Source organism: Streptomyces sp. NPDC034099 (genome assembly GCF_055575415.1).
Window position 1 is genome coordinate 114,939 of the sequence record NZ_JBVISR010000013.1, and the last position, 107,802, is coordinate 222,740.

Annotated in this window: 93 protein-coding genes and 1 riboswitch (1 of these 94 cut by a window edge); of the genes, 59 read left to right on the plus strand and 34 right to left on the minus strand. The window is 71.3% G+C overall.

Going from position 1 to position 107,802, the window contains the following annotated elements; genetic code table 11:
• From ACZ56V_RS31325 to ACZ56V_RS31335, 3 genes are all read left to right on the plus strand, one after another.
• A protein-coding gene (locus ACZ56V_RS31325) for a M16 family metallopeptidase (protein WP_467383398.1) crosses the window boundary here: on the plus strand, positions 1-950 show its 3' portion. The gene continues 439 nt to the left of window position 1, outside the view; the window shows 950 of its 1,389 coding nt (coding positions 440-1,389); the start codon falls outside the window, past its left edge; it ends in the stop codon at positions 948-950.
• 191 nt (positions 951-1,141) lie between these two features.
• Positions 1,142-1,306, plus strand: a riboswitch (cyclic di-AMP (ydaO/yuaA leader).
• Between the two features lie 12 nt (positions 1,307-1,318).
• Positions 1,319-2,083, plus strand: coding sequence for a M23 family metallopeptidase (locus tag ACZ56V_RS31330; RefSeq protein ID WP_467383397.1), 765 nt, complete (start codon positions 1,319-1,321; stop codon positions 2,081-2,083).
• 130 nt (positions 2,084-2,213) lie between these two features.
• Positions 2,214-2,909, plus strand: coding sequence for a GntR family transcriptional regulator (locus tag ACZ56V_RS31335; RefSeq protein ID WP_398915146.1), 696 nt, complete (start codon positions 2,214-2,216; stop codon positions 2,907-2,909).
• A 166-nt stretch (positions 2,910-3,075) separates the two neighbouring features.
• On the opposite strand, the gene ACZ56V_RS31340 is transcribed toward ACZ56V_RS31335, so the two are convergent.
• Positions 3,076-3,357 carry an HPr family phosphocarrier protein gene (locus tag ACZ56V_RS31340; protein WP_007445064.1) on the minus strand — a complete coding sequence of 94 codons (282 nt, stop codon included), beginning with the start codon at positions 3,355-3,357 and terminating at the stop codon, positions 3,076-3,078.
• 201 nt (positions 3,358-3,558) lie between these two features.
• Here ACZ56V_RS31340 and ACZ56V_RS31345 point away from each other — a divergent pair, with 201 nt between their 5' ends.
• The 4 genes from ACZ56V_RS31345 to ACZ56V_RS31360 all read left to right on the plus strand — a co-directional run bounded on the left by ACZ56V_RS31345 (position 3,559) and on the right by ACZ56V_RS31360 (position 9,089).
• Positions 3,559-6,510, plus strand: coding sequence for a bifunctional acetate--CoA ligase family protein/GNAT family N-acetyltransferase (locus ACZ56V_RS31345; RefSeq protein WP_468946979.1), 2,952 nt, complete (start codon positions 3,559-3,561; stop codon positions 6,508-6,510).
• A 95-nt stretch (positions 6,511-6,605) separates the two neighbouring features.
• The gene (locus ACZ56V_RS31350; RefSeq protein ID WP_042825364.1) at positions 6,606-7,202 is read left to right on the plus strand and encodes a DUF5998 family protein; all 597 of its coding nucleotides are present in this window, start codon (positions 6,606-6,608) and stop codon (positions 7,200-7,202) included.
• Complete coding sequence (locus tag ACZ56V_RS31355) at positions 7,202-8,395, plus strand: alkaline phosphatase family protein (protein ID WP_398915142.1); 1,194 nt, start codon at positions 7,202-7,204, stop codon at positions 8,393-8,395. Before ACZ56V_RS31350 ends, ACZ56V_RS31355 begins: the two co-directional genes overlap by 1 nt.
• Before the next feature lie 43 nt (positions 8,396-8,438).
• Entirely contained in the window at positions 8,439-9,089 is a 651-nt protein-coding gene (locus tag ACZ56V_RS31360) for a thymidine kinase (protein WP_356362778.1), read from the plus strand.
• 34 nt (positions 9,090-9,123) lie between these two features.
• On the opposite strand, the gene ACZ56V_RS31365 is transcribed toward ACZ56V_RS31360, so the two are convergent.
• Positions 9,124-11,193 carry a glycoside hydrolase family 36 protein gene (locus tag ACZ56V_RS31365; protein ID WP_398915140.1) on the minus strand — a complete coding sequence of 690 codons (2,070 nt, stop codon included), beginning with the start codon at positions 11,191-11,193 and terminating at the stop codon, positions 9,124-9,126.
• Positions 11,194-11,413: 220 nt separating this feature from the next.
• Here ACZ56V_RS31365 and ACZ56V_RS31370 point away from each other — a divergent pair, with 220 nt between their 5' ends.
• From ACZ56V_RS31370 to ACZ56V_RS31395, 6 genes are all read left to right on the plus strand, one after another.
• Positions 11,414-12,202, plus strand: a complete 789-nt coding sequence (locus tag ACZ56V_RS31370) for a GntR family transcriptional regulator (RefSeq protein ID WP_467383393.1) — start codon at positions 11,414-11,416, stop codon at positions 12,200-12,202.
• Between the two features lie 240 nt (positions 12,203-12,442).
• Positions 12,443-13,786, plus strand: a complete 1,344-nt coding sequence (locus tag ACZ56V_RS31375; RefSeq protein WP_468946986.1) for a D-tagatose-bisphosphate aldolase, class II, non-catalytic subunit — start codon at positions 12,443-12,445, stop codon at positions 13,784-13,786.
• Positions 13,783-14,940 carry an SIS domain-containing protein gene (locus tag ACZ56V_RS31380; protein ID WP_398915135.1) on the plus strand — a complete coding sequence of 386 codons (1,158 nt, stop codon included), beginning with the start codon at positions 13,783-13,785 and terminating at the stop codon, positions 14,938-14,940. Before ACZ56V_RS31375 ends, ACZ56V_RS31380 begins: the two co-directional genes overlap by 4 nt.
• 49 nt (positions 14,941-14,989) lie before the next feature.
• Positions 14,990-15,982: a BadF/BadG/BcrA/BcrD ATPase family protein gene (locus ACZ56V_RS31385; RefSeq protein ID WP_398915133.1), complete on the plus strand. Its 993-nt coding sequence runs from the start codon at positions 14,990-14,992 to the stop codon at positions 15,980-15,982.
• Positions 15,979-16,917, plus strand: coding sequence for a DMT family transporter (locus tag ACZ56V_RS31390; protein WP_398915132.1), 939 nt, complete (start codon positions 15,979-15,981; stop codon positions 16,915-16,917). Before ACZ56V_RS31385 ends, ACZ56V_RS31390 begins: the two co-directional genes overlap by 4 nt.
• Positions 16,918-17,021: 104 nt before the next feature.
• A complete protein-coding gene (locus tag ACZ56V_RS31395) occupies positions 17,022-17,870 on the plus strand; it encodes a ketose-bisphosphate aldolase (RefSeq protein ID WP_398915130.1) in 849 nt (282 codons plus the stop codon).
• Between the two features lie 45 nt (positions 17,871-17,915).
• Here the strand turns inward: ACZ56V_RS31395 and ACZ56V_RS31400 are convergent, their stop codons facing one another.
• Positions 17,916-18,719, minus strand: a complete 804-nt coding sequence (locus ACZ56V_RS31400) for a VOC family protein (RefSeq protein ID WP_468946991.1) — start codon at positions 18,717-18,719, stop codon at positions 17,916-17,918.
• Positions 18,720-18,960: 241 nt separating this feature from the next.
• Here ACZ56V_RS31400 and ACZ56V_RS31405 point away from each other — a divergent pair, with 241 nt between their 5' ends.
• Entirely contained in the window at positions 18,961-19,812 is an 852-nt protein-coding gene (locus ACZ56V_RS31405) for a sulfurtransferase (protein WP_468946993.1), read from the plus strand.
• Between the two features lie 70 nt (positions 19,813-19,882).
• Here the strand turns inward: ACZ56V_RS31405 and sepH are convergent, their stop codons facing one another.
• Complete coding sequence (sepH, locus tag ACZ56V_RS31410) at positions 19,883-20,941, minus strand: septation protein SepH (RefSeq protein WP_356362797.1); 1,059 nt, start codon at positions 20,939-20,941, stop codon at positions 19,883-19,885.
• Positions 20,942-21,411: 470 nt separating this feature from the next.
• On the opposite strand from sepH, the gene ACZ56V_RS31415 reads away from it, so the two are divergent.
• Entirely contained in the window at positions 21,412-22,317 is a 906-nt protein-coding gene (locus tag ACZ56V_RS31415) for a hypothetical protein (RefSeq protein ID WP_467383382.1), read from the plus strand.
• On the opposite strand, the gene ACZ56V_RS31420 is transcribed toward ACZ56V_RS31415, so the two are convergent.
• Positions 22,241-23,578 (minus strand): D-arabinono-1,4-lactone oxidase, encoded by a 1,338-nt coding sequence (locus ACZ56V_RS31420; RefSeq protein ID WP_468946996.1) that lies wholly within the window; start codon positions 23,576-23,578, stop codon positions 22,241-22,243. The two genes, ACZ56V_RS31415 and ACZ56V_RS31420, sit on opposite strands and share 77 nt — an antisense overlap.
• Positions 23,520-24,776 (minus strand): MFS transporter, encoded by a 1,257-nt coding sequence (locus tag ACZ56V_RS31425; protein WP_468947096.1) that lies wholly within the window; start codon positions 24,774-24,776, stop codon positions 23,520-23,522. The genes ACZ56V_RS31420 and ACZ56V_RS31425 overlap by 59 nt, the downstream gene beginning before the upstream one ends.
• Before the next feature lie 163 nt (positions 24,777-24,939).
• Between ACZ56V_RS31425 and ACZ56V_RS31430 the strand changes: the two genes are divergently transcribed.
• On the plus strand, positions 24,940-26,067 hold the full coding sequence (locus tag ACZ56V_RS31430; RefSeq protein ID WP_468946998.1) for a ferrochelatase: 1,128 nt from the start codon (positions 24,940-24,942) through the stop codon (positions 26,065-26,067).
• Positions 26,068-26,075: 8 nt separating this feature from the next.
• Positions 26,076-26,894 carry an inositol monophosphatase family protein gene (locus ACZ56V_RS31435; protein WP_398915118.1) on the plus strand — a complete coding sequence of 273 codons (819 nt, stop codon included), beginning with the start codon at positions 26,076-26,078 and terminating at the stop codon, positions 26,892-26,894.
• A 130-nt stretch (positions 26,895-27,024) separates the two neighbouring features.
• On the opposite strand, the gene ACZ56V_RS31440 is transcribed toward ACZ56V_RS31435, so the two are convergent.
• A complete protein-coding gene (locus tag ACZ56V_RS31440) occupies positions 27,025-27,198 on the minus strand; it encodes a hypothetical protein (RefSeq protein WP_198601315.1) in 174 nt (57 codons plus the stop codon).
• 427 nt (positions 27,199-27,625) lie between these two features.
• Between ACZ56V_RS31440 and ACZ56V_RS31445 the strand changes: the two genes are divergently transcribed.
• The 4 genes from ACZ56V_RS31445 to ACZ56V_RS31460 all read left to right on the plus strand — a co-directional run bounded on the left by ACZ56V_RS31445 (position 27,626) and on the right by ACZ56V_RS31460 (position 31,199).
• Positions 27,626-28,279, plus strand: coding sequence for a response regulator transcription factor (locus tag ACZ56V_RS31445; protein ID WP_003993508.1), 654 nt, complete (start codon positions 27,626-27,628; stop codon positions 28,277-28,279).
• Between the two features lie 6 nt (positions 28,280-28,285).
• Positions 28,286-29,530: a sensor histidine kinase gene (locus ACZ56V_RS31450; RefSeq protein WP_356362806.1), complete on the plus strand. Its 1,245-nt coding sequence runs from the start codon at positions 28,286-28,288 to the stop codon at positions 29,528-29,530.
• Positions 29,531-29,935: 405 nt separating this feature from the next.
• The gene (locus ACZ56V_RS31455; protein ID WP_003993510.1) at positions 29,936-30,232 is read left to right on the plus strand and encodes a DUF4193 domain-containing protein; all 297 of its coding nucleotides are present in this window, start codon (positions 29,936-29,938) and stop codon (positions 30,230-30,232) included.
• Between the two features lie 13 nt (positions 30,233-30,245).
• The gene (locus ACZ56V_RS31460) at positions 30,246-31,199 is read left to right on the plus strand and encodes a hypothetical protein (protein WP_467383375.1); all 954 of its coding nucleotides are present in this window, start codon (positions 30,246-30,248) and stop codon (positions 31,197-31,199) included.
• A gap of 54 nt (positions 31,200-31,253) precedes the next feature.
• Here ACZ56V_RS31460 and ACZ56V_RS31465 read toward each other — a convergent pair whose 3' ends face one another.
• Positions 31,254-31,718, minus strand: a complete 465-nt coding sequence (locus ACZ56V_RS31465; RefSeq protein ID WP_468947004.1) for a DUF3093 domain-containing protein — start codon at positions 31,716-31,718, stop codon at positions 31,254-31,256.
• A 57-nt stretch (positions 31,719-31,775) separates the two neighbouring features.
• On the opposite strand from ACZ56V_RS31465, the gene ACZ56V_RS31470 reads away from it, so the two are divergent.
• The 8 genes from ACZ56V_RS31470 to ACZ56V_RS31505 all read left to right on the plus strand — a co-directional run bounded on the left by ACZ56V_RS31470 (position 31,776) and on the right by ACZ56V_RS31505 (position 39,226).
• Complete coding sequence (locus tag ACZ56V_RS31470) at positions 31,776-32,360, plus strand: PaaI family thioesterase (RefSeq protein WP_093457139.1); 585 nt, start codon at positions 31,776-31,778, stop codon at positions 32,358-32,360.
• Entirely contained in the window at positions 32,357-32,908 is a 552-nt protein-coding gene (dut, locus tag ACZ56V_RS31475) for a dUTP diphosphatase (protein WP_104631129.1), read from the plus strand. The genes ACZ56V_RS31470 and dut overlap by 4 nt, the downstream gene beginning before the upstream one ends.
• A gap of 1 nt (position 32,909) precedes the next feature.
• The gene (locus ACZ56V_RS31480) at positions 32,910-33,662 is read left to right on the plus strand and encodes a DUF3710 domain-containing protein (RefSeq protein WP_123626582.1); all 753 of its coding nucleotides are present in this window, start codon (positions 32,910-32,912) and stop codon (positions 33,660-33,662) included.
• A 187-nt stretch (positions 33,663-33,849) separates the two neighbouring features.
• Positions 33,850-34,542 (plus strand): ABC transporter ATP-binding protein, encoded by a 693-nt coding sequence (locus ACZ56V_RS31485; protein WP_398915111.1) that lies wholly within the window; start codon positions 33,850-33,852, stop codon positions 34,540-34,542.
• Positions 34,543-34,663: 121 nt separating this feature from the next.
• Entirely contained in the window at positions 34,664-37,237 is a 2,574-nt protein-coding gene (locus ACZ56V_RS31490) for an ATP-binding protein (RefSeq protein ID WP_468947010.1), read from the plus strand.
• The gene (locus ACZ56V_RS31495) at positions 37,234-37,917 is read left to right on the plus strand and encodes a response regulator (protein WP_356362815.1); all 684 of its coding nucleotides are present in this window, start codon (positions 37,234-37,236) and stop codon (positions 37,915-37,917) included. Before ACZ56V_RS31490 ends, ACZ56V_RS31495 begins: the two co-directional genes overlap by 4 nt.
• A 94-nt stretch (positions 37,918-38,011) precedes the next feature.
• Positions 38,012-38,410, plus strand: coding sequence for an OB-fold nucleic acid binding domain-containing protein (locus tag ACZ56V_RS31500; RefSeq protein ID WP_076976707.1), 399 nt, complete (start codon positions 38,012-38,014; stop codon positions 38,408-38,410).
• Positions 38,411-38,413: 3 nt separating this feature from the next.
• Positions 38,414-39,226, plus strand: coding sequence for a DUF3159 domain-containing protein (locus tag ACZ56V_RS31505; RefSeq protein ID WP_398915107.1), 813 nt, complete (start codon positions 38,414-38,416; stop codon positions 39,224-39,226).
• 81 nt (positions 39,227-39,307) lie between these two features.
• Here ACZ56V_RS31505 and ACZ56V_RS31510 read toward each other — a convergent pair whose 3' ends face one another.
• Positions 39,308-39,988, minus strand: a complete 681-nt coding sequence (locus ACZ56V_RS31510; protein ID WP_356362819.1) for a potassium channel family protein — start codon at positions 39,986-39,988, stop codon at positions 39,308-39,310.
• Positions 39,988-40,659 carry a potassium channel family protein gene (locus ACZ56V_RS31515; protein WP_356362821.1) on the minus strand — a complete coding sequence of 224 codons (672 nt, stop codon included), beginning with the start codon at positions 40,657-40,659 and terminating at the stop codon, positions 39,988-39,990. Before ACZ56V_RS31515 ends, ACZ56V_RS31510 begins: the two co-directional genes overlap by 1 nt.
• 597 nt (positions 40,660-41,256) lie before the next feature.
• Between ACZ56V_RS31515 and ACZ56V_RS31520 the strand changes: the two genes are divergently transcribed.
• From ACZ56V_RS31520 to ACZ56V_RS31535, 4 genes are read left to right on the plus strand one after another with little or no spacing between them, the layout of a single operon-like run.
• A complete protein-coding gene (locus tag ACZ56V_RS31520; protein WP_398915103.1) occupies positions 41,257-41,994 on the plus strand; it encodes an AfsR/SARP family transcriptional regulator in 738 nt (245 codons plus the stop codon).
• A 49-nt stretch (positions 41,995-42,043) separates the two neighbouring features.
• Positions 42,044-44,950: a beta-ketoacyl [acyl carrier protein] synthase domain-containing protein gene (locus tag ACZ56V_RS31525; RefSeq protein ID WP_468947014.1), complete on the plus strand. Its 2,907-nt coding sequence runs from the start codon at positions 42,044-42,046 to the stop codon at positions 44,948-44,950.
• The gene (gene redW / locus ACZ56V_RS31530; protein WP_398915099.1) at positions 44,947-46,122 is read left to right on the plus strand and encodes an L-prolyl-[peptidyl-carrier protein] dehydrogenase; all 1,176 of its coding nucleotides are present in this window, start codon (positions 44,947-44,949) and stop codon (positions 46,120-46,122) included. The genes ACZ56V_RS31525 and redW overlap by 4 nt, the downstream gene beginning before the upstream one ends.
• A 25-nt stretch (positions 46,123-46,147) precedes the next feature.
• A complete protein-coding gene (locus ACZ56V_RS31535; RefSeq protein ID WP_398915098.1) occupies positions 46,148-46,468 on the plus strand; it encodes a RedY protein in 321 nt (106 codons plus the stop codon).
• Between the two features lie 71 nt (positions 46,469-46,539).
• Here the strand turns inward: ACZ56V_RS31535 and ACZ56V_RS31540 are convergent, their stop codons facing one another.
• From ACZ56V_RS31540 to ACZ56V_RS31570, 7 genes are all read right to left on the minus strand, one after another.
• Complete coding sequence (locus ACZ56V_RS31540) at positions 46,540-47,193, minus strand: LuxR C-terminal-related transcriptional regulator (RefSeq protein ID WP_467383368.1); 654 nt, start codon at positions 47,191-47,193, stop codon at positions 46,540-46,542.
• Positions 47,194-47,446: 253 nt separating this feature from the next.
• Positions 47,447-48,634 carry a nitroreductase family protein gene (locus ACZ56V_RS31545; RefSeq protein ID WP_468947017.1) on the minus strand — a complete coding sequence of 396 codons (1,188 nt, stop codon included), beginning with the start codon at positions 48,632-48,634 and terminating at the stop codon, positions 47,447-47,449.
• Positions 48,635-48,746: 112 nt separating this feature from the next.
• Complete coding sequence (locus ACZ56V_RS31550; protein ID WP_468947019.1) at positions 48,747-49,610, minus strand: 4'-phosphopantetheinyl transferase family protein; 864 nt, start codon at positions 49,608-49,610, stop codon at positions 48,747-48,749.
• Positions 49,597-50,487 (minus strand): DUF6206 family protein, encoded by an 891-nt coding sequence (locus ACZ56V_RS31555; RefSeq protein ID WP_468947021.1) that lies wholly within the window; start codon positions 50,485-50,487, stop codon positions 49,597-49,599. The genes ACZ56V_RS31550 and ACZ56V_RS31555 overlap by 14 nt, the downstream gene beginning before the upstream one ends.
• Before the next feature lie 7 nt (positions 50,488-50,494).
• Positions 50,495-50,935 (minus strand): DUF6041 domain-containing protein, encoded by a 441-nt coding sequence (locus tag ACZ56V_RS31560; RefSeq protein ID WP_398915089.1) that lies wholly within the window; start codon positions 50,933-50,935, stop codon positions 50,495-50,497.
• Positions 50,936-51,072: 137 nt separating this feature from the next.
• Positions 51,073-52,296 carry a beta-ketoacyl-[acyl-carrier-protein] synthase family protein gene (locus tag ACZ56V_RS31565; protein WP_467383362.1) on the minus strand — a complete coding sequence of 408 codons (1,224 nt, stop codon included), beginning with the start codon at positions 52,294-52,296 and terminating at the stop codon, positions 51,073-51,075.
• Positions 52,293-52,538: an acyl carrier protein gene (locus ACZ56V_RS31570; protein WP_398915085.1), complete on the minus strand. Its 246-nt coding sequence runs from the start codon at positions 52,536-52,538 to the stop codon at positions 52,293-52,295. Before ACZ56V_RS31570 ends, ACZ56V_RS31565 begins: the two co-directional genes overlap by 4 nt.
• Positions 52,539-52,908: 370 nt before the next feature.
• Here ACZ56V_RS31570 and ACZ56V_RS31575 point away from each other — a divergent pair, with 370 nt between their 5' ends.
• The 16 genes from ACZ56V_RS31575 (at position 52,909) to ACZ56V_RS31650 (ending at position 78,156) form a co-directional block, all read left to right on the plus strand.
• Positions 52,909-53,916, plus strand: a complete 1,008-nt coding sequence (locus tag ACZ56V_RS31575; RefSeq protein ID WP_398915083.1) for a beta-ketoacyl-ACP synthase III — start codon at positions 52,909-52,911, stop codon at positions 53,914-53,916.
• 59 nt (positions 53,917-53,975) lie between these two features.
• Positions 53,976-54,239: an acyl carrier protein gene (locus ACZ56V_RS31580; protein WP_398915081.1), complete on the plus strand. Its 264-nt coding sequence runs from the start codon at positions 53,976-53,978 to the stop codon at positions 54,237-54,239.
• A complete protein-coding gene (locus ACZ56V_RS31585) occupies positions 54,236-56,140 on the plus strand; it encodes an aminotransferase class I/II-fold pyridoxal phosphate-dependent enzyme (RefSeq protein WP_467383359.1) in 1,905 nt (634 codons plus the stop codon). The genes ACZ56V_RS31580 and ACZ56V_RS31585 overlap by 4 nt, the downstream gene beginning before the upstream one ends.
• 117 nt (positions 56,141-56,257) lie before the next feature.
• Positions 56,258-57,856: an L-proline--[L-prolyl-carrier protein] ligase RedM gene (redM, locus tag ACZ56V_RS31590; protein WP_468947027.1), complete on the plus strand. Its 1,599-nt coding sequence runs from the start codon at positions 56,258-56,260 to the stop codon at positions 57,854-57,856.
• Between the two features lie 27 nt (positions 57,857-57,883).
• Positions 57,884-64,714: an aminotransferase class I/II-fold pyridoxal phosphate-dependent enzyme gene (locus ACZ56V_RS31595; protein WP_468947029.1), complete on the plus strand. Its 6,831-nt coding sequence runs from the start codon at positions 57,884-57,886 to the stop codon at positions 64,712-64,714.
• Between the two features lie 3 nt (positions 64,715-64,717).
• Entirely contained in the window at positions 64,718-65,758 is a 1,041-nt protein-coding gene (locus tag ACZ56V_RS31600) for an NAD-dependent epimerase/dehydratase family protein (protein ID WP_468947031.1), read from the plus strand.
• The gene (locus ACZ56V_RS31605; RefSeq protein WP_468947034.1) at positions 65,745-66,587 is read left to right on the plus strand and encodes a thioesterase II family protein; all 843 of its coding nucleotides are present in this window, start codon (positions 65,745-65,747) and stop codon (positions 66,585-66,587) included. The genes ACZ56V_RS31600 and ACZ56V_RS31605 overlap by 14 nt, the downstream gene beginning before the upstream one ends.
• Positions 66,575-67,663 carry an SAM-dependent methyltransferase gene (locus ACZ56V_RS31610; protein WP_398915071.1) on the plus strand — a complete coding sequence of 363 codons (1,089 nt, stop codon included), beginning with the start codon at positions 66,575-66,577 and terminating at the stop codon, positions 67,661-67,663. The genes ACZ56V_RS31605 and ACZ56V_RS31610 overlap by 13 nt, the downstream gene beginning before the upstream one ends.
• Positions 67,664-67,685: 22 nt before the next feature.
• A complete protein-coding gene (redH, locus tag ACZ56V_RS31615; RefSeq protein ID WP_468947037.1) occupies positions 67,686-70,469 on the plus strand; it encodes an undecylprodigiosin ligase RedH in 2,784 nt (927 codons plus the stop codon).
• A gap of 77 nt (positions 70,470-70,546) precedes the next feature.
• A complete protein-coding gene (locus ACZ56V_RS31620) occupies positions 70,547-71,737 on the plus strand; it encodes a Rieske 2Fe-2S domain-containing protein (protein ID WP_468947040.1) in 1,191 nt (396 codons plus the stop codon).
• 42 nt (positions 71,738-71,779) lie between these two features.
• Positions 71,780-72,460: a DUF1295 domain-containing protein gene (locus tag ACZ56V_RS31625; RefSeq protein ID WP_398915066.1), complete on the plus strand. Its 681-nt coding sequence runs from the start codon at positions 71,780-71,782 to the stop codon at positions 72,458-72,460.
• 104 nt (positions 72,461-72,564) lie between these two features.
• Positions 72,565-73,452: a lysophospholipid acyltransferase family protein gene (locus ACZ56V_RS31630; RefSeq protein WP_398915064.1), complete on the plus strand. Its 888-nt coding sequence runs from the start codon at positions 72,565-72,567 to the stop codon at positions 73,450-73,452.
• Positions 73,453-73,779: 327 nt separating this feature from the next.
• Positions 73,780-75,858: an APC family permease gene (locus ACZ56V_RS31635; RefSeq protein ID WP_467383348.1), complete on the plus strand. Its 2,079-nt coding sequence runs from the start codon at positions 73,780-73,782 to the stop codon at positions 75,856-75,858.
• 51 nt (positions 75,859-75,909) lie between these two features.
• Positions 75,910-77,274 (plus strand): class I SAM-dependent RNA methyltransferase, encoded by a 1,365-nt coding sequence (locus ACZ56V_RS31640; protein WP_468947043.1) that lies wholly within the window; start codon positions 75,910-75,912, stop codon positions 77,272-77,274.
• A 298-nt stretch (positions 77,275-77,572) separates the two neighbouring features.
• Positions 77,573-77,767, plus strand: a complete 195-nt coding sequence (locus ACZ56V_RS31645) for a ribbon-helix-helix protein, CopG family (RefSeq protein ID WP_037672007.1) — start codon at positions 77,573-77,575, stop codon at positions 77,765-77,767.
• Positions 77,764-78,156 carry a type II toxin-antitoxin system death-on-curing family toxin gene (locus ACZ56V_RS31650; RefSeq protein WP_468947046.1) on the plus strand — a complete coding sequence of 131 codons (393 nt, stop codon included), beginning with the start codon at positions 77,764-77,766 and terminating at the stop codon, positions 78,154-78,156. Before ACZ56V_RS31645 ends, ACZ56V_RS31650 begins: the two co-directional genes overlap by 4 nt.
• Positions 78,157-78,519: 363 nt before the next feature.
• On the opposite strand, the gene ACZ56V_RS31655 is transcribed toward ACZ56V_RS31650, so the two are convergent.
• Together ACZ56V_RS31655 and ACZ56V_RS31660 are read right to left on the minus strand one after the other, a co-directional pair.
• On the minus strand, positions 78,520-78,690 hold the full coding sequence (locus ACZ56V_RS31655) for a hypothetical protein (RefSeq protein ID WP_468947049.1): 171 nt from the start codon (positions 78,688-78,690) through the stop codon (positions 78,520-78,522).
• A gap of 21 nt (positions 78,691-78,711) precedes the next feature.
• Positions 78,712-78,906, minus strand: coding sequence for a hypothetical protein (locus tag ACZ56V_RS31660; RefSeq protein WP_468947098.1), 195 nt, complete (start codon positions 78,904-78,906; stop codon positions 78,712-78,714).
• Between the two features lie 672 nt (positions 78,907-79,578).
• Here ACZ56V_RS31660 and ACZ56V_RS31665 point away from each other — a divergent pair.
• Entirely contained in the window at positions 79,579-80,937 is a 1,359-nt protein-coding gene (locus ACZ56V_RS31665; protein ID WP_468947052.1) for an MFS transporter, read from the plus strand.
• Complete coding sequence (locus tag ACZ56V_RS31670; protein WP_468947055.1) at positions 80,921-81,682, plus strand: hypothetical protein; 762 nt, start codon at positions 80,921-80,923, stop codon at positions 81,680-81,682. Before ACZ56V_RS31665 ends, ACZ56V_RS31670 begins: the two co-directional genes overlap by 17 nt.
• Here the strand turns inward: ACZ56V_RS31670 and ACZ56V_RS31675 are convergent.
• The 10 genes from ACZ56V_RS31675 to ACZ56V_RS31720 form a co-directional block, all read right to left on the minus strand.
• On the minus strand, positions 81,656-82,747 hold the full coding sequence (locus ACZ56V_RS31675) for an LLM class flavin-dependent oxidoreductase (RefSeq protein WP_468947058.1): 1,092 nt from the start codon (positions 82,745-82,747) through the stop codon (positions 81,656-81,658). The genes ACZ56V_RS31670 and ACZ56V_RS31675 overlap by 27 nt on opposite strands.
• 78 nt (positions 82,748-82,825) lie before the next feature.
• Positions 82,826-83,596: a class I SAM-dependent methyltransferase gene (locus ACZ56V_RS31680; RefSeq protein WP_468947060.1), complete on the minus strand. Its 771-nt coding sequence runs from the start codon at positions 83,594-83,596 to the stop codon at positions 82,826-82,828.
• A 22-nt stretch (positions 83,597-83,618) separates the two neighbouring features.
• Positions 83,619-84,764, minus strand: coding sequence for a glycosyltransferase (locus ACZ56V_RS31685; protein WP_468947062.1), 1,146 nt, complete (start codon positions 84,762-84,764; stop codon positions 83,619-83,621).
• A complete protein-coding gene (locus tag ACZ56V_RS31690) occupies positions 84,761-85,555 on the minus strand; it encodes an alpha/beta hydrolase (RefSeq protein WP_468947064.1) in 795 nt (264 codons plus the stop codon). The genes ACZ56V_RS31685 and ACZ56V_RS31690 overlap by 4 nt, the downstream gene beginning before the upstream one ends.
• On the minus strand, positions 85,552-86,796 hold the full coding sequence (locus tag ACZ56V_RS31695; RefSeq protein WP_468947066.1) for a (d)CMP kinase: 1,245 nt from the start codon (positions 86,794-86,796) through the stop codon (positions 85,552-85,554). Before ACZ56V_RS31695 ends, ACZ56V_RS31690 begins: the two co-directional genes overlap by 4 nt.
• Complete coding sequence (locus ACZ56V_RS31700; RefSeq protein WP_468947067.1) at positions 86,793-87,413, minus strand: dTMP kinase; 621 nt, start codon at positions 87,411-87,413, stop codon at positions 86,793-86,795. The genes ACZ56V_RS31695 and ACZ56V_RS31700 overlap by 4 nt, the downstream gene beginning before the upstream one ends.
• Positions 87,410-88,144, minus strand: coding sequence for a hypothetical protein (locus ACZ56V_RS31705; RefSeq protein WP_468947068.1), 735 nt, complete (start codon positions 88,142-88,144; stop codon positions 87,410-87,412). The genes ACZ56V_RS31700 and ACZ56V_RS31705 overlap by 4 nt, the downstream gene beginning before the upstream one ends.
• A 47-nt stretch (positions 88,145-88,191) precedes the next feature.
• Complete coding sequence (locus ACZ56V_RS31710) at positions 88,192-89,076, minus strand: GNAT family N-acetyltransferase (protein WP_468947069.1); 885 nt, start codon at positions 89,074-89,076, stop codon at positions 88,192-88,194.
• Positions 89,073-90,254 (minus strand): nucleotidyltransferase family protein, encoded by a 1,182-nt coding sequence (locus tag ACZ56V_RS31715; RefSeq protein WP_468947070.1) that lies wholly within the window; start codon positions 90,252-90,254, stop codon positions 89,073-89,075. Before ACZ56V_RS31715 ends, ACZ56V_RS31710 begins: the two co-directional genes overlap by 4 nt.
• Positions 90,255-90,285: 31 nt before the next feature.
• On the minus strand, positions 90,286-90,804 hold the full coding sequence (locus tag ACZ56V_RS31720) for a DUF402 domain-containing protein (RefSeq protein ID WP_468947071.1): 519 nt from the start codon (positions 90,802-90,804) through the stop codon (positions 90,286-90,288).
• Positions 90,805-90,866: 62 nt separating this feature from the next.
• Between ACZ56V_RS31720 and ACZ56V_RS31725 the strand changes: the two genes are divergently transcribed.
• On the plus strand, positions 90,867-91,538 hold the full coding sequence (locus ACZ56V_RS31725; protein WP_468947073.1) for a histidine phosphatase family protein: 672 nt from the start codon (positions 90,867-90,869) through the stop codon (positions 91,536-91,538).
• 4 nt (positions 91,539-91,542) lie between these two features.
• Here ACZ56V_RS31725 and ACZ56V_RS31730 read toward each other — a convergent pair whose 3' ends face one another.
• Both ACZ56V_RS31730 and ACZ56V_RS31735 read right to left on the minus strand, forming a co-directional pair.
• Complete coding sequence (locus tag ACZ56V_RS31730; RefSeq protein ID WP_468947074.1) at positions 91,543-92,223, minus strand: hypothetical protein; 681 nt, start codon at positions 92,221-92,223, stop codon at positions 91,543-91,545.
• A gap of 32 nt (positions 92,224-92,255) precedes the next feature.
• On the minus strand, positions 92,256-92,966 hold the full coding sequence (locus ACZ56V_RS31735) for a class I SAM-dependent methyltransferase (RefSeq protein ID WP_468947076.1): 711 nt from the start codon (positions 92,964-92,966) through the stop codon (positions 92,256-92,258).
• Positions 92,967-93,259: 293 nt separating this feature from the next.
• On the opposite strand from ACZ56V_RS31735, the gene ACZ56V_RS31740 reads away from it, so the two are divergent.
• Positions 93,260-94,444: a hypothetical protein gene (locus ACZ56V_RS31740; protein WP_468947078.1), complete on the plus strand. Its 1,185-nt coding sequence runs from the start codon at positions 93,260-93,262 to the stop codon at positions 94,442-94,444.
• 187 nt (positions 94,445-94,631) lie between these two features.
• Here ACZ56V_RS31740 and ACZ56V_RS31745 read toward each other — a convergent pair whose 3' ends face one another.
• Positions 94,632-95,507, minus strand: a complete 876-nt coding sequence (locus ACZ56V_RS31745; protein WP_468947080.1) for a hypothetical protein — start codon at positions 95,505-95,507, stop codon at positions 94,632-94,634.
• A 116-nt stretch (positions 95,508-95,623) separates the two neighbouring features.
• Here ACZ56V_RS31745 and ACZ56V_RS31750 point away from each other — a divergent pair, with 116 nt between their 5' ends.
• Genes ACZ56V_RS31750 through ACZ56V_RS31770 form a run of 5 tightly spaced genes read left to right on the plus strand, consistent with a single transcriptional unit; the run spans position 95,624 to position 104,150 of the window.
• Complete coding sequence (locus ACZ56V_RS31750; protein WP_468947082.1) at positions 95,624-95,932, plus strand: YciI family protein; 309 nt, start codon at positions 95,624-95,626, stop codon at positions 95,930-95,932.
• Positions 95,933-95,978: 46 nt separating this feature from the next.
• The gene (locus ACZ56V_RS31755) at positions 95,979-97,604 is read left to right on the plus strand and encodes a condensation domain-containing protein (RefSeq protein WP_468947084.1); all 1,626 of its coding nucleotides are present in this window, start codon (positions 95,979-95,981) and stop codon (positions 97,602-97,604) included.
• Complete coding sequence (locus tag ACZ56V_RS31760) at positions 97,604-99,388, plus strand: non-ribosomal peptide synthetase (protein ID WP_468947086.1); 1,785 nt, start codon at positions 97,604-97,606, stop codon at positions 99,386-99,388. The genes ACZ56V_RS31755 and ACZ56V_RS31760 overlap by 1 nt, the downstream gene beginning before the upstream one ends.
• Positions 99,389-99,413: 25 nt before the next feature.
• Positions 99,414-102,563, plus strand: a complete 3,150-nt coding sequence (locus ACZ56V_RS31765) for a non-ribosomal peptide synthetase (RefSeq protein ID WP_468947099.1) — start codon at positions 99,414-99,416, stop codon at positions 102,561-102,563.
• Between the two features lie 54 nt (positions 102,564-102,617).
• Positions 102,618-104,150: a condensation domain-containing protein gene (locus tag ACZ56V_RS31770; RefSeq protein ID WP_468947088.1), complete on the plus strand. Its 1,533-nt coding sequence runs from the start codon at positions 102,618-102,620 to the stop codon at positions 104,148-104,150.
• 16 nt (positions 104,151-104,166) lie between these two features.
• On the opposite strand, the gene ACZ56V_RS31775 is transcribed toward ACZ56V_RS31770, so the two are convergent.
• On the minus strand, positions 104,167-105,588 hold the full coding sequence (locus ACZ56V_RS31775) for an amino acid adenylation domain-containing protein (RefSeq protein ID WP_468947089.1): 1,422 nt from the start codon (positions 105,586-105,588) through the stop codon (positions 104,167-104,169).
• 23 nt (positions 105,589-105,611) lie between these two features.
• A complete protein-coding gene (locus tag ACZ56V_RS31780; protein WP_468947091.1) occupies positions 105,612-106,814 on the minus strand; it encodes a cytochrome P450 in 1,203 nt (400 codons plus the stop codon).
• Positions 106,815-106,948: 134 nt separating this feature from the next.
• Here ACZ56V_RS31780 and ACZ56V_RS31785 point away from each other — a divergent pair, with 134 nt between their 5' ends.
• On the plus strand, positions 106,949-107,557 hold the full coding sequence (locus ACZ56V_RS31785) for an O-methyltransferase (protein ID WP_468947093.1): 609 nt from the start codon (positions 106,949-106,951) through the stop codon (positions 107,555-107,557).
• Positions 107,558-107,802 lie beyond the last annotated feature (245 nt).

Here is a 107,802-nt window from a genome sequence, read left to right on the forward strand (position 1 = left end):
GGCTCGACGAGATCCCGCACGAGCTGGCCAACCCCTCCCGGCGCGCCGCCAAGGAACTCTCCAAGGAGCTGTTCCCGGCCGACTCGCGCATGTCGCGCCCGCGCCAGGGCACCGAGGAGACGGTCGCGGCCATCGACTCGGCGGCCGTACGCGCCTTCTACGAGCGGCATGTCCGCCCCGCGACCGCCACCGCGGTGGTCGTCGGCGACCTCACCGGCGTCGACCTGGACGCGCTGCTCGGCGACACCCTGGGCGCGTGGACCGGCTCGACCGCCGAGCCGCGCCCCGTCCCCCCGGTGACCGCCGACGACCGGGGCCGCGTCGTCATCGTGGACCGTCCCGGCGCCGTCCAGACGCAGCTGCTGATCGGCCGCACCGGCGCCGACCGGCACGACCGCGTGTGGCCCGCGCAGGTGCTCGGCACCTACTGCCTCGGCGGCACCCTCACCTCGCGTCTGGACCGCGTCCTGCGTGAGGAGAAGGGCTACACCTACGGCGTACGGGCGTTCGGCCAGGTCCTGCGGTCCGCGCCGGACGGCACGGGCGCCGCGATGCTCGCCATCAGCGGGTCCGTCGACACCCCCAACACCGGTCCCGCCCTGGAGGACCTGTGGACGGTGCTGCGCAAGCTCGCCGCGGAGGGGCTCACCGACGCCGAGCGTGACGTGGCCGTGCAGAACCTGGTGGGCGTGGCGCCGCTGAAGTACGAGACGGCGGCGGCCGTGGCGAGCACGCTGGCCGACCAGGTCGAGCAGCACCTGCCGGACGACTTCCAGGCCACGCTCTACCGTCAACTGGCCGCCACGGGCACCGTGGAGGCCACCGCGGCGGTCGTGAACGCCTTCCCGGTGGACCGCCTCGTGACGGTCCTCGTCGGCGACGCGGCGCAGATCAAGGAGCCCGTCGAGGCCCTCGGCATCGGCGAAGTCACCGTGGTGGCGGCCGAGTAGCGGCACGCGCGTGTGGTGGCCCTGGTGACCGGAGTGTCACCAGGGCCACCGTTTGTCCGTATTGGGGGAGTGGTTGCCTGTCTGCCCTGTGGCGTGCGCTACAAAAAGCCTGTTGCGTTTGAGAATTGAACGCAGCCGCGCTTAGCGTCTTCCGGGCTGTTCGTCAGGCAGTGCGCCGCGCCCGCGGCACCGGACAGCCATCGCCGAGTCCCCGTACGGCGCGAGCCAGGGGAGCCGGGGACCCAACGCAGTCCCTGGGGTGAATCGGACGCCCGCGCGCAGAGCGAGGGGGTCCGTAGGAGACCTTCCACCTCCGAACCCGTCAGCTAACCCGGTAGGCGAGAGGGAAGGAAAGGACGAGCCTCTACATGGCGTTCACGCGCGCCACCGGGAAGCACCGCCGTACCGGCCGGGTGCACCGCACCACCGCCCGCGCGGCGGGAGTCGCGGCCCTCGCCACCACCGGCGTCGTCGGCACCCTCGCCGCCCCGGCGCTCGCCGCCGAGCCCGCGGTGGAGCAGAGCGGCCTCACCCCGGTCGTCACCATCGGCGACTCAGTGGCCGACGAGATAGACGCCCAGGCCGTCGCCCAGCGGCAGGCGGCCGCGGACGCCGCCGCCCGCGAGGCGGCCCGGGAAGCGGCCCGCGAGCGCGCGGCCGAGGCGGCCAAGGAGGCGCGCGAGGCCAAGGAGCGCGCCGCGCGGGAGGCGGAGCGCAAGCGCCTCAACACCTTCGTCGCGCCGATCACCGCCTCGTACGTCTCCACCGCCTACCAGGCCGGCAGTTCCCTGTGGTCCTCCGGCAGCCACACCGGCATCGACTTCCACGCCTCCAGCGGCACGACCGTGCACGCGGTGGGCGTCGGTACCGTCGTCGAGGCCGGCTGGGGCGGGGCGTACGGCAACCAGGTCGTGATCAAGATGCACGACGGCACGTACACGCAGTACGGGCACCTGTCGTCCATCGGCGTCTCGGTCGGCCAGTCGGTCGAGCCCGGCCAGCAGATCGGTCTCTCCGGCGCCACCGGCAACGTCACCGGACCCCACCTGCACTTCGAGGCCCGTACGAGCCCCGAGTACGGCTCGGACATGGACCCCGTCGCCTACCTCCGCTCCCACGGCGTGAACGTCTGACAGAGACGACGTCCGAAAGCCCCGGCTTCCCGAGCCGGGGCTTTTCGCATTTAATATCGCTTGATTGGCCTGGGGTCGTGCAACACACGTCAATCACCGGCGTTTCGCGGGGGTCAAGGGGAGGTCGCTCATGCGTATTCCGGCGCATTCCGTGTGCACGGCGATCCGGGACGACATCGTCACCGGCGTACACGGCCGCGGGAGCCGGCTCACCGAGGAACTCCTCGCCCGCCGCTACGGCGTCTCCCGCGTCCCCGTCCGCGAGGCCCTGCGCACGCTGGAGGCCGAGGGCTTCGTGGTGACCCGGCGGCACGCGGGCGCGTGCGTGGCGGAACCGACCGAGCGGGAGGCCGCCGACCTGCTGGAGACGCGCACGCTCCTGGAGCCGCTCGGAGCCGCCCGGGCCGCCCGGCGGCGCACCGAGGCCCACCTCAGGGTGTTGCGCGGCCTGGTCAGGCTGGGGCAGGAGCGGGCCAGGCAGGGCACCGGCGAGGAGCTGCGCTCACTGGGCGGCTGGTTCCACGAGACCCTCGCCCGCGCGGCCGACAGCCCCTCCCTGACGGCGCTGCTGACCCAGCTCCGCCACAAGATCGCCTGGATGTACGTCGTGGAGGCACCGGTCGGCCCGGTGGAGTACTGGGCGGAGCACGGCGCGATCACCGATGCGGTGGCCCGGGGTGACGGCGAACGCGCGCGGGCGCTCATGACCCTGCACATCGAGCGGTCGGCGTCCGCGCACCGGCTGCGCTTCGCCTCCGGCGGCGGGCGGACGGAGCGTGTGAGGAATGCGCAACATCCCGTAAACACGGCGGGCCCGCGCCGGTAACGCGGGTGCCGTATACAAAGGGCGGGGAATTCCGCCCGGTGTTTTCTGCTGCCGTAAACAGGGCGAACGGACGGGCGAACCGAAAGGGCAGAGAAACAGAAGAGAAATGACGCGAAAGGCCCGTCCGGTGTCCCGGCGGGCCTTTCGGTGGTGCCATCGGTCGGGCTCAGACGGTCTCGGGAAGCTCCTCGAGCCCCTCGGCGACCAGCTTCGCCAGCCGGTCCAGGGCGGCCTCCGCGCCCTCGGCGTCGGAGGCGAGGACGATCTCCTCGCCACCCTGGGCGCCGAGGCCGAGGACGGCCAGCATGGAGGCCGCGTTGACGGGGGACCCGTCGGCCTTGGCGATCGTCACCGGGACGCCTGTGGCCGTGGCGGCTCGGACGAAGATGGAGGCGGGGCGGGCGTGGAGACCCTCGGCCCAGCCGACGTTGACGCGGCGCTCAGCCATGTGATGCTGCCCTTCAGGTGTTCAGAGGGTTGGAGTTGTCTAGACCAGTGTTGTCTAGACCAGTTTCCCACATCGTGAAGCAAGCCGGGACGGGCGTGTGCGCCGTCCCGTACGGTGCTCGGACCGCGGCCTCGGTCCGAGCTCGTGTCCCCCACAGACTGCCCCGCGCCGTTGTCGGACGCGAGCCGTACTCTGGGGCCCATGCAGACCTCGTCGGACCGGCACGAGTACCCCGCCCACTGGGAAGCCGACGTGGTGCTGCGCGACGGCGGCACCGCGCGCGTCCGCCCCATCACCGTTGATGACGCCGAGCGCCTGGTCAGCTTCTACGAGCAGGTCTCCGACGAGTCGAAGTACTACCGCTTCTTCGCGCCGTACCCTCGCCTGTCCGCCAAGGACGTCCACCGCTTCACGCACCACGACTTTGTGGACCGGGTGGGACTCGCGGCCACCATCGGCGGCGAGTTCATCGCCACCGTACGCTACGACCGGATCGGGGCCGGCGGAACGCCCGCCACCTCCCCGGCCGACGAGGCCGAGGTCGCCTTCCTCGTCCAGGACGCCCACCAGGGGCGCGGCGTCGCCTCGGCCCTGCTGGAGCACATCGCCGCCGTCGCCCGCGAGCGGGGCATCCGCCGCTTCGCCGCCGAGGTCCTGCCCGCCAACAACAAGATGATCAAAGTCTTCATGGACGCCGGGTACACCCAGAAGCGGAGCTTCGAGGACGGGGTGGTCCGCCTGGAGTTCGATCTCGAACCCACCGACCGCTCGCTCGCCGTGCAGTACGCGCGCGAGCACCGCGCGGAGGCCCGTTCCGTCCAGCGGCTGCTGCAGCCCGGCTCGGTCGCGGTCGTCGGCACCGGCCGCACCCCGGGCGGCGTCGGCCGCAGCATCCTCGGCAACATCCGGGACGCGGGGTACACGGGCCGCCTGTATGCCGTGAACAGGGCTTTCCCCGAGGACCAGAAGCACCTCGACGGGGTCCCGGCGTGCCGCTCCGTGCGCGACGTCGACGGGCCCGTCGACGTCGCCGTCGTCACCGTGCCCGCCGAGCAGGTCCCCGACGTCGTCACCGAGTGCGGCGAGCACGGCGTGCAGGGACTGGTGGTGATCTCCGCCGGATACGCCGACAGCGGCCCCGACGGACGCGAACGCCAGCGGGCCCTCGTGCGGCACGCGCGCACGTACGGCATGCGCATCATCGGGCCCAACGCCTTCGGGATCATCAACACCTCCCCGGACGTGCGGCTCAACGCCTCCCTCGCCCCCGAGATGCCGCGCCCCGGCCGGATCGGCCTGTTCGCCCAGTCCGGCGCCATCGGCATCGCCCTGCTCTCCCGGCTGCACCGGCGCGGCGGCGGGGTCACCGGCCACACCGGCGTGTCCACCTTCGTCTCCTCCGGCAACCGCGCCGACGTCTCCGGCAACGACGTCCTGCAGTACTGGTACGACGACCCGGAGACCGACGTCGCGCTGATGTACCTGGAGTCCATCGGCAACCCGCGCAAGTTCACCCGCCTGGCCCGGCGCACCGCGGCCGCCAAGCCCCTGGTCGTGGTGCAGGGGGCGCGGCACGGCGGCGTGGCACCCCAGGGGCACGCCGTACGGGCGACCCGGCTGCCGCACGCGACGGTCTCCGCGCTGCTGCGGCAGGCCGGTGTGATCCGGGTCGACACCATCACCGACCTGGTCGACGCGGGGCTGCTCCTCGCCCGCCAGCCGCTGCCCGCCGGACCGAGGGTGGCCATCCTGGGCAACTCGGAGTCCCTGGGACTGCTCACCTACGACGCGTGCCTCTCCGAGGGCCTGCGCCCGCAGCCCCCGCTGGACCTGACGACCGCCGCCTCGGCCGACGACTTCCACGCGGCCCTGGCCAGGGCCCTGGCCGACGACACCTGCGACGCGGTCGTGGTGACCGCGATCCCGACGGTGGGGGAGGGGGCGGCGGGGGACGCCGCGCTGGCTCAGGCGCTGCGCTCGGCGGCGGCCGCGGTCCCCACCAAGCCGGTCCTCGTGGTCCACGTGGAGCTGGGCGGCCTGGCGGAGGCCCTGTCCGCGGCGGCGAGCACCGCCCCGCAGGCGGCCCCGGGCGCCGCCTCCCACCCCGCCCCGGGCGCCGCCTCCCACCCCGCCCCGGGCGCCGCCTCCCACCCCGCCCCGGGCACCGCCCCCCACGCCACCCCCGGCCCCGTCGAGGGCCCCGCGTCCGGCCCGCCCCGCCCGCCAGGGCCGCCCCGCCCGGCCGCCGCCCCGGCCCAGCAGCCGTCCGCCGTCCGGGTCCCGGAGGGCGCCCACCTCATCCCCGCCTACCCCGCCGCCGAGCGCGCCGTCCGCGCCCTCGGCGAGGCCGTCGCCTACGCCCAGTGGCGGCGCGACGCCGCCGACCCCGGCAAGGTGCCGGAGTACGACGACATCGACGAGAAGGGCGCCGCCGAGCAGATAGCCGGATACCTCGCGCGCGGTCAGGGGCTCACCCTCGGCGCCCAGGAGACCTGCGAGCTGCTGGGCAGGTACGGCGTCCGCGTCCACCGCGCCCTGCCCGCCCCCACCCCCGACGACGCCGCGGCCGCCGCGCGGACCATCGGCTACCCCGTGGCCCTCAAGGCCACCGCGCCGCACCTGCGGCACCGCGCCGACCTGGGCGGCGTACGCCTCGATCTCGCGGACGAGGAGCAACTGCGCCGGGCCTACGCCGAATTGACCGAGCTGTTCGGCGCCCCCGCGGAGCTTCGCCCGGTGGTGCAGGGCATGGCCCCGCGCGGCGTCGACACCGTCGTACGGGCGGTCATCGACCCGGCGGCCGGCGCGGTGCTCTCCTTCGGCCTCGCCGGCGCGGCCACCCAGCTGCTCGGCGACATGGCGCACCGGCTGATCCCGGTCACCGACCGGGACGCCACCTCGCTCATCCGCTCCATCCGCACGGCGCCCCTCTTGTTCGGCTGGCGCGGCTCGGCCCCCGTCGACGCCGCCGCCCTGGAGGAGCTGCTGCTGCGGGTCTCCCGGCTGGTCGACGACCACCCGGAGGTCGTCGCGGTCACCCTGGAACCGGTCGTGGTCGCCCCGCACGGCCTGAGCGTCCTCGGCGCCTCGGTACGGCTCGCACCCCCTCCCGCCCGCGACGACCTGGGCCCGCGGACCCTGCCGGCGTACTGACCCGCCACGCCCCGCACCTGCCCGGTGCCCGCGCCGGGCACGGTCCGGGACGGGTACCGCGGGAGCGTCCCTCGCAGTCAGTGGGTCCCCGTAGGATGGACGGCATGGCCAAGACCAGTACGACGACCCAGGGGCTGCGAGCGGCGATCGAGCGCAGCGGCTACTACCCGGCCCTCGTGGCCGAGGCGGTGGAAGCCGCCGTGGGCGGCGAGCCCGTGCGGTCGTACCTGGTCCATCAGGAGACGACGTTCGACCAGAACGAGGTGCGCCGGCACGTGACCGTGCTGGTCCTCACCGGCAACCGCTTCATCGTCAGCCACACCGACGAGCAGGCCGCCGACGACACCTCCCCGACGCCGTACGCCACGACGTCCACGGAGTCCGTCAAGCTCGGCCGGATCTCGTCCATCGTCGTCAGCCGCGTCGTCGCCAACCCGGAGCAGTACAAGCCGGGCACACTGCCCCGCGAGATCGTGCTGACCATCGGCTGGGGCGCCGTCTCCCGCCTCGACCTGGAGCCCGCCGCCTGCGGCGACCCCAACTGCGAGGCCGACCACGGCTACACGGGCAGTTCGACGGCCGACGACCTCAGCCTGCGCGTCAGCGAGGCCGGGGACGGTCCCGAGACGGTGCGCCAGGCGCTCGCCTTCGCCCAGGCCCTCTCCGAGGCGACCGCGGACTCCGCCCGCTGATGGTGCAGCACACCGCCTGGGACACCCATCCGGAACCGCTCCCCGTCGACTCCGCCCCCGTACCCGAGTACGGCACGGGCTCCCTCGCCGATCTGCTGCCCACCCTGGCCGCCGGTCTCGGCGTCCCCGGCATGACCGCGGGGATCACCGAACTGACCCCCGCCGACCGCAACTGCGTCTTCCTGATCGACGGCCTCGGCTGGGAGCAGCTGCGCGCGCATCCGGACGACGCCCCCTTCCTCAGCTCGCTGCTGGACAGCTCGCGCGGCGGCACCGGACGCCCGATCACCGCCGGCTACCCGGCGACCACGGCGACCTCCCTCGCCTCCGTCGGCACCGGACTGCCGCCGGGCGCCCACGGCCTGCCCGGGTACACGGTGCGCAATCCCGACACCGGCGCCCTGATGAACCAGCTGCGCTGGCAGCCGTGGACCGCGCCGGGCCCCTGGCAGCCGTATCCGACCGTCTTCGCCCTCGCCCACGAGGCGGGTGTGCACGCCGCCCAGGTCTCCTCCCCGACGTTCGCGAACACCCCGCTGACCAAGGTCGCGCTCAGCGGCGGCCAGTTCCACGGACGGCTGTCCGGCGAGGACCGGATGGACTGCGCCGCCGAGCAGCTGGCCGGTGCCGACCGGGCCCTCGTCTACACGTACTACGCCGAGGTCGACGGCGCCGGACACCGCTTCGGCGTCGACTCCGACACCTGGCGCGGGCAGCTCGGCCACGTCGACCGGCTCGTCCAGCGCCTCGCCGAGCAGCTGCCGCCGCGCAGCGCCCTGTACGTCACCGCCGACCACGGCATGGTCGACGTGGCCTTCGACGAGGACCACCGCATCGACTTCGACGAGGACTGGGAGCTGAAGGCGGGCGTCGCCCTCCTCGGCGGCGAGGGCCGCGCCCGCCACGTCTACGCCGTCCCGGGCGCCCACAACGACGTGCTGACCTGCTGGCGCGAGGTGCTCGGCGAGCAGTTCTGGGTGGCGTCCCGGGACGAGGCGATCGCGGCGGGCTGGTTCGGGCCCCGCATCGACGACCGGGTGTACGCCCGCATCGGCGACGTCGTCGCCGCCGCACGCGACGACGTCCTGCTCATCGCCTCCGAGCGCGAGCCCAAGGAGTCGGCGATGGTCGGCAACCACGGTTCGATGACCCCCGCCGAGCAGCTCGTCCCGCTGCTCGAAGTACGCTCCTGACGCCCCGCACACCCCTCCTCCGCCGAAAGGTGCCCAACCCCTCATGCCCGAGCTGGTGTTCTTCTCCGGAACGATGGACTGCGGGAAGTCGACACTGGCTCTCCAGATCGAGCACAACCGCTCGGCGCGCGGACTCGCCGGCATGATCTTCACCCGCGACGACCGCGCGGGCGAGGGCAAGCTCTCCTCCCGCCTCGGTCTCGTCACCGACGCGGTCGAGGTCGGGGACGGCCAGGACCTGTACGCCCACGTCGTCGACCATCTCTCGCAGGGCGGCCGGGTGGACTACGTGATCGCGGACGAGGCGCAGTTCCTCGCCCCGGACCAGATCGACCAGCTCGCGCGGGTGGTCGACGACCTCGACGTCGACGTGTACGCCTTCGGCATCACCACCGACTTCCGCTCCAAGCTCTTCCCGGGCTCCCAGCGGCTGGTGGAACTCGCCGACCGGGTCGAGGTGCTCCAGGTCGAGGCCCTGTGCTGGTGCGGCGCCCGTGCCACGCACAACGCCCGTACCGTCGGCGGCGTCATGGTCGTCGAGGGCGCCCAGGTGGTCGTGGGCGACGTCGCCCAGTCCCCGGACGAGATCGGCTACGAGGTGCTGTGCCGCCGCCACCACCGTCGGCGGATGACGAGCGGGACGGCGCGGGCGGCGGCGCTGTCACCGGACGTGCTGCCGGTCACCGCCACCTGAGTCGAGTGCCGGGACCGGCGCGCCCGGGCCTTGATCAGCCGATGCGCTCGGCCACGACGAGCTGGAACCGCTCGAAGGCCAGCCGCACGGTGTTGTGCCGAGCGTCGACGGTTCCGAGAGAGGTGCCGTTGAACGGGTCGGTCAAGCGGTACCTGCCCCGGCCCAGGCCACGCAGCTCGACCGTCCCGTCCCACCGCCCGGCGTAGAAGGCGTAGTGCAGGGCCGCGCCCTTGGCCACCACATGAGCCTCGGGCTTGTCGAAGCCGATGTCGTACAGCTCGCCCCGGTACTCGCCGGTGGACAGCATGTTCTCCTCGTACAGGTTCAGCCACCGGCGCCAGAGAACCTCTCTCTCCGGGGTGAGCACGATCCCGTCGTCCGGGCCCGCCGGGTAGGTGAACTTCGTCGACAGGACGGCTCCCACACCGTAGCTGGAGGCGAAGTCGTCGCCACCGTCGCTCAGTTCGACGTGGTCGCCGGAGTAGCTGCTGCCCCGGCCCATCAGCGCCTTCATCGTCTTGCCCTTCGTACGGACCTGGTAGGACGAGAGCGGGTCCGAGCTCGGGTACTGGTCGACGTAGGGCAGGTTGTGGAAGGCGAAGGCGGTGCCGCAGGGGCAGAGTTCGACGACGGCGTCGCGGTCCGCCTCGTGCGCGGCCTCGTACACCGCCTTCCAGAACCGCGCGAGCCCCTCGGTCGATTCCTCGGGGCGGGCATGCCCGTGCGCCGGGTTGTAGCAGGGCGTGACGGCGTTGAGGTGCTGGCCGTCGATCTTGAGCCCTTCGTATCCCCAGTCGCCGATGAACTGCTTCACCTGCCCGACGAAGTAGTCCACCGTCGGCTGGTACGCGGGGCACAGGGTCCAGGCGTCCCACCAGCTCACTCGCTGCTTGTTGCCCTCGCGGTCCAGCAGGAGCATGTCGGAGCGGTTCCTGTACAGCTCGCTCTCCGGGTCCGCCGCCAGCGGAGCCCACCACAGGCGCGGCCGCAGGCCGGCGTCCCGGATCCGCCGGGTGAAGGCGCGCATGTCCCTCGCGCCGCGCGGGAACTTCCGCGGGTCGAGGTCCCAGTCGCCCTCGTTGGTCTGCCAGCCGTCGTCGAGCACCGCCCACTTGAGACCGACCTCACGCACCTTGGGGAGCGTGCCGACGACCTGCTCGACGGTGAAGTCCCGCTCGTAGCCCCAGGCGCACCACATGGGTTCCAGGGCCGGCTCGGGCGTCCTGGGCGCACGCTGGCCGACGTCCCCCATGTAGTCGCGATAGCGTTGCAGCGGTACGAAGTGGTCGCCCGGCAGGGCGGTCAGGAACGTGGCGTCGGTGGTCAGGCGCCGGCCCGGCTTCAGCGTGACCGGGGTGTCCCCCTCGACGGCGAGGCTCGCCCCGCCGGCCGTCCTGCGCACCGGCAGGCGCAGCATCCTGGCCACGGGTTCGACGTGCCCGACGGAGAGACCGGCGCCCGGCCGCCACACGGTCGCCACGGGGGTGCCGCCGCCGTAGTCGGAGGCGTCCATCCCCAGCGAGTTCTTCTGGACGAACCCGTCCGTCATGGGCTGCACCCAGTCACGACGGTCCTCGTACGTGGTACCCGAGAAGGTGTAGAAGCCACCGGGGACCTCCAGGAGTTCGTGGGCTCCGCTGCGCCACCCGGTGACCGGCAGATCGGCACCGGTCCCGTTGGTGTAGGTCACCTTCATCACGATCATCCCGGTCAGACGCTGGAAGGAGGTCAGCTCCACCGTCTTGCGGACGCCGGTCGCGGACTCGCCCCAGACCCTCACCCTGACGCCCGCGCCGTGCCGGGAATGCCTGGTCCTGCGGGTCTCGTGGCCGCCGTAGGCGAACTCGTCGATCGCCCTGTCGCCCACCAGCAGGGCCTCACCGGCGTCAAAGCGCGTGACGTCGACGCCCTGCAACGCCACCCTGCTGCGCAGCCGGTCGTCGAACTCCAACGTGATGGAGGTGTCGCCGACCCCGACGAGGTCGGGCCCGCGGTGCGGAGCGGCGACCGCGGGCGCGGCGCCCAGAGCCACGGTGGGGACGGCGGCCAGCCCGGCACCCCCCAGCGCCACCTTCAGCACGCTTCGCCGGTTCACATCCGTCATGTCGGTCTCTCTTTCGGAGCAGGGTCTGGTCCGTAACACCCGTGAGGGGCAACGACAGCACCATCGGACTCTGGGTGGCCTGCATTGAGAACGTAAGTGGTCTTCAATTGGCATGTCAATGGTCCAAGGATTCGTCGCAGCCCAGGAGTTCACCCCGTGCCGGTACGGAAGTGAGGGATACCGGCGTCTGCGCGCGCGGTCGAACCGGTACGCTTCTGGTATGACCGAAGCGAGCACGCCGATGCCCCGAGGCCTCTTCGCCGACGACGCCCTCCCGCTGTACGAGCGCACGGCCGCGCGGCTCCTCGACGACCTGCGCGCCGCCGCCGCCCGCCCCGGCGACCGGCTGCCCTCCGAGCGGGCGCTGGTCACCCGGTACGCCGTTTCGCGCGTGACCCTGCGGGCCGCTCTCGCCCAGTTGGAGGCGCGAGGCATCGTGCGGCCGTCGTCGTCACGCGGGTGGTTCGTCGCCGAACCCGGCCTGTTCCCGGATGCGGCGACGGCGCCCGCCTCGGCTGTGCCCCAGGTCCAGGGGTTCGCCGACTACGCCGAGGCCAACGGCTTGACGACGGCCAGCAAGGTGCTCTCCGCCACCGTCCGGCCGGCCACGGTGGCGGAGGGCGAGCAGCTCCGCATCGCCCCGGGCGCCGACCTCTTCGACCTCCACCGGCTGCGGTTCCTGGACGGCCTGCTGGTCGTGCTGGAGCACAATCGGCTGCCGTTGTCGGCGTGTCCGGCCCTGGCCGACGCCGACTTCACCACGGCCTCGCTGTACGCCACCCTGCGCGCCGCCGACCCGCCGCAACTCCCGCGCGTCGCGGACTACTCGGTCGAAGCCCGCCACCCGACGGCACGGGAGATGGAGCTGCTCGAGATCGGCGCCACCATGCCGATGCTGGTCGCGACCCAGCTGACCTCCAACCAGGCCGGCCGCCCGATCGAACTGACCGTCCAGGTCTACCGGGGGGACCGCTATCGGTTCCGGGCCTCCATCACCAACCAGATCTGACCATCCCCTGCTCGAGCCGGGCGTCGGAGCGACCGACGCCCGGCTCGTCGTCGGTTCGGGGCACTTCGTCGATCGGCATCGCGGCGGGCGGGACGGCACCGTCCAGCCACTCGGTAGACCAGACGCATACCAAAAAGGGTCTATTGACGACCGGAAATAAGACCAGTAGCGTTCCGCAGGAGCTCGGGCCGGGTCATCACGGCGCAGGAACTCAGATCGCACTTCAGTGAGGGGTTGGCGATGCAGAGCCCGTTGGACGAGGTCGTCCGGCGTCAGAAGGCCGGACGACCACAGGGCATCACCTCGGTGTGCTCGGCCCATCCGCTGGTCATCGAAGCGGCCGTGGCGCAGGCGTGTGAGACCGGTGGTCCGGTACTGGTAGAGGCGACCTCGAACCAGGTCGACCAGTACGGCGGCTACACGGGCCTGCGGCCCGCGGACTTCCGCGACCTCGTGTACGGCATCGCGACGGAACGTGGTCTGCCACTGGACCGGGTGATTCTCGGTGGCGACCATCTCGGGCCGAACCGGTGGCAGTCCCTGACGCCCGACCGGGCGATGGAGCGGGCCGAAGCCCTGGTGGCGGGCTATGCCGAGGCCGGCTTCACCAAGATCCACCTGGACTGCAGCTTCCCCTGCGCCGGTGACCCCGTACCGCTGACCGACGACGTGGTCGCCGAACGCGCCGCGCGGCTGATCCGGGCGGCGGAGGACACGGTGGGTCCGGAGCGGGCGGAGCGGATCCGGTATGTGATCGGCACGGAGGTGCCCACGCCCGGCGGCGCGCACGAGACGCTCGGCGCCCTCGTGCCCACCACGCCCGGGGCGGCGCGCACGACTCTGGAGCAGCACCGGAAGGCGTTCGCCCGGCACGGCATCGAAGGGGTTTGGCCGCGCGTCATGGCCCTGGTGGTGCAGCCGGCCGTGGAGTTCGACCACCTGCGGGTCGTCGACTACCGGCGGGAGTCGACCGAGGAGCTGCGCAAGGTCCTCGACGACGAGCCCACCATGGTCTACGAGGCACACTCGACCGACTACCAGACCGCCGAGGCGCTCACCGCGCTGGTCGAGGACCACTGGGCGGTGCTCAAGGTGGGTCCCGGGCTGACCTTCGCCCTGCGTGAGGCACTGTTCGCCCTCGCCGCGATCGAGGACGAGCTGGTGCCGGCCGGTGAGCGGTCACGGCTTCCCGAGGTCGTCGAGCGGCGGATGCTCGCCGAGCCCGCCGAGTGGGAGGGCTACTACCCGGGCAGCGACGCCGAGCAGCGCCTCGCACGCCGCTACAGCTATAGCGACCGGATGCGCTACTACTGGACCGACCCCGAGATCGAAGAGGCCGAGGCCCGTCTGCTGGCCAACCTCTCGGCCGCAGGGGTCCCGCTGCCGCTGCTCAGCGCGCATCTTCCGCTCCAGTACGCCCGCGTTCGCCGCGGCGAGCTCGCCGCCCGCCCGCGGGACCTGGCCGTGGACCACGTCCGCGACGTCCTGCGCGACTACGACCGCGCCGCCAACCAGGACCAGCACCAGGGCCGGAACCAGTACCAGGACCCGGACCACAAGCCCAGCCAGAAGGAGTACGTGTGAGCACGTCCCCCGGCACGCTGCCCTTCGACGACAGCGCTGTCCACACCGTTCGCGAGATCGCCCAGCAGCCCGTCCTGTGGCGGGAGGTCGACCGGATCGTCGCGGCCTCCCGGGAATCGCTGGACGCGTTCCTGGGTCCGCTCGTGGCGCGCCGCGACCTGCGCGTGGTCCTCACCGGCGCCGGGACCTCCGCGTTCGCCGGGCAGGTGCTCCAGCCGGCTCTGGCACGGCGCCTGGGACGGCGCGTCGACGCGGTGCCCACCACGGACCTCGTCGCCGACCCCCGCGGGTGCCTCGCCGAGGACCTGCCCACGCTGCTGGTCTCCTTCGCGCGGTCGGGCGACAGCCCGGAGTCCGTCGCCGCCACCGCCCTGGCCGACCAGGTACTCACCGAGGTGCACCACCTCGTGATCACCTGCAACGAGCAGGGCCGCCTGGCGCGCGAGCACGCCGAGCGGCCGGAGTCCCACGTCCTGCTGATGCCGCCCGCGTCCAACGACCGCGGCTTCGCCATGACGTCGAGCTTCACCTGCATGACGCTCGCGGCGCTGCTCGCCCTGGGCAAGGACGCCTACGACGGGGTCGCCGAACGCCTGGCACGGGCAGCGGAGTCGATCATCGAGGGCGCCGCCGCCGACCGCACCGCCGGCGCCCTGGTGGACCGGGCGCCCGAGCGCATCGTCTTCCTCGGCAGCGGCCCGCTGAAGGGCCTCGCGGAGGAGTCGGCACTGAAGGTGCTGGAGCTCACCGGCGGGACGCTCATGGCCGTCGCGGAATCCTCGCTGGGATTCCGGCACGGCCCCAAGGCGGTGCTCAACGAACGCTCCGTCGCGGTGGTGTACGTGTCGAACGACCCGTACACCCGCCGGTACGACCACGACATCGTCGCGGAGCTGCGAGGAAACCTCCCCGCCGGCAGTGTCGTCGCGGTCGCCGCGGAGACCGGCGCGGGAACGGGGGCCGCCGATGCCTGGCCGCTGCCGGGCCTCGACGACGTCGAGGACGTCGCCCTGGCCCTGCCCGCCGTGGTGTACGCCCAGCTCATCGCCCTGCGCGCCTCCCAGGCCCGGGGGCTGCGGCCCGACAACCCGTTCCCCTCGGGTGAGGTCAACCGCGTGGTGCAGGGCGTCATCCTGCACTCCTTGAACAACTGACCGAAGGCGGCGACGGCGCGGATCGAGGGCGCCGGACGGAGGTACGACGATGTTCCTGGGTGTCGACGGCGGCGGTACGAAGACCGCATTCTGCCTGGTCGACCGGTCCGGGCAGGTGGTGGCGCGAGCACAGGCGGCAAGCTCGTACTACTTCTCCCACGGCATCGAACTGGTCGAGCGGGTGCTGAAGGAAGGGGTCGACACCGTCTGCGCGGCGGCCGGACTGACCCCGGCCGGCATCGAGTACGCCTTCTTCGGCCTGCCCGGCTACGGGGAGGCGGCCCGCGACCTGCCCGTCCTCGACGCGACCCCGCGAGCGGTGCTCGGGCACGACCGCTACGCGTGCGACAACGACATGGTCTGCGGCTGGGCGGGTTCGCTGGGCGCGGTCGACGGCATCAACGTCATCAGCGGCACCGGCTCGATGACCTACGGCGAGCGGCTGGGCCGGGGGGTACGCGTCGGCGGTTGGAGCGAGACGTTCGGCGACGAGGGATCGGCGTACTGGATCGCGGTCCGCGGCCTCAACGCCTTCTCCCGGATGAGCGACGGACGGCTCCCCGAGGGCCCGCTGGCCGCGGTGTTCCGAAGCGGGCTCGGTCTGGAATCCGACCTCGACGTCATCGACGTCGTCCACAACCGGTGGCAGGGCGACCGGGGCCGGATCGCCGCGCTGAGCCGCTCGGTGGCAGCGGCGGCCGCATCGGGCGACGGGGCCGCGGCGGAGATCCTCGCCGAGGCCGGCCGCGAACTCGCGCTGCTCGTGGACGTCACCCGCGAACGGCTCGGGTTCGGCCCGGACGAGACCGTACCCGTCTCCTACTCCGGCGGCACCTTCGGCGCCGCCCCGGTCCTGGAGGCGTTCACCACCGGACTGAGGAGCCGCTTCGCCGGCTACGAGCTGCGGCACCCCCGGTACGAGCCCGTCGTGGGCGCTGCCCTGTACGCGGCGAAACTCGCCGGAACCCCGCTCGACCGGCCGGCGCTCGACGCGCTGCGCAGGACCTCCCGGTCCCCTGCCTCAGGAGAGGACGAACAATGAAGAACGCCGCAAGAGGCTGGATCCTGTACGCGTCGCTGCTGGTCCTGTTCTGGGGTGTGTGGGGCGCCTTCTCCAGCGAGCCGAACAGCAGGTACGGCTACCCCAACGAGATGATCTACATCATCTGGGCCTTCACGATGCTCATCCCCGCCTACTTCGCGATGCGCGGCCACAGGTTCGACCGCAGGCCGGTCGCCGCGATGTACGGACTGATCGCGGGCCTGACCGGCGCCGGCGGACAGCTGCTGCTGTTCCAGGCGCTCGCCGACGGCCCGGCATACCTGATCTTCCCCCTGGTGTCGCTGTCCCCGGTGATCACCGTCCTCATGGCGACGGTGCTGCTGCGGGAGCGGATCACCCGGCTCGCCGTCGTGGGCGTGGTCGCGGCGCTGGTGGCGATCGTGCTGCTCAGCATCCCCAGCGGCGGGGGCGACTCGGACGCGCACGGCCCGTGGCTGCTGATCGCCGTCCTGGTCTGCGTCGCCTGGGGCGTGCAGGCGTTCTGCATGCGCAAGGCCGCACTCGTCGGCGTCAACGACGCGACGACCTTCGGGTGGATGACCATCAGCGGACTGCTGCTGGTTCCGGTGGCGTTCGCGATCATGGGCGGTCTCCCGTCCGGGGCTCCCTGGCAGGCACCGGCGCTCACGGCGGTCACCCAGGTCCTCAACGCGGTCGGCGCGCTGTTCCTGGTCATGGCGTTCAGCCGGGGCAAGGCCACGGTCGTCGCCCCCGTCACCAACGCGCTCGCCCCGGTGCTGACCATCGTGCTGTCCCTGGCGGTCTACCAGACGCTGCCCAGCGTGTGGGGCGCCCTCGGCATCGTGCTCGCCCTCGCGGGCTCGACCCTGATGGTCTACAGCGACGAGAAGAGCGGCGAGAGCGCCGTCGCACCGGGTGTGGCGGAGGACGACGTGAGTTCCGTCGGACGGTAGTCCCGAACGCTCGCCCGCCCGGAGCGGACGGCACCCCGCCCCGTACCGGCCCGACCGACCGGGCCCGACCGCCGAAGCACCACGAAAGCGAGGGGAACACTCCCATGCCGCTGGTTCCCACCCGAGAACTCGTCTCGCGGGCCGCCGCCGCGGGCCGGGCCGTCGCGGCCTTCAACGTGATCACGCTGGAACACGCCGAGGCGATCACCTCCGGCGCGACGGCCGTGGGCGCCCCCGTGATCCTGCAGATCAGCGAGAACGCCGTGCTGTTCCACGGCGGCCGCGTCGAGCCGATCGCGCGGGCCGCGGCCGAGGTCGGCAAGGCCTGCGACATCGACGTCGCACTGCACCTGGACCACGTGACCGACATGCGACTGCTGCGCGGGGCTGCCGACGCGGGGTTCTCCTCCGCGATGTTCGACGCCGGGGCGCAGCCCTACGCCGAGAACCTCGCCGCCACTCGCGCCGCGGCCCAGTGGGCCCACGGCGCCGGCCTGTGGCTGGAGGCCGAACTCGGGTACGTGGGCGGCAAACCCGACGCCCCCGCCAGCGCCCACGCGGCCGGGGTGCGCACCGACCCGGAGGAGGCGGCGCGCTATGTGGCGGACACCGGCGTGGACGCCCTGGCCGTCGCCGTCGGCAGCAGCCACGCCATGACCGAACGGTCCGCTTCCTTGGACCACACACTGATCGAACGACTGCGGGAGGCCGTGCCCGTGCCCCTGGTACTGCACGGTTCCTCGGGAGTCGGGGACGACGAACTGCGGCGAGCCGTCCGGGCGGGCATCGTGAAGATCAACGTCGGTACCGCCCTCAACGTCGCCTTCACGGGCGCGGTCCGCGAGACACTGGCGGCACGCCCCGACCTGACCGATCCCCGCCCCTACGTGGCCCGTGGCCGGGAGACGATGGCGGAGACGGTCCGTGTCCTGCTCGGGGTGTTGGGCGGCTGAGCGCCGACGAGGCGTGCGGCAGCGTGCGGCCGCCCGCATCGCCCGTCACCGCTGCGCGTGCAGCAACGTGAACCGCGCCCCCTCCGGATCCACCACCGTCGCCACCCGGCCGTTCGGTGTGTCGCGGGCCGGGGTGAGGACGTGCCCGCCCAGGTCGACGAGGCGTGCCACCGACTCGTCCGTGTCGGCCACTTCGAAGTACGTCATCCATTGCGGCCCCCGGTCGCGCGGCAGGGCGTCGCCGACGCCGTGGATGCCGGCGACGGGGCGGCCGTCGAGGCGCAGGGTGACGTAGTCGCGGTCGGAGGAGGGCCCCGGGAGGAGTTCGAAGCCGAAGACCCTCTCGTAGAACTTGGCGATGCTCGCCGTCTCGTACGTCAGCAGCTCGTTCCACGCCGGTGTGCCGGGCACCCCGGCGATGGCCGTCCCGAGGTGCGCGGCCGCCTGCCAGATGCCGAAGACGGCGCCGGCCGGGTCGGAGCCGAGGGCCATGCGGCCCGCCTCGCCCGCGTCGAGGGGCCCGACGCCGACCGTGCCACCGCACATGCGCACCGTCTCGGCCGTCCGGTCGACGTCGTCGGAGGCGAAGTAGGGCGTCCAGGCGGTGGGCAGTTGCCGGTCCGGGGGCAGCTGACCGATGCCGGCCACCTCCCGCCCGTCGAGCAGGGCCCGCGCGTACGGGCCCAGTTGCTGGGGGCCGGGCCGGAACTCCCAGCCGAACAGGGCTCCGTAGAAGTCGTGGGTGGCGGCCGGTCCGTGCACCATCAGACTCACCCAGCAGGGTGTGCCGGGCGCGCGCCGGGCGTTCGTCTCACCGATCCGGCTGTCCGATCCCCGTGCGTCGGTCATCGTCACCCTCTTCCCGGCCCTCCGCGGGCCGTGCGTCCGCTTCCGCTCCGACGGGCCTCGGCACCGATACCGGCACCGGGTTCCGGTGCGTGGTTCGGGCGACCCGGCGCTCGTGGGGCAGCCCGCCTGGCCGGGCAGTACAGCATGTGCCCGAACCCGTACGCCTCGTGATCGGTACTGTCCGGCGGGCAGAGTAGCCCGACATCGACGCCTCGGCCACTCGGTACGCCAGGATGGGGCCATGAACGCCATCATCTCCGCACCCGAACTCGCCGACGAACTGGCGGGCGCCCATCCTCCCGTCCTGCTCGACGTCCGCTGGCAACTGAGCACCGCGAAGGCGGCGGGAGCCCCGCCGTTCGACGGCCGGGCCGAGTACGTAGCCGGGCATCTTCCCGGTGCCGTCTTCGTCGACCTGGACGGTGAGCTGGCCTCCGCGCCCGGCGCGAACGGGCGGCACCCGCTGCCCGACATCGGCGAGTTCGGTGCGGCGATGCGCCGGGCGGGCGTGTCGCAGGGGCGGCCGGTCGTGGTCTACGACGGAGGGCAGGGGTGGGCGGCGGCCCGCGCCTGGTGGCTGCTGCGGTGGACGGGTCACCCGAACGTGCGGGTCCTCGACGGCGGGTTGCCGGCCTGGGAGGCGCCGCTGTCGACGGACGTCCCGGCGCCCGCCGAGGGCGACTTCACGCCGGTGCCGGGCGCGCCGGGGCTGCTGGACGCGGACGGGGCCGCCGCGCTGGCCCGGTCCGGGGTGCTGTTCGACGCCCGCGCGGGGGAGCGCTACCGGGGCGAGGTCGAGCCGATCGATCGGGTCGGCGGCCACATCCCGGGCGCCGTGTCCGCGCCGACGGCCGAGAACGTGGCCCCGGACGGGCGCTTCCGGCCCGCCGAGGAACTCCGGGCACGCTTCAAGGCCCTGGGCGCCACGGAGGACGGCGCGGTCGGCGTGTACTGCGGCTCGGGCGTGTCGGCTGCCCACGAGGTGCTCGCGCTGGCGGTGGCGGGGATCCCGGCGGCGCTGTACGTGGGCTCGTGGTCCGAGTGGTCCTCGGACCCGGCCCGGCCGGTCGCGGTGGGGCCCGACCCGCGGTAGCGCCCGTGTACGAGGCCGGGGCCGCACCCGCGTGGGTGCGGCCCCGGCCTCGTCGTCCGGCGAGGACTCGTTACTCCTGCTTCTTGCGCCGCGTGCCGAACACGATCTCGTCCCAGCTCGGTACCGCCGCGCGGCGGCCCGGCCGGACGCCGTCGGCCTCGGCCTGTCGGTCGGTGGAGCCGGTCAGGCGGTCGCGGTGGCTGGCCACCGAGCGCGGCATGAGCACGTCGGCGTAGGCGGAACCGGCCGAGGCCGCGGGGGCGGGAGGCTCCTCCACCTCGGGTTCCTCGACGGGCTCCTCCACCGGTTCCGGAGCGCGCTCGGGCACCACCAGGTCGCCGCGGAAACTCGGTACGGCCTCCAGCAGGCTGGTGAGCGAGTCCCGTTCGCGCTCGGCCGAGGCGGTGGCCGCGGTGTCGTCGGACGGCTCGGCCGGTGGCGGGGGCAGGCTCGGCCGCTCCCGCTGCTCCCGGTCGAGGGTGCGGTCCAGCGGCCGGTCTCGCGGCAGCCGGGCGATGCGCGGCACGAACGGGAAGCTGGGCTCGGGCGCGGCGAGGTCGTCGGACTCGCCGATCAGCGCGCGCGCCTCCGCGTCGACGGCCTGCACGAGCCGTCGGGGCGGGTCGTACGTCCAGCTCGCCGAGTGCGGCTCGCCCGCGACCAGGTAGACCAGCAGCACTTCCCAGGTGCCGTCGTCGCGGCGCCAGGAGTCCCACTGGACGGTGTCCTTGTCGGCGCCGCGCAGCAGCAGCCGCTCCTGGACGGCCTCACCGAGGGGCGGCCCGGAGTTCTCGCCCGGGCGGCGGACGGGGGTCTTGCGGGCCCGCTCCGCCATGAAGGCGCGCTCGGCCAGCACGGGACCCTCGAAGCGCCGTACGCGGTCGACGGGGATGCCGGCCATCTGGGCGACCTCTTCCGCGGTCGCGCCGGCACGTATACGCGCCTGGATGTCGCGGGGGCGGAGATGGCTCTCCACCTCGATCTCGATCTGGCCGAGGCGGGGACGGTCGCCGCGTACGGCGGCCCGGAGCCGCTCGTCGATCGGAAGCGTGTACTCCGTGCTGTCCGCAGCCTTCAGCACCAGCCGTGTGCCGTCATTCGAGACGGCCACGACACGCAGTTCGGGCATGGGGACCTCCCGGGTGGTGCCTGCCGACGTCACGTGCGTCGCTGCTTCCGCTCTGTCGAGTGTGGCCTGCCCGGGTGCAGCCTGCCACAACCTTGCCGAGTTGCCCGGCGTGTCGGGCGAGAGCCCGGGATCGCCGTTATGGCACGGTTACCTGTTCGCAACGCTAAGTGACCAACTCCGTCACCCTGTGCAACTTTCCCCTCCTGGCGCTCCTCCAAGGTTCCGAGCCCCCTCGCGGGAGACCGGCTCCAGGGCTCGCAACAGTACTCCATTCGGGCCACGTGCGTGGATTGGCACGCCGCCCAACTTCTGGCAAGAGGTGACGCTTGGCCGTCCCCGGCGCGATTCCGGCGATCTCGGACGTGGCGTACTTCACGCAATCACCAGAAACGGAACTAATGGTTTCGGCCGCACGTCCCTTTCTCGTGCAGTTGATCGCTCCCGTACGGAAAGGCAGGCAAGGTCCGACCATGCGTGAAAGGTCCGATGGTGCGGGTGAGGCGGACGTGGGTTCGAAGGGGGAGTCCAGGCGGATCGACCTGAGCGTGCCCCAGGTCGCGGGCAGCGCCCTGGCCGCGGTGGTGGCCGCCAAACTCGCCTCCTCCTTCGGCGTCTACGGCACGATCGCCGGCGCCGGTCTGATCAGTGTCGTCGCCACCTGCGGGGGCTCGGTGCTCCAGCACTTCTTCAAGCGCACCGGGGAGCAGATCCGGGTGAAGCGCACCGTCGCCACCGTGCGGACCGGCGGGCGGACGGCGTCGGTCCCGGCCTCGCTCACGGAGGCTTCCGCCACCGGGGCGGCTCCCGCTTCGGCTTCGGGCGAGTTCACCGAGGGCACCGTCTACCGCGCGCGGACCAAGGGCTGGCGCCGCCCGTTGCTCGCGGCGGCCCTCGTCTTCGGCGTCACGATGGCCGGAATCACCGTCTACGAGGTCGCCTCCGGCCAGAACCTGAGCGGCGGTCACAGCACCACCGTCGGCAGCGCCTTCACGGGGCACGACAAGTCCGCGGCCGATTCGGGGAAGCCCGGTGATTCCGACTCCGGTGACTCCGGGGGAGCGCGGGACGGCCGGGACCCGGGCGGCTCCGGTGACCCGGGTGACGCGAAGGACTCCGGGTCCGGGGACGACGCCCCGTCCGCCACTCCTTCCGGGAGCCCGGAGCCGACCGGTGACGGCACGTCGTCCGACGGGGGTTCCCATCAGGAGGGCGGTACGGACCCCAGCCCGGCGCCCACCGGGGACGCCACCGGTGACGAGGGGGCCGGTGACACCGGGACCCCCGATCCGGACGCCTCGGCTACGACCCCAGAACCCGGCGCAAGTAGTCGTTCTGGAACAGACGCTCCGGGTCAAGACGGTCCCGCAGCGCCGTGAACTCGCCGAAGCGCGGATACACCCGGGAGAAGTACGCGGCGTCCCGGGTGTGCACCTTGCCCCAGTGCGGCCGGCCCTCGTACGCCGTGAAGATGCGCTCGGCGGCGGTGAAGTACGCCTGATAGGGCGTGCCCCGGAACATGTGCACGGCGATGTACGCGCTGTCGCGGCCCGATGCGGTGGACAGCGTGATGTCGTCGGCCGGGGCCGTGCGCACCTCGACCGGGAAGCTGATCCGCAGCCGTGACCGCTCGACCATCGCCCTCAACTCGCGCAGCGCCTCGACGACGGCCCCGCGCGGGACGGCGTACTCCATCTCCACGAACCGCACCCGGCGCGGGGAGGTGAAGACCTTGTAGGGAGTGTCCGTGTACGTCCGCGCGGAGAGCGCCCTGCTGGAGACCCGGGCGATCGCCGGGATGGTGGCGGGCGCCGCGCGGCCGACCCAGTTGACCGCCTGGAAGAGGCCGTTGGAGAGGAACTCGTCGTCCAGCCAGCCCTGGAACCGGCCCACCGGCCGCTCCGGACCGGCGCTGCGGTTGTTGCGCTTGGTGTTGGTGCTGCCGGTGTGCGGGAACCAGTAGAACTCGAAGTGCTCGTTCTCCGACCACAGTTCGTCGAAGTCGGCCAGGACCCGGTCGAGCGGCATCGGCTCCTCGCGGGCCGTGAGCAGGAAGACCGGCTCCACGGCGAAGGTGATCGCGGTGACGACGCCCAGTGCTCCGAGGCCGATCCGGGCGGCGGCGAACACGTCGGGATTCTCGTCCTTGGAGCAGCTCAGTACCGAACCGTCCGCCGTGACCAGCTCCAGGCCCCGGATCTGGGCGGCGATCGAGGCCGATTCGCGGCCGGTGCCGTGGGTGCCGGTGCTGGTGGCCCCGGAGACGGTCTGCTCCATGATGTCGCCCATGTTGGTCAGCGACAGGCCCTCACGCGCGAGCGCCAGGTTGAGCCTCTTGAGCGGGGTGCCGGCCTCGACCGTGACCGTCATGGCGTCCCGGTCGATGCCGCGGATGCCCGTCAACAGTTGAGGGCGGATCAACACACCGTCCGTCGCGGCTATCGACGTGAACGAGTGCCCGGTGCCGACCGCCTTGACCCGCTGCCCGTCCTCGGCCGCCCGGCGGACGGTGTCGGCCAGTTCTTCGACGGAGGCGGGAGTGACCTCCCGCGCGGGACGCGCCGAGACGTTGCCGCCCCAGTTACGCCATGTGCCGTTCCGGCCGCTCGTCCTGCCGCTCGCCGTGCGTGTGCTGCTCAACGGTCCCTCCCCGACGCGGTTCCGGCCGCTTGAGCCGGCGGTACCCGAGGAAACCGACCGCGACCGCGACGGCCCCGGCCACCGCCGGAACCCCGTACCCGGCACGCGCCCCGGAAGCGTCGATCACCCAGCCGCCCGCGGAGGAGCCGAGCGCGACCCCGACCGCGAGTCCGGTACTCACCCAGGTCATGCCCTCGGTGAGCTGCGTGCGTGGTACGTGCTCTTCGATGAGGGACATCGTCGTGATCATCGTGGGAGCGATGGACAGACCCGCAACGAACAGCGCCGCGGCCAGAAACGGCAAGTTTCCGACCAGTAGGAGGGGGATCATACTCACGGCCATCGCACACACGCCCAGGAGCCAGCGGCGTTCCGGCGGTCCGGCGAAGCGCAGCAGCCCGAAAATCATGGCCGCCGTGCACGACCCCGCCGCGTAGAGGGCGAGGACGAGGCTGGCGGCGGCCTTGTGTCCCTCCTCCTCGGCGAACGCCACGGTGACGACGTCGATGGCCCCGAAGATCGTCCCCGTGGCCGTGAACGTACCGACCAGGACCCGCAGTCCCCGGGAGCGCAGTGCGGTGCCGCCGCCCTTGTGCTCGCGTGGGTGCGGTTCCGGCTCGGTGGCGCGCTGTGAGGTCAGCCAGAAGACACCGGTCGCCAGGAAGCAGGCGGCGAGTAGCGGCCCGGCCTCCGGGAACCAGGCCGTGGACAGGCCGATGGAGATGATCGGGCCGAAGATGAAGCAGACCTCGTCCACCACGGACTCGAAGGAGTACGCGGTGTGCAGTTGCGGTGTGCCCCGGTACAGGGCCGCCCAGCGGGCCCGGACCATCGCCCCGAGGCTCGGCACGCAGCCGATGCCGACACAGGCCACGAACAGCACCCAGTCCGGCCACCCGTAGTGCGCGGCGGGCAGCAGCACCGCCGCCGCGCTCAGCGACACCAGGGTCGCCGGGCGCAGTACCCGGCGCTGCCCGTACCGGTCCACCAGCCGGGAGACCTGCGGCCCGGCCACGGCGGCGGCCAGCGCGATGGTGGCCGACAGGGCCCCGGCCAGTCCGTACCGCCCGGTGAGCTGCGAGATCATCGTCACCACGCCGATGCCCATCATCGACAGCGGCATCCGGCCGAGGAAGCCCGCGGCGGAGAAGCCCTTGGTGCCGGGGAGGGCGAACAGGGCGCGGTAGGGACTGGCCAACGAGGTCTCCGGAAGCGGCTCGGTCACGGCTGAGTAAGGTGCGAACGCAGTCGATAGAGCTTACTCGCCCCCACGTTCGGAAACACCCCCTCGGACCTGGTGGAACGCACGGTCGGTACCCCACCGTTTCCCCGCTGTCAGTGCCGGGTGGCAGGATCGGGGCATGCCAGACGTGCTCGATGCCAGCTCCTACGACGCCCTGCTCCTGCTCTCGTTCGGCGGCCCGGAGGGCCCGGACGACGTGGTCCCGTTCCTGGAGAACGTGACCCGGGGGCGCGGCATCCCCAAGGAACGCCTCAAGGAAGTCGGTCAGCACTACTTCCTCTTCGGCGGCGTCAGCCCGATCAACGACCAGAACCGCGCCCTGCTGGACGCGCTGCGCAAGGACTTCGCCGAGCACGGCCTGGACCTGCCGGTCTACTGGGGCAACCGCAACTGGGCGCCGTACCTGACGGACACCCTGCGCGAGATGGTCCGCGACGGCCGGCGCCGCGTCCTGGTCCTCGCCACCAGCGCCTACGCCTCCTACTCGGGCTGCCGCCAGTACCGCGAGAACCTCGCGGACGCGCTCGCCGCCCTGGAGGCCGAGGGGCTGGAGCCGCCGAAGGTCGACAAGCTCCGGCACTACTTCAATCACCCCGGCTTCGTCGAGCCCATGGTCGACGGGGTCGTCCGGTCCCTCGCCGAGCTGCCCGAGGAGGTCCGGGACGGCGCGCACATCGCGTTCTGCACCCACTCGATCCCCACCTCCGCCGCCGACACGTCCGGTCCGGTCGAGGAGCACGGTGACGGCGGGGCCTACGTGCGCCAGCACCTGGACGTGGCACAGCTGATCGCCGACGCCGTGCGCGAGCGCACCGGCGTCGATCACCCCTGGCAGCTCGTCTACCAGTCGCGCTCCGGCGCCCCGCACATCCCGTGGCTGGAGCCCGACATCTGCGACCACCTGGAGGAGCGGCGGGCGGCCGGTGCCCCCGCCGTGGTGATGGCCCCCATCGGGTTCGTCTCCGACCACATGGAGGTCCTCTACGACCTCGACACGGAGGCCACCGCCAAGGGCGAGGAGCTGGGTCTGCCGGTGCGCCGCTCGGCCACCGTGGGCGCCGACCCGCGCTTCGCCGCGGCCGTCCGTGACCTGGTTTTGGAGCGGGCGGGCGACGAACGCGGGCAGGAGGTCACGCCCTGCGCCCTCGGCAGGCTCGGCGCGAGCCACAACCTGTGCCCGGTCGGCTGCTGCCCCGCCCGTGCCCCCCGGCCCGCCGCCGCGGGCGCCGACAGCCCCTACGCGTGAGGAACCCCGTGACCGACGTGACGCCCGACCCGCTCCATGCCGACCTGCTGAAGATCGCCCAGGAGGCCGCGCACCGCGCGGGCGAGCTGCTGCGGGACGGACGCCCGGCCGACCTCGCGGTCGCCGCCACCAAGTCCAGCCCGATCGACGTGGTCACCGAGATGGACATCGCGGCGGAGAAGCTGATCACCGGGCTGATCGCCGACCGCCGTCCCGACGACGGCTTCCTCGGCGAGGAGGGCGCCGCCACCGAGGGCACCAGCGGCGTCCGCTGGGTCATCGACCCGCTCGACGGCACGGTCAACTACCTGTACGGCCTGCCCACCTGGGCGGTCTCCATCGCCGCCGAGCAGGACGGTGAGCGGGTGGCCGGCGTGGTCGTGGCCCCGATGCGGGGCGAGTCCTACCACGCGCTGCTGGGCGGCGGCGCCTGGGCGACGGGCGCCTGGGAGGGCGAACGCAGGCTCGCCTGCCGGTCCGCGGCACCGCTGGACCAGGCGCTGGTCTCCACCGGCTTCAACTACGTCGCCGACGTCCGCGCGGAGCAGGCCGAGATCGCGCGGCGGCTCATCCCGCTGGTGCGGGACATCCGGCGCGGCGGCTCGGCCGCGATCGACCTGTGCGACGTGGCCGCGGGGCGCCTCGACGGATACTACGAGCGCGGGCTGCACCCCTGGGACCTCGCGGCGGGCGACCTGATCGCCCGTGAGGCGGGCGCCGTGACCGGTGGACGCCCCGGTGAGCGCCCCACCGGCGCCCTGACCATTGCTGCCACCCCGGCCGTCTTCGAACCCCTCCAGAGGCTCCTGACGGACTTCGGCGCGTAGCCCCCGGCGGTCCGGGCGGGGAGGCGGTGGGCGCCCCCGCCCCGCGTCCGGCCCGCCGCCGGACGGACGGGAGCGCGCACGACAAGGCCCCGGTGCTGGATCCCACCGGGGCCTCGTCTTCGCGGGCCGATCAGGCGTTGGTCGCGCTGACCTCCACGCCGTGCTCGGCAGCGAGACGGCGCAGATCGTCCAGCTCGCCCAGCTCCACGTCGACAAGGTACTCGTCGCCCTCGTCGCGGGCCCGGGACAGGTCGGACTCGGTCGTCTTTATGCGCTGCAGAAGTCCTGCGGTGAAAGCGTCCATGCTGCGCCCCCTCGTCCTGGGTCGTGGGTCGTTGGCACGGGGGTGTGCCGGTCGGAAGGGGCGATCACGCCTCCGGTGGAGTGCCCAGCGCTGCCGGGCAGGGCGGCGGCGGTGCCGGACACCCACGCCCGCTCTGCGGAAGCGGACCGCGGCGTACCGCGCGGTAACGCGGTACAGGCAGAGCGTGATCGCGGGGTGTAAAGCCGTCCTCCCCCTGCTCCCCTTCGCGGAAACCTCAACCGCGCGAGAAAATCTCGCATTCCCGCTTCGGCGGCCTTTCCGCGGCCTTCTTCGTCACCGGCCCCTCACCCGGCTTACCGCCGACTTATGGCCGAAAAGGGCAGGATGGAGGCAACACACCCACCAGCCCCCTGCCCTCGTGCGTCCCAGAAGCGCTACGCGGGTGGACACAGGAAGGACAAGCGACGTGCGCGTACTCGTCGTCGAGGACGAGCAGCTGCTCGCCGATGCGGTGGCCACCGGACTGCGCCGGGAGGCCATGGCCGTCGACGTCGTGTACGACGGTGCGGCCGCCCTCGAGCGCATCGGCGTCAACGACTACGACGTGGTCGTCCTCGACCGCGACCTGCCCCTGGTGCACGGCGACGACGTCTGTCGCAAGATCGTCGAGCTGGGCATGCCCACGCGGGTGCTCATGCTCACGGCCTCCGGTGACGTCAGCGACCGGGTCGAGGGCCTGGAGATCGGCGCCGACGACTACCTGCCCAAGCCCTTCGCGTTCAGCGAGCTGATCGCCCGCGTGCGCGCCCTGGGCCGGCGGACCAGCGTGCCCCTGCCGCCCGTCCTGGAGCGTGCCGGGATCAAGCTCGACCCCAACCGCCGCGAGGTCTTCCGGGACGGCAAGGAGGTGCAGCTCGCCCCCAAGGAGTTCGCCGTCCTCGAGGTCCTCATGCGCAGCGAGGGCGCCGTGGTCTCCGCGGAACAGCTGCTGGAGAAGGCCTGGGACGAGAACACCGACCCGTTCACCAACGTCGTGCGCGTGACCGTCATGACCCTGCGCCGCAAGCTGGGCGAGCCGCCGGTCATCGTCACCGTCCCCGGCTCCGGATACCGGATCTGAGCGGCCGTGGCGACGACACCCGCGCCCCCCGGGGCGCCCCCCAAGCCCACGTGGGACCCCCGCTCGGCCACGCCCCTGCCGTGGCTGCGCCCCACCATCCGGATAAGGCTCACGCTGCTGTACGGCGGCATGTTCCTGATCGCCGGCATCCTGCTGCTGTCGATCATCTACCTGCTGGCCGCCCAGGCGGTGCGCACGGGCAACGAACCGCTGTACAAGATCGTCGACTTCACCGACCTCAAGGTCTCCAGCAGCGACTGTCCGGTCGTCGACAACGGCAACCTGTCGCTGTCCGACTTCAACGCGGCGATCAGCGACTGCATGGACCACCAGCGCAAGGTCGCCCTGGACAACCTGCTCAGCCGCTCGCTGCTGGCGCTGCTCGGCCTCGCCGTGATCGCCTTCGCCTTCGGCTACGCCATGGCCGGACGCGTCCTGTCGCCGCTGGGGCGGATCACCCGCACCGCGCGCGCGGTGGCCGGCTCGGACCTGTCCCGCCGGATCGAGCTGGACGGCCCGGACGACGAGCTGAAGGAGCTGGCCGACACCTTCGACGACATGCTGGAGCGGCTGCAGCGGGCCTTCACCGCCCAGCAGCGCTTCGTCGGCAACGCCTCCCACGAGCTGCGCACGCCGCTGGCGATCAACCGCACCCTCCTGGAGGTGCACCTGTCCGATCCGAACGCCCCGGTGGAGCTCCAGCAGCTCGGCAAGACGCTGCTGGCGACCAACGAACGCAGCGAGCAGCTGGTCGAGGGCCTGCTGCTGCTGGCCCGCAGCGACAACCAGATCGTCGAGCGCAAACCGGTGGACCTCGCCGAGGTGGCCGGCCAGGCCATCGACCAGGTGCACGCCGAGGCCGAGACCAAGGGCGTGGAGCTCCGCGGCACCCGGGAGGCCGCGGTCGTCCAGGGCAACGGCGTCCTGCTGGAGCGGATCGCCCTGAACCTCGTCCAGAACGCCGTGCGCTACAACGTGGCCGAACAGGGCTGGGTGGAGGTCACCACCGCCGTGGAGAACGGCCAGGCGGTTCTGGTGGTCACCAACACGGGCCCGGTGGTACCGGCGTACGAGGTGGACAACCTCTTCGAGCCGTTCCGGCGGCTGCGTACCGAGCGGACGGGCAGCGACAAGGGTGTCGGGCTGGGGCTGTCCATCGCGCGTTCCGTGGCCCGGGCGCACGGCGGGCACATCTACGCCCAGCCGCGCGAGGGCGGAGGGCTCGTGATGCGGGTGACCCTGCCCGTCTGAGATCATGACCCCGACATCGCACCGAGACCCGAGGATGTTCGCTTTGAGCGGAATTTCCAGGCCACCGGCCTCGGAGTCGCGTGTGTGATCGATCACAGCGGAGGCTTTCCCGCTCTCTACTCTCCGTGATCATGCACCCTGTCGGAAAGCCGGGAAAATCCCGGTTTTCAGGGGCCCTGATCACGGGAAGTACACGGTGAGACGCCTTTGAAGTGCGGCATTCGGACCGTGTACGGTCCCCATCGCCATCCAAGCCGATCACTCATGAGGAGTCCGGTTGGGTGTCGATTGAGTAACAGACCTTGATGTGAGGCAAAATCTCCGCCTCAGGTCGGGCACAAGTCCGGCCTCTCACGCGTTACGTGCGCTGAAGACACCGCAGACACCCAGAGGGGGAGAGCGACCATGGCAACCGATTACGACACTCCACGCAAGACCGACGACGACGTCGACTCGGACAGCCTCGAAGAGCTGAAGGCCAGGCGGAACGACAAGTCCGCCTCGGCCGTCGACGTCGACGAGTTCGAGGCCGCGGAAGGCCTCGAACTTCCCGGCGCCGACCTCTCGAACGAGGAACTGGCCGTCCGTGTACTGCCGAAGCAGCAGGACGAGTTCACCTGCATGAGCTGCTTCCTGGTCCACCACCGCAGCCAGCTGGCCCGGGAGAAGAACGGCCAGCCGATCTGCCGCGACTGCGACTGAGGCGGGGTCGGCCGTGACTGGCTCGACCCCTCCCTGGAAGCGCCGTTTCTCCCGACGAGGAGCGGACCAAGGGCCGTCCGACGGCCCGTACAGCGCGCGTGACGACGAGCGGGGCCCGACCGATACGGGGAGGGCCCCGCTCGAACCGGTGGCCGACCGGAGCGACCTCCCGGCGACCACGCGACCGCCGACGCCCGCTGCCCGGCGCCGGGCAGCGGCGTTCCGGGAGAAGGCGGGGCAGGGGGTCCGCAACGGCGGTGCCCGTGCCAGGGCCGCCCTGGGACACCTCGCCGACCGGATCATCGACCTGGCCCCGCGGGTGCCCGTACGGGACCTGGCCACGCTGCGCAGGCAGTTCCCGGGCCTCGGGCCCGAAGAGCTGGCCGACCGGCTGGTGGCCGGCGCGGCCAAGGGCACGGCGACCGTGGGAGCGGGCATCGGAGCGGCGGCGATGCTGCCCGTGCCACCCGCGATGCCCACCGAACTGGCCGCCGAGATCACCGGCGTCGCGGCGATCGAGCTCAAGCTGATCGCCGAACTCCACGAGGTCTACGGCGTACGCCCGCCCGGCGGTCTCGGGCAGCGCAGCACCGCGTACCTGAACTCGTGGTCGGACGAACGCGGCGTCGACGTGTCCAAGCCGTCGACCCTCGGCTCGGCGATGAACGGCCACATGAAGCGCCAGCTGCGCCAGCAGATCATGAAGCGGATGGTGCGCGACCTGCCGAACCTGATGCCGTTCATGGTGGGGGCGGCCGTGGGCGCGGTCATGAACCGCCGCGACACCAGAAAGCTGGCCGCCAGGATCCGGACCGACCTGCGCAAGCAGCAGGTCGCCTGGAGCGCCCTGGACGACCTCCCCGCCCTGGAACGCCCGCGGGACGCCCTGGACATGGGCGAGATCACCAAGGGCATCGGACCCGGCTCCGCCGGCCGCGGGGAAAACTTCGGCAAAGACGGCCGCTGACCGCGGCCCGCCGCTCGCCTCCGCCCCGCCGCGACCCGGTCCGCCGGACAGGCGCTACGCGGCCGCGGCCTTCGCCGCCGTCAGGGCCTCGATCAGCCGCTCCGGCTCGCGCGTCGACAGGTACAGGTACGGAGTCGGGTCCTCCGGGTCCGTGACCAGCACCCGCACGGCCCGCGGGATGTAGGAGCGCAGCAGCAGGAACGCCCTGGTGTCGGCCTTGTACGTGCGCCAGGCGCGGGCCTCCTCCGGGTCGAGGACCTCCGCGCCGCCCAGCGCCGAGAGCGGCACCCTGGCCTCGCCCGCGATCAGCGAGTCGCCCACGATCCGGATGCGGACCGCGCCGTACGAACTGGCCGCCACCGCGGCCACCGCGGTCCCGCCCGCCAGGCCGCCCAGCATCGGCAGCGTGCCGAAGGGCAGCAGAATCAGCGCGAACGCCAGCCCCACCAGGAAGGAGACCAGCCACCAGGAGCGGGGCGCGGTGAGTCGTTCTTCGTACGGGGCCGTGGAGAGCTGCATGAACCAAGCTTGGCACGGTATCGGTGTTCGGCCGACGCGCGGGTAAGGTCTGCGCCTGTGAGTGGTACTTCCCCAGGTCTCCAGCCCCCGGCCGACGCCGTGAAGCCCGTACGGCACCCCGACGCGCCCGCCCCCGGCGAGCTGCTCGGCGCCCACTACGGACAGTGCTTCGGCTGCGGCGGCGACCAGCCCCACGGGCTGCATCTCCAGGCGCGGGCGGGTGAAGGCGTGTCGATCACCGCCGAGTTCACCGTCCGCCCCGCCCACCAGGGCGCGCCCGGTCTGGCGCACGGCGGCGTGCTGGCCACCGCCCTGGACGAGACGCTGGGCTCGCTGAACTGGCTGCTGCGCACGATCGCGGTGACCGGACGGCTGGAGACCGACTTCCGGCGGCCGGTGCCCGTGGACACGACGCTGTACCTGGAGGCCGAGGTCACCGCGGTGGCCGGCCGCAAGATCTACTCCACCGCCACCGGCCGGATCGGCGGACCCGACGGCCCCGTGGCCGTCCGCGCCGACGCCCTCTTCATCGAGGTCAAGGTCGAGCACTTCGTCCAGAACGGCCGCGAGGAGGAGATCCGCGCCGCCATGGACGACCCCGACCAGCTCCGCCGCGCCCGCGCCTTCGAGGTGAACCCGTGAGCCGTGCCGACCTCGAGGTGCTGATCCGCCGCGTCGACCCCGACGTACCGCTGCCCGCGTACGCGCAGCCCGGCGACGCGGGCGCCGACCTGCGGACCACCGTCGGCTGCGAGCTGGCGCCCGGCGAACGCGCCGTTCTGCCCACGGGCGTGTCTGTGGCGCTCCCCGAGGGGTACGCGGCCTTCGTGCACCCACGTTCCGGACTGGCCGCCCGCTGCGGTGTCGCCCTCGTGAATGCCCCGGGGACGATTGATGCCGGGTACCGTGGGGAGATCAAGGTGATCGTGGTGAATCTCGACCCGCGCGAGAGCGTGCGGTTCGAGCGCTTCGACCGGATTGCCCAACTGGTCGTCCAGCAGGTCGAGAGGGTCCGCTTCCGTCAGGTCGCGGAGCTTCCCGACTCGGCGCGGGCCGAGGGGGGCTTCGGGTCCACCGGCGGCCACGCCGGGTTGGACCGTGCAAGCGGCACAAGCGGTCAGGTCGCCGAAGGCGGCCCGACGGGTGGGAATCGATACGCTTCGGTCGTATCCGACCGGGAAGGACAGTGACGTGTTCGGACGTCGCAAGAAGAGGGATGCCGCCGAGGACGCGGCCGGCGAGACCGAGCAGGTCGTCGACAGCGTCGACACCGAGGCGGACGAAGAGCGCGAACGCGTGCGGCTCGAGCCCGAGCCGCGCCCCGACGGGCCCTGGGACAGCACCGAGGTCCGCGACCCCGGCGAGGGCCGGGTCGACCTGGGCGGCCTGTTCATCCCCGGGGTCGACGGCATGGAACTGCGGGTGGAGGTCGCGGGCGACGCGATCGTCGCCGCGACCGTCGTGCTGCGCGACAGCGCCATCCAGCTCCAGGGCTTCGCCGCGCCCAAGCGCGAGGGCATCTGGGGCGAGGTGCGCGAGGAGATCGGTTCCGGCATCACCCAGCAGGGCGGCATCATCGACGAGGTCGAGGGTCCGCTGGGCTGGGAGCTGCGGGCCCAGGTCCCGGTGCAGCTGCCGGACGGCACGGGCGGCTTCCAGGTCGTGCGGTTCGTCGGCGTGGACGGGCCCCGCTGGTTCCTGCGCGGTGTGATCTCGGGCCAGGGAGCGGTGCAGCCGCAGGCCGCCGGTCTGCTGGAGCAGATCTTCCGGGACACGGTCGTCGTCCGCGGCGAGGGCCCGATGGCCCCCCGCGACCCCATCGTCCTGAAGCTGCCGAACGACGCGCAGATGGTCCCCGAAGGTGTCCAGCAGGAGGAGGGCTCCCGCTTCGCCGGCGGCATGGGCCAGCTCCAGCGCGGACCGGAGATCACCGAGGTCCGCTAGGCGAGGACGCCACACGGCTCTTCGCCGTACGTGCCACGAGGGCCGCTTCCCCAGGGGGACGCGGCCCTTTCGCCGGTACGGACCGGAGCGGTCGCGTCGGACGATCGGGCCGCGGCCGTTGAATCCGCCGGCCCGCGGTGGTGATACTGACGCCCGGTTCACGGGGCACGACGGGGGAGGGCACGACATGAGCCAGGTGGTCACGGAGACCATGGTGCGCGTCGAGGACGTGCGGAAGTCGTACGGCAGGGACAGCGCCGCCGTGCACGCCCTGCGCGGCGTCTCCTTCGACGTGCCGCGCGGTGAGCTGGTCGCCCTCAAGGGGCGGTCGGGATCCGGGAAGACCACCCTGCTCAACATCGTCGGCGGCCTCGACACACCGGACGCCGGACGCGTGGAGGTCGACGGCCGGGACCTCGCGGAGCTGGACGAGGACGGGCTGCTCGCGCTGCGCCGGGACCGGGTCGGGTTCGTCTTCCAGTCCTTCGGACTCATCCCGATCCTCACCGCCGCCGAGAACGTCGGCGTACCGCTGCGGCTGCGCCGGGCCGCACCGAAGGAACGCGAGGAACGCGTCGAGCTGCTGCTCTCCCTGGTGGGCCTCGCCGACCACGCCGCCCAGCGCCCCGGCGAGCTGTCCGGCGGGCAGCAGCAGCGGGTCGCCATCGCCCGCGCCCTCGCCAACAACCCCGCGCTGCTGATCGCCGACGAACCCACCGGCCAGCTGGACGCGGAGACCGGGCACTCGGTGATGGAACTGCTGCGGGCCGTCGTACGCAGCGAACGGGTCACCGCCCTGGTCGCCACCCACGACACCACCCTGCTCGACCTCGCCGACCGGGTGCTGGAGCTGCGGGACGGGGAGATCGTCGAGCAGTGACGCCCCGGCGTCAGAGTTCCGTCAAGGACGGCCGGCGTCCCCGTCCCCGCCCCTTTTGCCGCGCTTGCGGGTCGTAGGGTCGACGCTGCGCAATCAGCGGTGACCGGAAGACAATGAGGCCATGGGACGCGGCAAGCTTCGGATCTACCTCGGTGCGGCACCGGGCGTCGGCAAGACGTACGCGATGCTGTCCGAGGCGCACCGGCGCGTCGAACGCGGCACCGACTGCGTGGTGGCCTTCGTCGAGCACCACGGCAGGGCACGCACCGAGGTGATGCTGCGGGGCCTGGAAGAGGTGCCGCGCCGGGAGATCGAGTACCGGGGCGCCGCCTTCACCGAGCTGGACCTGGACGCGGTGCTGGCCCGCCGCCCCCGGGTGGCGCTGGTGGACGAGCTGGCCCACACCAACGTCCCCGGCGTGCGCAACGCCAAGCGCTGGCAGGACGTCGAGGAACTCCTCGCCGCCGGCATCGACGTCGTCTCGACCGTCAACATCCAGCACCTGGAGTCACTCGGCGACGTCGTGGAGTCCATCACCGGCGTACGGCAGCACGAGACGGTGCCGGACGAGGTGGTGCGCCGCGCGGACCAGATCGAACTGGTCGACATGTCGCCGCAGGCGCTGCGCCGGCGCATGGCCCACGGCAACATCTACCAGCCGGACAAGGTCGACGCGGCCCTGTCCAACTACTTCCGCCCCGGCAACCTCACCGCCCTGCGCGAGCTGGCGCTGCTGTGGGTCGCGGACCGGGCCGACGAGTACCTCCAGCAGTACCGCAGCGAGCACCGGGTCTCGAAGATATGGGGCTCGCGCGAACGCATCGTGGTCGGCCTGACCGGCGGCCCCGAAGGACGGACGCTGATACGGCGGGCCGCGCGCCTCGCCGAGAAGGGCGCCGGCGGCGAGGTGCTGGCCGTGTACATAGCCCGCAGCGACGGCCTGACCTCCGCCTCCCCGAAGGAGCTGGCCGTGCAGCGCACCCTGGTGGAGGACCTCGGCGGCACCTTCCACCACGTGCTCGGCGAGGACATACCGGCCGCACTGCTCGACTTCGCCCGCGGCGTCAACGCCACCCAGATCGTCCTCGGCTCCTCACGCCGCAAGACCTGGCAGTACGTCTTCGGACCCGGCGTCGGCGCCACCGTCGCCCGCGAGTCCGGCTCCGACCTGGACGTGCACATCGTGACCCACGAGGAGGTCGCCAAGGGGCGCGGGCTGCCGGTGGCCAGGGGCGCGCGGCTCGGCCGGTCCCGGAGCGTCTGGGGCTGGTTCGCGGGCCTGGGCGGTCCCGTGCTGCTGACGCTGCTGCTCAGCACCGTCCACCTCGGGCTCGCCAACGACGTGCTGCTCTACCTGGCGCTGACCGTCGCGGCCGCCCTGCTCGGCGGGCTGTACCCGGCGCTCGCCTCGGCCGCGGTGGGGTCGCTGCTGCTGAACTGGTTCTTCACGCCCCCCGTCAACCGGATCACCATCGCCGACCCGAGGAACATGCTTGCGCTCGCCATATTCGTCGGCGTCGCGCTCTCCGTCGCCTCGGTCGTCGACGTCGCGGCCCGCCGCACCCACCAGGCCGCCCGGCTGCGCGCCGAGTCGGAGATCCTGTCCTTCCTCGCCGGTGACGTGCTGCGCGGCGAGACCAGCCTGGAGACGCTCCTGGAGCGGGTGCGCGAGACCTTCGGCATGGAGTCGGCCGCCCTCCTGGAGCGGGAGGGCGACGTGGCGCCCTGGACCTGCGCGGGGCGCGCCGGGTCGGGACCGCCGGTCGACCGCCCGGAGGACGCGGACGTGGACATGCCCGTCGGCGACCACATGGCCCTCGCGCTGACCGGCCGGGTCCTGCCCGCCGAGGACCGCCGGGTCCTCGCCGCCTTCGCCGCCCAGGCCGCCGTCGTCCTGGACCGGCGCCGCCTGCGCGAGGAGGCCGACCAGGCCCGCGCGCTCGCCGAGGGCAACCGCATCCGCACGGCGCTGCTGGCCGCCGTCAGCCACGACCTGCGCACCCCGCTGGCCGGGATCAAGGCGGCGGTGACCAGCCTCAGGTCCGACGACGTGGCCTGGTCCGAGGAGGACCGGGCGGAGCTGCTCGAGGGCATCGAGGAGGGCGCGGACCGCCTCGACCACCTGGTGGGCAACCTGCTCGACATGTCCCGCCTGCAGACCGGCACCGTCACCCCGCTGATCCGCGAGATCGACGTGGACGAGGTGGCGCCGATGGCGCTCGGCGGGGTGCCCGAGGGCAGCGCGGAGCTGGACATCCCCGAGACGCTGCCCATGGTCGCCGTGGACGCCGGGCTCCTGGAGCGGGCGATGGCCAATCTGGTGGAGAACGCCGTCAAGTACAGTCCGGACGACCGGACCGTCCTGGTCGCCGCCAGTGCCCTCGCCGACCGCGTCGAGGTGCGGGTCGTGGACCGGGGGCCGGGGGTGCCGGACGAGGCCAAGGACCGCATCTTCGAGCCCTTCCAGCGCTACGGCGACGCCCCGCGCGGGGCCGGGGTGGGACTCGGCCTGGCCGTGGCCCGCGGTTTCGCCGAGGCGATGGGCGGCACCCTGAACGCCGAGGACACCCCGGGCGGCGGCCTCACCATGGTCCTCACCCTCCGCGCCGTGGGCTCGTCCGGCTCGTCCGGCTCGTACGGTGATTCCGGGCCGGCCCACCACCTGGCCACGGCAGAAAGGCAGGCCGCCCGATGACCCGGGTGCTCGTGATCGACGACGAACCGCAGATCGTGCGGGCCCTCGTGATCAACCTCAAGGCACGGCACTACGAGGTCGACGCCGCCCACGACGGAGCCACCGCCCTCCAGCTCGCCGCCGCCCGTCACCCGGACGTGGTGGTCCTCGACCTGGGCCTGCCCGACATGGACGGCGTCGAGGTGATCAGAGGACTGCGCGGCTGGACCCGGGTGCCGATCCTGGTGCTGTCCGCCCGGCACTCCTCCGACGAGAAGGTCGAGGCGCTCGACGCGGGCGCCGACGACTACGTCACCAAGCCGTTCGGCATGGACGAGCTGCTGGCCCGGCTGCGGGCCGCCGTCCGCCGGGCCGAACCCGTCCCCGGCGGCGAGGACGAGGTCGTCGTGGACACCGCGGAGTTCACCGTCGACCTGGCCGCGAAGAAGGTCAACCGGGGCGGCAGGGACGTACGCCTGACGCCCACCGAGTGGCACCTGCTGGAGGTACTGGTGCGCAACACGGGGCGCCTGGTCAGCCAGAAGCAGCTGCTGCGGGAGGTGTGGGGGCCGTCGTACGGGACGGAGACGAACTACCTGCGGGTCTACATGGCCCAGCTGCGCCGCAAGCTCGAGGCGGACCCCGCGCACCCGCGGCACTTCATCACCGAGCCGGGCATGGGATACCGCTTCGAGAAGTGAGAGGCAGTGCACGCGACGTGAGGGCGGAGTGAGCCTCGCCATCCCGTCCCGGCAGGGGTGCATGGCTGTCGGCGGGCCCCGGTACGCTTCAGATATGAGTGCTGCTCCGCGTTCCGACAAGCCGGTGGGCCGGTTCCGGCGCATGTTCGACCGGCTCTCCTCCTCCCAGGAGGACCTGGAGTCGGAGGAACTGCGCGAGGACGCCGACACCGCCGGCTGCACGCGCATCGGAGACTGCCAGGACCGGCAGGTCGTGTCGGTTACTGGTACCTTGCGCACGGTCACCCTGCGACCGCGTGCGGGCGTTCCGGCCCTGGAGGCCGAGCTGTTCGACGGTTCCGCCGCCCTGGACGTGGTGTGGCTGGGCAGACGCTCCATCGTGGGTATAGAGCCGGGGCGCAAGCTCATCGCATCGGGCCGGATCTCCATGAGCCACGGCCGCCGGGTGCTCTTCAACCCGAAATACGAACTGAGACCCCTCGGACGGGAGTAGCCGGTGACGTCGCTCGACAAGCCGACCGAAGAGACGACAGAGGCCGACGACGCCCGGGCGGTGACGGAGGCCGCGCTGTTCGAGGCGTTCGGCGGCGTGCGGGGCATGATCGAGACGGTGCTTCCGGGCCTGCTCTTCGTCACCATCTTCACCCTCAACAACGACCTGCACATGTCGGCGATCGCGGCCCTGGCCGTGTCGGTGGTGCTGGTCGTCGTCCGGCTGGTGATGAGGGACACCGTCAAGCACGCGTTCAGCGGGGTCTTCGGCGTCGCCTTCGGCGTGGTCTTCGCGATGATGACCGACAACGCCAAGAACTTCTATCTGCCGGGCATGCTCTACACCCTGGGCCTGGCGCTGGCGTACATCGTCACCTCGCTGGCCGGGGTGCCGCTGATCGGCCTGATCCTCGGCCCGGTCTTCAAGGAGAACCTCTCCTGGCGCACCCGCAACCCGGGCCGCAAGAAGGCGTACACCAAGGCCAGCTACGCCTGGGGCTTCATCCTGCTCGCCAAGTCCGCGATCCTCTTCCCGCTGTACTGGTGGGCGGACACCGAGCAGCTCGGCTGGGTCCTGGTCACCCTGAAGATCCCGCCCTTCCTGCTCGCCGTCTGGCTGACCTGGGTCTTCCTGGCCAAGGCGCCCGCACCCATCGACGTGTTCGCGGAGATGGAGGCGGCGGAGGAGGCCGAGAAGGCCCAGAAGGCCGAGCGGGAACGGAGCGAGCAGGGGGCGGCCGACCAGACCCTGCCGGGGCCGTCCGAGGCCGACGGGGACGTCGCGGACCTGCGCGGCGGCAAGCACCGCAAGGCCTGACGGGCGAGACGCGACAGTACGGCGGTGGGGCGCCCGGGAATCCCGGGCGCCCCACCGCCGTGGACGGGTCCGCCGTGCCGGTCAGACGAGGCCGTCGGGCCGCCGTCGGGCCGACAGCAGGTCCTCCAGCTGCTCCTCACGGGCCTGCGCGGCGACGAAGAGCAGCTCGTCGCCCGCCTCCAGGGAGTCCTCCCGGGACGGCGTCAGCACCCGGGTGCCGCGGATGATCGTCACCAGCGAGGTGTCCTCGGGCCACTGGACGTCGCCGACCTGGGTACCGGCCAGGGCCGACTCCTCCGGCAGCGTCAGCTCGACCAGGTTGGCGTCGCCGTGGCTGAAGCGCAGCAGCCGGACCAGGTCGCCGACGCTCACCGCCTCCTCGACCAGGGCGGACATCAGCCGCGGGGTGGAGACGGCCACGTCCACGCCCCAGGACTCGTTGAAGAGCCACTCGTTCTTCGGGTTGTTCACCCGGGCGACGACGCGCGGAACGCCGTACTCCGTCTTGGCCAGCAGGGAGACGACGAGGTTGACCTTGTCGTCGCCCGTCGCGGCGATGACGACGTTGCAGCGCTGGAGCGCCGCCTCGTCCAGGGACGTGATCTCGCACGCGTCGGCGAGCAGCCACTCCGCCATCGGGACGCGCTCGACCGAGATGGCCGTCGGCGCCTTGTCGATGAGCAGGACCTCGTGGCCGTTCTCCAGCAGCTCGCCCGCGATCGAACGGCCGACCGCACCGGCTCCGGCAATGGCGACCCTCATCAGTGACCGCCCTCCTCTTCGGGACCCTTGGCGAACGCCGCCTCGACCTTGTCGACCTCGTCGGTGCGCATCATCACGTGCACGAGGTCACCGTCCTGAAGGACGGTCTGCGAGGACGGCAGGATCGCCTCCCCTAGCCGGGTGACGAACGCCACCCGCACGCCCGTCTCCTCCTGGAGCCGGCTGATCTTGTGACCGACCCAGGCCGAGGAGGTGTGCACCTCGGCGAGCTGGACACCGCCGGTGGGGTCGCGCCACAGCGGCTCGGCACCCGAGGGCAGCAGCCGGCGCAGCATCTGGTCGGCCGTCCAGCGGACGGTGGCCACGGTGGGGATGCCCAGGCGCTGGTAGACCTCGGCGCGGCGCGGGTCGTAGATCCGGGCGGCGACGTTCTCCACGCCGAACATCTCGCGCGCCACGCGGGCGGCGATGATGTTCGAGTTGTCGCCGCTGGAGACGGCGGCGAAGGCGCCGGCCTCCTCGACCCCCGCCTCGCGCAGGGTGTCCTGGTCGAAACCGATGCCGGTGACCCGGCGTCCGCCGAACGAGGAACCGAGGCGTCGGAAGGCGGTGGGGTCCCGGTCGATCACCGCGACCGTGTGCCCCTGCTGCTCCAGGGTCTGGGCGAGCGCGGAGCCCACGCGCCCGCAGCCCATGATGACAATGTGCACGGCTTACACCACTCTTCTTCTCTGCCCTCGGACCGCGGCGGACATCCCGTTCATCTTCCTCTTTCGGCTCGACGGGCAAACATCTGCGGCCCCCACCGAGGGCCGCAGCCACCATCATGCCGGTCCACCGCGGTCACACCCCGGCGGGGTGGTTCGTTCGCGTCGTTCAGCTCCTTTGGACCGGAGCGCGGCCGCTTCTCAACACATTGACGGTGGCGCCCTCCTCCACCGGTCCTGTGTTGAGAACGGAATGCGATCGTTCGGTGGATGACGGGTGGGGGAGTGCTTGCCACGATGGACCCCTGCAAGACAGTGGTTCGAAAGCCGGTCAAAAGACCGGCCGAAAACCGGTTGACAGGCCTTCGGGGCCGGTCCGGTCCGCTGCGGCCCCGCGCCCCGTCCGCTTCCGGGGTGCGGGGGAACGCGCGAGCGGGCCGACGGGCCGGGCAGTCCCGCAGAGCGAGGCCGACCGTTCGGGCCACGGATGCACGCCTGTACCAACTCGGGGGATGTGTGGAAATCAACATATTGGGACCCGTATCGATCAACACGTCGCACAGCGACGGTGGGATTCGAGCCGGCAAGGTCCGCACTCTGGTGGCGACACTCGCCATCGACGCCGGCCGTGCCGTGTCGCTCGCCGACCTTGCGGACGAACTCTGGGGCGCCGACCCGCCCGACAACGTGCTCAACGCCCTTCAGGCGCATGCCGCGCGAGCCCGGAAGGTGATCAACGAACGTTCCTGCTCCGAGCGGGCGGGCGCCGTCCTGCGCTCGGTGCTCGGTGGCTACCTCCTGGAGATCGACCCGCAGTGCGTGGACGGCAACCGCTTCCTGAGGCTCGCCTCGCAGGGCGCGTCCCTGCTCCTCTCCGAGCCCGCTCGCGCCGCCGAGGTGCTGGAGGCCGGTCTGCGGCTGTGGCGCGGCCCGGCCCTCATCGACGCGGGTGAGGGACGGCGCTGCCGGGGCGCCGTGGCCCTGTTCGAGGAGCGCAGGCTCACGGTCCTGGAGGACCTGGTGAGCGCGATGCTGCTGCTCGGCGGCGAGGCCCAGGCGATCGCCATGCTCCAGCAACTGGTGGCGCAGTATCCGCTGCGCGAGCGGTTCTGCGAGCTGCTGATGGTCGCCCTGTACCGGGTGGGACGGCAGGGCGACGCCCTGGAGTCGTACCGCCTGGCCAGGAAGCGGCTCGACGACGAGCTGGGCGTCCAGCCGGGTGCGCTGCTGCGCCGGCGGCACGCCGAGATCCTCGCGCAGGATCCGGTGCTCAAGGTGCCCTCCGCGCTGAGGCGCGAGCCGTACGCGCCGGCCGACACCAGCCTGCTCACCGCCTGACGACCCGGGGCCGGCCGCGGGCGGCGCCCACGTGAACAGGAACGAGAAGTTGTCAGACAACGACACAGACACAGCCACAGCCACCCCCACCGACACGTCGTCGGCGGCGCCGGGCCCCGCCGAACCGATCGCCATCGTCGGGATGTCCGCCCTCTATCCCGGCGCCCACGGCATCGAGGAACTGTGGCGGCTGCTGCTCGCCGACGGTTCGACGCCCGGCTCCGGTACCGGATCGGCGCCGGGCGGCCTCGGCGACATCGAGGTCGACGTCGCACGGTTCGGCATCCCGCCGGCCCAGGCCGCCTCCATGGCCCGCCTGCAGCTGCTCATGGTGGAGGCCGCCCGCCAGTGCCTCGACGACGCCACCGGCTCCGGCGTCGACCGCGGGCGCACGGACGTCGTCGTGGGCACCTGCCTCGGCCTGGACCGGCAGTACGCCAACGCCCTGCGCGTCGACGGTGCCCGCTACGCCCGGGACCTGGCGGAGGTCCTCGCGGACAGTGCCTGGCACGACACCGGCACCGACGCGCGGGCCGCCGAGCGGGAACTGAACGACGTACTGTCGCGCCGGCTGGGCGCCTCACCGCACGACCGGGTGGGCGAGATGGCCAGTACGATCCCGGCCCGCATCGCGTCCGCCTTCAAGCTGCGCGGGCGCACCCTCGCCGTCGAGTCGGCGGACGCGACCTCGTACCTGGCCCTCACGCACGCCGTGGACAGCCTGCGCGCCGGGCTCGCCGAGGCCGTCCTGGTCGTGGTGGGACAGCGCGACGAGGGCCGGTTCGCGCGGCGGGCGCTGGCCGCCAAGGGGTTCGCGGTCCGGCCCCCCGGGACGGGCGCCGAGGACGCTCCCGTCCTCACGGAAGGGCTCGGAGCGCTGCTGCTCAAGCGCCGGTCGACCGCGGAACGGGACGGCGACCGCGTGTACGCGTCGGTCCTGGACTGCGCCCTGCGGCACGAGGCGCGGCCGGGGACCTTCCGCTACTCGCTGTCGGCCGCGCACCGCCGGGCCGCCGCCGAGGCCGCGCACCGTACGGCGGGCGTCACGCCGGGGTCCGTACGGCTCGTCGAGTGCGCCGGATACGGTACGGCCGCCGTGGGGCGTGCCGAACGGGACGCGATCGCCGGGATCCTCGCCGGTGCGCCCCGGGACCCGGTGGCCGTGGGCACCGTGCGCGACCGGCTCGGCCACACCTTCGCCAACGCCGGGCTCGCCGGTGTCACCAAGGCGGCACTGGCCCTGCACCACCGCACCGTCCCCCCGGTGCGGCCCGGCACGGACCCCGCTCCGACGGCCGGTCCCTTCCGCGTACCGCGCGCGGCCGAGCCCTGGGAGCCGTCCACCGACGGCACTCCCCGCCGTGCCGCGGTCCTGGGAGCCTCACTGACCGGCACGGTCTGCCACGTACTCCTGGAGGAATCCCCACCGGCCGGCCCCGTGCCCCCGGAACCGGGTGGCGACGCGCACCTTGGCGGTGCGCGGCCCGGCGGTGCGGCTGGGCGCGGCTCCCCGGGCGGGTCGGCGCCGGCCGCGGGCCGGGCGGCCGGGGCGTGGGCGGCGGAGCCCATCGCGATCGTCGGGTTCGGCGGGCGTTTCGCCGACTCGCCCGACGCGGACGGGTTCTGGCGGACCATGCTCTCCGGGCGGGACCGGATCGGACCGTTGCCCGCCGAGTCGTTCGACCGGGACCTCTACCACGCCCCCGGCGCACTCGCCCTCGGGCGCAGCTACACCGACCTGGGCGCGCCCGTCCCCGTGCCGGCACAGCCGCCCCCCGGGCTGCGTATCCCCCCGCACCGGTACGCGGCGACGGACGCGGCCCAGCGCCTCGGACTCGACGTGGCCGCCGAGATGTTCGCCCGCTACGGGCGTGATCCGCGCTCGCTCGAGGGCGTGGGAACCGTCGCCGTCGGCAGCAACCTGGGCCTGTCCAGGGAACGCCGGCTGCACACCGGTCTGTGCCTCGACGACCTGGAGGCGGATGTCCGCTCCCTCGCCGCGCTCGCCGCACTCGGACCGGACGACGTCGAAGCGGTGACCAAGCTGGTGCGCGACCGGTTCGGAGAGCCCGGACCCGTCGACCTGCCGACCACCTGGGACGGCTGCGTCGCCAGCGGCATCGCGGCGCTCGTCGCCAACGAACACGGCCTGGACGCCGTACCGGTGGCGGTGGAGGCCGCCTGTGCCTCCTCGCTGGCCGCCCTCGACGTGGCCGTGGGACGGCTGCGCTCCGGCGGCGCCGACTACGCCGTGGCCGGTGGCGTGGAACTGCCCTGCAACGCGCGGGACCTGGTGCTGTGTTCCTCGCTGGGCCTGCTGTCGCACAGCAGGATCACCCCCTTCGACGCCGGCGCCGACGGCTTCACCCCGGGCGACGGCTGCGCGCTCTTCCTGCTCAAGCGCCTGACGGACGCCCGCCGCGACGGCGACCGGGTGTTCGGCGTGCTCCGCGCGGTCGGCGCGTCCAACGACGCCAAGTCGCTGATCGCCCCGGACGCCGACGGCCAGGCCCGGGCCGTACGGCAGGCCTTCGCCCAGGTCGACTTCGGCCCGGACGACGTGGACTACCTGGAGGCGCACGGCACCGGGACCCGGCTGGGCGACCGGGTGGAGGTCGCCGCCGCCGCGCAGGTCTACGGCACGGGGCGGCGTACGGCACCGCTGCACATCGGCTCCGCCAAGTCCTTCCTCGGCCACACTTTCGCGGCGGCCGGCGCGGCCGGACTGCTGCGCACACTCCAGGCGTTGCGGTGGGCCACCCTGCCGCCCAGCGTCAACCTTCGCGAACTCAGTCCCGACCTGGCCCTGGACGCCGTCCCCGCGCGGGTGGCCACCGAGGCCGGGCCGTGGGCCGCCCCGGCGGGCCGACCGCGGCGCGCAGCGGTGAGCGCGTTCGGGACCGGCGGCATCAATTACCACCTGTTGATCGAGGAAGGCACGGACGCCACGAGATGAACTTCGATTTTGATGCCGGGTTTGACGCCGAGACCAGGGAAATGCGTGACATGGTCGTGCGGTTCGCCCGGCGCGAGCTGGACTCCTCCGGCCGTTTCGACGATGCCGAGGACTTCCGGCGACGTTGGCTGCTGGCCGGCAAGCAGGGCCTGGTGGGCACCACCGTGCCGGGCGAGTTCGGCGGCAGCGGCCTGGACGCGGTGGCCGCGGCCGCCGCGATGGAGGCGCTCGGCTACGGTTGCGCGGACACCGGCTTCGCCTTCTCGGTCGCCGCGCACCTGTTCGCCGCCGTCATGCCGATCGTCGAGTTCGGTACCGGGGAACAGCGCGCCGCGTGGCTGCCGGCCCTGTGCTCCGGCGAGCGGATCGCCGCGCACGCCATCACCGAGCCGGAGGCCGGTTCGGACGCGCTGCACCTGCGCACCCGTGCCCGGGCCGTCGAGGACGGCCATGTGCTCAGCGGCTCCAAGTGCTTCATCACCAACGCCCCCGTGGCCGACGTGTTCGTGGTGCAGGCCGCCACCGATCCGCGGGGCGGCTTCTTCGGACTGACCACCTTCCTGGTCGAGGCCTCCACCCCCGGACTCACGGTGGGACGCCCGTACGACAAGGTGGGTCTGCGCGGCTCCCCCACCGCCGACGTCCATTTCGACGGCTGCTTCGTCCCGGCCGGTGCGGTGCTGGGGGCGGAGGGCTCCGGGGCGAGCATCTTCTCCTCCTCGATGAAGTGGGAGCGCACCTGCCTCTTCGCGGCCTACCTCGGAGCGATGCGCCGCGTGCTGGAGTCCACGGTGGAACACGTCCGGGACCGTGAGCAGTTCGGCTCGCCCATCGGCGGCTTCCAGGCGGTCAGCCACCGGATCGTCGACATGCTGGGCCGCTACGAGGCGGCCCGGCTGCTGCTGCACCGCGCGGCGCGGTCGCTGTCCGACGGCACGGCGGACGAGATCGGCCCGGCCCTCGCGAAGATCGCGGTCAGTGAGGCCGCCGTACAACTCGGGCTGGACGCGATCCAGTTGCGGGGTGCGCTGGGGGTCATGGACGGCGAGGCGGAGTCCCTGCTGCGGGACGCGCTGCCCGCCCGGATCTTCTCCGGCACCAACGAGATCCAGAAGAACAACGTCGCGCGAGCGCTGGGCCTCGGGCGCCGGCGTCCCGCGACCCGCCGCTGAACACAGACCCAGGGAGACCCTAGACATGGACGTCGTCATCCACCGCATTCGTCTGCGTGACGGAGTGGACCCGGCCCGCTTCGAGGCCTGGGTCCGGGACGTCGACTACGCGACCTGTCCCCGGCTGCCGAGTGTGCGCGCCTTCGGCGTGCATCGGGTGAGCACAGAACGGGACGCTCCATTCCACTACTTCGAGAGCATCTCGGTGACCACGCCGGACGAATTCTCCCGGGACATGAAAACGGAGGCCTTTCAGGACCTGGTCGCCGCGTTCGACACTATGGCGACGGTCGTCGAGGAGATGAGCGGCGAACTCCTGGAACCCGGCTACCAGGCACGGTCCTGACAAAGGGCTGTGGAGCGGGATGCTCGGTCGGGCCGTACGGAACGCGAAGCCGTACGGCCCGACCGGGGCATTCAGCGGGCGGGGGCGCCGTAACCCGGGCAGGTGCCCAGGAGGCCCGACTCGTAGGCGATGGCGACGGCCTGCGCGCGGGTCGCCGCACCCAGTTTGCGCAGGACCCGATGTACATGGGACCTGACGGTGGTGGGCGAGACGGAGAGAGTCGTGGCCATTTCGGTGTTCGTCTTACCCTGGGTCAATAAAACCAGGATCTCCGTTTCCCGAGGGGTCAGTTCGGGACGGAGGTTCTTCGGTGCCTTGCTTCGCCAATAGCGCGTCAGTGCCTCTTGTGCCTCTTCCGGAGCGATTATCGCGTTCACTTCGGTGATGGTTCTGATGACGTGCACCAGTTCTTCGACCGATGTCTCGGCCGACAATACTGCGCGTACTCCGACGCGCAGTGCCTCGAACGCGCGGTGGGTATTCTCGGGCTTGGTCAGCAGAAGGGTCTTGCCGAGTCGCGCGAGTTCCGTCAGCTTGTCGATGCTGTCCATGGTGAACAGCGGGGCGACGCCGACCAGGATGTCGGGACCGGCCTCCGCCGCCGTGGCCAGCGAGCCGCGCAGGGTGGTCTCCACCTGCACCTTCATATCGTGCCGTTCCAGCAATGCGCGCATTCCTTCGCCCAGGATGACGCGGTCGCAGCACACCAGGACACGGGTCGTCATGCGTTGACTTTCGGGCAGGAAGGATGGGGACGGCACGGAGCGTGCGGGTCGGCGCCGACGGCGGCAAGTCGATGCCGGACGCCTTTCTTTGTGATTCCCCCGATAAGCGTCATGCGGCCAAACGTAGCACGCGTGTGCGCACTTGGAGAGGGGCTTGCGATGCCCCGGTGAGAGACTGATACCAAGTGGTTTCAACCTCGGGAAGATCTTGCCGGGAATCTTGGGAATGCCGCTGCTCTTGTGCCCGCCCGTCTCAGCACGACACGTGAACGGCGGCGTCCGCGCGCCGGTGGGAGCGTGGCGCGGGAGAGCCGGCCACACCGACCCGGCTCACGAAGAAGGTGCGGCCGGGCAGGGAGAGTTCGCGCTCCAGACGGCCGCGCAGGTCGTCGTGCTGGACGACGATGCTGATGGGGTGCAGGGACAGACCGCACCGGGTCGCCCGCCACCAGTAGTCGGCCAGTCGCGCTCCGCCCTCGAGCCGCTCCGCGCGTGCGGGCGTCTGCCCGGCGAAGCCCATGGTCACCACGGCCGGAGTGCGGCGCACGAGGTCGGCGAGACCGGCGGCCAGCACCCGGTGGTAACCGGCCTTGCCCAGCAGGTGCATCGTCGTCGGGGCCAGTGCGAGGCGCATCGCCGCCCGGCGCGGCCGGGACATGGGCCCGAAGAGCTGCTCCAGCGTGAACCCGTCGCCCCGCGCGGCCGCGTCCGCGGTGTCCCGGCGTACGTAGGAGTGGGTCTCCCGCCAGGCGGCCCGGTGCCCGAAGTCGCGTCCCGCGTACCGGGCGACGAACGCCGCGAAGGCCCGCAGGTCACGCCGCTCGGTCAGGTGCCGGACGTGGACCGGGTGCGTCTCGGCCCCCGGCGTGCCGGACTCCTCCAGGACGTGCAGCAGTCCGGGGGCCACCGGCTCCCGCCCGTAGGGTCCGCGGTGGGTGCGGCGGGCGAGCGCGGTCTCGTGCAGGTCGGCCGGCCGTTCCCCGGAGGGCGGCCCGGGGCGCAGCGCCACCACGCACAGCGGCGTCCACGCCGGCGGCCACCCGGCGCCTAACGGGTGGCCGCCGGCGGTCCCGCTCGCGACGCCGGGGCCCCCGTCGTCGTCCAGGACGCGCACCGCCGCGGCCGTCCAGCCCTGGGCCGCCAGGCCGCGGAGCAGGATCCGCCCGTAGATGCCGCAGCTGACCTCCATCTCCACCGCGTGCGCGGCCAGCGCCGTCAGCTCCCGCTCGCGGTCGAGGGCCAGGACCAGGTACTCGTCCGTGTCCGTGCCGGTCAGGTCCGCCGCCGCCCGGCGAGCCGCCGCGCTCGTGGCACGGCCCAGACCCCACGGCTGGCAGTTGTGGGAGGAGGGACTCAGCGCCGCCGGTCCGGCGGCCGTCTCCAGCGCCTGCGCGAACCTGGACACGGACGCGGTGGCGTGGTCTGTCCTGCGGGTCGTCATGTCGGTCTCCTCTTCCTCCTCTTCGCATGCGGCGCACGCGGTAACCACCGGGGGCGGTTCGCACACCCGGAGGGCCTGGAACGCCTGGCACATCTGGAAGGCCGGGATCGGCTCAGCCGCCCACGGGCCGTTCGACCAGCGCCAGGTGGTGACCGGCGACCACGCCGGCCCACCCGGTCGGCCGCCGGGTCTCGGCGACGGGGGCGTGGCGCAGCAGCCCGCCCCCGGGCCGCCAGGTGAAGCGGCCGTCCGGCAGCCAGCCGGTCAGGGCCACCTCACCGGCGTCGATCCGCAGTCCGAAGCCGTAGTACTTGAGCACGGCCTCCTTGCACGTCCAGCGCAGCATGGCGGGCATGGCCGCGAGGCGCCGGGCGTCGGCGGACGGCGCCCGCGGGTCGCACTCCTGGTCGAGCACCCGGGCGAGGGACGGCGGCATGGGGCGGTCGTGTTCCAGGTCGACGCCGATCGCATGCGGTCCGCACACGGCGACCGCGAAGTCCCCCGAGTGCGTCAGGCCCACCTCGACCGGCGCGTCCACGACCGGCCGCCCGGCCTGGAGTCCCCCGGCCACAGTGCGCACCTCGACGGTGCGGGGCTCCCGGGCCAGGTCCCAGTGGCGTCTGCCGTGGGCGCTGACGGCGTGCTTGAGGGCGAGCCGCCCGGCCAGCCACTCCATGCGCCGGCGGGGGACGCGCAGGGCCGCGGCCTGCTCCGTCTCGGCGGGTGTCAGATACCGCGTGCGCAGTTCGGCAAGGGCGTGCGGCCCGCGCTCGCGCAGCCGGGCGATGGACACCACGGCGAGGGTGAGCCGCCGAGACTCCGGCCTCAGGTGCGTGATCCACAGCAGACGGGACCCGTCGAGGACCACCTGGTCCGGGAGGGAGACCCCCTCCGGCACCCCCTGCGACACCGCCCCCGGCACACCGTGCCGCACGGGTCCGGGAGCAGGCCGTGCGGCGGCGTCAGCGTGCGACATGACGGGGCAGCAGGAACGGGTACGGGCGGTGCAGGATCCTGTTGTGCACGAAACGGTCCGCCTTGCGCAGCCGCTGGATGAGTTCCCACATCCGCGCGTCGTCCCGGTAGTAGGCCCTGACCTCCTCGGCGTCCAGCGGCCGGTCCAGGCGGGCGTTGGCCTGTTCGAGGAAGCTGGGGACCAGGTGCTCCAGCCGTTCCTTGTGCAGATTGCCGAGGAAGTCGAGGACCACCCCGCGCGGCGTGTAGAACTTGTCGAAGATCGACTTCGTCATCGCCAGCCGCACCACGTCCCGCACCAGCCACGGCAGCGAGGTGAAGAACAGCGGCACGTCGAGGAGTTCGCGCTCGCGCTCGTCGCGCATGAGCGGCGTCGTCACATCCAGGTAGACCAGTTCGCCGTCGAGGTCGATCCAGTTGGACGCCTGCCCGTCCAGCCCCAGACGCGGGGTGACGGCCGCCTCGACGCGGTCCAGGAACCGTGCGAAGAACCCGTCGCACCACGCCTGGCCCGCCGTGTGCAGCAGCCGTGAGCACAGCCGGCCCTCGGGCAGCGCCTCCTGGACGCAGTAGGCGACGGCCCGGCCGCCCGGCAGAGCCCGGTGCCACATACGGGTCTCGGCGACGGCGACGCCGCCCTTGTCCAGCCGCGTGATGTAGTCGTCGACCAGCGCGGAGTGCCGGTCCAGGCGTTCCCGGGCGGGGAAGACCGGCAGCCGCTTGCACGCGAACGTGCCCGAGTCGGTCTCCAGCCGCAGCACCAGCGTCACCTCCCCGTAGCCGAGGATGGTCAGGGCACGGTCGTCGGTGGTCCGCAGCGCCCGTACGACCTCGTCCTCGAGGGCATCCAGGGCGTCGGCGGGTGTCGAGAAGGTCATGACCGGGTCACCGGCCTTCCGGGGTCGGGCCCGCGGGTGCGGGGGTCCGCGCGCCCGGTGACGCGTGGTACCGGTACAGGAGGTAGATCGCGGCGGCGAAGAAGGCCGCGTCCATCACCAGGATCTCGGGCACACTGCTCACCAGGATCACCACGAACAGCACCAGCATCAGCAACTGGCCGTAGAGGGCGGCGATCACGAGCCGCCGGTGGTTCCACAGCAGGGCGACGCCCGCCGCGACCATGGCGACGGCGACGAACCACATCACGGCGGCGGGGTGGCGGTCCAGCCAGTCCACGGGACCGGAGATCACGGTCCCCCGGTTGGCTTCAGAGGCGTCGTCGAGGCGCCCTTCCACCGACTCCAGCTGCGGGAAGAACTTGCCTATCCCCGCGAGGATGTACAGCGCGCCGACGACGCGCTGGAGGATCAGGTTTCGTCCGGTCACGGGCCAGCTTCTTCCGGAGGTTGACAGTGGGGTGCCGCGAGCGGGAGGGGGGCGCCCGTGGCGGGGCAAGGGCCTGAGGAGGGGCCAGAGGCAGGGGTCGGAGGTCGCGGACGGCGGTCGTCGGCCGGCCGGGGCCGTCACGGGGAGGCGAAGACCAGCACCGCGTTCTGGCCGCCGAAGCCGAAGGAGTTGCTCATCGCCAGCTCCACCTTCTGCTCCCGCGGAGCGTCGGCGACCACGTCCAGGTCCACGGCCGGATCCCGCCGACGCAGGTTCGCGGTCGGGGGAACGGTGGAGCGCTCGATGCTCAGCACGGTCAGCGCCGCCTCGATGGCCCCGGCGGCGCCCAGCGTGTGCCCGAGGACGCCCTTGGCCGAGGTGACGGTCGCCCGGTCGCCCAGCAGCCGGCGCAGCACCGCGGCCTCCGCCGCGTCGTTGAGCGGCGTCGAGGTGCCGTGCGCGTTCACGTGGTCGATGTCGCGGCCGGTGACACCCGCCTGGGCGAGGGCCGCCTCCATCGCCCGCAGGGCGCCGGCGCCCTCGGGGTCGGGCGCGGTGACGTGGTGGGCGTCCGCCGACGCGCCGTGGCCCACCAGCCGCGCGCGCACCGTGGCACCGCGGGCCTCGGCGTCCGCCGCGCGCTCCAGGACGAGCATGCCGCTGCCCTCACCGATCACGAAGCCGTCCCGGTCGGCGTCGAAGGGCCTGGACGCCGCCGCCGGATCGTCCACACGGCGCGACAGCGCCCCCATCTGCGCGAAACCGGTGACCATGAGGGGGCTGACGCCCGCCTCGCTGCCACCGGCCACGACGATGTCGCACGTCCCGTCGCGCAGCAGCCGGGCCGCGGTGCCCAGCGCGGTGCCGCCCGAGGCGCAGGCGGTCGCCGTCACCAGGTTCGGGCCCAGCGCGCGCAGGTCCATCGCGAGGTGCCCGGCCGCCATGTTCGGGACCAGCATCGGCACCAGCAGCGCGGACACCGCCTCGGGCCCGCGCTCCAGCAGGCGCCGGTGCTGGGTCTCCCACGTCGTCACGCCGCCGAGCCCGCAGCCGACGACCACGCCCACCCGGGCGCCGTCCCAGGTCAGCGGATCCAGTCCGGCGTCGGACACGGCCTCCCGGGCGGCCACGATCGCCAGCTGCACGAAGCGGTCGTGGATGAGGACACTGCGCCGGTCCACGTGGCGCGCCGGTTGCAGGCCCGGCACCGCACAGGCGATGTCCACGGGCAGTCCGGAGAGCCGGTCGTCCTTGGCTCCCGCCGATCGTCCGCGCAACACCCCCTCCCAGGTGGCGTCGACGCCCATGCCGGCGGCGGTCACCAGACCCAGCCCGGTCACGGCGAGGGAGGGGTCGGTCATGACGCGGTGGCCGCGATCTCGTGGTCGACCAGGGCCACCGCGTGGGCGATGGTGTCCGTGGGAACCGCGGCGTCGTCGCTGATCTTCACGCCGAACTCGGACTGGATGACGAGGAGCAGTTCCACGAGGAACAGCGAGTCCATCTCCAGCTCTTCGAAGGTCACGTCCGGACGGATCGCAGCGCGGTCCACCGCGAAACCGTCGACCAGCAGATCAACGAGCTTGTCGTAGGTGGTGCTCATCAGTGTGGTCCGCCTTTCCTGGGTGGATCGTTCGCCCAACGCCGCCCTGGCCCGACGGTGGGGTGGTGTCGGTCCGGGGTGCGGCGGCGTTGCGACGCTCCGGCAAGTCTGGGGCGGTGCGCTGACGGCTCGCTGACGGCCGGCTGACCCCCGGGCGGGCCGCCCGCCGGGCGCGGGCCGCGGTCAGCCGGCCGTCAGCGCCCGGTCAGGGGCCCCGGCCAGACTCGGTGCGGCCGGGGGGCCCGGGCTTACTCCCCACACCCGCCGGCCGGCAAACCGTCCATCACGCGAGGAGCACACACGTGGTTTCCCGTCTCCGCCGCCGCACCAGGCCCACCGCACACCGCGACCGCTCCGCGGGCGGTGCCCGGTGACCCGGGCGTCCGTGGTGGCCGGCCTCGGTTCCCGTCTGCCGTCCCGATGCGTCACCAACGCCGATCTGGAGCGGACGATGGACACCTCGGACGAGTGGATCCGGGCCCGTACGGGGATCGCGCAGCGCTACGTCGCCGAGGACGGCGCCCACACCTCCGATCTGGCCGTGGGCGCCGCCGAACGCGCCCTGAAGTCCGCGCGCCTGACGCCGGACGACATCGACGCGGTCATCGTGGCCACCACCACCCCGGACCGCCCCTGCCCGGCGACCGCGCCGACGGTGGCGACCCGGCTGGGGGCCGGCCCGGTCCCGGCGTTCGACGTGTCCGCGGTGTGCTCCGGCTTTCTCTACGGGCTCGCCACGGGGTCCGGTCTGATCGCCTCCGGAGCGGCGGAACGGGTCCTGGTCATCGGCGCGGAGACGTTCTCCCGCATCCTCAACCCGCGGGACCGGTCCACCTCGGTGATCTTCGGTGACGGCGCCGGCGCCGTCGTGCTGCGCTGCGGCGAGCCGGAGGAGACCGGTGCCCTCGGACCGCTGCGGCTGGGCAGCGACGGCACCGGCGTGGACCTGATCACCGTGCCGGTCGGCGGACCGCCGCGGCCGGGCACGGTGGCACCGGACGACCTCGCAGACCGCTACTTCACCATGGAGGGCAAGCGGGTCTTCTGGCTCGCGGTCCAGCGCATGGGCGAGTGCGCGGAGAACGTGCTCGACCGGGCGGGCTGGCGGGTGGAGGACGTGGACTGGCTGGTCAGCCACCAGGCCAACCACCGGATCACCGCCCGACTGGCCGACGAGATCGGCATCCCCCGCGAGCGCAGCGTCAGCAACATCGCCGAGGTGGGCAACACCGCCGCCGCCTCCATCCCCCTCGCGCTCGACCACGCGCACGCCCGGGGGACCCTCCGGGCCGGCGACCGGGTGCTCCTCACCGCCTTCGGCGGCGGCCTCACCTGGGGTGCCGCCGCCCTGACCTGGCCCGCCATCGATCCGGTCTGAGGGCGGCCGGCCGGGCCCGGCCGAAGCGCGTGCAGACGACCGATGAACCAAGGACGACCATGACTCCTCGGAAACTGATCACCGACTACATCGCCGACGCCTGGATGGGCGGCGACGCCGAAGGCCTGGAGCCGGACACCCCCATCGCGGAGCTCAACATCATCGACTCCGCCGCCATCTTCGACCTCGTCCACTACCTGCAGGGCGAGTTCCGCGTCACGGTGCCGCTGCAGGAGGTCACCCTGCAGAACTTCAGGTCCGTCAACGCGATCTGCGCCCTGGTCGACCGGCTCCGGCAGAACGAGGGGGGAACCGCGGCATGACCGACCCCGTGAACACCCACCAGGACACCGAGCGGATCCGCGAGCGCGTCGTGCACGTCATCGCGGCCCGCACCCTGTACGACGAGAGCCACCTGCGGCCGGAGAGCCACTTCGAGGCCGACCTCGGCATCGACTCCGTCATCCTGGAGTCCGTCCTGGTCTCCGTCCGTGAGCACTTCGGCCTGTCCGCCGCGCTGCCCACCAACCCCGCGACCGTCGGTGAACTCGTCGACGCCGTGGGCGCCGCCCTGGCAGGCACCGGCGACGACCGGTCCGCTCCGGCCGCCGGGTCCGCACCGGCCACCGGTGCCGCGGGGGCCGGCGACCCCGTCACCGAGGCCGTGGTCGCCGCCGCCATGCGGCAGACCCAGTACCAGCGGCACCAGCTCGACCTCGACGCCGACCTGGAGGGCGAACTGGGCGTCGACTCGGTCGTCCTGACCTCCGTCGTCGCCGAGGCCACCGAGCGGCTCGGCCTCACCGGGGCCGCCCCGGACGCGGCCGGCGCCACGACCCTGCGCGCCCTGGCCGACACCCTGCGCGGTCTCGCTGCGGCGGCCCCGGCGGCGGGCGAGGCGGACACGGCGGCTTCGGAACCCGCCCGGCCCGGGAGGGTGCCCGCGCCCGGCGCGGACGGCTGGGACCACCGCTCCATGAAGGACTTCACCGAGCAGCGCGATCCCGACCTGTTCGCCAAGACCCGCAGCTTCGCCGGTTATCTGCGCTCCCGCGAGCAGGACCGCCTGTACTGGTACGGCATGCCGCTGCACTCCCGGTGCGGGAACCGCGCCGTCATCTTCGACGAACTGGAGGGCCGCAAGCGCGAGTTCCTCATGTTCGCCTCCAACAACTACCTCGGTCTCGCCAACCACCCCAGCGTGATCGAGGCCGTCGTCGACGCCACCCGCACCTATGGCGCCACCCACACCGGCTCCCGCTTCATCGGCGGCACCAACATGCTGCACAAGGAACTGGAGCGCCGCCTGGCGGCCTTCAAGCAGCGACCCGCCTGCATCGTCTATCCCGGCGGCTACTCCGCGAACCTCGGCGCCATCTCGGCACTGGTCAAGAGCTACGACACCCTCGTCGTCGACCGCCTCAACCACATGAGCATCGTCGACGGGGCCCGGCTCTCCGGGGCCGTACGCAAGATCTACCGGCACAACGACATGGCCGACCTGGAGCGGATCCTCGGCCGCAGTGCCGCGGAGGGCACGGGCGGCAGGCTCATCGTCGCGGACGGCGTCTTCAGCATGCACGGCGACGTGTGCGACCTGCCTGAGATCGTCCGGCTCGCCAAGGAGTACGACGCCCGCGTGATGATCGACGACGCCCACGCCACCGGCGTCCTCGGTGTACGCGGCTCCGGCACCGCCGAGCACTTCGGGCTCAAGGGCGAGGTCGACCTGGAGCTGGGCACGATGAGCAAGACGCTGGCCGGCATGGGCGGGTTCGTGGTCGGCGAGGAGGAGGTCGTCGAGTACCTGCGCTACTACTCCAACTCCTACGTCTTCGCCGCGAACATCCCCGCCGGGGTCGCCGCCGGACTGATCGCCTCCATCGACGTCATCGAGTCCGAGCCCGAGCGCCTCAAGCGGCTGTGGACCAACATCGGCGCGCTGCGGGACCGGCTCCTGGACGCCGGGTTCGACCTGGAGCACTCCGAGAGCGCGATCCTGCCCATCGTCATCGGCGACGAACGCCGGGCGATGGAGATGGGCAGGGCGGTGCGCGCCCGCGGCCTGTTCTGCCAGACCGTGGTCTACCCCGGCGTCCCCCTCGGCGACGCCCGGCTGAGGATCAGCGTCACTTGCGAACACACGCCGCAGGATCTGGAACTGGCCGCCGAGATCTTCGTCGACGCCGCCCGCGAGACCGGCGTGCTGCCGGGCACGCCGTAGCGCTCCTCTCCGCCGCCCCGTACCTCTTTCCGCCCGCACACCCCGGCCGGGCAGGCCCCCTCCCTGCCCGGCCGGCCCCGAGCAACCACGCATGTCAAGGAGAAGGGCCTGTACACCATGAGCGCCGCCACTCCCTCCGTGATACGCCTGCCACAGGACACGACCGCGCAGCACGCGGCCCGGCCCGCCTTCGTCGGCTCCGACCCCCTGACGTACGGGGAGTTCACCGCCCGGGTCGAGGCCGTGGCCGCCCACCTGCTCAGCCTGGGAACACGCGTCGGCGACCGGATCGCGATCTGGATGGACAAGCAGCCGCGCTACGCCGAGGCGATCGTCGCCGCCCTGGAGGCCGGGTGCGCCTACGTCCCCCTGGACGGCGGCCAGCCGGTGAGCAGGGTGCGGACCATCCTGGCGGACGCCGAACCCACGGTCCTGTTCACGGACGCACGGCACGCCGCCCTGCTCGCGGACGACGACCTGCCGGCCTGCGTCACCACGGTCGTGGCCGTCGGCGACGCACTGCCCGACACCGTGGGCGGCACCCCGGTCGCCCCGTGGGAGAGCTGGGAGAAGGGCCGTGCCGGACGGGTCACGCTGCTGCCCTCCCTCACCCCCGGCGACCTCGCCGCCATCCTCTACACCTCGGGCTCCACCGGCACGCCCAAGGGGGTGCGGATCTCGCACGGCGCACTGGCCAACTTCGTGGGCTGGGCCCGCGGCGAACTGGACGTCGGCCCGCACGACGTGTTCGCCAACCACGCCTCCTTCAACTTCGACCTGAGCACCTTCGACCTCTTCACCGCGCTGTCCTGCGGCGCCGCGGTGTGGATCGTCCCCGACGCGGCGGCCAAGGACGTGACCGCGCTGGCCGAGGGCATCCGCCGGCACCGGATCACCGTCTGGTACTCCGTCCCCTCGGTCCTGCACCTGCTGACCGCCTCCGCGGCACTCACCCGCGAGCACGCCGCGAGCCTGCGCTACGTCCTGTTCGCCGGTGAGGTCTTCCCCGTCCCGCAGCTGCGCGCACTCGGTGAACTGCTCCCGGCCACGACCCCGCTCTACAACCTCTACGGCCCCACCGAGACCAACGTCTGCACCTACCACCGGGTGCGCCCGGAGGACCTGCACCGGGCCACCCCCGTGCCGATCGGCCTCCCCATCACCGGCGCCGAGACCACCGTCGTGGACGACGCCGGACGCACCGTCCGGGAGCCCGGCGCGATCGGCGAACTCCACGTGTCGGGCGTGTGCGTGACCCCCGGCTACTGGCGGCGCGCCGAGGAGCCCGTCTCCACCGCCCACTGCCGGGGCGTGCACCCCACCGGCGACCTGGTCAGCTACGAGGAGGACGGCCGGCTGGTCTACCGCGGACGCAAGGACCGCATGGTGAAGCTCTCCGGATACCGGGTCGAGCTGGGCGAGATCGAGGCCGCCGCGCTGCGCCACCCCGGCATCGCGGAAGCCGCCGTGCTGGTCGACGGCTCGGGGCGCAGGGCACGGCTGAGGCTCTACTACACCCTGCGCGAGGGTGCCGACCGGATCGGCCTGGTGGAGCTCAAGCAGCACTGCGCGCGGCACCTGCCGACCTACATGGTGCCGCACGGCGCCGTCCGCCTGGACCGCATGCCGCTCAACCCCAACGGCAAGACCGACTACCGCCGACTCGGCCTCGACGCCGCCCCCCGCGCGACGGCGCCGCTCGGAACGGCCCGGTAGATGGCCAGGAACCGCAGGGAGAAGAACGTGAGTCAGGGGCCGGACCCGATACACGAGCACTGGCAGGGACCCGAGCCGGAGACGGTCACCGCACTGCTGCGGCACCGGGCGGCACACACCCCGGACGCCCTCGCCCACCGCTTCCTCACCGACACCGACGGCACGTCCGTCGCCTGGACCTACCGCGAACTCGACCTGCACGCCCGGGAGGTGGCCGCCCACCTGCGGCGCGCGGGGGCGGGGGAGGGCCCGGTGCTGCTGCTGCACCCGCCGGGCCTGGACTACCTCGCCGCGTTCTTCGGCTGCCTGTACGCCGGTGCCGTGGCCGTCCCCGCCTACCCGCCGGACAACGCCCGGTTCGGCCAGACGGTGCCCCGGCTCGCGGCCATCGCCCGGGACTGTGCCGCCACCCACGCCCTCACCACCCGCCGGGTCCGCGAGGCCGTCGCCGCCCGCGGCACCGGCCACGTCGGCACCGAACTCGACGGCGTGCACTGGCTGGTGACCGAGGACCTCTACACCGGCGAGTCCACGGCCCCCTGGGAGGACCCCCGCCGCACGGCGCGGTCCCTGGCCTTCCTCCAGTACACCTCCGGTTCCACCGCCGCGCCCAAGGGCGTGATGGTCGAGCACGGCAACCTGGTGCGCAACCTGCGCTCCATCCACCTCAGGCTCGGGCACGACGCGGACTCCGGCATGGTGTCCTGGCTGCCGCCGTACCACGACATGGGGCTCATCGGCGGCATCCTCACCCCGGTCTACGGCGGCTTCCCGGCGCACCTCATGGCGCCGATGACCTTCGTGCAGCGTCCGCTGCTGTGGCTGGAGACACTCTCCCGCACCGGCGCCTCCACCAGCGTCGCCCCCAACTTCGGCTTCGAGCAGTGCCTGCGCCGGACAACCCCCGAGCAGCGGGCCGGCCTGGACCTGAGCCGCTGGCGCCTGGCCCTGAACGGGGCCGAGCCGATCCGCCCCGACACCCTCGACCGGTTCGCCGCGTACTTCGCCCCGGCCGGCTTCGACCGCACCGCGCTGCTGCCCTGCTACGGCCTCGCCGAGGCGACCCTCATGGTCACCGGCGTGGAGCCGGCCGACACGCCGGTGGTGGCGTCCTTCGACGCGGCGGCCCTGGAGGCGGGCAGCGCGCGTCCCGCGGACCCCGGCAGCGTCCGCACCACCCGCGTCGTCGGCTGTGGGGCCCCCGTCGCCGACGTCGAGGTCGCGGTGGTCGACGCCGCCACCGGCCGTCGGGTGCCCGACGGCACCGTCGCCGAGATCCGGGTCGCCGGACCCGGCGTCGCCCGCGGCTACTGGGGGCGCCCCGAGGCCGCCGCGGAGGTCTTCGGCACCCGGGTCGACGGCGAACCCGGCACCGCGTGGCTGCGCACCGGCGACGTCGGGTTCCGCCACGACGGCCAGCTCTACGTGGTCGGCAGGACCAAGGACGTGATCATCGTCCAGGGCCGCAACATCCACCCGCAGGACGTGGAGCAGACGGCCGAGCGTATCGGCGCGGGCCTGCGCGCCGGGTACGGCGCCGCGTTCGGCATCCCCACCGCCGACGGCGAACAGCTCGCGCTCGCCTACGAGATCGGCGGGCCCGGGGCCGGGGACCCGCACACCCTGCTGGCCCGGCTGCGCACGGCCATCGCCGACGAGCACCAGGTGACACCGCACACCGTCGTGCTGCTCAAGCGCTCCTCGGTGCCGCGCACCACCAGCGGCAAGATCCAGCGCAGTGCCTGCCGGCAGCGCCTGCTCGACCTCGACCTGCCCGTGGTGGCCGCGAGCGTCGTCCAGGACGGCCCCCCGCCGGACGCCACCCCCTCGCACGCCCCCGCCGCCCCGGACCGTACGGTCGCCCTCGTCGCCGACGCCCTCGACCGCGCCGCGACGGAGGCGCCCGACGGCACCTCGCGCTACCCGCGCCTGCTGACCGCCGTACGGCTGCTGTCCGAGCGCCTCGGCCTCGCCCTCGACATCGGTGAGCTGCTGTCCGGCCCCCAGCCGGACGCCGTCCCTTCCCTCATCGAGCTGTGCCGCACCGCGCTCACCGACGCCGCTCCCGTGCCCGCGCCGGGGCGGACCCGGACCCAGGCCGTGGACTGGCTGCGGCGGGCCGTCGCCGCCCGGCTGGGCCTGCGCCCCTCGGTGATCGACACGACGGCGCCCTTCACCTCGCTGGGCCTGGACTCCAAGCAGGCCGTGGCCCTCACCGCCCCGTTCGGCGACTGGCTCGGCACCCCCGTGACCCCGGCCACCCTCTACGACCACCCGACGGTCGAGGCCCTCGCGGCCCACGTCACCGGACCCGGCGCGGAAGGCACCCCGCACCCGCACCCGCGGCGTCCCGCCCCCGAGCCCGCCCGCGGGCGCGCCGACGAGCCCGTCGCCGTGATCGGAATCGGCTGCCGGTTCCCCGGTGCCCCCGACCCCGACAGCTATTGGCGGCTGCTGCGCGACGGCCGCGACGCCGTGGGCGAGGCGCCCGCCGACCGCCAGGGAGACTCCGCGGGGCCCGGCGGGCGGCCGGGAGGATTCCTGGACCACGTGTACGACTTCGACGCCCGCTTCTTCGGCATCTCCGCCCGGGAGGCCGAACGCATGGACCCCCAGCAGCGGCTGCTCCTGGAGGTCGCCTGGCAGACCTTCGAGGACGCGGGCATCGCGCCCTCCTCCCTGGCGGGCTCGGACACCGGCGTCTTCGTCGGGATCAGCGGGCACGACTACGCCGATCTCCAGATGCCCCACCCCGACGTCGTCGACATGTACTCCGCCACCGGCAACGCCCAGTCCGTGGCGGCGGGCCGGCTCTCGTACTTCTTCGACCTGACCGGACCCAGCCTCGCCCTCGACACCGCCTGCTCCTCCTCGCTCGCCGCCGTGCACACGGCGCTGCGCAGCCTGCGGGACGGCGAGTGCGGCGTCGCCCTCGCGGGCGGCGTCAACCTGACGCTGACGCCGGGGCTCTCCGAGGCACTCGCCAGGGGCGGGATGCTCGGCCCCGGCGGACGCTGCCGCACCTTCGACGACGGCGCCGACGGCTACGTCCGCGGCGAGGGCGCGGGACTGGTGTGCCTCAAGCCGCTGTCCGCCGCACTGGCCGACGGCGACCGCGTGCACGCCGTGCTGACCGGCTCCGCGCTCGGCCACGGCGGCCGGGCCAACGGCCTGACCGCGCCCCGCAGCACGGCCCAGCGCGCCGTGATCGCCGGGGCGCTGGCACGGGCCGGAGTGGAGCCCGGACAGATCGACTACGTCGAGGCGCACGGCACCGGCACCGCTCTCGGCGACCCCATCGAGTGGGAGGCACTGGCCGGGCTCTACGGCGAGGGCCGTCCCGCCGACGCGCCCTGCCTGGTCGGCTCGGTGAAGACCGCCGTCGGCCACCTGGAGGCGGCCGCCGGCATCGCCGGGCTGATCAAGGCCGTGCTCGTGGTACGGCAGCGGGAGGTACCGCCGCTGCTGCACCTGACCACACCCAACCGGCACCTGGACTGGACGGGTTCGGGCCTGGCCGTGCCCACCACCCGCCGGGCCCTGCCCGCCGAGGGCACCCTGCGCGCGGGCGTCAGCTCCTTCGGCTTCGGCGGCACCAACGCCCACGTGATCGTCGAGTCCGCGCCCGAACTCCCCGCGCCCACCGCCGAGTCCGACGCGCCCGACGGCTCGGTGCACGCCCTGTCCCTGTCCGCGCACACCGAGACCGCCCTCGCCACCCTGGCCGGGCGCTACCGCACCCACCTAGCCGCCCACCCCGACGTGCCGCTCGCCGCCCTGTGCCACTCCGCCCGCACCGGCCGCTCCCGGCTGCCGCACCGGGCGGTGCTCACCGCCGGGACCAGGGACGAACTGGACGCCGCGCTGGACGCGCTGATCCGCCGCGAGCCCGCCGTCGACGTGGCCCGCGGCGGACCCGCGGGCGGCACCGCGCCCACTGTCGCCTTCCTCTTCAGCGGCCAGGGCACCCAGTACCCGGGCATGGGCCGCGAACTGTACGACGCCCACCCCGCCTTCGCCCGCACCCTGCGGCGCGCCGACGCGGTGCTGCGCGGCCTGGGCGAGATCCCGCTGCTCGACCTGCTCTTCGACCCGGAGCACGCCGAGGACCTGGCCCGCACCCGGTACTGCCAGCCCGCCCTGGTCGCCCTGGAGGTCGCCCTCGCCGACCTGTGGGAGAGCTGCGGAGTGCGCCCGGCCGCCGTGCTCGGGCACAGCGTCGGCGCCTTCGCCGCCGCGTGCGTCGCCGGTGTCCTCTCCCTGGAGGACGCCCTCACGCTGGCGGTCGTCCGCGGGCGTGCCATGGACGAACAGCCCGGCGAGGGCGCGATGATCGCCTGCGTCGGCGACCCGGAGACGGTGCGGGAGATCGCCGCCGGACACGACCGGGTGGCCCTCGCCGCCCTCAACGCGCCCCGCAACCTGGTGTTCTCGGGCATGGCCGACCGGATCGCGGCGCTCCGTACGGATCTGGAGCGCAAGGGTGTCACCGTCCGGCCGCTCGCCGTCTCGCACGCCTTCCACTCACCGCTCATGGCGGGCGCCGCCGAGCCGCTGCTGGAGGCAGCGCGCGCCGTCGAGTTCCGGGCCCCGCGCGTCCCGTGGATCTCCGACGCCACCGGCGAACCCGTGGCACGGGTGGACGCCGAGTACTGGGTCCGCCACCTGCTCGGCACCGTGCGCTTCGCCGACGGCTTCGCCCGCCTGCGCGACCGGGACGCCGCGAGCGGACCGGGCTGCGACGCGTTCGTCGAGATCGGCCCGCACCCGACCCTGTTGAACCTCGGCCGGTCCGCCGTCGCCGACGGCCCCGAACACGACGGACGCCCCACCCTCTGGCTGCCCTCGCTGCGCCGCGGCGCGCCCGCCCACCGCACCCTGCTGCGGTCGCTGGGCGGCTACCACTGCGCCGGCGGAAGCGTGGACTGGTCCGCCCTGGACGGCGAGCACCCGCCCGCCCGGGTCCCGCTGCCGCACACGCCCTTCGAGCGCCGGACCTACCGGTTCCGGGCTCCCACTCACGATCAGGAAGGCGATCCCATGCCGTCCCAGCCCACGGTGGCGGGCACAGCCCCGACGGACCCGGCGGGCGAGGTCTCCCGCACCGTGCTCGACACGGTCGCCCGCGTCTGCGGATTCCCCGTGGCCGACCTGCCGCCGCAAGCCCGGCTCGGTCTGGAGCTGGGGTTCGACTCGCTGATGCGGACCGACCTCCAGCGCCGTCTCACCGACCGCTTCCCCCAACGGATGCACACGCTCCAGGATCTGCCGGAGGACCCCACGGTGCAGGACATCATCGGCCGGCTCTCCGCCGGTGACGACCGCGACGGCGCCCGGACCGGCGGCACCCCCACCCTCGGCGCGGGCATCGTCGGTGCCGGCACCGACGCGGGCGCGCCGCCGGCCCACTCCGCTGCCGTGCCGGTGGCGCCGCCCGCCCCGGCCCCGCAGTACGGCCCGTACGGCGCCTTCCCGGCCCCGCCCCACGGCTACGCCGTCGCCGCCCCGGTCCCGCAGCCCGGGGTGCCGTACCCGTACCCGTACGGCTACCCGCCGCACGGCGCCCCCGCGTATGCCTACTACGTCCCCCAGCCGTACCCGCCGCAGGCGTTCCCGCCACCGGCACCCCCCGCCCCGGCCCAGGCAGCCCCGGTCCCCGCACCCGCCGCCCCCGTCCGCCAGGAGCGCGCCTTCGAGGACTGGGCGGAGTACGCCGAACTCCAGGCCAGGCTCCGCCAGACCGAGAGCAGCGGCTCCAACCCCTACGGCCGTACGCACGAGGGCTTCAACTCCGCGCTCGCCACGGTCGACGGCACCAAGGTCGTCAACTTCGCGGCCTTCAACTACCTCGCGCTCTCCCACCACCCGCGGGTGCGCCAGGCCGCCAAGGACGCCGTCGACCGCTACGGCACCTCGGCCTCCGCCACCCCGCTGCTGTTCGGCGAGACCCCGCTGCACCACGAACTCGAGGCCGAGATCGCCGGGTTCGTCGGCGCCGAGGCGGCCATCGTCTTCTCCGGCGGCCACGCCACCAACGTCGCCACCGTCGGACACCTGTTCGGCCCGGAGGACCTGGTGGTGCACGACGCCTGGATCCACGACAGCACCGTGCGCGGCTGCATCCTCTCGGGCGCCCGGCGCCGGTCCTTCCCGCACAACGACTGGGCCGCCCTGGACCGCGTCCTGGCCGGAGCGCGGGCCTCGCACCGCAGGGCGCTCGTCGTCATCGAGGGCGCCTACAGCCAGGACGGCGACATCCCCGACCTGCCGCGCTTCATCGAGGTCAAGAAGCGCCACGGCGCCATGCTGATGATCGACGAGGCGCACTCCATCGGCGTCCTGGGCCGCACCGGCCGGGGCGTGGGCGAGCACTACGGCACCGATCCGGCCGACGTCGACCTGTGGATGGGCACCCTCAGCAAGGCGCTGGGCAGCCTCGGCGGCTACATCGCGGCCCGCCGCCCGATCATCGAGTACCTCAAGTTCACGGCGCCGCTGCACATCTTCTCCACCGGCATCTCCCCGGCGAACGCCGCCGCCGCCCTGGAGGCGCTGCGGGTCGTCCAGGACGAGCCCGAACGGGTCGCGCGGGTCCAGGAGTTGGCCGAGTTCTTCCGGGCCGGCGCCCGTGCCCGCGGCCTCGACGTCGGCGTCTCCCGCCTCTCCGCGGTGATCCCCGTGATCACCGGCGACTGGGAGAAGACGATGGCGCTCTCCAACTCGCTGCTGGAGCGCGGCGTCAACGTGATGCCGATCGGCTACCCCGCCGTCCCCCGCGACCAGTGCCGGCTCCGCTTCTTCATCAACGCGGACCACAGCGAAGCAGACCTCGAACGATCCCTCGACCTCCTGGTGTGATCCATGTCCTCACTCAGCCAAGACAGCCCGTCCACCGCCCCCGACATCCTGGTCACCGGCGCCAGTGGCTTCATCGGCGGTCACCTGGTGCACCGCCTGGCCGAGCGCGGGCACCGCGTCCGCGTCCTGGCGCGCTCCACGAGCGACCGCGCGGCCTTCAGCGGGGCCGCCGCCCAGGTCACCATCGGCGACCTCGGTGACACCGACAGCCTGCGCCGGGCCACCGAAGGAGTGCGCCACGTCTACAACTGCGCCGGACTCTCGGCCGACTGGGGCCCCTGGGACCGGTTCCGGGCGGTCAACGTGGACGGCCCCAGGAACCTCGTCGAGGCGGCCCACGCGGCCGGGACGGTCGAGCGTCTGGTCCACCTCAGCACCACCGACGTCTACGGCTACCCCGAGCGGCCCTGCGACGAGACCACCGCCCCGCGCGACATCGGCCTGCCCTACAACCGCAGCAAGACGCTCGGCGAGCGTGCCGTGCGGGCCGCCGCGGAACACACCGGACTGCCCGTCACCGTGGTCCGCCCCGTCTCCGTCTACGGGCCCGGCAGCAAGGACTTCGTGATCGAGATCGCGAACCTGCTGCTGAGCAAGCAGATGGTCTACATCCGCGGCGGCCGGGTGCCCGCCGGACTGCTCTACGTCTCCAACGCCGTGGACGGCATCATCGCCGCCGCGACCGGCGAGCACACCGCGGGCCGGGCCTACAACCTGCGCGACCCGCACGACACCACCTGGCGCGAGTACGTCGAGGCGCTCGCCGAGGGCCTGGGCGTGAAAGCGCCGTGGCTGAGCCTGCCCACCCCCGTCGCGACCACCGTCGCCACCGTCTCCGAGAAGCTGTGGGGCGCCCTGCGCATCAACTCCCGGCCCGTCCTGACCCGGCACGCCGTCCACCTCTTCGACCGCGACCAGTCCTACCCGATCGGGCGGGCCCAGGAGGAGCTGGGCTTCAAGGGCGAGGTCGACTTCCAGGAGGGCATGCGGCGCACCGTCGCCTGGCTCGACTCACCCGAGGGGCGTGCCCATGTCGCCCGCTGATCTCCTCTCCCCGAGGGCCGCCTGGTTCCCCCGGCCGGTCGCGGCACCGGCCGCCGAGCCGCCCGACCCGGCCTTTGCCCCGCTGCGCCTGGTCTGCTTCCCCTACGCCGGGGGGACGGTCTCCGCGTTCCGCGGCTGGCAGGAGCACCTGGGCGACGGGGTCGCCGTCGTACCGGTACAACTGCCGGGCCGCGGACTGCGCCTGCGCGAGCGGCCGTACGACAGCATGGAACCCCTCGCCGAAGCGGTCGCGGACGCCCTGGAAGAGCACCGGCTGGTCCACGACTACGCCCTGTTCGGACACAGCATGGGCGCCCTGCTCGCCTACGAGGTGGCCTGCGTGCTGCGCCGGTGCGGACTGCCGCCGCCCCGGCACCTGTTCGTCTCCGGCAGCCGGGCCCCGCACCTGTACGGCGACCGCGCCGACCACACCCTGTCCGACGCCGCCCTGCGCGAGGTGATCCGGGACCTGGGCGGCCTCGGCGACCCGGACGGCCTCGGCGCCGCGTACTTCGACCGCAGGCTCCCGGTGCTCCGTGCCGACCTGCGAGCCTGCGAGCGCTACGGCTGGGAACCCCGGCCACCGCTCAACTGCCCGACGACCGCGTTCTCCGCCGCCGATGACCCGATCGCCACCCCGGAGATGGTCGAGGCCTGGCGGCCCTACACCTCCGGCTCGTTCCTGCGGCGCCACCTGCCGGGCAACCACTTCTTCCTGAACGGCGGCCCGTCCCGCGACCGGCTGCTCGCCCACCTGGGCACCGAACTCGCCGCCCCCGGCACCACCCCGCACAGGAAGGCAACAAGGGAAGCACCATGGACATTCTGAGCCTGGCCAAGAGCGTCGGCAGCCGCGTCGAGGCGCCGCTGACCGACCTGCGCACCGTGACCAAGGTGCTCGGCAACCCGCACATGCCGCTGCTCCTGGCGCTGTCCAAGGGCTTCGTCGAGCCGGTGTACCGGGCCGCCTTCCTGGCCTCGGCGGCGAGTTCGGGCGTGCTCGCCGCCCTCGCCGTACGCCCCTGCGACCTGGAGTCGCTGGCGGAGCGGCTCGACGTCGCCGACGAGGACCGGCCGCGTCTCAAGGAGTGGCTGGACATGGGCATCCGCCTCGGCGACCTCGGCAAGCGCGAGGGCTGCTACAAGCTGCGCAGCCTGCCGGCCAAGGCGCTCGCCCAGCCCGGCAACGACGCGATCGCCGCGGCGCTGGAGGAGGTCCTGCGCTTCCACGTGCCCGCGCTGCTGAACGGCCCCCGCATGCTGCGCGAGGGCCGCCGCTTCTCCCTCGACGACCAGGACGGCCTGGTCATCGCCCGCTCCACCCGGGTGGTCCGGCCGCTGGTCGAGGAGGCCATCGCCCGCACCCTGGACCGGGACGCGCCCGTACGGCTCCTGGAGGTCGGCTGCGGCAGCGGCGCCTACGTCCGCTACGCCGCCGAACTCAACCCCCGCCTGTCGGCGCTCGCCGTCGACCTCCAGCAGGACGTGGCCGACAGCGCCGCGGCGAACATGGCCGAGTGGGGGCTGACCGACCGGGTCGAGACCCGGCAGGCCGACCTGCGCACCCTCGACGCGCAGCCCCAGTTCGACCTCGTCACCCTGCACAACAACATCTACTACTTCCCCGAGGCCGAGCGCGTCGACGCCCTGCGCCGGGCCCACGACCTGCTGGCACCCGGCGGCAGGCTGCTGCTCACCACCTCCTGCAAGGGCGGGAACGTCGGCCTCGAGGCGCTCAACCTCTGGTTCACCTATGCCGACTTCGGCGGTCCGCTGCCGCAGGCCGACGAACTGTCGGACCAGCTCCGCCAGGCCGGGTTCGACGACGTCGAGGCCACCCGGATCGTCCCGGGCGAGCAGTTCCACGCCTTCACGGGCACCAGCAAGCGCGTCGCGCACGCCTGACCGCCGAGGAGACACACCCGCCATGGACACGCACGTCAGCGACTCGACGACCGCCGCCGGAGCCGGCGAACACCCCGCGAGCCCGGTCACCGGCCCGGCCGGACACGCCGCCTGTGTCGTCACCCTGGGCGCGGGCGGCCCGGCCGGAGGGCACCGGGGGGAGCTGGGCGGCAAGGGCACCCGCCTCGCCGAGCTCTCCGCCGCGGGACTGCCCGTCCCGCCCGCGTTCTGCCTGACCACCGCCCTCTTCGACGCCTACCTCCGGGAGACCGGGATCGCCGCCGAGGCACCGGGCGCCGACCCCCGCACGATGCGCGAGCGCATCCTGGGCACCCGGATGCCCGCCCCGATCGCGGACGCCGTCCTCGACGCCTACGGCGACCTGGGCCGCCCCCGCGTGGCCGTGCGCTCCTCCGGACTGCGGGAGGACTCCGCGGCCCAGTCCTTCGCCGGCCAGCACGACACGGTCCTCGACGTCTGCGGCGACGAGGACGTCCTGGACGCGGTGCTGCGGTGCTGGGCCTCGCTGTGGTCCGACCGCGCCACCGTCTACCGGGACACCGACGCCCCCGACTCCCTCGCCGTGGTCGTCCAGGAGATGATCCACACCGACGTCAGCGGCGTGATGTTCACCGTCGACCCAGTCAACCCCCGCCCGCACCGCCTCGTGGTGGAGGCCTGCCAGGGCCTGGGCGAAGGGCTGGTCTCCGGGCAGGTCTCCAGCGACTTCTTCGTCGTCGACGACGAGAAGCTGGAGGTCGTCGAGGAGCGGGTGCGCTACAAGGTCACCAAGTGCGCGCCGCTGGAGCCCGGCCGCATCGGCATGACGAAGGTCGACGCGGCGGCCCGCAACGTCCCCTGCCTCACCCACGGCCAACTGCGCGAACTCGGCGCCCTCGCCGTCCGCATCCGCGACCTCTACGGCAGCGAGCAGGACATCGAGTGGGGCGTCCGCGACGGCGTCTTCCACCTGTTCCAGACCCGGCCGATCACCACCCGGCCCGCCGCCCCCGCGGCCCCGTCCGGCGCGCTCAGCCCCTACGTCGCGCCCCAGCCGGAGCCGATCCTGAACGGCACCCTGTGGTCCCGCATGGACATCGGGGAGATCTTCGTCGGCCTGATGACCCCGCTGGGCCTCAGCTTCGCCCGCTACTACCAGCGCAACGTCCACACCGACTGCGCGGGCGCCCTCGGCGTGCGCGACACAGGCGACGCGGACCTGCACATGGGCTTCTACCAGGGGCACGTCTACCTCAACATCTCCTACAGCTCCTACCTGCTGGCCCAGTGCCTGCCCACCCGCGACCAGCGCCACTTCACCAGCCGCTTCGTCAGCGAGGAGGTGGACCTCGCCGACTACGAGAACCCCTTCGGCACCTTCCCCGGCGGCATGGAGGACCTGCTGTCCACCGTCCACTGGCTGCAGCACACGGCCCGTGAGATGACGCGGATGAAGTCCCGCTCCCAGCAGATGGTCGACGCCCGGCTCTACGAGTTCGACCGGGCCCGCGGCCTCGACCTGACCCGGATGAGCAGGCGCGAACTGCACGGCGAACTCCACCGCGACCTCGCCTGGTTCCACGACATGCACATCGGCTACATGCCGTACTACATCAACGCGTTCGCCTTCTACGGCCTGCTCACCGAGCTGTGCGCGCGCTGGCTCGGCAACGACGGCGCGGGCCTCCAGAACCGCGTCAAGACCGACATGTCCAGCCTGCGCACCGTCGAGTCGGCCAAGGAGGTCTGGGCGGTGGCCCAGGCCGCCAAGAACGATCCGGCCGTACTGAAGATCATCAAGGACGAGCCGCTGGAGGACATCGCCCGGCTGCTGCGCGAGGACTCCGCCGGGCAGCGCTTCTGGGACCGGCACATGGAGCCGTTCCTGCGCGCCAACGGCACCCGCGGCCACCAGGAGATGGAGATCACCCATCCCCGGTGGATCGACGACCCCTCGTACATCTTCCAGATGATCCGGCGCTACGTCGCCGACGGCTTCTCCATCGACGACATCCTGCGGCGCAGCAGCGCCTGGTCAGACGACTCCCGCGAGGTGCTGGGCCGGCTGCCGATGCCCAAGCGCCAGGTCCTGGACACGGTCATCTCCCTGTACGCCCTGTGCAGCGAACTGCGGGAGACCACCCGGATGTCCATGATCACGTCCATCTGGCTGGTGCGGAACGTGGTCTACGAGGTGGGCCGGCGCCTGGTGGCCGACGGCGTCCTGCACTCCCTGGACGAGGTCGCCCACCTGGACTTCGAGGACGTGCGCCGCTACCTCGCCGGTGACGAGGACGCCGTACGCGTCTTCGACCGGGCCCGCATCGACGCGGCCCGCCGGCTGCACGAGCACAACAAGCGGCTTCCGGAACCGCCGTTGACCTTCGTCGGCGTGCACGACATCACCGCCTCGGTCCGGCCCGCGGCCGACGGCGCCCGCCTGGAGGGCCTGGCCGCCAGCCCCGGACGCATCGTGGGCCGTGCCCGCATCGTCGAGGACCTGGTGTGGCAGGCCGACGAGTTCGAGGCCGGGGAGATCCTCGTGACCCGGTACACGGACGCCTCCTGGACGCCGCTGTTCGCCATCGCGGGCGGCGTCGTCACCGACATCGGGTCGATGCTCTCGCACAGCTCCATCGTGGCCCGCGAGTTCCACGTGCCGTCGGTGGTGAACACCAAGGACGCCACCCAGCGCATCAACACCGGTGACCTGATCGTGGTGGACGGCGACGCGGGCACGGTCGAGGTCGTCGAGAGCGAGGACACCGACGGCCCGCGGAGCACGCCCGAAACCGTCGGCGGCTGAGCGCCACCCACGCCGCAACGCAGAGCACGGCCGCCCTCGTACGGGGGCGGAATCCCACCCAGACGGGAGACGACCCGATGATCCCCAACCAGTGGTACCCCCTCGTCGAGGCGCAGGAGGTGAGCAACGACAAACCGCTCGGTGTGCGCCGCATGGGCCAGGAGCTCGTGCTCTGGCGCGACATCGACGGCAACCTCGTCTGCCAGGGCGCCCGCTGCCCGCACAAGGGCGCCAACCTCGGCGACGGCCGCATGAAGGGCAACACCGTCGAATGCCCGTACCACGGCTTCCGCTACGGAGCCGACGGTGCCTGCCGGGTGATCCCGGCCATGGGCTCGGGGGCCCGCATCCCCGGCTCGCTGCGCGTGCCCACCCACCCGGTCCGGGAACAGTTCGGACTGGTGTGGATGTGGTGGGGCGACGAGCGTCCGGCGGCCGACCTGCCGCCGGTCCAGGCCCCGCCCGAGGTGACGGCGAACCGGAAGCTGTACGCCACCAGGCGCTGGACCCGTCCGGTGCACTACACCCGTTACATCGAGAGCCTGCTCGAGTTCTACCACGTGACCTACGTGCACCGGGACCACTGGTTCAACTACATCGACTACCTGCTCCTGTACGGCACCCCGAGCAAGTTCGGACTCGACGGCCGCGAGCGGTACCTGGCCGCCACCCGGATCACCAACCACCAGGTGGAGACGGAGGAGGAGGGGCAGACCATCCGCTACTCCTTCGACCACTGCCAGGAGGACGACCCCACCAACACCACGCACTACGTCATCACGTTCACCTTCCCGTGCATGGTGCACGTGCAGACCGAGCAGTTCGAGACCACCTCCTGGCTGGTGCCGATCGACGAGCAGAACACCGAGCACATCCTGCGCTGGTACGAGTACGAACAGGTCAAGCCGGTCCTGCGGTTCGAGCCGCTGCGCCGTCTGCTGCCGTGGGCGTCCCTGTACATGGAGAAGTGGGTGCAGGACCCCCAGGACGTCCGCATCATGGAGCACCAGGAACCCAAGATCAGCGCGGGCGGCGTCAACAAGTTCATCCCCGTCGACGAGATGAACGCCAAGTACGTCTCGATGCGCGCCAGGCTGATCGCGGACGCCGCCGCCGAGCCCTCGTCACCGGCGCGGGAAGCGGAGCCCGCGCCGGAAGCGGCGGGGCGGGGCGGAGCACCGGCCCGTGCCACGGGCAACGGCAGGGGAGCGGCAGTCGGCGGACGGCGCGGCACGAAGCCCAAGGAGGACGCCGCCGCGCGCCCGTAGACCCGAAGACGGGGGACGGACAAGAGAGAGCGAGAGTGAGAGATGTACGGCGGATACGACGCGTCGACCGGCCCCAAGACCCTGGTGACGACGTTCAACACCGTCGCCGTGGCCGGCGCCGTGTGGTTCCTGTTCGGCGGCGCGGCCACCGTGGCGGACTGGTTCGGCACCGACTTCGACGAGGCGGCGACGCTGCGCCGGGTTCTGCTCGCGGCCTTGTCGGTGCTCTACCTGCTGCGCTTCATCGCCACGAACTTCGTGATGCTCCAGCGCAGGATGGAGTGGTCGGAGTCGGCCACCATCGGGATCTGGGTCCTGGTGATCCACGGCACGATGGCGTACTTCGGCGGCACCAACGACGCCGGGGTGAGCGTGTTCACCTGGCTGGGCGTCGTGCTGTACCTCCTGGGGTCGTACCTGAACACGGGGTCGGAGTACCAGCGCAAACTCTGGAAGAAGCGCCCCGAGAACAAGGGCAAGCTCTACACCGAGGGCCTGTTCAAGTACTCCATGCACATCAACTACTTCGGTGACGCCGTGCTCTTCTCCGGATTCGCGCTGGTCACGGGCACCCCGTGGGCCTTCGCCATCCCCCTGATCATGGTCTGCATGTTCGTCTTCATGAACATCCCCATGCTCGACAAGTACCTCGCCGAGCGCTACGGCGAGGCCTTCGACGAGTACGCGTCCCGGACGGCGAAGTTCGTCCCCTACGTGTACTGACCCCCGCCCGTCACGCGCGTACGGCGGCCCGCCCTCCCGTGAGGGTGGCCGCCGTACCGGGCGGCCACCCGAGATCCCCTCCACAGATCCGAGACGAGGCACGCATGACCGGAGACATTCCCTTCGGAGAGGCCGAGGCGTCCCTGACCGCCGAGGTGCTGCGCGAGGTCCTGGCCGGCGGCGCCGAGGCGTTCGCCCGGCTGACCTCCGACGAGGGCGCCGTCGACGACTTCGGCTTCGACCCGGAGCTGACGGACGACTACCTGCTCCCCGCCCTGCGGCTGCTGTACGAGAAGTACTTCCGGGTCGACCTGGAAGGGATGGAGAACGTGCCGGCCGAAGGGGGCGCGCTCCTGGTCGCCAACCACTCCGGCACCCTGCCCCTCGACGCCCTGATGCTCCAGGTGGCGCTGCGCGACCACCACGACGCGCACCGCAGGCTCCGGCTGCTCGCCGCCGACCTGGCCTTCGACCTCCCCGTCGTCCGCGACCTCGCCCGCAAGGCCGGCCACGTCCGCGCCTGCCCCGAGAACGCCCTGCGGCTGCTCGGCTCCGGCGAACTGGTCGGCGTGATGCCGGAGGGCTACAAGGGGCTCGGCAAGCCCTTCGAGGAGCGCTACCGGTTGCAGCGCTTCGGCCGGGGCGGCTTCGCGGCGGTGGCGCTGAGGTCGCGGCGCCCCCTGGTGCCGTGCTCGATCGTCGGCGCCGAGGAGATCTACCCGATGATCGGCTCGGCCCCGACCCTGGCCCGGATGCTGAAGCTGCCGTACTTCCCCATCACCCCGACCTTCCCGCTGCTGGGCGTGCTGGGCCTGGTCCCGATGCCGACCAAGTGGACCATCCGCTTCGGTGCCCCGATCCACACGGACGGCTTCCCCGCAGACGCCGCGGAGGACCCCCTGCTGGTCGAGAAGCTCGCGGGCGAGGTGAAGGACACCATCCAGCACACGCTCAACGAGATGCTGGAGGGCCGCGGCTCCCCGTTCGCCTGAGGGGCCGCGACTCACCGCTCCTCCCGCCCGGGCCCCGTGTCAGCCTCCCGCCGACGGTCCCCGGCGGCAGATGCTGCGAATGCTGGCGAAGGCCAGGACGGCGAGGCCGACGAGCGTGAGGCCGCCGCCGACCAGCTCCGCGGACAGATGCATGGGGATCTCCCTCGGGGGACGACGGGCGGTGATGGTCATATAGCCATGCGAACGCCGCCCCCCGCCCCATCCGCAGCCGCCCCGCCCCGCGAATTCACCCATAGGGCAGACCGGGGCGGCCGGGAGGGGTGGCGATTGGGCGGTCGCGCGTTCGAACGCTTACGATCCTCTGTTGTGTCCAAACTGACCGACGTGCCCAAGCGGATCCTGATCGGGCGCGCACTGCGCAGCGACCGGCTGGGCGAAACGCTCCTGCCGAAGCGCATCGCCCTCCCCGTGTTCGCCTCCGACCCGCTGTCCTCCGTGGCGTACGCGCCCGGTGAGGTGCTGCTCGTCCTGTCCATCGCGGGCGTGTCGGCGTACCACTTCAGCCCCTGGATCGCGGTCGCGGTCGTGGTGCTGATGTTCACCGTGGTCGCCTCCTACCGCCAGAACGTGCACGCCTACCCGAGCGGCGGCGGCGACTACGAGGTGGCCACCACCAACCTCGGACCCAAGGCCGGTCTGACCGTCGCCAGCGCCCTGCTGGTCGACTACGTCCTGACCGTCGCCGTCTCCATCTCCTCCGGCATCGAGAACCTCGGCTCGGCGATCCCCTTCGTCGTCGAGCACAAGGTCCTGTGCGCGGTCGCCGTGATCCTGCTGCTGACGCTGATGAACCTGCGCGGGGTCCGGGAGTCGGGCACCCTGTTCGCGATCCCGACGTACGTCTTCGTCGCGGGCGTCTTCATCATGATCGCGTGGGGCGCGTTCCGCGGCCTGGTGCTGGGCGACACGATGCGTGCGCCGACGGCGGACTACCAGATCAAGCCGGAGCACGGCGGCCTGGCCGGCTTCGCCCTGATCTTCCTCCTCCTGCGCGCCTTCTCCTCCGGCTGCGCCGCGCTCACCGGCGTCGAGGCGATCTCCAACGGCGTCCCGGCCTTCCGCAAGCCCAAGTCGAAGAACGCGGGGAACACCCTCGCGATGATGGGCCTGCTCGCCGTCACCATGTTCTGCGGCATCATCGCGCTGGCGTCCGCGACCGACGTCCGCATGTCGGAGAACCCGGCCACCGATCTCTTCCACAACGGTGTCGCGGTCGGCGCGGACTACGTCCAGCACCCGGTGATCTCCCAGGTCGCCGAAGCGGTCTTCGGCGAGGGCAGCTTCCTGTTCGTCGTGCTCGCCGCCGCCACCGCGCTGGTCCTCTTCCTCGCCGCCAACACCGCCTACAACGGCTTCCCGCTGCTCGGCTCGATCCTCGCCCAGGACCGCTACCTGCCGCGCCAGCTGCACACCCGCGGCGACCGGCTGGCCTTCTCCAACGGCATCGTGCTCCTCGCCGGCGCCGCCATGCTCCTGGTCGTCGTCTACGGCGCCGACTCGACCCGCCTGATCCAGCTCTACATCGTCGGCGTCTTCGTGTCCTTCACGCTCAGCCAGATCGGCATGGTCCGGCACTGGAACCGCAACCTGGCCACCGAGCGGGACCAGTCCAAGCGCCGCCACATGATGCGCTCCCGCGCGATCAACGCCTTCGGCGCCTTCTTCACCGGCCTCGTCCTGGTCGTGGTCCTGGCGACCAAGTTCACGCACGGCGCCTGGGTCGCGCTGCTCGGCATGTGCATCTTCTTCGCGACCATGACGGCGATCCGCAAGCACTACGACCGCGTCGCCGAGGAGATCGCGGCCCCGGAGGACCCCGAGGAGGCCCAGAGCGACGACATGGTGCGCCCCTCCCGCGTCCACTCGGTGGTCCTGATCTCCAAGATCCACCGGCCCACGCTCCGCGCCCTGGCCTACGCCAAGCTCATGCGCTCCGACAGCCTGGAGGCGCTCAGCGTCAACGTCGACCCGGTCGAGACGAAGGCGCTGCGCGAGGAGTGGGAGCGCCGCGGCATCGCCGTGCCCCTGAAGGTCCTGGACTCGCCGTACCGCGAGATCACCCGGCCGGTCATCGAGTACGTCAAGAGCCTGCGCAAGGAGTCCCCGCGCGACGCGGTCTCCGTCATCATCCCCGAGTACGTGGTCGGCCACTGGTACGAGCACCTGCTGCACAACCAGAGCGCCCTGCGCCTCAAGGGCCGCCTGCTGTTCACGCCCGGCGTCATGGTCACGTCCGTCCCGTACCAGCTGGAGTCCTCCGAGGCCGCCAGGCGCCGGGCCCGCAAGCGCCAGGAGTGGAGCGCGCCCGGCGCGGTCCGGCGCGGCCCGGCCCAGCACCACGACCGGGACCGGGACCGTACGAAGGACTCCTCCTCGTCCACGTAGACTGGTCGGCTGTTGTCCTTTGTCGTCCCCGTTCTCTGGAGTCACCCCGCCATGCAGGCAGAACCGAAGAAGTCGCAGGCGGAGTCCCGGGCGGTCGCGCAGCCGGTCTCACTCGTGGGGGAGGAGTACGAGGTCGAGGTCGGCCCCGTCGCCCACGGCGGCCACTGCATCGCCCGCACGTCCGAGGGGCAGGTGCTGTTCGTCCGGCACACGCTGCCCGGCGAGCGGGTCGTCGCCCGGGTGACGGAGGGCGAGGAGGGCGCCCGCTTCCTGCGCGCGGACGCGGTCGAGATCCTGGACCCCTCCAAGGACCGCATCGAGGCCCCCTGCCCCTTCTCGGGCCCCGGCCGCTGCGGCGGCTGCGACTGGCAGCACGCCAAGCCGGGAGCGCAGCGCCGCCTGAAGGGCGAGGTCGTCACCGAGCAGCTCCAGCGCCTGGCGGGCCTCACGCCCGAGGAGGCCGGCTGGGACGGCACGGTGATGCCGGCCGAGGGCGACAAGGTGCCCGCGGGCCGGGTCCCGTCGTGGCGCACGCGCGTGCAGTACGCGGTGGACGCGGAGGGCCGCGCGGGCCTGCGCAAGCACCGCTCCCACGAGGTCGAGCCGGTGGACCACTGCATGATCGCGGCGGAGGGCGTCAGCGAGCTGGGTATCGAGGCGCGGGACTGGACGGGCATGGAGTCCGTCGAGGCCATCGCCGCGACCGGTTCCCAGGACCGCCAGGTCATCCTCACCCCGCGCCCCGGTGCCCGCCTGCCCCTCGTGGAACTGGACCGCCCGGTCTCGGTCATGCGCGTCGGCGAGAAGGACGGCGGCGTCCACCGCGTCCACGGCCGGCCCTTCGTGCGCGAGCGCGCCGACGGCCGCACGTACCGGGTCGGCTCCGGCGGCTTCTGGCAGGTCCACCCCAAGGCCGCCGACACCCTGGTGACCGCGGTCATGCAGGGCCTGCTGCCCCGCAAGGGCGACATGGCCCTGGACCTCTACTGCGGCGTCGGCCTCTTCGCCGGCGCCCTGGCCGACCGGGTCGGCGACCAGGGCGCGGTCCTCGGCATCGAGTCCGGCAAGCGCGCCGTCGAGGACGCCCGCCACAACCTCGCCGCCTTCGACCGCGTCCGCATCGAGCAGGGCAAGGTCGAGTCCGTCCTGCCCCGCACCGGCATCGACGAGGTCGACCTCATCGTCCTCGACCCGCCCCGCGCGGGCGCAGGCCGCAAGACGGTCGAGCACCTGTCGTCCCTGGGCGCCCGCCGGATCGCCTACGTGGCCTGCGATCCGGCCGCGCTGGCCCGGGACCTGGGGTACTTCCGGGACGGGGGGTACCGGGTGCGGATGCTGCGGGTGTTCGACCTGTTCCCGATGACGTCGCACGTGGAGTGCGTCGCGATCCTCGAGCCTGCGGGCAATGGTGCCTGACCTGCGGTTTTGTTGCTGTGGTGGGTTGCTCGACCTGTTTCCCTCCGTGCAGCGGGTTCGAGCGGACGGATCACTCTTGTAGCTCGCTGACCTGCGGATTCGTGAGCGAGGTGCCCGCATCGGCGACGCCTTCAGAGGGTCGTTCGGAGATTCGTGACGCTCGGATGACGCTCGAAGCGGAAGTCTCTGCTGCACCGCCGCAGGCGATGCGAGTGACCATTCCGGCCCCCACTTTCCTTGGAGGCCGAGAACGCGGGCCGACCGCACCACTTTGATACCGGTCAGGTATCATCTCTGTATGGCGATGACTCTCCGACTCCCCGACGACCTTGACGCGAAGCTCACCGAGCGGGCTCGCCGGGAGGGCCGCAGCAAGCAGGAACTTGCCATTGAGGCCATCCGTGACGCTCAGAACCGGGCCGAGCTGAAGGTCGATGACGTCTTGGCCGAGCTCATGGACAGCGATGCAGAGATCCTGGACTACTTGAAGTGACCGGCGTCCGCTACGTCCAGATCGACGAGATCCTGGCCATCGCCCGCGAGGTCAACGGGACCGACCATAGTGTGCGTGACCTGGGCCTTCCGGTGTCGGCGATCGAGCGTCCCCGGACGAACGTGTTCGAGGCTGAGTTGTATCCCACGCTGCACGAGAAGGCTGCGGCACTGCTGCACTCCGTCGCCCGCAATCATGCGCTGATCGACGGCAACAAGCGCACCGCCTGGCTCGCCATGCGTGTCTTCCTGCGGTTCAACGGCGTCAGCGCCAATGCCGCCCCGCCGCCCGTCTCCGTTGCCGGCCCGTTCGTCGAGGGCGTCGCGCAGGACAACATCGATGTACCGGCCATTGCCAAGCGCCTGTCGGTCTGGTTCCCCGTTTCCTGACGTTTGGCGACGTGAGGGCAGGGCAGGCGTCGGCCCTGCCCTCACGCGCTGTCCGGCCTTGCTCGGGTCGGGTGGCATGGGAGCGCTGCGCACTGGAATGCGTGGCTCCCGTTCGGCGCGGGATACCGGACTTCGAAGCTCGGCATCACAGCCTCTCGTAGGCCGCCGTGAGGTGAGGGAGGGGGGCGGCCCGCTCACGCAGCGCTTCGAGTGGCTCGTGCGCACGGCTCGCTTTGCCCCGAGCGAGTGGATGCATGCGGCAGTCGAGCTAGTGAAAGGTCGAGAGGAGGGAAGAGGCCCGCGAGGCGTCCGCCTCGCGGGGCCGGCGCGCCGTGGTGCTGGTTCAGCTGTGTCCCGCTGGTCTCAGCTGACGTTGACGTCGCCGGACAGGAAGTACTTATGGTCGATGCGGGACGCCTTCCAGGCGGTCACCACGATGTGCCGTCCGCTGTAGCCGGAGGTGCTGACGTCGGCGACATAGTGTGCCTGATAGTGGTAGCGGCCGGTCTTCTTCACCAGTTCTAGCTTCTTCACCAGTTTGAGGTCGTCCTATGATCAACCCTTACTCAAGTTGCAGCCCTGCTTGGGGACGTAGACCTTGAGCCAGTCAGCGCCGTGCCGGGCCTCGTCGTACAGGTCGGCAGTAAAGTTAGAGCCGATGTCGGTCATCTTCCACGGGCCGGGGCGGTCCAGCGGCTGGTAGTTCGTATCGCCCTGGCCGTTGAGCCTGTAGATCTGACCGTCGGGGATGAGCTGCCCGTAGGTGTCGTTTAGAGCGGCTCACCAGTGCGCCTCTAGGATTTGGCCGCCTTGGCGTAGGATCTCGCGTTCGGTCACCAAATTCCGCTTGCGCGCATACACCTCGGCCCTCCGAGCCTTCAGATGCCAACTCCGCATACGGGTCAGTAGTTGGCGCCGTCTGTGGGGTCTCCGTGATGTTTCAGCCGACGATGGGGTGGCAGCTGCGCCGCGGCGTTCGCGGTCCCTCAGTACCACTCGTGCAGCGTGGGCCCGGTTGATGCCCAGGTCAGCGGTGATGCCCTTGTGTGTTGCCCAGGGCGCGGACTCATGCACGGCCACGGCATCGGCCTTGAACTCGTCCGAGCAGTTCTTCAACGCCTTGGTGGTGTATCTCGCTTCCTCGAGAAGTATTAGCCTGTTCACCGCTCAGGGGCCCTGAACGGCACATGACGGCAGCACACGCGGAGACTCAGGTTTGCTGCTCAGCTAGGAGCACGCCCTCTCGGCGAGCGATAGTGGGCGCACGGCCAGGTGAACCCGGCGCCGGTGCGCTTGCGTCGATCGATGGGCCAGAACCAGCCAAGATCTGGGGTATTTGCTGCCGCCGTCAGAAGTTCGTCGCTAGCCTGTGCGAGCCGTGGCCGGATGTCTCCGTGGGGCTCGCTAGGGGGTAGGGATCGTATGACCGAGGGTGGCGGGTCTGCGCCAGCGCAGAAGCCCGAAGGACGGCTCTCCCGACTGTTGCCTGATCCGGGACCACCGCGTGTCCTTGCGCTCTCCACTGCGCTCTACGGCACGGGATTTGGATTCTTCTCCTCCGGTACTCCCATCTACTTCCACCGGATCGTCGGGCTGTCTGTATCTCAGGTAGGACTCGGCGTCACTCTGGCTGCTGTCGTCTGGATGCTCGCCGCTCCGGTCGTCGGTCGGTTCACTGACCGGATCGGCACCCGGGAGATGGCCGTCCTCACCGGCTTCCTCCAGGCGCCACTGCTCCTGATCGCCACGAAGGTCACGTCCTTCAGTGGCTACATCGCCATCATGATCCTCCTTGGTATCGCCGAACGAGCGGGTGCCGTAGGCAAGATGGCATACATTGGGCAGCTTCTCGACTCAGAGGCGCGCGTACGGTTGTTCGCGTACAACCGCAGCGTCATCAACATTGGAATGACGGTTGGTGTTGCGCTGTCAGGTCTCGCCATCGCGCAGGACACCAAGACCGCCTATTTGTGGCTTTTCTACGGTTTCGCTGCCGTGTCCGCAGCCAACAGCACGCTGATGCTTCTGCTGCCGCGGCTGCAGGTGAAAAAGCCCTCTAGGGGCGAGAGTTCTCTCCGGGACAACAAGGCGCTGCGGGACCGTCCATTCGTCCTTATCTCCTTTCTGTGCGGACTCACGGCAGTGTGCGACACCATCCTCACTCTCGCACTTCCGCTGTGGATCGTGGCGCAGACCGAGGCGCCTCGCCCTATGGCGGCCTGGTTGATCGGATTGAATACTGTCCTAGTGGTGCTCTTCCAAGTACGCGCCAGTAAGGGCGCTGACACACCTGAGGGGGCTGGCCATAAGCTGCGCCACGGCAGCATCGCACTGGCACTGTCGTGTGCCGTCATTGGAGTCTCTGCATTGGGCGACTCCATATCCCTAGCACTTACCCTGCTGATCGTGGCCACAATGCTGCTGACTGTCGGCGAACTGTTGACTTCCTCGGCCCAGTGGGGCCTTCAGTACGGGCTTTCCCCGCGGCACAGCCAGGGTGAGTACGGTGCGGTGTTTTCGATCGGATACACCGTGCAGTCCGTGATCGGACCGCTCGCTCTCACCGCCCTGATGGAGAGCGTCGAGATCGCCGGATGGCTGCTCATGACCCTGATCTTCGCCGCCCTCGCCGTCGGAACCGCCCCCGCTGTCCGGTGGGCGGTCGCCACTCGGCGTCAGGAGGGGGAAGAGCAAGAGGAACCGATAGATTCACCGATGCCCGGGCGCAGGGCCGAACCTGTGATTGACACCGAGGAGAGCGTGCGTGCCGACCAGCTCTGAGGACGTTCTCCTGATCGAATTCACCGGGCTGGCCTCCGAAAGGTCCTTCGAGACCGCCTTTCCGAGTGACTCCACCGCCCCGGTGCTGCGGATCGATCCGCTGGTCGGGGTGACTGGCGACGGCCCCATCGACATTGCCGCGCGGGCCTTGGCCGTAGCACGTGAGCATGCCGGAGGCGGGCCGTACGGTGCCCTGATAGCCAATTGCAACGGTGCTCTCTTCGCCGTACACGTAGCCGCCGCTCTGGCCGAACATGGTGCCGCCCCGCGCACGCTCGTCCTCGTCGACCCCCTGGTCACCACAGGCGACGACCTGCGCCACGCACTGGCCGACCTGCTCACGGGACTGGGTGCGTCACCTGCGGTGCCGGATGAGCTACTGGGGCTCAAGGAGCCGGTAGAGCTGTTCCACACGGTCATGCGATTCCTCAGCAACACCGTGGCCGAGCACCTGGGGCGGATCCTGGAGGAGGACGAGGATCCCGAGGTGGTGGCCGAGAGCCTGGTAGGGCGCTACGCGGCCTGGGTCGCTCTGCTGACCGGCAACCTGGCAGCGGAGCGGCTGGCGCTCGACATCCCCATCCAGGTCCTGCACACCCATGATCGCGATGACCTGGAGCGGCTGGTGGACGCCCGCGGAGTTGTCACCCAGGTGCCGGTGCCCGAGACCGTACGAGCCTCGGGCACACCTCTGGCCCACCCCGAGATGGTCGCTCTCCTACACGGGCCGGGCGACTACCGCTGAGTCGGGGGCGAGCCCACGGCCGAGCAGTTCCGGCACCAGCAGCCGCTGCAGGACGCGGGCCTCCTCCAGCTTGGGGTAGCCGGACAGGATGAACCCGTCGACGCCGGCTGAGCGGAACTCCAGCAGCCGGTCAGTGACTTGGGCGGGAGTGCCGACGATCGCGACGGACGCCCCGAAGCGGCCGGTGCCTATCCCTGCCCACAAGTTCGGGCCCACGACAAGGTCGTCCCCTGCGGCCAGTTCGTTCTGTCCGGCTCGCTGGGACCGCGCGTCCGGACGCTGGGCGCGGATCGTCGCTCGGACGTTCGGCTGGACCCGCGAGACGATCTCCGCCGCTGCCGCCCACGCCTCCTGCTCGTCCTCCCGCATCACCAGATGAGTGCGCAAAGTCACCCGAACCGCTGTCCCTATGCCAGGTGTGGCCCGCAGTGTTTCCAACTCGGCGGCCACTTTCGGCAGGGGCCCCGCGAACATCAGGTACTCGTCACCGAAGCGGCTCAGAAGCTGCCGTGCCCGGGGTGATGAGCCCGACATCGCCAACGGGATGCGGCGCTCCGGCCGGCGGTGCAGAGCCGCGCCATCCACCTCGTAGAACCGGCCCTTGTGGCGCACCGGGGTGTCCGCGTAAAGCACCTCGTGCAGCACCTCCAGCCACTCCTCGAGTCGGTCCGAACGGACCTCCTTGCTCTCGAAGTCCCCGAGCCAGCGGTCCTCAGCCCAGCCGCCGGTGGTGAGGTTGAGCCGGATCCGACCGGGGAAGAGGGCCTCCAGTCCGCAGACCGCCGCGGCCGCCTGCACCGGATGCAACTGGTTCGGGCGTACGGCGAGCAGCATCCCGATCCGCGAGGTGCGCCCGAGCACGGCAGCGGCAGTGGTGAACGTCTCCAGCTCGTTGTGGAAGCTGGTGGGCACCAGCATCTCCTGGCAACCCGCCGCTTCGGCCGTGACCGCGATGTCCACGAGGCGGTCCAGCGACGGAGTGCCACACTCGGCCGGCCAGGTGCCGATGTGGTGCACATCAGGGCCGAGCGGCAGGAACCAGGAGTAGGCGAGCGCCGGGGACATATGATCCTCCTGAGTCGGTCTCGTACGGACGCTCGACAGAACCAGGCCCATCGAGGCCGATGACTGCGGTGCGGCAGTTCATACGTCCCGCACCCGTTCGAAGACGAGGACCGCGTCCACCACCTCCCTCTTGCGCGGCCGGCCCGGGTCGGACAGCGCCCGCAGCTTCGCGCAGGCGCTCTCGGTCGCCTTCGCGGCCTTGGCGCCGCCCGTCCACGAACCGGAGAAAAGGCCGGCGGACAGCGCCTGCGCCATGTCCTCCGGGGACTCCTCGAAGACCTTGGTGCGCTGACCGAAGGGGCCGAGGTAGCTCAGCCCACAGGATTCGGCGGTCGGTGCAAGCTCCTCCGGGCCGTCCTGTCGGCTCCGCCTCGGATCGAGGAGATCCTCCAACTCGTTGACCACGACGCCGATCTCGTCCGTCGGCCGCTGACCACGAGCCGGAATCACGTAGTACCGGCCTCCGGGCTCCAGAACCCGCGCCACCTCCTGGAAGACGGCCGCACGGTCCGGCACCACATGCAACAGCCACGTCGAGACGGCCTGGGCCACCGAGGCCGAGCGGATGGGCAACCGGGCCGCGTCGGCCACAGCGACTGCGGCACCGAGCCGACGACGAGCCAGCGAGAGCATGGCCGGCGCCAGATCGACACCGACGGTGGGGATGCCCCGCCGCACGAGCTCCGCAGCGACGATGCCCGTCCCGATGCCCACGTCCAGGAGCACTCGGTCGGGATCGAGGAGCGGTGCCAACTGCTCGGCGAAACCCTCCGCGCGCGCAGTACCGCCGCGCGACTCGTCGTACTCCCGTGCGATCTTGTCGAACTCGGCGGCGCTATGGGTCGTCATCTGCCGTCGCCTCTCCATCCCGTCAGCGGCCCGACGGCGGTACGGTGCCGCTCAGGCGCTGCTCGCAGTAGCCGATGTGGTAACCGAGACCGGCGTAGCCCAGGACGGTCTCGTAATAGAAGGCACGGAACGGATCACGCTCCGCGCGTCCTGCCCACTCGTCGTGGTAAAAGCCGGGGTTGGCCGCGCCCGCCCTGCGCATCAGCTCGGCCGCACCAGTCCAGTCGCCGCTGGCCTGGGCGAGAAGTCCCAGATTGATGTCCGTGTGCAGGAGTTGCGGGTCGTGATGACGGGCGGTACGGAAGCTCTCGGCCGCATCCGCGTGCTGGCCCAGTGCGGCGAGCTGTACGCCCGCCATGTTGTGCAGCGCGGCGTTTTCGGGCGCCACGCTCAGGCCCTTGAGATACGCCTCCAGGGCTTCCCCGTCCTTGCCCAGCGAGCGCAGCACGTGCCCGCGGAACAGCCAGACGGTGGCGGAGGAGGGATCAAGAGCGACCGAACGGTTGGAGTGGTCCTCCGCCTCCTCGAAGCGGCCCAGGGTGCGCATGATCAGGCCCTTGTAGCCGACCAGCACGGCGTCCTTGGGGTTGTCCCGCAACTGGCGATCCATCAGGGAGAGGTAGCGGTACGCCTTTTCGTCACGCTCGGCGACCGGTCGGCAGTGCCCGAAATGGTTCATCACCACCGGCGCGGGTTCCACTTTGCCCCCCGCGTCCGTGATGCTGGCCGCGACGGATTCGTTGATCTTGCGTCGGTACTCGATCTCCGGAAGGTTGCGGAACACTTTCAGCTCCCGGCCGGTGTAGAAGCCGCCGGTGGCGAAGAAGTTGTAGCGCAGCAGGCGCAGTCCCAGAACATCGGGGCCGACTTCCTTGAGATGCCCCAGCAGCCGCTGAGCCTCGCCGTCGATCATGCGCTCGTCAGCGTCGAGAAAGAGGATCCAGTCTCCGTCCGCGCGTACCAGCGCCTCGTTGCGGGCAGCGGAGAAATCGCCGTCGAACGGGACCTCGCAGAACGTGTCAGCGAGCTGCCAGGCCATATCCACGGTGCCGTCGGTCGAGCCGGTGTCGACGATGACGACTTGGTCGACGAAGTCCCGGGCGGACTCCACACAGCCACGGAGATAGGCGGTCTCGTTACGGACGATCAGACACAAGGTGAGGGTCATCGCGCATCCTCCCGGATGTCGCTGGTTGATGGGGAGAGAGAGAAGGCGGATCTGAGAAAGCCCGCACAGGCACTCGCCAGTACGCGCCGGGCGGCAACGCTCTCGAAGAGGTGATCGCCGGACATGGCCTCGACCGTCCCGCCGTGCTCGGCGAACCAAGCCGACTCGCCGGCCACCTTGTCGTCGGCCGCGCCGTAGCAGAGGAGGAACGGCAGCCCGGTTTCCAGCAGCAGGTCGCGGGGACGGATGCTCTCGCGCTCTCGGAAGAACACTGCCGGGAGGTGGAACTCCCCGCCTCGGATGGCCGTCACTCCCTCGGTCGCGAACCGCACGCCCTGGATCAGGTCGCTCGACAGCAGCAGTACTCCGGTGGGTCGAGGGCCGTCGGCTCCGCCGGCCCGGGTCAGCTGATGAGCAGCCATGACGGCGGGCACCCCCCCGATGCTGATCCCGGCACACACAAGCGGCTCGCCCGGACGGCACAACGCCCTGGCGACGCCTACGAAGTCCTCGGCCATGCCGCTGAAGCGGGTGTCGGCGAAGTCGCCCTCGGAGTCGCCCGAACCCGTCATGTCGAACCGGATGACGCGGACGCCCAGCCGGGCGCACAAGTCCGCCGAGAGCTGCGCGAGCAACTCCTGGGGCCCAGATCGATCGCCGGTCAGGCCGTGCGCCAGGCAGACGGTACCCGTCGGCTCCCGAGTCGCCGGGCGATCCATGACGACGAGGCAGCGTCGTCCCGGGGGACCGTTCCACAACTGCTCGCGGACGACTTCCCGCTCGCCGGTCATCGGCTGCCTCCCCACACCCGCTGCACGAAGTCGGTCAGGGCGTCGGGAGCGGCCGCGGTCAGCCAGAGGGCGGCCCGGGCATCGTGATGGCCCTTCAGGTCGAACAGCAGTGTCGTCGTGTCTCCCTGACGCGGCTGCCGCAGTACGGCGTCCAGGTCCGCCTGGGCATGCCCCGTGTCCGACGTCGTCGCGGGACCGGCCGCAGGGGCCGTGGCCGGGCAGGGCAGCCACCACGCGTCCTGCAGTGCCGCGAGTGCGCTGGGACGCCTCGCGCCCAGGCCGTCGGTGGCCGCGGCCCAGTCCGCGTCGGCCAGGGCGAGCACCTCCGCGGGGACGGCGAAGTGCCCGTGGTCTAGCAGCCAGCGCGCCCTGAGCTGACGGTTGGCCGGCCAGCTCACGGCGTCGAGTACGGCGTCCCCCCGTCGGCTGGGCACGCGGCCCACGGTGACGATGTCGCTGCCGTACCGCAGGATCGGCGCATGAGCCTCGGCCAGTGCCAGCCGCTCGGCGTCGCCCCCGCCGGGCGGGACGGTGAGGAACGCGTCGGCCGGATGGTCTCCGGGCACGCAGCGCAGTCCGCCACCGCGGTGCTCACCCCGCAACCCGGTCACCGCGATGGTGAACTCCCGCTCGCCCCGGACGGTCCGCACTCTCCGGGCCAGCGCTGCGACAGTGATCTCTATGGTGAACCGGGTGGAGTTCCACACCAGGCAACCGGGTCTGACACGGAGGGGCTCCGCCGCGCGCGTCCGGTCGCGGCGCTCACGCTCGGGGTCGTACGCAACGCCGCTGACCGCTGCCGCACGCGCCGCCCGCTCCCCGGCGTCGGCCCAGAGGAAGACCGCCAACAGCGGATCCGGAAAGATCTCCTGGCCCGCCCGGCCTTCCGCCACCACGCCGCGGTCGGCTGTCGCGGCAAGCAGTACCCGGTTCACCTTGGCCTGCCAGGCGGAATCCGCGCCGAGCCGGGAAGCGGCGGAGCCGAAGTGTTCGGCGGTGAGATCCGCCTCGCGAAATGCCGTCCCCGCCACCTCGACCACTGGGTCGAGGCCGCCGTCCGATGCCTTTTCCCACCGCAGGTGGAGGGGCGAGGCGAGCTTGGCGGCAGCCGCTGCCAGCGCCCGGTAGACCATGCCGATCGACAGCCAGGCCCAGCCCAGTTCCCGTGCCAGTTCACGGGCCACGGCGGTCTTGCCCACACCGTTGGGCCCGTCGAGGGTGACGACTCCGGGCACGCTCATCGCTCCTCCCCGGACAGGGCGGACGTCTCGGCCGCATCGAGCAGCGACGCCTCGTCCGCGCATCCGTCGAGCACGGTGACCTGGCCCCAGGTACCTTCCCGGGCGAGTTCGAGCATGTGGCCGCGGCACCGGGTGAGGAAGTCGTCACCGTGGCCGACACCGGGGTCCTTGCCGCGGCTGGCGATGCGCTGCGCGGCCAGATCCGGCGGGACATCCACCAGCAGATGGCAGTCTGGCTGCGGCACCACCTTCAGCCAGGCGGTCCACTCGTCCAATTCGATGCCGAACGATCGCTGGTTGGCCACATGGTCGAGAGCCCAGCGGTCGGCGATCACCCACTCCCCACGGTCCAGGGCGGGGATCACCACCTCTGCGGCGTTCGACGCCAGTACGAGGGTGAAGTACCCGGCGATCCAGCGCTCCAGAGTCTCCCCTCCACCTGCCGACGGGGTCCGTAGGGCCCAACCGACCGGAGATTCGCCGCGAGGCTTCAGCGCAGGAAGCGACCGGACGGTCAGGCCCCGCTGGGTCAGACGTCGGGCCAGCCCGGAGACGAGCGTGGACTTGCCGCTGCCGTCCACGCCGCTCACCACGATCAGCCGTCCGCGTGCCATCATTCTGCTCCTTCCGGACCCGGCTGCCGGGGCCACATCATGAGGGCGTTGTGCAGCACGTCCTGCAGGCCGTGCCGGTCGGCCTCGAGCCGTGCCAGACCGTGGCGACCGGCGATCATCCGGCTGGGGTCGGCGGTCCTGCCCTCCTCCGTGCAGAGCGTGAGGTCCCATCCGGGGGCAGCCTCGGAGGAGCACATCCGTCGGACGAGTTCGTCGAGTACGCCGATGGGCGCGGTCAGCCCGCCGAGGAGATTGGTCTCAACGCCGCATGCGGCCCAGAAGGCCACTTCGTCGGCCGGTGCGTCGGATCGGGCCTCCCACGTCCCGGACCGGCCGGCGTTCTGCCCCCACCAGTCGAGGTCCTGCGGCTCAGGAGGGAAGACGGCCACCCGCAGCCCGGGCGCCGAGTCCGGCAGCAGCGCGGCGTGCAGCCCGCGGGCCGTCACATGGACGGCGGACGCGTCGTAGGACCTTGCGGTCGACACCGCCTCGGCGATCTGGCGGTCCCAGACGGACACGTCTTTGTCCGCGAGGCTCTCCCCGTATCCGGCCAGGTCGAAGCGGGCCACGGTGATACCGGCCGAGGCGAGCCGGCGTGCGGTCTGCGCCTGCCAGTAGTTGTTGCCGGTGCGGTTCTCGCCGGGGGCGTGAATCATGATCAGCCAGGGCGTGCCCGGCGCCGGGGCGCGGCCCGAGGGCAGCTGGACGATAAGCGGTTCCAGAGTCTGCGCCACCAGACAGGCTGCAGGTGGGGACGTACGCATGGCGGAGGACTCTGGGGTCACCGGGCCACCCCCGTCGCCGCCCGGCGCCAGCGCAGCCGGTCAGCGACCCAGCCGGCGTCCCGCAGGCCGTCGAGGAGCTTGTCGCTGTTCGGCCCGATGACCAGATCGCTCTCGAGGACCTGGTGACCGCGCTCGGCCGCCCGGCGCAGCAGCGCGGCCGACACCATCCGGGAGAAGCCACGGGAGTGCTCCTCGGGGATCACGAACACGTCCACGACGTACAGCACCTTGCCGCCGCTGTAACGGTCCGGCCGCGGGACACCGAGGCCGTGACAGACCGGTCGGCCGTCGAGGGTGCCGACCAGGCAGACGGACGTACCGGTCAGCTCGAACTTGGAGCGTGCCCACTCCCGGAGGTCAGTGACTGTCGACTCGTCATACAGCCCGCGCCCCAGCGCCGTCGCCAGGCAGTCATAGACGAAGCCGTGTTCCGCGGTGCGCGCGACATGGATGTCCAACGGCCCCTCCAAAACCGGCGCCTGAGGACCCGTGCGGTGCCGGAGGGTCAGGACGTGCGGCTCGAAAGACGCCTGGCGCATGATGGCGGCGGTCTCGTCGCCGGGTACGCCGGCCGTCTCGAGTGCGGCGGCCTGATCGCCGACGGGCAGCTTTGCCAGCAGTTCCCGCAGCGCTGACGGGCGTTCCGCCGCCAGATGGCTGAGCACGATCTCCCGTTGACCGGTGAGCGGGTGCCGGTGCTCGGCCATGCCCGCGAAAGCCTCCGAGCCGTCTCGGGCACGTGCGTGGAGCACTTCTGTGCGCTCGCGCGCACGGGCCAGTCGGTCGCGGATTAGCGAGGCGTCCTGCAGCGAACGGTCGGTGCGGCGTTCGAGCTCGGCCAGCCACAGCCGGGCCCAGGCGTCGTGCTGGATGACGGTCATATGTGCTCCTCGGCCGGTGGGGCGAAGGCGGCCCGGGAGTATCCGGGCGGCACCAGCGGATAGACCAGCGCCCGGTGGTCCGGCAGGCCGACGCCGCGGAGTACCGCACCGCCGGACACCTGCCGGTCGGCGGCAGGCGGCAGCACAAAGACCGGGAGGCCGAGCGCGAACCATGGCCGCACGGGGAAGAGTTCGACGAGCCGACGGGCCCGGGCCTTGTTCTTCCCGCGCAACCGGGCGATGACGTGGTCGAGCGCTGCGACGGCCGCGCGGCGGCTTCGCGTCGACACCGCGGTACCGCGGCCGTGTGACGGCGGTCGCGGCACCCGGGCCGTCCGTACGGGAATCCCGGCCTCCTGGGCGATGCGGTGCAGTTCTGCCAAGGCGACGACTGCCGCGGGTGCTCCTGCGAGCGCTGCGACGACGGCGTCCCAGTCGGCTCCGTCGCGGTCCAGGGCCAGCAGGTCGAGCAGGTCCCGGAAGATGAACTTGCCTCCGCGTTCGACCAGTTCCACGGCGAACACCACGGCCTGCCACGTCGTGTCGAGGACCGGCACGAGGGCCCCGCCGACCGGCAGTTCCCGCAGCCCCGCCCAGGCATCTGCGGGGAGCGGCATGGCGCTCGCGCGGTCCAGTCCGGGACCGAGCGTGGTGAGGTCGAGGTACATCGGGTGACCGAGCCCCTCGACTCGACGGTTCAGTGCCACACCCGCCCACAGTCCGGCCCCGTCACGTCGGCACACCATGGGCCGAGCTGTGTAGTAGTCGAGGGACCGCAGCGCGGTGAGTGCGCTCGGTAGCGCGTCGCCTTCACGGATGAGCAGGTCGACGTCGTTGTACTGGCGTACCTGCCCTGCCGGGTATCGAGTGCCCAGGGCGTGGCCCCGCAGCAGGAGGTGCTCGACTCCGGCCTCCGTGAGACAGCTGGAGGCAGCGGCGAGTTCACGGTCCAGGACGGCCTCGCGGGTGCGGAGCCGGTCCAGTTCGGCCCGGGCCTCCGGCCCGAGCGGCAGTGCTCGGGCCGCCCATGCCTGCAGCACGGTGTAGGCGGACTTGGTTTCCTTGAGGGCGTCGAGTACCGCCTTGTCCAACGGGAGGTCGCTTGCAGGCCACGCTGCGTCGTCCGTGGCGTACAAGGGCCGCAGGAACGGTTCCGCGGCGGGCGGCACGATGTTCATGCGGGACGGCCTTCCGCTGAAGGGGAGCGGCTCAGCTTCTGAGCCGCACGGGTTGCTGCGACCAGTCCGGGTAGCAGTGATCGGCGTCGAACAGGCCGTGCAGGGCAGGCGGCGGGAACACCGCGCCGCGGTGCAGGTACCTGTCGATGAACCGCTGAGCCTTGACCATGGCCCGAGCCAGTACGGGAGCGCTCAGCTCGCCCGAAAGCAGAGCCTCCGCCGCCTCGTCGAGGTCGATCAGCCGGTACGTGGGACCCATGCCTTCGACCACCACGTCCAGGTACTGGTCCCGCACCCTGAACAGCGGCAGCTCGTTCCACTGCACGCGCTCGAAGGAGACCAGGTCCACATACCACTCGCCCCGCCATCCGAAGGGCTCGTAGACGAGCTGGACGTCTTCCTCCAGCAGCCAGAAGTAGCGCCGTCTGCCGGCATGGCGCCAGTACTCCTGGTCGGAGTACAGGACGTCGCCGACGAGGGTCGCCGGCACTGGCTCGAAGTCGTAGATGCGCTGGGCCACCAGCGCGGGCATCGTGCCAGACTGCTCCACAGCGGTTTCTCCTTGCAATGTTCCTGGTGGGGGTGGATGTGCGCGGTGTCCGACAGTTGATCATGGTCAGACACGGCGAGTGTGCGCACAACACCCATGCACTGCCCTCCCCGGTCGACGGGACGTCGGCGGGGCTCACCGAAGTGGGCCGCGAACAGGCGCGGGCGTGCGGGCGGTGGCTGCGTGGCCTCGGGCTCGACGTGGCGGCAGTGTGCTCTTCCCCCAGTGAGCGGGCGCGGGAAACGGCAGCGCTGCTCGGTCTGCCCGGAGTCGTGGAGGCGTGTCCGCCTCTCGCAGAACGGGCCTGGGGCAGGTGGTTCGAGGGAGCCGAGGGTGACGCGGTGGACGAACGGCGCGCGGAGGCCCGGAGGCAGGCGCGAGCAGACCCGTGGGGCTGGCGACCGGAGGGCGGTGAGAGTCTGCGGGAGGTACGCGACCGGGTCGGCGGCTGGCTTGCCGCCACACTGGCCGGCCTGCGCAGCGGTGCCCTGGTTGCCGTGAGCCACGGGGAGGCGATAATGGCGGCCCGGATGGCACTGGAACCCTCCTGGAGCGCGCACCCGTTGCCGCTGCCGCGGGGAGCCGGCCACACGGTGCCCAACGGCGCCGTGCTCTTGTACGAGTTCGAGGCCGATGCCGAGGTCCCGGCCCGTCGGGGGCTGATCGCAGATCCGCTCACCACGACGGACCGGAGGGGAGTGCACTGGCAGCAACTGACCGGGGCGGGGGCATGACCGCTCATCCGGCCTCGATCCGCTCGATCAGGCCGGGCAGCAGTTCGGCCTCCGCCGCGGAGCCTCCGAGGCAGCACAACCCCACGCCGCGGTCCAACAACCCGGTGAGCGCGGCCCCCACGACGGAGGGTGTGCCGATGAGCGTGAAGGACCACTGGCCACCGGCGATTCCCGGGGAGCCGGGACCCACCCAGGTGGTGCCCCGGTCGACGAGGTAGCTGCCCCGGGGTATGCCGCGGCCCGGCTCGCCCTCCTGCGGCTTGGCGAGTGCTCCGAGCAGGGCTTCGGCCGCGGCCTCGTCGGGGTCGTAGCTGTCGCTGTACCGCTCCGCCCGGTCGCCGGCCTCCTCCTCCGTGCGGCCGAGCACCAGGTCGGCGCGCAGCCCCGCGGCCAGGCCCTGATCGCGGAGTCGGTCGACGAGCGGCAGCAGCCGGCTGTTCGGACGCCCCCACAGCACCACTCCGCGTGCCGCGGATCGCAGCCCCGCGTCGGGGGCCGGTCCACCACGCTCCAGCGCCCACAATTCGCCGTCGTGCGCCTCAGGGGCTTCGCTCTGCCGCAGCGGATCGACCAGCCTCGCCCTCTGTACGCCCGTTCCATCGGCAAGCCAGGTGACGTCCCCGGTGCGGCGAACCGGATGAAGGATCAGTCCCTTGTGCCACATCGGTTCCAGGGCCGGCACCATCGGCCCGAACCACCAAAGGCGCGCCCGGGCGGTCACCGGGGGAACTCCGCGACGATCACGGCTGCCCGGCGGGTGACGGTCAAGCTGCCCTCGATGGGCGTCATACGATCCACCGCGCTCGCCGGTCTGACCTGGTTCCGCAGGAACTGCCTGGCCTGTGCGTCGTCACGGAAGACGACGGTCCCCTCAACCTCGGTGATCTGTGCGTGCGCCCCGACGGACGAGAGCAGTTCCGAGGCGCGCTCCGCGGGGAACGTCAGCCGGTAGCGCGCGGAGGGAAGACGAGCCCAGAGCTCTGCCATATGGCGGTCGGAGTTGGTGGCCAAGATCAGGTTGCCACCCGGGCGCACTACGCGGACCAACTCACGTAGGGCAAGCCTTACCTGTTTATCCGTCAGGTAATGGAGCACCCAGGCCGCGACGGCAAGGTCGAAGGAGTCCGAGGGGTAAGGCAGCGTCGGAAGCAAGGAAACCTGGGCGTCCACCCCCCTGGCCCGGGCCAGCTCCACCATCCGCTCTGAGCCGTCCACCGCTACCACACGGTGACCGTGAGCCATGGCAGCCTGAGCGAGTTCCCCCTCGCCGCAGCCGACTTCCAGCAGATCACCGGGCTTGAGCCGGGTGACGGCAGCACGCAGCACCTCGCGGGCGTCCTGTCCGGATCCGGTGCGGTACACCGCCTGCTGGGCGCGGTAGACGTCCTCACTGGTGAAGGCGCTGACAGCTTCAGTCCGGGAGCTCACAGAACTGTGCCCTCCCCGTCAGACAGCACCCCGTCGCACGTTGCCACCGAAGATCACCCCCGCTTGATCACCGAATCGCTCAGGCCGAGGGAACGCTACCGGTGACTCGACACAGCAAGCCAGGGATCGATCAATTTAGGCCACGTTTCGAACAGATATAGCCACCCCCGCCTCGATGGCTTACATGCTCCCCCCCATCAACACGTACGTTGAATCAACAAAACGTGCACTCCGTCATGCTGCAGAGCTCTTTCAACCCGGGTTTCAGTGGGCTCATAAGGGGGAGTCGGCGAATGAAGCCGAGCAGTCCGGTCGATGTTGAGATTGTTGGATCCGCGGTCCTTTCAGGCGAAGATGTTCCCTTCGGTTCTGCGGACGCCTTTCAGTTCGATCCCATGCAGAGCGATGCCGGGGACGCTGCGCAGAACTGGACCCGGGAAGTTCCCGTCTCAGTCAATGACACCTACGGGGACCCTTTCATTCCGGAGCAGATAGACAACACGGTCGCAAAGCTGGAGTCCCTCGCCGCACACCGGGCTCCGATCGCCATCTTCACCAAGGCCGGCTATGACGACGCGGTCCTCGAGAAGTTGCGCGGAGTCGCACATGTGGACAAGGTCGTGGTCTTCTACTCCTTGACCGGGCTGGACGAGGGCGGGATCTCCTTCGACAACCGGGTCCGGTTCATCGCCGCTATCAAGCAGATCTTCCCGAACACCCTTGTGTTCACTCGTCCGATCATCCGCAACCGGAACGACGACCCGGCCACTCTGCGTCGGCTGAGCGAAGTTGCAGCCGAGCACACGGGCCTGCTTGTCCTCGGCGGGCTTCACGACGCGAAGAAGCGGAAGAAGATCGAGCTGCCCATAGAAAACCAGCTCATCGAATTCTGTGACGAACTCGGCGTCAAGACCTTCCACAAGACGAGTTGTGCTGGGGCGTGGCTGCACGGACTCGACTGCTGGGTGCACGACCTCGGCGCCCCGCGCAATCTGGATGTCCTCGTGGCGCTCGGATACCAATTCGGCGTCGCCAACGGCAGCGTCGTACTGGAGCGAGGTACGACCGGTGACATCAATTTCATTCGTATGCTGACTCAAGGGAATGTCTACCTTCACGAACTCGTCAGTAACTACAACCTGCTCACTCTGCCATCGGGTAGCCGCAAGCTGGAGGCGACGTCTTCTTGGTTCGCCTGGTCGGAGAACATTCCCACCTGTCTCGATTGCAATTACTGCATCATCAAGCAGATCGAATACCTGAAGAAGATGCAGGTTCGCATCGGCGTCCATCCCACCCGGCTGCCGGAACTCGTGGTCGGTACGGACTCCACCATCGAGTTCGAGAAGTTCAGGCTGACCAAGCTACCTGACGCCGGGCAGGGCAAGCACACCTATGCCGATGTGCGCATCACCAAGCCGTGCCGGGCGCCGCTGTACCCGTCGCCGGTGCAAGATGCACTACCCGCCGAGATCTGACGGCACCCCTGAACGCCTGGCAGCTGACCCCGATCAGGCGGTCGGCGGCCAGGACTCGCCCGTCAACTCCGGCATGCCGGAGCACTCGCGAAGGGAGGTGCCTCCATGGACGTCATCGTCATTCCCGCCGAGGAGGAGTGATCCACGTGCGGGCCGGCCGTGCGTCGGCCCGCACGCCCTCGTCCGGTCAGCCGGTCACCGGCGTGTTCCCGTGGGCCAGTTCGGCAGCGCGAAGGCGACTCCAGTGCGCGGCCGCGGCGGCCGCCGCATGGGGCGGCTCGCCGCCGTGGGCCGCCGCACCGCAGTTCAACTCCACGGTGTGCCCACCGATACACAGGACGTGATCCGCCTGGTGCGCACCGTCCGACGGGTACCACGGCTCTGCCTCATGGGCCAGGACCACCAGCCGCACCGCCTCATCGGCTCGCGTGCGCACGCCCGCCTCCTCGTCGATCGTCAGGGGTTCCGTAGGGTGCAGCTGGGAGGCGAGATACCGCGCCTGTCCACCGCCGGCCGGTCCTGCCCCCAGCCGGGCGGCCAGTGTCTCCGCGGCCAGACAGGCCACCGCCTCGGCCAGCAGTGCCGCCCGTCGTTCACCGGGACGCAGGGGCCCGGGGTGAGCGAAGACATGGTCGACCGGGTCCACCGCATGAGCCAGTTCATGCAGCAGGTTCAGCGCGAGTTCGGCCCGCACGAGCAGCCGGCCGTCCCCATAGGACGCGGAGCCGGGTCGGTCGGGGTTGACGATGATCGCGGCGTGTTCACGGCAGGTGAACCCGGCCACGGCGGCCCAGGGGCCGGGCAGGGCACGTTGCGTCACCGTATAGCCGAGTGCCTGGGCACAGCGCAGTGCACTAGGCAGCAGGTTGCCCAGGCCGGGGGACGGCGGCAGTGGACGAGAACGACGAGGCACCGCCTCCGCGTCGCTGCCGGTCCGGACATGCCGGAATTCCGCGAGCTCGGCCGCGGGCGTCGGCACGTCCCAGGAGCGGGCCAACCGAGCGCTCACCTGGAGCACATCTGGCTTCGGAGCTGTTCCCGGCTGATTGTCCAGGTTCGTCAACTCATCCCTCCCTATCGCGTTTTCGGCAATTCTGATCAGAAGCCATCAGGGGTCGGTACCCAACCGACCGGAGATGGCGACGTTCCACCACCGTCCTGGCCGAAAGGTGCCGCCCGATGTACGTCATCAAACTGCGCTACGCCGTCCCGCCCTCGTCGGTTCCCGGGCTCATCGACCGCCATCAAGCCTTCTTAGACGAGCACTACGCCTCGGGCGAGTTCCTGGTCTCCGGGCGCGGTACCTCCTACCCGGGCGGCCTGATCATCGGTGCCCGATGCGACAGCGGCTCCGTCGAGGAGCTGGCGCGCCAGGACCCGCTCGTCCGGGAGGGCGTCGCCGAGGTGGATGTGCTGGAGTTCGAGCCGAGCCGCTGGGCGGACGCGGACGCCGACCAACTCGTCGACGTGCTACCCGACTACCACTGACCCTCGCCGTACGACACAGAAATGAACCATGGACACGGTAAACACTATGGACACGTGGGAAGCGCACGATGCGTCGGAGGCGGAGTCCGCGTCCTTCGCCGACCGCTCCGCCCGGGGGACCGTCGCCGCGCTGGTGCGCAGGGAGGCGGCACGGTTGCTCGGTCGACAGGTCGACCTGCACGACGACATCTTCGACCTCGGCGCCAAGTCGCTCGACGCCGTTCGGCTGTCCGCGCGCGTGTCGAAGGCGCTCGGCTACGAGGTACCGGCAACCGAACTGCTGGCCGCCCGTCGGCTCGACGTCTTCACGGACGCCTGCATCCGGGCCTCCGACATGAGTCTGCAGCTGCCCCCCATGACCCGGCTTCCGGTACGCACGGCACCCGCGACGGAGGCCCAGCAGCGCCAGTACCGCCTCGAGTCGCAGGACCCGGACCCGGCGCCCTTCCTCATCTGGGAGTGCTTCGATGTGATCGGTGAGCTGGACCCCGGCCTACTGAAGCGGGCCGCCCAGACGCTCGTGTCCCACCACGAGGTCCTGCGCACCGGGTTCGCGCCGGGCGATGACGGCACGCTGTGGCAGACACCGCGCCCGGCCCCCGCTGCGGGACACACCGTCGTCCGGGACATCGCTACGGACGAGGAGGAGGCACTCGTCGCCGCCACCCAGGAGGCGCTGGCCGAACGCTTCGACTGGTCCGGCGACGACTTCCTGCGCTTGGTGCTCCTCCGTGGACCAAGTCGTCGCCGACTCGTCGTGGTGTCGGACCACTTCGTACTGGAGGGCACGGCATTCACCACCGTGCTAGACGAACTCGCCGCTCACTACCGCGCCCTGACCGGCGAAGGAGTGGCCCCCGCATCCGCCCCCGTCATCCAGGCGCTCGATCACGAGGCGTGGAAGCGTTCGTGGGCCGACTCCGCGGCCGCCGAACGCATCGACTCGTACTGGCGCCAACTCGGCGAGGGCCGACCACGTCTGTCCCGCATCCTCGCCCCACCCGCCCCGGGTACTGAACCCGCCTCGGTGATTCTCACGCGCCGTCTGGGTCCCGAAGCGGACGAGAACGTCCTCGGGGCGGCGAGCGCCTACGGCACCTTCCCGCTCACCGTCGCTCTGGCCACCGCAGCCACGGCGCAGTACCGCGCCACGGGCAATCCGCTGCTCGCACCGCTGCTCCCCGTCATCAACCGGACGGCCGACACCATGCGGCTCGTCGGCCGGATCAGCCACTGCCTGCCGGTGCCGGCTGAGGTGCAGGCCGGGGACACGATCGACGACGTCGTCCGGCGCACTCGGCAATCGTTGATCGCGGGACTACGCCATGGCGCCCTGCCGATGGCCGTACGAGCGATGGACGAGGACCCTGAGCCGACCGGCCCGCAGTCCGGAGTACGGGTCTTCTTCGATGCGGTCAAACCGCCTCAGGCGATCGACCTGGGGAAGGGGATGACCGTCCGGCCCGTGACCCTGCCCTCGGACTCCGACTTCTACTGGGATCTGTTGCTGAGTCTGGTGGAGACAGACCCCGGAATCTACTCCGTCGAGGCCCGGTTCGACGCCTCCCGGCTGCACCGCGACACGATCGAGGTGCTCCTGGACCACTGGGCCGCTCTCTTTCGGCAACCGTACGACGAGTGGACCGACACGCCCGCGGGAGAGGCTGCTTGATGACTACACCGTCCGAACACCCCGCAGCTACGCTCATCGAGCTCTTCGAGGACTCGGTGCAGCGCTATGCTGACCGCCCCGCCGTCACCGACGCCGAGCAATCCCTGACCTATGCCGAGCTCGGTGCTCGGGCGGACGCCGTGGCGGCCCTTCTTGTCGAGCGTGGCGTCGGCCAGGAGGACCGGGTCGGCATGTACATGCGTCGATCGGCGCACGTTCTCGCGGCGATCCTCGGCATCCTCAAGACGGGTGCCGCATATGTGGCTGTCGACAGTCGCTACCCGGACGCGCGGCGCGATCTGATGCTTACCGAGACCGGCGCGAAGACGGTGCTGACCGAACCCGGCTGGGAGGGCAGATTCGACGCCCACGGCGCGGACGTCATCGCATACGACAGCGGCGCGTTGCCCGCCTCGGCGGCTTTCGAAGGACGAGCCCGGTCGGACGGTGCGGCGAGCGTGCTCTTCACCTCCGGTTCGCTCGGTACCCCGAAGGGGATCGTGCTGGAGCACCGCAACATCCTGTCGTTCGCATGCAATTCCTTCCTGCCGGATCTGACGCCGGACGACAAGGTGGGCCAGATATCCAGTCTGTCCTTCGATGCTTTCCACTTCGAGATGTGGCAGTCCCTGCGCCACGGAGCGGAGGTCGTCGTCCTGCCGGACGTGCCGGAACTGCTGGCCGCTGGTTTCCAGCAGGAGCTGCGGCGGCTGCGGATCACCGCCATGCTGGTCCCCACCATGGTCGCGAACCATGTGGTGCGTGACGACCCCGATGCCTTTTCCGCGCTTCGCCTGCTGTACGTGGGCGGTGACGTCGTCCTGCCGGCCACCTGCCGGGCGATACTCTCGGGCCGCTTCGAAGGACGACTGTTCAACCTCTACGGTCCCGCGGAGATCACCACCGCCTGCACGGCACACGAGGTCACCCTCGCTGACACCGAACGCAGCAGCATCCCGATCGGCCGACCGCTGGACGACGCCAGTGTCCTGCTGCTGGACGCCGAAGGGCGTGAGGTGGGCCCGGGAGAGACGGGCGAGATCCATGTGATGGGCCCGGGCGTGGCCCGGGGCTATCTTGGCCGGCCGGAGCTGAGCGCCGAAAGGTTCCTCACCGACCCGGCCGGAACGGGATCCGGCCGTCGGTACCGCACCGGTGACCTAGCCCGGTACTCCGCCGACGGGGTCCTGGAGTTCCTGGGCAGAACGGACGACCAGGTGAAGATCCGCGGCTATCGCGTGGAGTGCGGAGAGGTGGAACGGATGCTGCTCAGGCACCCCGGCGTCCACCATGCCGTCGTCCTGCCCCAAGGCGAGGGTGAGAACCGCAGCCTCGCGGCGCTCGTCGTGCTCGACGACGATGCTTCGGCGGACCGGCTTCGCGACCACTGCGTCCGGAACCTGCCCGAGTTCATGGTGCCGAGCCGCTTCGTGCTCCTTCAGGACATGCCTGCGAACGAGCACGGCAAACGCGATCTCGACGCACTGCGCCGGATCCTGGACGGAGAACAGAACCGCCAACAGCCCCGGTCCCGTGGGACGAGTCCAACCGAGACCTATCTGATCAGCCTGTGGCAGCAACTGCTCGGCATCGAAGGAGTGACTGTCCAGGACCACTTCTTCGAAATCGGAGGCCACTCACTGCTGGCGTTCCAGATGCAGAGCCGGATCAAGCGCGACCTCCAGGTGGCTCTCCCGCCCATGGTGATTCTTCGCAAGCCGGTCCTGAAGTCGATCGCGGCTGCGATCGACGAAATCAGGCAGCCCGGAGCCACGGATGGCTGACCGGCGGGACACGGCAGCCGTGGAGATGACGCCGGAGCAGCGGCGGCTGTGGTACCTCGACCAGTACGAGGAGATGGGCGCCACCCATGTGATCTGCCAAGCTTGGTGGCTGACCGGCCCGGTGGACGAGACGGCTCTCGACAGCGCCCTCCAGGTGCTCGTGGAGCGGCACGAGCTGCTGCGGTCGGTGTGCGATCAGTCGGAGGCGGGCGCGCGGCTGCTGATCCTTCCCGCCCCGCACAGCGTGCTCACCGCCGAGGAACCGGGTTCCGCAGATGAGGTCGCGGCACGCTGCGCGGAACTGGTCGATCGGCCGATGTCCCTGGCTCATGGCCCGCTGTTCACCGTCCACCTGCTGCGTGAGAGTTCCGACCGCTCGCTGCTGCTGATGCGCCTGCACCATCTCGTCGCCGACGGCTGGTCGCTGGACGTGCTGACTCAGGAGCTCAGCGCGCTCTACACTCCGGGCGCTGCCGCCGATCTCACCGTGCTCGATCCGTTGCCGCTGTCCGCCGCAGAGGTGGCCTCGGCATTGGAGAGCGAGGTCGAGGCGTACGGCGGGAGCGAGGAAGAGGCTTCCGCCTACTGGCGCGAGGCCCTCCGTGGCGCGCCGGAGGCACTGGACCTGCCGTACGACCACCCGCGCCCTGCGAAACTCCTCCGGTCGGGCGACCGGGCCCGGTTGCTGCTGCCTGAGGGCACGGCCGAAAGCCTCAAAGAGGTCTCAGCGGCGGAGGGCACGACGTTCTTCGTAGCTCTGTACTCCGTACTGGCCGGATATCTGGCCCGCATCGCTGACCAGGACGACGTGGTGATCGGTGTACCGGTGGCCGACCGGCCCGGCCAGAGGTTCGAGCCGTTGGTGGGCTTCTTCGTCAACACCCTGCCCGTCCGCGTCGTGTTGACGACGGACCTGACGCTCCGCGACCTCGTCGCTCGGGCAGCGGACTCCTTCTTCGAAGGGTGTGTACACCGTCGGCTGCCGTTCGACCGCATCGTGCGCGCGGTCGCACCAGCGCGGGTGCCGGGCCGTACGCCGCTCTTCCAGGTCATGTGCGTGCTGCAGAACACTCTGGGAGCCGAACTGGACCTTACCGGGGTGACGGCCGAGGAGCACAGGGTGGACCCGGCCACGGCCGCGTTCGATCTCACCGTCGAGTTTTGGCAGGAGGCCGACGGCCGGCTCGCCGCAATGGTCGAGTTCAGCACCGAGCTCTTCACCCCGGATCACGGACGCCGTATCGCCGAGCGGTTGTCCGCCTTCGTCACCGCGTGGGCGGCGGATCCGAGGCTCCGACTGGGTGAAGTTCCGCTGCTGCTAACCGGGGAGGACCAGCTCCAAAGCCGGTCGGCTCTGGGCGGGGAGGAGATTCAGGGCGACATCGTCGATGACATCACGGCGCGCCTTCATACCGACCCGGATAGGGTTGTGGTCCGGTCCGGGGGCCGTGCGCTGACCGGGCGGCGGCTGCGGGAACGGATCACCGAGTTCAAGACGGCGCTCACCGTCGCCGGCGTGCGACCCGGCCGGCGGGTCGGAGTGCGGCTTCCGCGTGGAACGGACACAGTGGCCGCGCTGCTGGCCGTGCTTGAGCTGGACGCCGTCTATGTGCCGCTTGACCAGCGGCTGCCCGCCGAGAGGTTGCGGCTGATCGGACAGTTGGCGCAGTTGAGCGTTGTCCTGACCGCCGCAGGAGTGGAGCCCATAGCGACCGGCGCCGACCAGACACCGCCGCAGTCCGTCACGGTGCAGGGCGACGCCGACGCCTATGTGTTCTTCACCTCCGGATCCAGCGGTGTGCCCAAGGGTGTTCTGGTCGGGCGCAAGGCACTCACCAACGTCGTACGCGAGGCTGTCCGGCTGACCGGTCTGGGCCCCGGCGATGTGGTGGCCGCTTCAACGGCCACCACCTTCGACATCTCCCTGCCGGAACTCCTCGCCCCACTGGTGGCCGGCGGCACGGTCGAGGTAGCCGACGACCGCACCGCCGCCGACCCGACGCTGCTCGCCGAACTGGCCGCCGTCGCACAGGTGACCGTCCTCCAGGCGACTCCGAGTGTGTGGAGGCTGTTGCTGGACCACCTCACCGTTCGGCCCAGGGTCGCGCTCTGCACGGGAGAGGCGCTGCCACGGGAGTTGAAGGATCGACTACTGACCGAGGCCGACGAGGTGTACAACCTCTACGGACCGACCGAGACAGCCGTCTGGTCGGCGATCTGGCGCTGTACGCCGGGCCCGGTCACCGTCGGCACACCGATCGCGCACACCGAACTCCACGTGCTTAACAGGCACTTGCGCCGCATGCCGCCGGGCTGCCGTGGCGAGTTGTTCATCGGCGGGGCGGGGCTAGCCCGCGGCTATCTCGGTGCGGAATCCCTCACCGCCCGTCAATTCATCGACCACGACCTCGGTCAAGGCAGCAGGAGGCTCTACCGCACGGGCGACATCGCCTCCTGGGGCCATGACGGCCTCCTGCGCATCCACGGACGCCGCGACTCCCAGTTCAAGCTTCGCGGTCACCGCATCGAACCCGAGGAGATCGAGACCCGGGCCCGGGAGTGCACGGGAGTCGCGCAGTGCGCGGTGGTGCCGTTCGACCACCACAGACAGAGCGGCCTGGCAGCCATCCTGGTCGGGCAAGCGGACGCCGGGCCTGATCCGCAGGCGGTACGCAGGTACCTGTCGGCCGTGTTGCCGGGGTACATGGTGCCGACCGTCGTCCTTTGCGTGCCCGGACTCCCCCTGCTTTCCAGCGGCAAGGCGGATACCCGGGCGCTGTCGGCCATGGTCGAGGAGTATCTGGTCGGCCTGCCGGATCCGGATGAGCCGGTGGCCGGGCAGCAGGATGCCTCCCCGGTCGCCGAGGTCGTCGTGCTGGCCATGCAGGCCGTACTGCGAAAATCGGTGGCCCGGCAGACGTCGTTCTTCGACCAGGGTGGTGACTCCCTCGGTGCTGCCCGGGTGCTCGCGGTCCTGCGCAGGGCTCTCAACGCCCCCTTGGAGATGTCGGACTTCGTCGCCGCCCCCAGTGCGCGGGGGCTTGCCCAGTTGCTCGAATCACGGCCCGGAGTGACTGCCGCAGCGGAAGCGGCGCTTGCGGCGATCTCAGGACAGCAGGGGGTCGCGGCAGGCGGTCTGGCACGTGGTCTGCTGACCGGGACGGCGGCAGGATGAACGACCGGTATGGATTCAGGGTGCGCCGGCGCGCCCGGCAGAGAGGCGATCTGGGTGAGTAATGTCAGTGCACGACGGGACGCGATCGTGCAGGCGTGGCGGACCGTACTGGAATCCGATCCCGCCTCCGATGACGAGAATTTCTTCGATGCGGGCGGCAACTCCATCCTGCTCGTCGTACTTCAGCGCGAGTTGTCCAAGCGGCTCGGGTTCAGGGTTCCCCTGCGCATGATCAGTGGAGCCCCGACCGTGTCCGGTCTTATGGGGCTGAAGGGCGCCACGGGCGGGAACAGTGAGACGGCCACGCCGTTTCCGCCCCCCCAGGACAAGCCCGCCCCGCTAGCCCATTCCCAGGAGAGACTGTGGCTGGCCGAGCAGTTCAACCCCGGGCATGCCGACGGCACGATCGAGCACGCCTATCTTCTCTCCGGTGACCTCGATCCGACGCGGTTGGAGTCGGCGCTTCTTCGAGTGATCGAGCACCATGCGGTGCTGCGCACGGTCTACCCGATCGACGAGGCCAGTCTCGAGCCCACCCAGGTGACTCGGTCGACCGCGGCACTCACCCTCGAACAACGGCCGGCAGCGAACGTCTCCGGCGCTGAAGACCTGGAGACACTGGCCGCCAGGCTCATTTCGGACTGGTGGGAGACGCCGTTCGACCTCGAGGCAGATCCTCCTGTACGCGCACGGCTCTGCACGCTGGGCGAAGGCCGCCACATGCTCTGCCTTCAGATGCACCATCTGGCGTTCGACGGCTGGTCGGAGAAGCTGCTGATAGAGGACCTCGCCACCGCCTATTCAGGCGGAGACTTGCAGGCACCGCCTGTCAGTTATGAGTCGTACAGCCGGTGGGAGCGGGCGGAGACCGAACGTTGGCGGGAGAACGACATCCCGTTCTGGCGGGAGCACTTGAGTCAAGCGCCCCCGCCGTTCCTGCCCGCCCCGCCCGACAGCACACAAGCAGCGCGGAGGGAAGAGTCGTTCGACCTCGACCGGGAGAGCGTGGGTCGGCTGATCGGGGCCGCCGCCCGGCACAGCGGTCCCCCCGGCGCCGCCCTGCTGGCCGCCGCGGGCCGAGCGATGTCGGGAGTCTTCGGCGTGCCGGACCTGTGCCTCGGCACCGTGACGGCCGGCCGGGTGGCGACCGCGCTCGAACCGGTCATCGGGTGCTTCATCAACCCCCTGGCGCTGGTGCTCCAGGGAGCGTCCGAGCAGACTGCAGGAGAACTGCTGAGCAGCTCGGCCGAGGTGCTCACCTCGGCCATGGAGCACGGGCGCACGCCGTTCAACGAAGTCGTCCGGCTGCTGGGCCCGGACCGCAGCCGCCACCCGTGGTTCCAGGCATGGGTCGTGCTGCAGAACGACCCACCTCGAGCCGTGCTCGACGACACGGTCGTGCTCGAGGCTGTCCGTGTTCCGCAGCCCCGCAGCAGCCTAGACCTACTCGTCGAAGCCATCCCGCGGCCGGACGGGGGCTGGCGAGTGCACCTCGCCTGGCGCGCGGACTGTATCGATGAGGTGACCGGGATGACGCTGTTGGAGGGGCTTCGCACGGCATTCACCGACATGGCCGCCCTGGCCTGATCCACTGGTCAGTGGGTCACGAGGCCAGCCGGGCGCGGTCCACTTTGCCGGCAGTCGTACGGGGCAGGGAGTTCAAGACGGTGAACTTCGCCGGGCAGTGACTCGCTGGCAGACGGTCACGGATCCACTGCCTGAGGTCGGCCGGCGTAACCTCCACGCCGGCCACGACCAGCGCCTCCAGGTAGGCGCGCTCCGGCCGGTCGCGGTCCCGCAGTACCACTACGGTCTCCGTGACCGCCGGGTGTTCCTCCAGCGTCGCCTCGACCTCGCCGAGCTCGATACGGTGACCGCGCAGCTTGATCTGATCGTCGTCGCGTCCGAGGAAGAACAGGCGGCCGTCAGGCAGCCGACGCCCGCGGTCGCCTGTCCGGTAGACTATCTGTCGCCCCTGCGGGGTGTCATGGAGGTGAAAGCGTCGGCGGGTCAGCTCCTCTTGGCCGAGGTACCCCGCAGCCAGACCCTCACCGAAGAGCAGGATCTCTCCCTCCTCTGGTTCGCCTCCGTCCGTCGTCGGCCCGTCCAGCGCGACCCCCGAGCCGGGCAGCGGGGATCCCAAGGGGATCGAGTCGGCCGATTCGATCCGTGCTGCCGTCGCGAAGATGGTCGCCTCGGTGGGGCCGTACAGATTCCACAGTTCCCGCGCACAGCCGAGCAGTTGCGCTGCCAGGCTCTGAGTCAGAGGTTCACCTCCACACCAGATCCGGCTGTCGGCCGCACCTTCCCAGCCGCCCGCCGAAGCAAGGCGCCAGAAACTCGGAGTCGCCTGGATGATGTCGGGGGTATGCAGTCCGACGAATTCAGCGAAGGTGTCGGGATCCGTCCGGGCATCCGTGGGAGCAGCGATGAATGTGCCCCCGACCGAAAGTGGCAGCAGCAGCTCTGCCATGGAAATGTCGAACGACAGAGCGGTCATGGCGACGATGGATTCGCCGGGGGCGAATCCGGGCACCTCGGCCAGCCCCGACAGTCGGGCGAGGAGGGCCTTGTGCGGCACCATGACGCCCTTGGGTTGCCCGGTGGAACCGGATGTGTACATCACATAGGCGATTTCCGAGAAGGGTCCAGGGGCCGCTTGCCCATCCTGCCCGTGAGCGGTGGTGTCGGTAGTGAAGAGCCCTTCTTCGACGGACTTCAGAACCAGCGCGGGGCGGGCGTCGGAGAACACCTTTTCTTGGTGGGCCGACGGGCTCTCACTGTTCAGCGGAAGCACGGCACAGCCACATCGGGCCGCGCCCAGCATCGCGATCGAGGCGCTCACCGGATTGCTGGTGTCGAGAGCGATCAGGGAACCGCGCGGCATCCCGTCCAAGACGGTCTTGGTAAGCGTCAGTGCTCGTTCGGTGAAGTCCTCGTACGTGTACCGGCGTGTGCCGACAGCCGCGACCGCCGTCGGCGTGCGTTCGCACTGTTCCGTGACGACATCCCATATGGTCCGCATTCCGGTAACCTCCTCCTCAATATCTACGCGAATGCTATGTCGAGTCGCTCGAGCACCGTCACCCCGTTGTGTGATCGACTGAGGGGAGGCGCGGCGAAAGACAGAGTGCTCGATCGCGATGCCAGAGCTTGAAGTGCCACCTCAGCTTCGAGCCTGGCCAGTCGGGCACCGAGGCAGTAGTGGGCGCCGAGACCGAAGGTCAGGAGCCGTTTGGTTTCCCGCCCGGGTTCCAGGCGGTCGGGCGCGGAGAACACCGCCGGGTCTCGGTTGGCGACCCCCAGCATGAGCAGGACCAGATCTCCCGCCTCGATACGTCGGCCGGCTATGCTCACCGGTTCTCGTGCCACCCGGGCGACCTGCTGTACCGAGGTGTCGAATCTGAGCAGTTCGTCCAACGCCATTCCGGCCTCGGGAACAGTCAGTTGCTGCCAGGTGCCGGTATGGATCGCGGCTCGGACCGCCTTGCCGATGAAGGTAGAGGTGGTCTCAAATCCAGCATGGACGAGGAGGCTCGCAGTGGCCAGTACGTCTTCCCGATCGATCTCTCCCCCGCGACAGGCTCGGTGCAGCAGACTGATCCCGGTGTCGTCGTCGGCACCACCTGCGCGCAGAACGGATTCGACCGCGTCGGATATCTCGCGCACGGCACGGTTCCCTTCTTCCCGCGCCTGAGGGAGATAGTCGGCTCTCAACAGGGCGTCGATGTCCTGGGTCCATGACCGCAGTCGTGGCGCGACGTCAGGGGGCAGGCCGAGTACGTGACAGATCACCTGGCTGGAGAGCGGAATCGCCAGATCGGACATCACATCGAAGCTGTTTCCGACCCCGGCGAGCAGATCTGTCACCGTCGATTCGATAAAAGAGCGAGTGCCGTCGACGCGCTCCGCCGTGAAGAGTGGCGCCACGACATTCCGTAACGTGGCATGGCGCGGATCGTCATTGAACATGAACCAGCGACGTACAACGGAGTTGGTCCGCGAGCCGTTGCCACTGTCCGGGGCGTCCTCGTGCAGCGCTGTGCCACCCTGCGTCGGCCAGGCGGAAGACAGAGCCGGATTCCGTAGCAATTGCGCCACCGCGGTGTATCCGGTCACCACCCACACACCGAGGAACTCGTCCCACTCAACCGGATCGCCGCCTTTGAGGGAGAGGTAGTCGGCGCACGGATCAGGGCGAACAGCCGTGGTTGTTGTTCGGTAGGGGCATCCAATTGCGTCGACATGCAAGCCGATTCACTCCCGTCGGACTACAGACGATGCCGGACCAGGTGGTGCCGCCCCAGCATAGCCGGGCGCCAACTCGCGTTCATCGGAGTGTGCTTGATGTGACCGGGCCTACCGTAGAAGCCATACTTGCCGTCATGTCGATGAACGGCACTGCTGCCTACCGCATGCACAGCGGGCCGCTGCCCCCGCTTGTCGAGCGCGCCCTCGACGCTGCCCAACGCTATGGCTTCGGCTACTCCTGCCGCCCCGAGCAAGGCCGACTGCTGCAAGTGCTGGCCGGCGGCACCCGGCAGCGCATCGCCGAGACGGGCACCGGATGTGGGGTGGGTCTCGCCTGGTTGGCCAGTGGAGCGGCCCCGAACGTGGAACTGCTCAGTGTGGAGCGAGATCCGGCGCGGGCAAAGGTTGCTGCCGACGTCTTCTCCCATGTGCCGCAGGTAAGTGTGTTGTGCGCCGACTGGACTCATATATACGCACATGGGCCGTACGACTTGCTTGTGCTTGACGGCGGTGGCCAGGCCAAGGGGGGCAGTGCTGCGGATCCCGAGCGCCTACTCGTTCCGGGTGGAGTGCTCGTCGTCGACGACTTCACGCCTTCCCAGACCTGGCCGCCCTCTTACGCTGGTCGTCCCGACACTGCCCGGCTGCACTGGCTGGGTCATCCTGCCCTGCGGACTGTGGAGCTACCGCTGGCCGTTGATCTTAGCGCGGTAGTCGCTGTACGGCGTACGGGCCCGTCCTAGGACGAGGGCGATGTCGTCACCGCCTTGTGCTTCGCCTTCCCGCGCTATGTGACCGGTCACCGTTTGCGACTGCGGTCATTGCTTTGACGTACACCACGCCGGACAGTGCTTCGTATCTACCTGTCCGGCATGCACGAGGAGATCACGTTAACTGGCTCTAACAAAAGCTGCTGATCATGAGGCTGTTGGCCTCTCTGCTCGTATGTCTGGGTATGGGAAACCGTCAGTCGCGGCCGTGGATCGTG

Excerpts from the sequence above, each read along its gene's own strand:
- ACZ56V_RS31370 (WP_467383393.1), top strand. The coding sequence starts at position 11,414 with ATGACCGAAGCGAGCACGCCGATGCCCCGAGGCCTCTTCGCCGACGAC.
- ACZ56V_RS31725 (WP_468947073.1), top strand. The coding sequence starts at position 90,867 with ATGGTCAGACACGGCGAGTGTGCGCACAACACCCATGCACTGCCCTCC.
- ACZ56V_RS31345 (WP_468946979.1), top strand. The coding sequence starts at position 3,559 with ATGCAGACCTCGTCGGACCGGCACGAGTACCCCGCCCACTGGGAAGCC.
- ACZ56V_RS31755 (WP_468947084.1), top strand. The coding sequence starts at position 95,979 with ATGGACACGTGGGAAGCGCACGATGCGTCGGAGGCGGAGTCCGCGTCC.
- ACZ56V_RS31500 (WP_076976707.1), top strand. The coding sequence starts at position 38,012 with ATGAGTGCTGCTCCGCGTTCCGACAAGCCGGTGGGCCGGTTCCGGCGC.
- ACZ56V_RS31585 (WP_467383359.1), top strand. The coding sequence starts at position 54,236 with ATGACCGACCCCGTGAACACCCACCAGGACACCGAGCGGATCCGCGAG.
- ACZ56V_RS31540 (WP_467383368.1), bottom strand. The coding sequence starts at position 47,193 with ATGACGACCCGTGTCCTGGTGTGCTGCGACCGCGTCATCCTGGGCGAA.
- ACZ56V_RS31605 (WP_468947034.1), top strand. The coding sequence starts at position 65,745 with ATGTCGCCCGCTGATCTCCTCTCCCCGAGGGCCGCCTGGTTCCCCCGG.
- ACZ56V_RS31430 (WP_468946998.1), top strand. The coding sequence starts at position 24,940 with ATGCCAGACGTGCTCGATGCCAGCTCCTACGACGCCCTGCTCCTGCTC.
- ACZ56V_RS31395 (WP_398915130.1), top strand. The coding sequence starts at position 17,022 with ATGCCGCTGGTTCCCACCCGAGAACTCGTCTCGCGGGCCGCCGCCGCG.
- ACZ56V_RS31765 (WP_468947099.1), top strand. The coding sequence starts at position 99,414 with ATGACGCCGGAGCAGCGGCGGCTGTGGTACCTCGACCAGTACGAGGAG.
- ACZ56V_RS31355 (WP_398915142.1), top strand. The coding sequence starts at position 7,202 with ATGGTGCAGCACACCGCCTGGGACACCCATCCGGAACCGCTCCCCGTC.
- ACZ56V_RS31610 (WP_398915071.1), top strand. The coding sequence starts at position 66,575 with ATGGACATTCTGAGCCTGGCCAAGAGCGTCGGCAGCCGCGTCGAGGCG.
- ACZ56V_RS31775 (WP_468947089.1), bottom strand. The coding sequence starts at position 105,588 with ATGCGGACCATATGGGATGTCGTCACGGAACAGTGCGAACGCACGCCG.
- ACZ56V_RS31545 (WP_468947017.1), bottom strand. The coding sequence starts at position 48,634 with ATGACGACCCGCAGGACAGACCACGCCACCGCGTCCGTGTCCAGGTTC.
- ACZ56V_RS31360 (WP_356362778.1), top strand. The coding sequence starts at position 8,439 with ATGCCCGAGCTGGTGTTCTTCTCCGGAACGATGGACTGCGGGAAGTCG.
- ACZ56V_RS31565 (WP_467383362.1), bottom strand. The coding sequence starts at position 52,296 with ATGACCGACCCCTCCCTCGCCGTGACCGGGCTGGGTCTGGTGACCGCC.
- ACZ56V_RS31400 (WP_468946991.1), bottom strand. The coding sequence starts at position 18,719 with ATGACCGACGCACGGGGATCGGACAGCCGGATCGGTGAGACGAACGCC.
- ACZ56V_RS31570 (WP_398915085.1), bottom strand. The coding sequence starts at position 52,538 with ATGAGCACCACCTACGACAAGCTCGTTGATCTGCTGGTCGACGGTTTC.
- ACZ56V_RS31675 (WP_468947058.1), bottom strand. The coding sequence starts at position 82,747 with ATGTCCCCGGCGCTCGCCTACTCCTGGTTCCTGCCGCTCGGCCCTGAT.
- ACZ56V_RS31495 (WP_356362815.1), top strand. The coding sequence starts at position 37,234 with ATGACCCGGGTGCTCGTGATCGACGACGAACCGCAGATCGTGCGGGCC.
- ACZ56V_RS31600 (WP_468947031.1), top strand. The coding sequence starts at position 64,718 with ATGTCCTCACTCAGCCAAGACAGCCCGTCCACCGCCCCCGACATCCTG.
- ACZ56V_RS31690 (WP_468947064.1), bottom strand. The coding sequence starts at position 85,555 with ATGACCGGCGAGCGGGAAGTCGTCCGCGAGCAGTTGTGGAACGGTCCC.
- ACZ56V_RS31785 (WP_468947093.1), top strand. The coding sequence starts at position 106,949 with ATGTCGATGAACGGCACTGCTGCCTACCGCATGCACAGCGGGCCGCTG.
- ACZ56V_RS31750 (WP_468947082.1), top strand. The coding sequence starts at position 95,624 with ATGTACGTCATCAAACTGCGCTACGCCGTCCCGCCCTCGTCGGTTCCC.
- sepH (WP_356362797.1), bottom strand. The coding sequence starts at position 20,941 with ATGCCCGAACTGCGTGTCGTGGCCGTCTCGAATGACGGCACACGGCTG.
- ACZ56V_RS31640 (WP_468947043.1), top strand. The coding sequence starts at position 75,910 with ATGCAGGCAGAACCGAAGAAGTCGCAGGCGGAGTCCCGGGCGGTCGCG.
- ACZ56V_RS31555 (WP_468947021.1), bottom strand. The coding sequence starts at position 50,487 with ATGACCTTCTCGACACCCGCCGACGCCCTGGATGCCCTCGAGGACGAG.
- ACZ56V_RS31700 (WP_468947067.1), bottom strand. The coding sequence starts at position 87,413 with ATGATGGCACGCGGACGGCTGATCGTGGTGAGCGGCGTGGACGGCAGC.
- ACZ56V_RS31695 (WP_468947066.1), bottom strand. The coding sequence starts at position 86,796 with ATGAGCGTGCCCGGAGTCGTCACCCTCGACGGGCCCAACGGTGTGGGC.
- ACZ56V_RS31335 (WP_398915146.1), top strand. The coding sequence starts at position 2,214 with ATGCGTATTCCGGCGCATTCCGTGTGCACGGCGATCCGGGACGACATC.
- ACZ56V_RS31645 (WP_037672007.1), top strand. The coding sequence starts at position 77,573 with ATGGCGATGACTCTCCGACTCCCCGACGACCTTGACGCGAAGCTCACC.
- ACZ56V_RS31375 (WP_468946986.1), top strand. The coding sequence starts at position 12,443 with ATGCAGAGCCCGTTGGACGAGGTCGTCCGGCGTCAGAAGGCCGGACGA.
- ACZ56V_RS31715 (WP_468947070.1), bottom strand. The coding sequence starts at position 90,254 with ATGAACATCGTGCCGCCCGCCGCGGAACCGTTCCTGCGGCCCTTGTAC.
- ACZ56V_RS31550 (WP_468947019.1), bottom strand. The coding sequence starts at position 49,610 with ATGTCGCACGCTGACGCCGCCGCACGGCCTGCTCCCGGACCCGTGCGG.
- ACZ56V_RS31760 (WP_468947086.1), top strand. The coding sequence starts at position 97,604 with ATGACTACACCGTCCGAACACCCCGCAGCTACGCTCATCGAGCTCTTC.
- redH (WP_468947037.1), top strand. The coding sequence starts at position 67,686 with ATGGACACGCACGTCAGCGACTCGACGACCGCCGCCGGAGCCGGCGAA.
- ACZ56V_RS31365 (WP_398915140.1), bottom strand. The coding sequence starts at position 11,193 with ATGACGGATGTGAACCGGCGAAGCGTGCTGAAGGTGGCGCTGGGGGGT.
- ACZ56V_RS31455 (WP_003993510.1), top strand. The coding sequence starts at position 29,936 with ATGGCAACCGATTACGACACTCCACGCAAGACCGACGACGACGTCGAC.
- ACZ56V_RS31485 (WP_398915111.1), top strand. The coding sequence starts at position 33,850 with ATGAGCCAGGTGGTCACGGAGACCATGGTGCGCGTCGAGGACGTGCGG.
- ACZ56V_RS31405 (WP_468946993.1), top strand. The coding sequence starts at position 18,961 with ATGAACGCCATCATCTCCGCACCCGAACTCGCCGACGAACTGGCGGGC.
- ACZ56V_RS31535 (WP_398915098.1), top strand. The coding sequence starts at position 46,148 with ATGGACGTCGTCATCCACCGCATTCGTCTGCGTGACGGAGTGGACCCG.
- ACZ56V_RS31340 (WP_007445064.1), bottom strand. The coding sequence starts at position 3,357 with ATGGCTGAGCGCCGCGTCAACGTCGGCTGGGCCGAGGGTCTCCACGCC.
- ACZ56V_RS31685 (WP_468947062.1), bottom strand. The coding sequence starts at position 84,764 with ATGACCCTCACCTTGTGTCTGATCGTCCGTAACGAGACCGCCTATCTC.
- ACZ56V_RS31415 (WP_467383382.1), top strand. The coding sequence starts at position 21,412 with ATGCGTGAAAGGTCCGATGGTGCGGGTGAGGCGGACGTGGGTTCGAAG.
- redW (WP_398915099.1), top strand. The coding sequence starts at position 44,947 with ATGAACTTCGATTTTGATGCCGGGTTTGACGCCGAGACCAGGGAAATG.
- ACZ56V_RS31385 (WP_398915133.1), top strand. The coding sequence starts at position 14,990 with ATGTTCCTGGGTGTCGACGGCGGCGGTACGAAGACCGCATTCTGCCTG.
- ACZ56V_RS31440 (WP_198601315.1), bottom strand. The coding sequence starts at position 27,198 with ATGGACGCTTTCACCGCAGGACTTCTGCAGCGCATAAAGACGACCGAG.
- ACZ56V_RS31680 (WP_468947060.1), bottom strand. The coding sequence starts at position 83,596 with ATGACGACCCATAGCGCCGCCGAGTTCGACAAGATCGCACGGGAGTAC.
- ACZ56V_RS31730 (WP_468947074.1), bottom strand. The coding sequence starts at position 92,223 with ATGGTGCCGGCCCTGGAACCGATGTGGCACAAGGGACTGATCCTTCAT.
- ACZ56V_RS31665 (WP_468947052.1), top strand. The coding sequence starts at position 79,579 with ATGACCGAGGGTGGCGGGTCTGCGCCAGCGCAGAAGCCCGAAGGACGG.
- ACZ56V_RS31620 (WP_468947040.1), top strand. The coding sequence starts at position 70,547 with ATGATCCCCAACCAGTGGTACCCCCTCGTCGAGGCGCAGGAGGTGAGC.
- ACZ56V_RS31465 (WP_468947004.1), bottom strand. The coding sequence starts at position 31,718 with ATGCAGCTCTCCACGGCCCCGTACGAAGAACGACTCACCGCGCCCCGC.
- ACZ56V_RS31630 (WP_398915064.1), top strand. The coding sequence starts at position 72,565 with ATGACCGGAGACATTCCCTTCGGAGAGGCCGAGGCGTCCCTGACCGCC.
- ACZ56V_RS31580 (WP_398915081.1), top strand. The coding sequence starts at position 53,976 with ATGACTCCTCGGAAACTGATCACCGACTACATCGCCGACGCCTGGATG.
- ACZ56V_RS31390 (WP_398915132.1), top strand. The coding sequence starts at position 15,979 with ATGAAGAACGCCGCAAGAGGCTGGATCCTGTACGCGTCGCTGCTGGTC.
- redM (WP_468947027.1), top strand. The coding sequence starts at position 56,258 with ATGAGCGCCGCCACTCCCTCCGTGATACGCCTGCCACAGGACACGACC.
- ACZ56V_RS31740 (WP_468947078.1), top strand. The coding sequence starts at position 93,260 with ATGAAGCCGAGCAGTCCGGTCGATGTTGAGATTGTTGGATCCGCGGTC.
- ACZ56V_RS31625 (WP_398915066.1), top strand. The coding sequence starts at position 71,780 with ATGTACGGCGGATACGACGCGTCGACCGGCCCCAAGACCCTGGTGACG.
- ACZ56V_RS31490 (WP_468947010.1), top strand. The coding sequence starts at position 34,664 with ATGGGACGCGGCAAGCTTCGGATCTACCTCGGTGCGGCACCGGGCGTC.
- ACZ56V_RS31510 (WP_356362819.1), bottom strand. The coding sequence starts at position 39,988 with ATGAGGGTCGCCATTGCCGGAGCCGGTGCGGTCGGCCGTTCGATCGCG.
- ACZ56V_RS31710 (WP_468947069.1), bottom strand. The coding sequence starts at position 89,076 with ATGACCGTCATCCAGCACGACGCCTGGGCCCGGCTGTGGCTGGCCGAG.
- ACZ56V_RS31330 (WP_467383397.1), top strand. The coding sequence starts at position 1,319 with ATGGCGTTCACGCGCGCCACCGGGAAGCACCGCCGTACCGGCCGGGTG.
- ACZ56V_RS31350 (WP_042825364.1), top strand. The coding sequence starts at position 6,606 with ATGGACGGCATGGCCAAGACCAGTACGACGACCCAGGGGCTGCGAGCG.